This is a genomic window from Rathayibacter sp. AY1F6 (assembly GCF_002932035.1).
GTDB lineage: Bacteria > Actinomycetota > Actinomycetes > Actinomycetales > Microbacteriaceae > Rathayibacter.
In genome coordinates this window covers 1-115343 of sequence record NZ_PSVD01000006.1, presented here as the reverse complement: position 1 = coordinate 115343, position 115343 = coordinate 1, and the positions used below count along the sequence as shown (strand labels likewise).

Sequence of the window (115343 nt, the reverse complement as noted above, 5' to 3'; positions counted from 1 at the left end):
CTGCGCCAGCGGGGTGCCGCGCTCGTGGTCCTCGGCGAGTGGCCCCAGGCCGAGGCGCGGCTCAGCATCCGCAGCAGCCGCTGGGAGGGGCTCGGCGACGGCCACGGCTACCTGCGCTCCCGGGAGGCGATGGTCGATGTGGTCGGCCGGGCCGGCACCCGGGTGCGCACGGTGCGGATGAGCATGCCCGGCGTCGAGAGCGCCTTCGGCTCCCGGGTCGAGCACGGCCGCCTGCACGAGCGGGCGGTCTGAGATGGCGAGCGCGCCCGAGCTGCGGCGGACCATCCTCGTCTGGTGCCCCGACTGGCCCCTCCTCGCGGCCGCCGCCGACGCCGGCCTCGGCGCCGAGCACCCCCTGGCCCTCACGGAGAAGAGCCTGGTCTTCGCCTCCTCCCCCGCTGCTCGGGCGGAGGGGGTCCGGCGGGGCATGCGCGTGCGAGAGGCGCAGTCCCGTTGCACGGGTCTCGCCGTCCTCCCGTACGACCCGGTGCTCGACCACCGGGCGTTCGAGCCGCTCATCCAGGCGCTCGAGGAGATCACCCCGGGCGTCCAGCTGATCCGGCCCGGTCTGTGCGCGATCCGCGCCCGCGGTCCGCGCCGCTACTACGGGAGCGAGCAGAGCGCGGCCGAGGCGATCCTGCAGCGGCTGGCCGAGCTGGGTCTCCCCGACGCCCGCATCGGGATCGCCGACGGGCTCTTCGCCTCCGAGCTCGCCGCGAAGCACTCCGGCCGCCCCGTCGCCGTCGTGCCCCCAGGAGCAGCGGCAGGCTTCCTCGCCCCGCTCCCGCTCGACGCCCTCGAGACCGAGTCCGTCGCTGCCCCTGCCCGTGCTCCCCGCCGGGGGGACGACCTGGTGGCGCTCCTGCGCAGACTCGGCGTCCGCACCCTCGGCGCCTTCGCCGCCCTCCCTCGCGAGGACGTCGCCGCCCGGTTCGGACCGGAGGGCGCCCACGCGCACCTCCTCGCCGCCGGTGCGGAGTCGGAGACGGTGGTGCCCCGGCTCCCGCCGGAGCGTCTCGACCGGGCGATGGAGTTCGAGCCCCCTCTGGACCGCATCGACCAGGCCGCCTTCGCCTTCCGCGTCCCCGCGGAGGAGTTCGTCGCCGGGCTCACCCGCGCACAGCTGGTCGCGACCGCTATCCGCATCGAGGTCGTCAGCGAGCGCGGTGAGGTCTCCTCCAGGAGCTGGCTGCACCCGAGATGGTTCACCCCGGGCGACGTGCTCGACCGGGTCCGCTGGCAGCTGCAGGGCAGCGGGGAGATCGACACCGGTCTCGGAGCTCCGATCTCGCGGCTGTGCGTCGAGCCCGAGGCGGTCGACGCGATCGGCAACCATGAGCAGGGTCTCTGGGGCACCGCTCCGGAGGAGCGCGTCCACCACGGGCTGAGCCGCGTGCAGAGCATGCTCGGGCACGAGGCCGTGATGACCGCGTCGATCGGAGGGGGTCGATCCCTCCGCGACCGCCAGCACCTGATCCCCTGGGGCGACCGGGAGCCGGGCGACGCACGGCCGAGGACCCTGCCCTGGCCCGGCTCCCTGCCGCCGCCCCTTCCGCCGACGGTCTTCGCGGAGCCCGCGGCCGTGCTGGTCCGCGGACCGAGGGGCGAACCCGTCGCGGTCGACGAGCGCGGCGCCCTCAGCTCCGTGCCCGCCTACTTCACCCCCGGGACCTCTCAGGCACGCCTGGAGCCCCTCGCCGGATGGGCGGGTCCCTGGCCGATCGACGAGCGCTGGTGGGATCCGAGCACCGCCGTCCGCTACGACCGCTTCCAGGTGGTCGACGCCGCCGGTGTCGCCTGGCTGCTGCTCTGCCTCGACGGGGTCTGGGCCGCAGAGGCCCGCTACGACTGAACCGGAGCATCCCTCCACCACCGCGAACGAGCACCGAAGGAGCCCCGATGGGCTGGAACAACCCGCCGATCCCCTGGTCGGAGTTCGAGCGCCGCCTCTCCAGCGGCAAGCGCGCCGACGGCACGGTCGTCCGGGGCGACGGCGGCGACAGTCCGGCCTGGTCGCACAAGCGACCCGCCTACGTGGCCGGGGACGACGTCCGGCCGCCGGCTCATCCGGTGCCCTACGCCGAGCTGCACGCCCACTCCCACTTCAGCTTCCTCGACGGGGCGAGCAAGCCGGAGCAGCTGGTCGAGGAGGCGGTCCGGCTCGGCATCGACACTCTCGCGCTCACCGACCACGACGGGCTCTACGGCATCGTGAGGATGGCCGAGGCCGCGCAGGGGCACGCCGTCCGCACGGCCTTCGGAGCCGAGCTCTCGATCGGGCTCACCTCGCCTCAGAACGGGGTCGCCGATCCGGAGGGGACCCACCTGCTCGTCCTCGCGCGCCGCGAGGAGGGCTACCACCGCCTCGCCCGCGCGATCACCACTGCTCAGCTCGCCGGAGCCGAGAAGGGCAAGCCGAGCTACGACCTCGAGGAGCTCGCGCGCGCCGCCGACGGCCACTGGATCGTGCTGACGGGCTGCCGCAAGGGAGCGGTCCGTCAAGCGCTCGCCGCCGCAGGAGTGGCCGCGGCCGAGCAGGAGGTCCGCGAGCTCGTCCGGCTCTTCGGTCCCGCCAACGTCCTCGTGGAGCTGTACGACCACGGGGATCCCCTCGCCTCGCGCGCCAACGACCAGCTGGCGGCGATCGCCGAGAAGCTCCGGCTGCGGACGGTCGCCACCGGGAACGTGCACTACGCCCGGCCGGAGGAGCGCCCCCTCCAGACGGCCCTCGCCGCGGTCAGAGCACGCCGGAGCCTCGACGAGATGGACGGCTGGCTCCCCGCCGCAGGCGGCGCCCACCTGCGCTCCGGCGCCGAGATGGCCGAGCGCTTCGGCCGCTACCCCGGCTCCGTGGAGAACACGGTGCGCGTCGCCGACGAGATCGCCTTCGAGCTCGGCCGAGTCCGGCCCCGGCTGCCGCGCCAGGAGGTCCCCGAGGGGCACACCTCGATGAGCTGGCTGCGCGAGCTCGTGCGCGAGGCCGTGCCGGCCAAGTACCCCCGCGCCGACGCCGACGTCCTCGCGCGCCTCGAGAAGGAGCTCGCGGTGATAGAGCAGAAGGACTTCCCGGGCTACTTCCTGATCGTCCACGACATCGTCCACTACGCCAAGCGGAACGGCATCCTCTGCCAGGGACGCGGCTCGGCCGCCAACTCGGCGGTCTGCTACGTCCTGGGCATCACAGCGGTCGACTCGATCTTCTACGACCTGCCGTTCGAGCGGTTCCTCTCCAGCATCCGCGACGAGGAGCCCGACATCGACGTCGACTTCGACTCGGAGCGGCGCGAGGAGGTGATCCAGTACGTCTACCGGAAGTACGGACGTCTGAACGCGGCCCAGGTCGCCAACGTCATCACCTACCGGCCCAAGTTCGCCGTGCGCGACATGGCCAAGGCCCTCGGATACAGCGCCGGGCAGCAGGACGGCTGGTCGAAGCAGGTCGAGCGGTGGGGGTCCGTCACCGAGAGCACCGACCACGACATCCCCGAGGACGTGGTCGCCCTGACCACCCGGGTGCTGGGCACGCCCCGGCACCTGGGCATCCACTCCGGCGGCATGGTGCTGACCGACCGGCCCGTGGGCGAGGTCTGCCCGATCGAGCCCGCCCGGATGGAGGACCGCACCGTCCTGCAGTGGGACAAGGACGACTGCGCCTGGATGGGCCTGGTCAAGTTCGACCTCCTCGGGCTCGGGATGCTCGCCGCCCTGCAGTACACGTTCGACCTCGTCGCCGAGCACGTCGGCGAGAAGTGGGACCTCTCCACCCTCCCTCGGGAGGAGAAGGGCGTCTACGACCAGCTCTGCCGCGCCGATTCGATCGGGGTGTTCCAGGTCGAGAGCCGGGCGCAGATGGGCACCCTCCCCCGGCTGCAGCCGCGCCGCTTCTACGATCTGGTGATCGAGGTAGCGCTCATCCGCCCCGGCCCCATCCAGGGCGGTGCGGTCCATCCCTACATCCGCCGCAAGCTCGGTGAGGAGCCGGTGACGTACCAGCACCCCCTCCTCGTGACGCCGCTCAAGCGCACCCTCGGCGTGCCGCTCTTCCAGGAGCAGCTCATGCAGGTGGCCGTGGCCGTCGGCGACTGCAACGCGGAGGACGCCGACCTGCTGCGCCGGGCGATGGGGTCCAAGCGCGGGACCGAGAAGATCGAGACCCTCCGCGAGCGGCTCTACCAGGGGATGGCCCGCAACGGCATCACGGGCGAGGTCGCGGACGACATCTACCTCCGGATCCAGGCCTTCGCGAACTTCGGCTTCGCCGAGAGCCATGCGATCAGCTTCGCCCTGCTGGTCTACGCGAGCGCCTGGCTCCGCCTGCACTACCCCGCCGCGTTCACCGCCGCGCTGCTGAGGGCGCAGCCCATGGGCTTCTACGCCCCGCACACCCTGGTCGCCGATGCCCGGCGTCACGGAGTGGAGGTCGTCTCGCCCGACGTCAACCGCTCCCTGGCGCCTCCCGGGCTCGAGGCGAAGGAGGATGCCCCCGCACGCCGGAGGAGCGGCGCCGCCTACGGGAGCGACGACTGCCTCCGCGCCGATCAGCCGCCCACGGGACTGTTCGACCGCACCGAGCACTTCCACACGGACGACCACAGGCGCGACAGCGGCTTCGTGATCCGGCTCGGGCTGGCAGGGGTGAAGGGCATCGGCACCGCGCTCGCCGAGCACATCGTCGCCGAGCGCGAACGCGGCGGACCCTATGCGAGCATGGCCGACCTCTCGCGTCGGGTCGGCACGACCGCGGCTCAGCTCGAGGCCCTCGGCGCCGCGGGCGCCTTCGACTCGCTCGGTCTGCAGCGTCGGCAGGCGCTCTGGGAGGCCGGCACCGCCGCAGGCGACCGCGAGGAGTTCCTCGCCGGCTCCACGGTCGTCGTGCAGCCCCCGCTCCTGCCGATGCTCTCCCCTCAGGAGCGCGTGGTCTTCGACTTCTGGGCCACCGGCATCTCGCCCGACGACCATCCGCTGCGCCACCTCCGCGAGGGGCTCGCTCGCCGCGGCGCCCGCTCCTCGGCCGATCTCCCCGGCATCCCCTCGGGGACCCGGATCGAGGTCGGTGGGGTCGTGATCCACCGCCAACGTCCCTCCACAGCCGGTGGAGTGACCTTCCTCAACCTCGAGGACGAGCACGGGATCCTCAACGTGATCTGCTCCGTCGGAGTATGGAACCGCTACCGCCGCGTGGCCCGCGAGGCACCCGCCCTGCTGGTCAGGGGGATCCTCGAGCGCTCCGACGAGGGGGTGACGAACCTCCTCGCCGACAGGTTCGAGACCCTCACGGTCGGCGCTCGCACCACCTCCCGCAACTTCCGATGACCCCTCAGCGGCACCGCCCGCTCGCCCACGAGAAAGCGACACCATGACCACTCTCGACCACGCCGCTCCCGCTCCGCACCTCGATGCGCCGCTCCTGAACGACCGCGAGCTGCGCGAGCGCGTCTCCTCGCTGATCGGACCGGCCTACCGCCGGGCCCTGTGGCCGATCTTCCTCGACCGCGACGGCGTGCAGCTGCCGATCCTCTACCCGGTGGACGGGCTCCCCGTGCACCCCGACGAGGAGAAGACCGAGCGGATCGTCGCCACCCTCGCCAAGGCCGTCGCGCACCAGGACGTGGGCTCGCTCGCCTTCGCCCTGGAACGTCCCGGGCGCGCCTTCCTCGGCGAGACCGACCGGGTCCTCGCCCGTCACCTGGCGGCGGCGTGCCACAAGCGGGCCATCCCCCTCCGCGCGCTCCTGCTCGTCCACGACGAGGGAGTGCGAGTCGTGACCGCGACGGAGTACGCCGCGGTCACGCTCTGAGCGCTCGGGCCCGAGGCGGCCGTTCAGGACAGCGGCGGCCGGCCACCTGAACAGCCGGCCGCCACTGACCTCAGGCGCTCAGGCGCTCAGGAGCTCAGCGTCACCAGCAGCGAGGAACCGCCGAGATCCACCTCGGTGTCCCCGGGCTGCACCGCGTACTCCCCGACGCCGAGCAGCGTCTCCGCCACCTCCGGCAGGGCGATGCGGGCGGCGGACTCGCCGACGTTGATCGCGACGGTCACCCGACCGCGGCCGAGAGTCAGCCAGCGGGCCTCCTCGTCGAACTCCACGCAGAGCGACCCGAAGCGCGGGTCCGTCAGCTCGGGGTAGCGGCGGCGGATCGCCGCCAGCTCGCGGTACACCTCGAGGGTGCGGGCGTGACGCCCCTCCCCGACCTCGGACCAGTCGAGCCGCGAGCGCAGGAACATCTCCGGGTCCTGCGGGTCGGGCACGACCTCCGGGTCCCAGCCCATCTTCGCGAACTCCTCGATGCGGCCCTTCGCCGTCGCCTCGCCCAGATCCTTCTCCGGGTGCGAGGTGAAGAACTGCCACGGGGTCGACGCCGCCCACTCCTCGCCCATGAACAGCATGGGAGTGAAAGGGCCCAGCAGCGTCAGAGCAGCGGCGATCGCGAGACGGCCCTCGTCGAGGGACGCCGTCAGACGGTCGCCGACCGCCCGGTTGCCGATCTGGTCGTGGTTCTGGCTGCAGACCACCAGGCGCCAGGTCGGCATGTGCTCGGTGTCCACCGGACGGCCGTGGTGACGGCCGCGGAACGTCGAGAGGGTGCCGTCGTGGAAGAAGCCCCGGGTCAGCACCTTCGCGAGGGCGCCGAGCGGCGCGAAGTCCTCGTAGTAGCCCGTGGTCTCCCCGGTCAGCGCGACGTGGACCGCGTGGTGGAAGTCGTCGCTCCACTGCGCGTCGAGCCCGTAGCCGTGCGCCTCCCGCGGAGTGATCAGCGTCGGGTCGTTGAGGTCGGACTCGGCGATCAGCGTCAGAGGGCGCCCGACGTGGGCCGACAGCACGGCCACCTCGCTCGCCATCTCCTCGAGCACGTGCACGGCCCGCTCGTCCGAGAGGGCGTGCACCGCGTCCAGGCGCAGGGCGTCGACGTGGTAGTCGCGCAGCCACATCAGAGCGTTGTCGATGATGTACCCGCGGACGGTGTCCGAACCCTCGCCGTCCAGGTTGATCGAGCTGCCCCAGGTGTTGGCCTTCTCGTTCTTGAGGTACGGGCCGAACTCCGGCAGGTAGTTGCCGCTCGGGCCGAGGTGGTTGTAGACGACGTCCTGGACCACGCCGAGGCCGGCACGGTGGGCGGCGTCCACGAAGCGCTGGTACGCCTCGGGTCCGCCGTACGGCTCGTGCACGGCGTACCAGAGGACGCCGTCGTAGCCCCAGTTGTGCGTTCCGTTCACCGCGTTGACCGGCAGCAGCTCGATGAAGTCCACGCCGATCGAGCGCAGGTGCTCGAAGCGCTCCGCCGCCGCGTCCAGGGTGCCCTCGGGTGTGAACGTGCCGAGGTGCAGCTCGTAGATGACGGCGCCGGCGAGCTCGCGCCCGGTCCAGGCGGAGTCGCCCCACTCGTGCGCCGAGGGGTCGAACGTGCGCGAGAGCTCGTGCACGCCCTTCGGCTGGCGGCGCGAGCGGGGATCCGGCAGCGGACCGCTGCCGTCCACCCGGTACCCGTAGTCGACCTCGCCGGTGGCCGGGGCCGACGCGGGCGCCCGCCACCATCCGTCGTCTCCGTGGCGGGTCATCGTCAGCGACGAGTCGTCACCGAGAAGGAGCTCGACCGTCGAGGCCTCGGGGGCCCAGACGTCGAACCGCTCGGGCCCGGTCGTCGGGAGTGCGTAGCGGTAGGGAGTCGTGCTGATCACTGCTGTCTCCAGGAGGGGTCGTATCGGTCTGCGGTGCGGTGGCGGAACCGGTCAGGAGACCGGGGCGAGCAGTGCCACGGGGTAGTCGGCGAGGATCTCGGCGACCGGAGTCACTCCTCCCGCGAAGGTGCGGCCGGTGAGGACGTCCTCCATCGGGTGCCCGGGCAGGACCACGACCGTGCCGTTCCACCCGCCCGAAGCGGCGAGGCCCTCGGGGAGCCGGGTCGCGACGGTCAGCGCGCCGCCGCGGTCGAAGGCGATCGCGTGCTCGGCGGCGGGCCCGATCGCGGGGACGGCGGCGTAGCGGGTGAACAGCTCGGGGCGGTCGCGGCGGAGCCGGAGGGCGCGCGAGGTGACGAGGAGCTTCGCGGCTCCCTCGGCGTCGATCGCGGGCTTCCAGCCGCCGTCGATCCGCTCCAGCAGCGCTCGACGCTGCCCGAAGTCGACCTCGCGGCGGTTGTCCGGGTCGACGAGGGAGGTCTCCCAGAGCTCGCTGCCCTGGTAGACGTCCGGGATGCCCGGGGCGGTGATCTGCACGAGCTTCGCGGCGAGGCCGTTCGACCAGCCGGCGGCCGACACTCGCTCGACGGTCTGCTCGACCAGCCGGCGGACGGCGGGCTCGTCGAACGCCGCGTCGATCGCCGCGTGCATCCGCTTCTCGAACTGCTCGTCAGGAGCGGTCCAGTGCGTCGAGTCGTCGGCCTCGCGCGACGCCTTCTCGGCGTAGGCGTGCAGGCGCTCGCGGCTCGCGGGCCAGGTCCCCACGACGGCCTCCCAGAGCAGGTGCTCGATCGGGCCGTCGCCGAAGCCGACGAGGGCGTGGAGCTCGCGGAGCGTCGCCGCCCACGCCTCCGGGTCCTCGGCCAGTGCGGTGATGCGGGCACGGGTGTCCTCGCCGCGCTTCGTGTCGTGGGTCGAGAGCGTGGTGAGCGAGGCGGGGAACGAGGCCTGGCGCACGGCCTGGCGGCGGTGGAACTCGACCAGGTCGATCGCGAACTCGTCCGGGTCCGCTCCGACCTCGTTCAGCGAGGTGAGGCGGCTGAAGCGGTAGAACGCCGTGTCCTCGACGCCCTTCGCCATCACCATGCCGGAGGTCTGCTGGAAGCGCACGGACACCGGCGTGCCGGTCTCGCCGAGCGCCGCGGCGACCTCGTCGATGGTCGCGCGGATCTCGGGACGGCGGCGCACGGCGTCGACGCGGGCGTGCTCGAGGTGCTCCGCTCCGTAGGGGAGGTAGCTGCGGTAGACCGGGTAGGTCGCCAGGAGCTCCGCCAGCGCGTCGTCCGCTCCCTCGATGCCGGGGATCAGGCGGGCCAGCCGCAGGACCTCGGAGCGGAGGATGCCGTCGGCGATGCCGCGCTTGGTGTCGTGGATGAGGTCGGCCCACTGCAGCGGGGCGCCCTTCCCCGTGAGCTCGGCGTCGAGGCCCTCCAGCACGGGGCGGGCGTCGGGGTCGACCAGGATGCGGTCGACGTCGGCCAGGGCGTCGTAGCCCGTGGTGCCGACGGTCGCCCAGTGCGGCGGGAGCTCCTCGTCGCCCTCGAGGATCTTCTCGACCCAGACCGGGGCGCCGCCGATCGCGCGGGCCAGGTCGTCGAGGTATCCGCCCGGGTCGGCCAGGCCGTCCGGGTGGTCGACGCGCAGGCCGTCAGCGAGCCCCTCGGTGAACCAGCGGACGATCTCGGCGTGCGAGGCGTCGAACACCTCGGGCCGCTCGACCGTGATGGCGGCGAGGGTGTTCACCGCGAAGAAGCGGCGGTAGTTCAGCTCGGCGTCGGCGCGGCGCCAGTTCACGAGCTCGTAGCTCTGGCGCTCGTGCACCGTGCGGCCGGAGTCGCCGGGCTCAGCGGTGCCGGGCGCGATCGGCAGGCGGTTCTCGTAGTAGTGCAGCTCGTCGCCGACGACCTCGAGCGCGTCGAGCTCGCTGTCGCTGTCTCCCTCGCTCGCACCGTCGCCGAGGATCGGCACGCGCAGCTTCCCGCCCCCCGCCTCCCAGTCGATGTCGAAGGCGGTGGCGTAGCGGGAGGACTTCCCGTTCCTCAGCAGGTCCCACCACCACGAGTTCTCGCTCGGGGTCGCCGCGCCCATGTGGTTGGGGACGATGTCGATGAGGACGCCGAGGCCCTCCGCCCGCGCCGCGGCCGAGGCGGTCGCCAGGCCGGCCGCGCCACCGCGGTCGGGATCGACCTCGGTGTGGTCCACCACGTCGTAGCCGTGGTCCGAGCCGGGCTCGGCCTTCAGCAGCGGCGAGAAGTACAGCCAGTCCGCTCCGAGCGCGCGCACGTAGTCGGCGACGCGGGCGGCGTCGTCGAGGTCGAACGCCGACCGGATCTGGAGGCGGTAGGTGGAGGCGGGCAGACGCACGTCAGGCTCCTGTCGAGGGTGCGGTCGCGGAGTCGGTCGACTCGGCGTGGGGGCTGGTGGGTCCCGTCGAGGAGACGATCGGGATGGCCGAGGTGGCCGCCAGGGACGCGAGCGAGGCGGCGACCGAGTGGTCGACCTCGGGCTCGGGGGTGCTGTGCTCCTGGAGGATGACGAGCGACTTCGCCTGGACGGTGAGCATCGCCCCCGCCGGACGCGGGATCGAGTCCGCCTCGGCGCCGGCGGTGTCGACGAGGACGCTCCACTCGAGCGCGTACTCGTCGCTCGGGATCGCGAACTCGACGTCGACGTCGTCGGCGTTGAAGTACAGGAGGAAGCTGTCGTCGGTGACGGGGCGCCCGCGCTGGTCGCGCTCGCGGATCCCGTTGCCGTTGAGGTAGATGCCCACCGATCGGCCGAGACCGGAGTCCCAGTCGGACGGGGACATCTCGGTGCCGGCGGCGGTGAACCAGACGATGTCGGGCAGGGGCTCGCCGTCGCCGCGCAGGACGGGGCGGCCGTCGAAGAAGCGCATGCGGCGGAAGGTCGGGTGCTCGGCGCGCAGGCGGATGAGCGCCGCGGTGAACTCGAGCAGCGGCCGGTCGGCGTGCGCCCAGTCGATCCAGGTCAGCTCGCTGTCCTGGGCGTAGGTGTTGTTGTTGCCGTTCTGGGTCCGGCCCAGCTCGTCGCCGTGGAGGATCATCGGAACGCCCTGGGAGATCAGCATCGTCGCGAGGAAGTTCCGCTGCTGGCGCGCCCGGAGCGCGAGCACCCGCGGGTCGTCCGTGGGCCCCTCCACGCCGTGGTTCCAGGAGCGGTTGTGCGACTCGCCGTCGTTGCCGTCCTCGCCGTTGGCGTCGTTGTGCTTCTCGTTGTACGAGACCAGGTCCCGGAGGGTGAAGCCGTCGTGCGCCGTGACGAAGTTGATCGAGGCGACCGGGTAGCGGCCCGAGTGCGCGTAGAGGTCGGCCGACCCGGTGAGGCGCGAGGCGAACTCCCCCAGCGTCGACGGCTCGCCGCGCCAGAAGTCGCGGACCGTGTCGCGGTACTTGCCGTTCCACTCGGTCCACTGGGGCGGGAAGTTGCCCACCTGGTAGCCGCCGGGCCCGACGTCCCACGGCTCGGCGATCAGCTTCACCTGCGAGACCACCGGGTCCTGCTGGACGAGCTCGAAGAAGGTGGAGAGCCGGTCGACGTCGTAGAACTCGCGTGCCAGCGCCGAGGCGAGATCGAAGCGGAAGCCGTCGACGCGCATCTCCGTCACCCAGTAGCGCAGCGAGTCCATGATGAGCTGGAGCGAGTGCGGGTGGCGCACGTTCAGGGTGTTCCCGGTGCCGGTGTAGTCCATGTAGTAGCGCTTGTCGTCGTCGACGAGGCGGTAGTAGGCCTCGTTGTCGATGCCGCGGAACGACAGGGTGGGGCCGAGGTGGTTGCCCTCCGCCGTGTGGTTGTAGACCACGTCGAGGATGACCTCGATGCCGGCAGCGTGGAGCGCCTTCACCATGCTCTTGAACTCCTGGACCTGCTGGCCCTGGTCGCCCGTGGAGGAGTAGGTGTTCTGCGGAGCGAAGAAGCCGATCGTGTTGTAGCCCCAGTAGTTCGAGAGGCCCTTGTCCATCAGCGTCGAGTCGTTCACGAACTGGTGCACGGGCATGAGCTCGATCGCCGAGACGCCCAGGTGCTTGAGGTGGTCGATCACCGCGGGGTGGGCGACTCCGGCGTAGGTGCCGCGGAGCTCCTCCGGCACGTCGGGGTGCGTCTTGGTGAGCCCCTTCACGTGCGCCTCGTAGATCACGGTGCTGTCGTAGGAGGTGCGCGGGCGGCGGTCACCGGCCCAGTCGAAGAAGGGGTTGATGACGACGCCCATCATCATGTGCGGCGCCGAGTCCTCGTCGTTCGTCGAGCCCGGGTCGCCGAAGGTGTACGAGAAGAGGGACTGGTCCCAGTCGATCTCCCCCGAGATCGCCTTCGCGTAGGGGTCCAGCAGCAGCTTGTTCGGGTTGCAGCGGTGGCCGGCATCGGGGTCGTACGGTCCGTGGATGCGGAAGCCGTAGCGCTGGCCCGGCTGGACCTGCGGGAGGTAGCAGTGCCAGACGTAAGCGTCCGACTCCTGGATCTCGACACGCGTCTCGGTGCCGTCCTCCTCGAAGAGGCACAGCTCGACGCGCTCGGCGATCTCGCTGAACAGGGCGAAGTTCGTGCCGCTTCCGTCGAACGTCGCGCCCAACGGGTAGGCGGTTCCGGGCCAGGTCTCCACGAGACTCCTCAGGGGATTGTTCTCGGGCAGTCCGGGAGACGCCGATGTGCGGTCTGCGGATGCCCGACGTCGGGGGTGATGGTCCGTCACTTCCGCGACGGACCGACTGCTCAGCTTAGCGAGCGTGTCTCGAGCATTCCCCTGACGGTCAGCGCTCATCGCGCGGTCCTCCTCCGGTGGTCACGACCGGCGGCCGGAACCGCCGTCCGGTTCGTCCTGCGGGCGCGTGAGCGGGCAGGTCGTTCCGGTGGGTCACGCTCGAACAGTACGGTCGCGCCCGGTCCGCCGGGGAGGGCTGGCGCCGCGCCGGGTGCATCGGCTAGAACGCGCCGGAGGGACTGTCCGGCGCACGAAGAGGGGCCGGCCCGCTGGGCAGGAGCAGCGATCGGCTCCGTCGTCGAGAATGCGGCGCCACGTACCGGGGCGCCGCACCGCGATCAGTGCGAGCCGAGCCTGCGCCGCAGGAGGTCGATCCGCGCCTGCAGCTGGGTCACGCTCGCCTGCGCCACCGCGGGTCCGCCGCAGAGCCGGCGCAGCTCGGTGTGCACCTGGCCGTGCGACTCGCCCGTCCCCCGTGCCCACAGGCCGACCAGGGAGTTGAGCAGACTGCGCTGCTCCTTGAGCGTGCGGTAGAGCGGCGCCGGGATCTCGCTCGCCGGCTCGGCCGGGGCCGCCGCCCCCGCGCGGCTGCCGGCGCGCTTGGCCTGCCGCTGCTGCCGGTGCTGGAGCAGCTCCCGCACCTGGTCGGGCTCGAGGAGCCCCGGCAGGCCGATGAAGTCGAGCTCCTCCTCGCTCTCGACCTCGACCTCCATCCCGAACTCGGCGCCCTCGTAGACGACGCGGTCGAAGGTGGCGGCCGAGCCGATCGACTCGAAGCGGCCCTCCTCCAGGAGATCGGAGGACGCCTTGTCGCTGCGCTCGGCGTCGGCCATCAGGTCGGCTTCGGGGTACTCCTCGTCGTCGGAGGTCCTGCGGTCGAGGGCGTGATCGCGCTGCAGCTCCATCGAGCCCGCCAGCGCGAGCAGGCCGGGCACGTTCGGGAGGAACACCGAGGCGGTCTCGCCGCGGCGCCGCGCGCGCACGAAGCGGCCGATCGCCTGGGCGAAGAACAGAGGAGTCGACGCCGATGTCGCGTACACGCCGACGGCGAGCCTCGGCACGTCGACGCCCTCGGAGACCATGCGGACCGCGACCATCCAGCGACCGGTGTCCTTCGCGAACTCCTCGATCCGGTCGCTCGCCTCCTTCTCGTCGGAGAGCACGACGGTGACGGTCTCGCCGCTGATCTCGCGGAGCATGGCGGCGTAGGCGCGCGCGGTGTAGTGGTCGGTCGCGATGACCAGGCCGCCGGCGTCGGGCACGGCGCGCCGCACCTCGGTGAGGCGGGTGTTGGCGGCGCGGAGGACCGAGGGGATCCAGTCGCCCTTCGGGTCCAGCGCGGTCCGCCAGGCCTGCGAGGTGATGTCCTTGGTGTTGCCCTCGCCGAGCCGCGCCTCCATCTCGTCGCCGGCCTTCGACTTCCAGCGCATCTGCCCGGCGTAGACCATGAACAGCACCGGCCGGACGACGCCGTCCGCGAGCGCGCGGCCGTAGCCGTAGGCGTAGTCGGTGAGCGAGGTGCGGATGCCCTCCTCGTCCGGCAGGTAGCTGACGAACGGGATCGCCGCCGTGTCCGAGCGGAACGGCGTCCCGGTCAGCGAGAGCCGGCGGACCGCGGGCTCGAAGGCCTCGCGCACCGCGTCGCCCCAGCTGAGGGCGTCGCCGGCGTGGTGCACCTCGTCGAGGATGACGAGGGTGCGTCCGGACAGGGTGAGCTCGCGGTGGAGCTCGGCGCGGACGGCGACCTGCGCGTAGGTGACGGCGACGCCGTGGTAGTGGCGGGCGTGGCGGCCCATGCGGTTGGTGAAGGTCGGGTCCAGCCGGATGCCGACGCGGTGCGCGGCCTCGGCCCACTGGCGCTTGAGGTGCTCCGTCGGTGCGACCACGGTGATCCGGTCGACCGTGCGGTTGTGCAGCAGCTCGGCGGCCAGACGCAGCGCGAAGGTGGTCTTGCCCGCGCCCGGGGTCGCGGCGGCCAGGAAGTCGCGCGGCTCGTGCTGGAAGTAGGCCTCGAGCGCCTCCGCCTGCCAGGCGCGGAGCTTGTTCGCGGTACCCCACGGCGCCCTGCCCGGGAACGACGGGGACAGGTGCTCAGCGGCGGAGGTGCCGACCTGATGACCGAAGCTCGAGGGACTGTTCACGTGGACCGAATCTAGCCGACGCCTCCGACAGCGGCTCGGTCTCCGCGGCCCGCCGGGAGGCGCACGGCGTGTCGCGCCGTGCCACCGGCGGCCGGGTGCGGAGCATGATGGAGGGATGGTCGAGCAGCGTCATCCGTGGTCCCGCTACGTCGCCCTGGGCGACTCCTTCACCGAGGGGATCGGCGATCCCGAGCCCGGCAGCCCCGGCGGGCACCGCGGCTGGGCGGACCGCGTGGCGGAGGTCCTGGGCAGCCAGAACGAGGACTTCGCCTACGCCAACCTGGCGGTCCGCGGCCGCCTCCTGCAGCAGATCGTCGACGAGCAGGTCGAGCCCGCCCTGGAGCTGCGCCCCGACCTCATCACCATCTCCGCGGGCGGGAACGACGTCATCCGCCCGGGGACCGACCCCGACGACATCGCGTCCCGCTTCGAGTCGGGCCTCGCCCGGCTCCGCTCCGACGGGGCGACCGTCGTCCTCTTCACCGGAGTGGACGTGGGCTTCTCCCCCGTGTTCGGGCGGATCCGCGGGAAGGTCGCGATCTACAACGAGAACCTGCGGGCGCTGGCCAAGCGGTACGACTGCATCGTCGCCGACCAGTGGTCCCTCCAGGAGATCCAGGACGTGCGGATGTGGGCGCCGGACCGCCTGCACCTCAACCCGCACGGCCACCACGAGGTCGCGCGCATGGTCCTCGAGTCGCTGAACGTCGAGAACGACCTGCGCCCCCTCGCCCCGGAGCCGCTGCACGCCCGCACCTGGCGTGCCGCCCGCACGGAGGACATCCAGTGGGCGCGGGAGTACCTCGTGCCCTGGGTGCTGCGCCGAGTCCGCCACCAGTCCTCCGGCGACTTCATCACCGCCAAGCGGCCCTCCGCCGAGCGCTGGAGCACCGCTCCCGCGGCCTCGGAGCCGGGCTCGGTCGTGCCGGGCAACGCGACGCCGGAGGAGGTCGCCGAGGACATCGCGACCGCCGGCGTGCGGATCGTCGGCGACCGGGCCGCGGATCCCGTGGACTGATCAGTTCCCGGGAGGCGGCGGCTCGCCCCGCGCTCAGCCGAACAGCTCGGCCGGGTGGCCGAGGCGCCAGGCGAAGCCCGGGTCCTCGATCGACCCGTCGGCGACGAGGGGAAGCTCGTACGGGGTGCCGTTGACGTCGACGGTCGCGGTCCCCACGCGCTCGCCGTCGGCGACGGTCTCGAGCGGATCGAGGGCGACCGTGGTCGACGTCGAGACCGCACCCCACACCAGCACGGACCGCGCCTCCGCGGTCTCGGCCGTCGCCGTCTCCCCCCAGGCGCTCGTGAGGGTGCCGTAGTCCTGCCCCTCGACGGTCAGCGGGACGGTCCGGAAGCCCGCCTCGACGGTCGGGACGAGGGTCAGCACGTCCGCGGCGAGCTGCGGGTGCGTGCGCGCGCCCACCACCACGCCGACCAGGGTGACCGGCCGGCCCTCGACGGTCGCGTCGAGCGAGAACAGCAGGCACGAGCCCGCCTCGTCGGTCGTCCCCGTCTTGATCCCATCCACTCCCGAGCGGCCGAGGAGCGAGTTGGTGTTGTCGACCTCGCCGACCCCCGGGATGACCGCGGTCGGCATCGCGACGATCGGAGCGAGCACCGGGTCCGCGATCAGCAGCTCGCCCAGGCGCACCATCTCGGCCGTCGTGCTGACCGTCGCCGGCGAGAGCCCGCTGGTGTCGGCGAGGGAGGTCCGCTCGAGCCCCTGCCCGTCCAGCCAGCCGCGCGCCGCGGCGAGGAAGGCGTCCTCCGAGCCGTACGCCCAGATCGCGAGGGACTTCGCGTAGTTGTTCGCGGACGGGAGCATCATGGCGGTCAGCGCCTCCCGCTCGGTCAGCTGCAGACCCGCGGTGACCGGAGCGTTCGAGCCGTTCTCGGCCAGGGTGTCGTTGTAGTACTGCACGTCCGCGCTCGTGAAGGTGATGGTCTCCCCGTCCGTCCCCTCTGCGATCGGCTTCGCCGCGAGGACGACGAGAGCGGTGACGACCTTGGCGATGCTCCCCGTCGGCACGGTTCCGGTGGAGCCGTAGCGGGCGAGCAGCCCGTCCTCCTCCGTCCCGTCGATGCCCACGGCCGCCACGGCGCCGGAGCCGTAGGCCGGCCAGGCCGGAGCGGGCGCGTCGACGGTGCTCGAGACGGGGTCCACCGCGACGGCGCTCGCCGTCGGCAGCTCCGCGGTCGCGGCGTTGGTCGCGTAGGCACCGCCTCCACCGACCAGCACGGTCGCAGCGACGAGACCGGCGACGACCGCCCCGCGCCGTCGACGCGGTCGCGGCTCCGGCGCGGCGGGCTCCCCGAACAGGTCGAGGGCGTCGTCGGATCGGGTCGGGGAGGTCACCCCGTCATCGTACGGGCGGGCCTCTCACCCGTCCCGGACGCCGCCCCGTCGTCGGACGCGGCGGGTGACGCGCGGCACCGACCCCGATCCAGCGGCGGGAGCGTCAGCAGCAGGTCACCGCGGGGCCGCCGAGCGCCGGAGCCGGGCGGTCAGCGCCCGCGGGTCAGCGCCCACAGTGCGACGGCGCTCGCCGAGGCCACGTTGAGCGAGTCGACGCCGTGCAGCATCGGGATGGTGACGACGGTGTCCGAGGCGGCCAGCGCCGCGCGGCTGAGCCCGTCCCCCTCGGCGCCCAGGACGATCGCGACGCGCTCAGGGCGAGCCGCCGCGTACTCGTCGAGCGGCACCGCGTCCGGAGCGAGCGCCAGCGCGGCGACCGAGAACCCGGCCTCCTCCAGAGCCCGGCGAGCCGGTGCCCACTCGGGGGTGCGGGTCCACGGCACCTGCAGGACCGTGCCCATGCTCACCCGGACGCTGCGACGGTACAGGGGGTCCGCGCAGCGCGGCGTCACGAGGACCGCGTCCGCGCCCATGCCGGCCGCGGCGCGGAAGACGGCGCCGACGTTCGTGTGGTCGACCAGGTCCTCCAGGATCACGACGAGGCGCGCGCCCTCCAGCAGCTCGGCCATCGGCCGCAACGGCGGACGGTGCATCGAGGCGAGCGCTCCGCGGTGGAGGTGGAATCCGGTCAGCTCCTCGATCAGCGGATCCGGCGCCACGAAGACCGGCACCTCGGGGTGACGCTCGAGCACCCCGGCCGCGTCCGGCAGCCGCTTCTCCTGCACCAGGACCGAGCGGGGACGGTGCCCGACGTCGAGCGCCCGCTCGATCACCTTGGCGGACTCGGCGATGTACAGACCGCCCTCCGGCTCCAGCACCCGCCGCAGCGCCACGTCGGTGAGGCGGTGGTAGTCGGCGAGGAGCGGGTGGTCGAGGTCGGTGATGTGCACGATCGGCATCCCGGCAATCTAGGGCACGGCGCGGACTAAACTCGTCCAGGGGCCGCTCGAACGGCCCTCGAAGGAGGCGCGGATGGAGTCGAGTCCGACACCGGTCGCCGAGGGCCCCGAGGCGCTCGCGGTCGAGCAGGCCGTCGAACTCCTCAGCGGGCGCCGCATCGCCGCCGTCACCGGCGCGGGCATGAGCACCGACTCGGGCATCCCCGACTACCGCGGAGCCGGGGCACCGGTGCGCAGCCCGATGACCTACTCCCAGTTCGTCGCCGATCCCGACTACCGCCGCCGGTACTGGGCCGGCAGCCAGCTCGGCTGGCGCCGCTTCACCAGCACGCGCCCCAACGACGGCCACCGGGCCCTGGCCCGGCTCGAGGAGCGCGGCCTGCTCACGGGCGTCGTCACGCAGAACGTCGACGGCCTGCACGTCCGAGCCGGTTCGCGCCGCGTGGTGGATCTGCACGGCTCGGCGGACCGTGTGCGCTGCATGACCTGCGGCCAGTACTTCGCCCGCGACGCGGTGGCCGAGCGGATCGAGGCGCTCAACCCCTGGCTCGACGACCCCGACGTCTCCTCCCTCAACCCCGACGGCGACGCCGAGGTCCACGACGTCTCGGCGATGACCGTCCCCGAGTGCACGGTCTGCGGCGGGATCCTGAAGCCGGACATCGTCTTCTTCGGCGAGTTCATCCCGACCGAGCGGTTCGAGGAGGCGCGCGCCATCGTCGCGGGCGCCGACGCCCTGCTCGTCGCCGGCTCGTCGCTCGTGGTCAACTCCGGCATCCGCTTCCTCGAGATCGCCCGACGCGCCCGGATGCCGATCGTGATCGTCAACCGCGGCACCACCAAGGGCGACTCGCGGGCAAGCATCAAGATCGACGGAGGCACCAGCGAGGTGCTCCGCGAGCTCGCCGAGCGCCTGCCCGCGCGCCGCACCGCCGCCCTCTGAGCTCCCGCCCGCTCCGCACCCGACCTCCCGAGAGGCCCCTGTGACCCAGCTCACCCTCGTCCGCCACGGCCAGACCGACTGGAACGCCACCCGGCGCATCCAGGGCAGGAGCGACATCCCGCTCAACGCGACCGGGCGCGCCCAGGCGCGGGCGGCGGCGCGGCTGCTCGCCGACCGGCGCTTCGACGCGGTGGTCGCCAGTCCGCTGCAGCGCGCCTTCGACACCGGAGCGATCATCGCGCGCGGTCTCGGACTCGACGAGCCGCTGGCGGTGCCGGGCCTGGCCGAGCGCGCCTACGGCGAGGCGGAGGGGATGACCGGTCCCGAGCTCGCCGAGCGCTTCCCCGGAGGCATCGAGCGCGCGCCGATCCCCGGCTGCGAGACCCGCGCCGAAGTCGTCGAGCGGGCGACCGCCGCGCTGCTCGAGGTGGCCGAGCGCTTCCCTGACGCGTCCGTCGTCGTCGCCACGCACGGTGCGGTCATCGGCAGCCTGATCCGCGCGCTCAGCAGCGAGGACCTCCCCGTGCACGGCGTCTCGGTCGGCAACGGCTCCCGGCACGACTTCGCGATCGTCGACGGGGCACTGCGCATCGTCGGCGTCGACGACTCCGGCGACGTGGTCGTGGCGGACGTCGACCTCGACGACGTGCTCAGCCCGGCCCCGGGAGCCTGACGGCCCGCCTCCCGGAGGCGGTCCGATCGCCGGACCGCGTCAGCGCCGGCCGAGGTCCTGCAGGAGCCCGAAGAGCACCCGGGCGGAGTCGCGCCAGGAGAAGGCCGCGGCCCGCTCCCTCGCCCGGGCCGAGTGCGTCCGCCACACGGCGCCGTCCTCGAGCGACCGCACGCCGTCCGCGATGCCCTTCGCGCTCGACGGGTCGACGTACACGGCGGCGTCCTGGGCGATCTCGCGGAAGATCGGGATGTCGCTCACCACGACCGGCGTCCCGAGCGCCATCGCCTCGACCAGCGGGATCCCGAAGCCCTCGTCCCTGCTCGCCGTCACGAGAGCGGTCGCCCGCGCGAGCACCGCACGGTACTCCGCGTCCGGCGCCCCCTGGTGGAACACCAGCTTCGCGGTCGGCGCCAGGGCCCGGAGCGTCTCGACGGTCTCGTCGGTCGCCCGACTCATCAGGTGCAGCTCGTAGTCGGGCAGCAGCCGCATCGCGCGCGCGAGCGTCTCGACGTTCTTGTAGGGCATGAACGAGCCCATGTAGACGAGCGAGCGCGCGGCCGACCGGTCGGGCAGCGATCCCGCCAGAGCGGCGCTCGCCTCGTCGGGCTCGGTCGCCGCGTTCGGGACGACGACCACCGGCCGGGTGGTGAGGCGGTGGGAGCGGATCAGGTCGCGGGTCGTCTCCGAAACGGTGACGACCGCGTCGGCGCGCTGGAGGAGCCTCCGCTGCGGCCACCAGGCGAGGTGGTAGAGCCGCCAGAGCGCGCGCACGGGAGCGGCCAAGTCGCGCGGCGGAGTGCGGTGGCGGTAGTAGATGAGGTCGTGCACGGTCAGGACGAGCCGGTAGCGGCGGCCGAGCGAGCCCATGGTCTGCATCGGCGAGAAGACCACGTCGGGCCGCAGCCGGTTCACCAGCAGCGCGACGAACGGCTCGAACGGGCTGGTCGGCCCGGTCACGCGCTCCCACGGGAGCGACGGGAGCATCGCGAGCTGGCGGCGGTCGCTGATCAGCATGGTCACGTCGTGCAGCTTCGCGAGCTCGCGGACGAGCTCCGCGGTGTAGCGGCTGATCCCGTCGTGCCGCTCGAGCCGGGTGTACCGGCAGTCGACGACGATCCTCATCGGTCGATCCCCTCCTCGAGGGCCGTCCGCAGCACGGCGGCGGCCTCGTCCGGCGTCTCGTAGTGGATCAGGTGGCCGACTCCGTCGATGACGTGCAGGCGGGCGTGCGGCAGCCTCTCGAGCAGGCGGTACTGCGCCGGGAGCGGAGTGATGTCGTCCTGCGCCGCGGCGATCAGCTGGGTCGGCACGCCGATCCGGGAGGCGTACTCGCCGACGTCGTGCGAGACGGAGGCGCGGAACGCCTCGAGGACCGTGTCGCGGGAGGCGAAGGCGCTGAAGTAGCGGTCGTGCTGGTCGTGCACGAAGCGTCGCAGCGCCGGCTCCTTCGTCTTCACCATCGCCAGGCTCATCACCCGCACGATCAACGGGTCGCTGAGCAGGCGGCGTCCGAGGGGCCCCGGCAGGAGCGCGCCGAGCCGGTAGTAGAGGACGGCGAGCCTGGTCAGGACGCCGCGGGGACCCTGCAGGGCGGGCGCGCCGATCGGGTTGACCAGCACCAGGAGCGGAGCGGGCAGCCCGTCCGCGACGGCCGCGGCCGCGACGATCGAGCCGAAGGAGTGGCCGAGGACGGCCGCCTCTCCGCGGAGCCCCAGCGCGTCGAGGAAGGAGCCGAGCCAGGAGGCGTAGCCGTCCACGTCGTGCGGCAGGCGCGTCATGGGGGTCGAGGCGCCGAAGCCGGGCAGGTCGGGAGCGACGACCCGCACGTCCGCTCCCCCGGCGAGCAGACGGGCGACGACGGGCTCGAGGCCGTGGTGCTCGCCGCGGAACCCGTGCACCAGCACGAGGACGCTCGAGGCGTCCGGAGCGCCGTAGGTCCAGTAGGCGGTGCGGGATCCGGCGACGTCCATCGCGGCCTCGCGGACGGGGACACGGCCGAGATCGGAGGCGTAGGGGGAGGGAGTGGTCATCGCGTTCCTTATCGTAGGGAAAGCCCGTCGAAGATCTGGCCGCAACGCCTTGCGTGGCCTCGATCCGAGCCGGGAGCATGATCACGCGCTCGCAACACGGCGCACCGCCCACCCGTCTCGCGAGACGGTCATCCGCTCAGGCAGCAGCAGAAGGAGCACCGTGAGCTTCACGTCGCCGATCCAACTCCCCGGACTCGCCCTCGACCCCCAGTGGTACCGCCGGGCGGTGTTCTACGAGGTGATGATCCGGTCGTACTACGACTCCAACGGCGACGGCGCCGGCGACATCAACGGGCTCGCCTCCAAGCTCGACTACCTGCAGTGGCTCGGCATCGACGCCCTCTGGCTCCCGCCGTTCTACATGTCGCCTCTGCGCGACGGCGGCTACGACGTCTCCGACTTCAAGGCGATCCTCCCCGAGTTCGGCACGATGGAGGACTTCCGCGACCTCGTGCGGAAGGCCCACGAGCGCAACATGCGCATCGTGATGGACTTCCCGCTCAACCACACCAGCGACCAGCACGAGTGGTTCCAGCAGTCCCGGTCCGACCCCGAGGGCCCCTACGGCGACTTCTACGTCTGGAACGACACCGACGACAAGTGGCCGGACATCCGCATCATCTTCGTCGACACGGAGGACTCGAACTGGGCCTTCGACGCCGAGCGCCGCCAGTTCTACTTCCACCGCTTCTTCTCGCATCAGCCGGACCTCAACTTCGAGAACCCCGCCGTGCACGAGGCGATCCACGACGTGGTCAAGTTCTGGCTCGACCTCGGCGTCGACGGCATCCGGCTCGACGCGATCCCCTACCTCTACGAGTCCGACGAGGGCAACGGAGAGGGCGAGCCGCCCACCCACGAGTTCATCAAGAACCTCCGCACCATGGTCGACCGCGACTACCCCGGCCGCATCCTGATCGCCGAGGCGAACCAGTGGCCGCGGGAGGTCGCCGCGTTCTTCGGCACGGAGGAGGAGCCCGAGTGCCACATGGCGTTCGACTTCCCGGTCATGCCGCGCATCTTCTACTCCCTCCGCGCGCAGACGGCGAACGAGCTGAAGAAGGTGCTCTCCGAGACGTTCGACATCCCCAGCGGCGCCGCCTGGGGCGTGTTCCTCCGCAACCACGACGAGCTCACGCTCGAGATGGTGTCCGAGGAGTACCGCCAGGCCATGTACGGCTGGTACGCCTACGACCCGCGGATGCGCTCGAACATCGGCATCCGCCGCAGGCTCGCGCCGCTGCTGGACAACTCGCGTGCCGAGCTCGAGCTGATCAACGCCCTGCTCTTCTCCCTCGCCGGCAGCCCGTTCCTGTACTACGGCGACGAGATCGGCATGGGCGACAACATCTGGCTCAACGACCGCGACGCGTCGCGCACGCCGATGCAGTGGACGCCCGACCGCAACGCCGGCTTCTCGGCCGCCGACCCCGGCAAGCTCGTGCAGCCGATCGTCCAGTCGCTCGTCTACCACTACAACCAGGCCAACGTGGAGGCGCAGCTGGCGCAGTCCCGCTCCCTGCTGCACTGGATGCGGAACGTCCTGCACGTGCGCCGCGGCCACCCGGCGTTCGGCCTGGGGTCGATGCGCGTCCTCGAGACGGACCACGAGTCGGTGCTCGCCTTCGTGCGGGACTACGCCGGCTCGGGCTCCGAGATGGGCGACCAGCCCGAGGAGGTGCTCTGCGTCTTCAGCTTCAACCACAACCCGGTCTCGGTCACGATCACGGACCCGGAGAACCCCGGATCGACGCTCAGCGACCTGTTCGGCGGCGGCCGCTTCCCCGGATTCTCGGACGACGGCACGCTGACGATGACACTCGGCACGCAGGGCTTCTTCTGGCTCCACGTCGCCAAGGCGCACGAGGCCCGCTGACCCGGCAGCACGCCGAGGGGCCTCCGGCCGATGTCGGAGGCCCCCTTTAGGCTGTCGGCGTGAGCACCACCGGAACGACCGAGACGCAGACCGAGCCGATGCTGTTCGACGACGCCGAGCAGGAGCTCGTCCCCTCCGAAGGGGCGCGGTGGTTCGACCTGCTGGCCGTGTTCGACCTCGAGACCACCGGCATCGACGTCCGCACGAGCCGCATCGTCACCGCGCACGTCGGCGTGATCGACGCGGCGGGCGAGCCGATCGAGGGCACGACCTGGCTCGCCGATCCCGGGGTCGAGATCCCGGCCGGCGCCTCCGCCGTCCACGGGATCAGCACCGAACACGCCCGCGCGCACGGCCGCCCCGCCGGCGAGGTCGTGGCCGAGATCTCCGAGGCGCTGCGCTCGCTCCTCGCCCGCGGCATCCCGGTCGTCGTCTACAACGCCCCCTACGACCTCTCACTTCTCGCCCACGAGGCGCGCCGCTGGGGCGTGCCCGTGCTGCTCGACCCGAGCCCCGTCGTCGATCCGCTCGTGATCGACAAGGCGGTGGACCGCTACCGCAAGGGCAAGCGCACCCTGACCCTCGCCGCCGAGCACTACGGCGTCGCCCTCACCGAGGCGCACGACGCGGGCGCGGACGCGATCGCGGCGGGTCGGGTCGCCCAGGCGCTGGGCCGCGCCTTCGCCGACGAGCTCGGAGTCGGCGCGGAGGCCCTGCACGCGCTCCAGGTCGACTGGTGCCGCACCCAGGCCGAGTCCTTCCAGGAGTACATGCGCCGCGTCCGCGACGAGTCCTTCGTCGCCGACGGGGGCTGGCCGGTCCGCCACTGACCCCTCAGGTCAGCGTGCGCCCCTCGCGCAGGAGCGCCACGTACTCCGCGATCCGCCGCTCCCGCGTCGCCGCCCGCTTCAGCTGCGAGAGGCGGAAGAGGAACGCGAAGCGCCTCTGCCCGCCGACGGTCGCGAAGAAGGCCAGCGCCTGCGGATCCGCGTCGAGCGCCCGCTGGAAGTCGTCCGGCACCTCCGCATCGCGCTGCCGGTAGGCCGCGTCCCAGCGCCCGTCGGCACGTGCCCGCTCGACCTCGGCCAGCCCGCCCGGCAGCATCCGACCCTCCGCCAGCAGCCGTGCGACATGATCGCGGTTGACCTTGGACCACGGGCTCGCGCGACGCCGCGGGGTGAAGGCCTGGAGCTTGAACTGCTCGTCGAAGGCTCCCGCCTGACCGTCGATCCAGCCGTGGCAGAGCGCGATGTCGAGCGCCTCGGCGTAGGTGATCCCCGGATCGACGGCGGCCTTCTTCCGCAGCTTCAGCCGGACTCCGTCCGGGTCGGGCTCGCCGCGGAGGTAGGCGTCCCACTCTTCAGGAGTCGTGAACGGCAGGATCGGCTTGTCGGCGAAGGACACCATGCCGGGACGCTACCGCGCCGGCTCCCCGACGGCCACGGCCCGCCCGTCGGCGCAAGCCCTCGCTCCGCGGACCGCGGCGCTGTGGGATCGGGTGAGCACGTGTTCCCCCTCCCCCCCCTCTCGCAAGGAGAAGTCATGCCCACCATCTGCACGGTCACCGTCCTCGGCAGCGGAGTGCTCGGCTCCCAGATCGCCTTCCAGTCGTCCTTCCACGGCTTCGCCGTCACCGTCTACGACCTCTCCGACGACGTCCTCGAGTCGGCGCGCGAGCGGCTCCGCGGTCTTGCGGGCGTCTACGAGTCGGTGCCCGGCGGCGTCGCCGGCGGACCGCAGGAGGCGCTCGACTCCCTCCGCCTCACCTCCGACCTCGCGGAGGCTGTCGCCGACGCCGACCTCGTGATCGAGGCCGCCCCCGAGGACCTGGGCCTGAAGCAGGAGCTGTACGGCCGCCTGGGTGCGCTCGCTCCCGAGCGCACGGTCTTCGCGACCAACTCGTCCACGCTGCTCCCCAGCGACCTGAAGGCCTCGACCGGCCGACCCGACCGGTTCCTCGCGCTGCACTACGCCAACCACGTCTGGGCGCAGAACACGGCCGAGATCATGGGAACGGCGGACACGGACCCCGCCGTGGTCGACGCCGTCGTGGAGTTCGTCGTCTCCAGCGGCCTCGAGCCCATCAGGCTGCAGAAGGAGAAGGCCGGCTACGTCCTGAACTCGCTGCTGGTGCCGCTCCTCAACGCCGCGTCGGGTCTGCTCATGGGCGGCTACGCTGACCACGAGACCATCGACAAGACCTGGAGGATCGGCACCGGCGCCCCTCTCGGACCCTTCCAGATCTTCGACGTCGTCGGTCTGCGGACCGCCTACAACATCGCCGCCGCGGCCCCGGACGAGGCCTCCCAGGCGTTCGCCGCCCACCTGAAGACGGAGTACGTCGATCGCGGCCGCCTCGGAACGGCCACCGGAGAGGGCTTCTACCGCTACTGAGGACCGCCCCGCGGGAACGACGAAGGGCCCCCGACCGTGAGGTCGAGGGCCCTTCGAGGAGTGCTACTTGCCGAAGTTCTTGTAGCGGCTGTTGAACTTCTCGACGCGGCCGGCCGAGTCCATGATGCGCTGCTTGCCCGTGTAGAACGGGTGCGAGGCGGAGGAGATCTCGACGTCGATGACGGGGTAGGTCACGCCGTCGAGCTCGATCGTCTTGCTGCTCTTCGCGGTCGAGCGGGTGAGGAAGGTCTCACCGGACGCGAGGTCGCGGAAGACGATCGCGGAGTACTCGGGGTGGATGTCGGTCTTCATGGTCGTGTCCTGTCGTCGATGGTCCTGAACCGCACCTGTCGTCGACGGGAACGGGTGGATGAGGGCGGGCGCACCGCGAACGGGCCCGAACCAGCTACCGAGAATACCAGACCGGCAGCGCGCGCAGAAGTCGCGCCGCGCCCGGACCCCGGAGCCGGGGTCAGCCGCGGGCGCGGGCCGAGAAGCGCCCGTTCTCGCGGGTGAGAGCGATGTCGAGCCCGAAGGTCTCGGCGAGCGTCGCCTCGGTCAGGGACTCGGCCAGCGGGCCCGCCGCCACCACCGCTCCGTCGCGGAGGAGCAGGGCGTGGGTGAAGCCGTCGGGGATCTCCTCGACGTGGTGGGTCACCATCACGATCGCGGGCGACGCCGGGTCCTTAGCGAAGCCGCCCAGCAGCTGGACGAGCTCCTCGCGGGCGCCGAGGTCGAGGCTCGCGGCCGGCTCGTCGAGCAGGAGCAGCTCGGGGTCGGTCATGATCGCGCGGGCGATCTGGACGCGCTTCTGCTCGCCGTCCGAGAGCGTCCCGAAGGTGCGCTCGGCGAGGTGCTCGAGCTTCCACTCGGACAGCACGCGGCGGGCGCGGCGCTCGTCGATCGCGTCGTAGCCCTCGTTCCAGCGGCCGGTGACGGCGTAGGCGGCGGTCATCACGACGTCGAGCACGCTCTCACCCGCCGGGAGGCGGCGCGCCATCGCGGTCGAGGCGTAGCCGATGCGCGGGCGCAGCTCGAACACGTCGACCCGGCCGAGGGTCTCCTCGAGCAGGTGCGCGGCACCGGTCGAGGGGTAGTTCTGCGCGGCGGCGATCTGCAGGATCGAGGTCTTGCCCGCCCCGTTGGGGCCGAGGATCACCCAGCGCTCGTCCTCGGCCACGTCCCACGACACGTGGTCGAGGATCCGCTTGCCGTTCCGGACGAAGGACACATCGACGAACGAGACAACGCTGGGCATGGGAGCCATTCTAAAGGAGGCGGCCGGGAGGCTCAGACGAGCGAGTCGTAGATCGCCCGGGTGTCCCGCGCGATCTGCGTCCAGCTGAAGTGGCTCTGCGCGCGCTCGCGGCCCGCGGCGCCCATCCGCTTCGCCGTCTCCGGGTCGGCGACGACCTCGGCGAGGACGGCGGCCAGGTCGGCGACGTAGCGCTCCGGGTCCACGGGGGTACCGGTGCCGTCGGTGACCTGCTCGATCGGGACGAGACGGCCGGTCACGCCGTCGTCGACGACCTCCGGGATGCCGCCGGTCGCCGTCCCGACGACCGCCGCACCGCAGGCCATCGCCTCGAGGTTGACGATGCCGAGGGGCTCGTAGATCGAGGGGCAGACGAACGTGGTCGCGTTCGTCAGGACCGCGGAGAGCTGGTGGCGCGGCAGGTGCCGGTCGATCCAGACGACGCCGGTGCGCTCCTCCTGGAGGCTGCGGACGAGGGAGGTGACCTCGGCCATGATCTCGGGGGTGTCGGGGGCGCCCGCGCAGAGCACGAGCTGCACCTCGGGAGGCAGGGTCGCCGCGGCGCGGAGCAGGTAGGGCAGGCCCTTCTGCCGGGTGATGCGGCCGACGAAGACCACGGAGGGGCGCGAGGGGTCGATGCCCAGCTCGGCGAGGACGGCCTCGTCCTCGACCGGGTGCCAGGCGTCGAGGTCGATGCCGTTGTAGACCACGTGGACCTTCGCCGGGTCCAGGGCCGGGTAGGAGCGGAGGATGTCCTCGCGCATGCCGCCGGACACCGCGATCACGGCGTCGGCGTTCTCGTACGCCTCCCGCTCGATCCAGCTCGAGACGCGGTAGCCGCCGCCGAGCTGCTCGGCCTTCCACGGACGCAGCGGCTCGAGGCTGTGCGCCGAGACCACGTGCGGGATGCCGTGCAGGAGCTGGGCGAGACGCCCCGCGGCGTTGGCGTACCAGGTGTGGGAGTGGACCAGGTCGGCCCCCGCCGCGTCCTGCGCGATCTGCAGGTCGACCCCGAGGGTCTGCAGCGCGCCGTTCGCCTCGGCGAGCTCCGCGGGGACGGAGTACGCGAACGTGCCCTCCTCCTCGCGCGGCGCGCCGAAGCAGCGCACCACGACCTCCAGGTCGCTGCGCAGCGCCTTGGTGAGCTCGGCCACGTGGACACCGGCTCCCCCGTACACCTCGGGCGGGTATTCCTTGGTCAGCAGATCGACTCGCACCCCCGAACCGTAGTACAGGGCACTCCCCCGGCGACAGCCGGGGTCCACGGGGAGGCCCGAGCCCCTACTGTGGTGCCATGCAGTCAAAGAAGATCTTCGGCATCGTCCTCGCCGGCGGCGAGGGAAAGCGCCTCATGCCCCTCACGGCGGACCGGGCCAAGCCCGCGGTGCCGTTCGGCGGGCAGTACCGGCTGATCGACTTCGCGCTGTCCAACCTGATCAACTCCGGTCTCACTCAGATCGTCGTGCTGACGCAGTACAAGTCGCACTCGCTCGACCGCCACGTCTCGCAGACCTGGCGCCTCTCCGGGCTCCTGAACTCCTACGTCGCCTCGGTCCCCGCGCAGCAGCGCCTGGGCAAGCGCTGGTTCAGCGGCTCGGCCGACGCGATCCTGCAGAGCCTCAACCTGATCCGCGACGAGAAGCCCGACATCGTCGTCGTGGTCGGCGCCGACCACGTCTACCGCATGGACTTCTCGCAGATGATCGACGCGCACATCACGTCCGGTGCGAAGGCGACCGTCGCGGCCATCCGCCAGCCGATCGAGCTCGCGGACCAGTTCGGCGTCATCCAGCTCGCCGGTGACGAGGCGGGCGACGGCATCGTCCCGACGATGATCTCCGAGTTCCTCGAGAAGCCCAAGGACGCCGTCGGCCTGGCCGACTCCCCGCACGAGGTCCTCGCCTCCATGGGCAACTACGTCTTCGACGCGGACGCCCTGATCGACGCGGTCATCCGCGACGGCGAGTCCTCCACGTCGGACCACGACATGGGCGGCGACATCATCCCCGACTTCGTCGCGCGCGGCGAGGCCGGCGTCTACGACCTCAAGCTCAACGACGTCCCCGGCTCGACCGACCGCGACCGCTACTACTGGCGGGACGTCGGCACCATCGACTCCTTCTTCGAGGCCCACCAGGACCTCATCTCGGCGCTGCCGGTCTTCAACCTCTACAACCAGCAGTGGCCGATCTTCTCGTCGCAGCTGAACTCCCCTCCGGCCAAGATCGTCCGCGACGGCAAGGGCAACATGGGATCGACGGTCGACTCGGTCGTCTCGCTCGGCACCGTGATCTCGGGCGCGCACATCGAGCGCAGCGTCGTCGGGCCCTGGACGGTCATCGAGTCGAACGCGACGGTCACCGACTCGGTGGTCTTCGACAAGGTCCGCATCGGCCCTGACGCGCTGGTCGTCCGCGCTATCCTCGACAAGGACGTCGTCGTCGAGCCCGGTGCTCGAGTCGGCGTGGACCACGACCGCGATCGCGAGCGCGGGTTCACCGTCACCGAGTCGGGCATCACCGTCGTCGGCAAGGGCGTCGTCGTCCACCCGTAGCACCCCCGCGGGTCGAGCTCTGCGCCCCGGCGCGCCCACCCGACCGATCGGACCGGCCCATGAGTGAGCGTCCTGCGACGCCTGCCCGCTTCCTCGTCGTCCTCGACGCGGACTCCACCCTCCTCCAGGACGAGGTGATCGAGCTCCTCGCGGTGCACGCCGGCTCCGAGGAGCGCGTCGCCGCCGTCACGGAGCGGGCGATGCGCGGCGAGCTCGACTTCGGCGAGAGCCTCCGCGAGCGGGTCGCCACTCTCGCCGGGGTCCCGGAGTCGGTGCTCCCCGGTGTGAGCTCGGGCGTCCGCGTCACGCCCGGCGCCGCCGAGCTCGTGGCCGGCGTCCACTCCGCCGGCGGCCGCATCGGAGTGGTGTCCGGAGGGTTCCACGAGGTCCTCGACCCGGTCGCCGGTGCGCTCGGCCTCGACTTCGTCCGGGCCAACCGCCTCTGCTGCGGGGGCGGCCTGCTGACCGGAGCGGTCGACGGGGCGGTCATCGACGCCGCGGCCAAGGCGGAGGCGCTCCGCGAGTGGGCGGCGGTCTCGGGCGTCCCGCCGCAGCGCACGATCGCCGTCGGCGACGGTGCGAACGACCTGGAGATGATGGCGGTCGCCTCCCTCGCGGTCGCCTTCAACGCCAAGCCCCTGGTGCGCGAGCGCGCCGACCTCGTCGTCGGCGGCCTCGACCTGTCGCAGCTGCTGCCCGTCCTCGGCCTCCGCGGCTGAGGCCCGCCTCCCCCGCCCTCAGGGGCGTCAGCGGCCCGCGATCGCGACGAGTCCGGCGCAGCCGAGCGCCAGCGCCCAGCTGACGAGCGAGCCCACCAGGAAGTACTCCGCCTTCTCGCCGCTGCCGCCGTCGCGGGAGATCTCGGGGAAGCGCACGATCCCCTTGGCCGCGAGCACGGCACCGGCGAGGCCGATGGCTCCGGCGAGCGTGAGGCCGGCGATCAGCAGCCGCTCCAGCGGTCCGATCGTGCGCCCGCCCTGGAGGTCCGGCAGGCGGGCGTCGGCCGGCTCCCGACGCGCGAACCGCTCGCTCCAGCGTGGACGCGGCGCGGGCTCGGCCTGCGGGAGCTCGCGGAACAGCGCCGCCCGCACGATCACGTTGCCGCTCTCCAGCAGGAAGAGCCCGGCTCCGACCGCCAGAGCGAGCTGCTCGATCGGAGGGAGCGTGTTCGCGACGGTTGTCGGCGCGAGCGGCCCCGTCGGGACGCCAGCGGCGCGGTCGACAGCGGTCAGCACCAGGACCGCCGCGACGAGGGCGACGGCCGGACGCAGACCCCCGGGCGGCCGCGCGTTCTCGACGGTCGTGGTCGTCAGCAGCCAGGCTCCGGCCAGGACGACGACGATCGCCGCACCGAGCGGCGGGGCTCCGACGAGGAGCGCTGCGGTCACGGCTGCGGCGGCGAGCACGGGGATCGCGAGGAGGGCCCCACGGCGGCGGAGGTGCGTGCGCGCGAGGTCGCCGAGGCCGATCACGGCGAGCAGCAGCGCCGTCAGCACGTCTCCTCCAGCAGGCGCGCGCCGGCGAGGAGGGCGCCCGCTCCCGCACGCCGCAGCGCCTGCGAGACGGCGGGCTGCGAGATCGACTCCTGCTCGCCCAGCTCCTTCTGCGACGCTCCGCGCAGGCTCCCCAGCACGAGCCGGCGATCGCGCGCGCTGAGCGCTCCGACCAGGGCGTCGCGGGAGAGGAGGTAGGCGTTGACCGCCGCCTCGCCGGAGTCCCCGTCGGCGTCCCCGGCGACGAACCATCCGCGGGCCGTGGGCACGGCACCGTCCTCGAGCGCGTGGGCGCGATCGATGGCCTCGCGGGCGTGCCACCAGCCGGACCCGTCCTCGAGGTCCCCGGCGATCCCCGACCCGACCACCCGCACCTCGCCCAGGCCGATGCCGGCGCGGCAGTCGACGCCGGCCGGGAGCGAGAGGCGCGCCTGCAGCGTCGCTCGGAGCGCGGCGTGGACAGAGGGGTAGATCGCCTGGAACTCGTCGCCGACCGTCGGGTGCAGGGGCTGGATCGCCGGGACCGCGGCCTCCACCTCGGCGAAGCCCCGCTCGATCTCGCGCTGAGCACCCGCCCGGTCGACGAGGGAGCGGGAGGTCACCAGGTCCAGGAGCACGGCGACGACATCTGAGGAGGTCATCGCATAAGCCTAGAGCTTATATCCGTCGGATATAAGCCCAGGGCTTATCGGTCAGTGGCCCATCCCGAGGCCGCCGTCGACCGGGATCACGGCACCCGAGATGTACGCCGCCTCGTCGCCGGCCAGCCAGCGCGTGACCTTCGCGACCTCGGCAGCGGTGCCGTAGCGGGCGAGCGGGATGCTCTTCCGGTACTCCGCCTGCTGCTCCGGCGAGAGCTCCGCGGTCATGTCGGTCTCGATGAAGCCGGGAGCGACGACGTTGGCGGTGATGTTGCGGGCGCCGAGCTCGCGGGTCAGCGAGCGGGCGAAGCCCACGAGGGCGGCCTTCGACGAGGAGTAGTTGATCTGGCCCGGCGACCCGTAGAGGCCGACCACGCTGGAGATGAGGACGACGCGGCCGAAGCGCTGCTTGAGCATCCCCTTCGATGCGCGCTTGACGACGCGGAACGCCCCGGTGAGGTTCGTGTCGACGACGGACGTGAAGTCCTCCTCCGTCATGCGCAGCAGCAGGGTGTCGCGGGTGATGCCCGCGTTCGCCACCAGGATCTCGACCGGGCCCAGCTCGGCCTCGACCTGCGTGAACGCGGCGTCGATGGAGGCGGCGTCGGTCACGTCCGCGACGACGGTGAGGGAGCCCTCCGGACCGGAGCCCGAGCGCGCGGTCACGGCGACCCGGTGACCGGCGGCCACGAACTCCTGGGCGATGGCGAAGCCGATCCCCCGGTTGCCCCCGGTGACGAGGACGGTGCGCGGCGTGGTCATGGTGTCCCTCCTGCCGGCGCTCGTGCGGCGCCGGGCGACCCGTACATCCTAGAGGCGCGTCGCGCAACAGATTCCGGGATGAGGCCCTCCCGGCCTGCACCCGACCGCCGCGACGTAGGCTTGCAGGGCTGTGAAACCACGCGAGACACTCACCTCCCTACCGCCGTCGCCGAGCGCCGAGCGGCGCTCCCGCGCGATCAAGTACTCGATCGCCATGGGCATCAGGATGCTCTGCGTCATCTGCCTGCTCTTCGCCCACGGCTGGTGGCTGCTGTTCTTCGCCATCGGCGCCGTGGTCCTGCCCTACTTCGCCGTCGTGCTGGCCAACGTCGGCAGTGCGGGCGAGCGCGGCAACGTCGAGCGGCCGGGTGCGATCGTCCTCTCCCGGCCGGTCCCGCCGGCTCCGTCTCCCGCCCCGGCCCCCGATTCCGAGGCGCCCACCGGCCCCGAGGGCGGCGACCCGCGGGGAGATCGGCCGTGATCCCGCTCGGCCGGGTCCCCGACGCGCACACCTGCTCCCGAGCGGGCTGCCCGCGGACGGCGACGTTCGCGATCGAGTGGCGGAACCCGAGGATCCACGCAGAGGACCGTCGGAAGACCTGGCTGGCCTGCGGCGAGCACCGGGAGTTCCTGCGCGAGTTCCTCCTCGCCCGCGACTTCCCGCTCGAGGTGAAGCCGCTCTACACGGTCGATCGCGGAGCGGAACGATGAGCGGCGACGCGCCCCGTCCCTCCTGGCGTTTCGTCTTCTCGCGACGCTGGTTCGGCTACCTCGCGCTCGTGATCGTCTTCGCCGTCGCCTGTGTGCTGCTCTCGCGTTGGCAGGTCGCGCGGCTCGACCAGGCCGCCTCGACCAACCGGCTGGTCACCGCGAACTGGACCGCCGACCCGGTCGCGCTCGACGGGCTGCTCCCCGCCGACTCCGCGTGGGACGATGCGCTCGAGTACCGCCCGGTCGAGGTCACCGGCTTCTACGAGACGCAGGGGCAGACCCTCGTCCGCAACCGGCCCTACAACGGCAATCCCGGCTTCGAGATCCTGACGCCGCTGCGGCTCGACGACGGCAGCGTGTTCGTCGTCGACCGCGGCTGGGTCCCCGTCGGCTCGACGCAGGACTCCCCCGACGCGATCCCCGCGCCGCCCGAGGGGGAGGTGACCGTCGTCGCCCGCCTGAAGCCCGCGGAGGGACGGATCGACGGACGCTCCGCACCGGCCGGCCAGATCGCCACGATCCAGCTCGACGACCTGTCGGCGCAGCTGGACGAGCCCCTGCGGACCTCGGCGTACGGCCTGCTGGTCGCCGAGGCGCCGGCGCCGGTCGACGCTCCCCCGCTGGCCGCGATCAAGCCGGTCGCCGACGAGGGCCTGCACATCAGCTACGCCGTCCAGTGGGTGCTGTTCGCCGTCATGGGCTTCGGCGGGCTCGGCTGGGCGATCCGCCACGAGTACCGCATCCGCAACGCCGACGACCCCGAGGTCGTCGCGGCCGAGGAGCGGCGCGAGGAGCGCCGCCGACGCCGCGGCCGCAGCGACTCCGAGGTCGAGGACGAGCTGCTCGACGCCCGCTAGGCGAGCGTGATCAGGTCGAGGTAGTCGGCCGCCCAGTGGTCCTCGGTGCCCTCCGGCATGATCAGGACGCGCTCGGGGTTCAGCGCCTCGACGGCTCCCTCGTCGTGGCTGACCAGGACGACCGCGCCCTCGTAGTGCGCGAGCGCGTCGAGGATCTCCTCGCGGCTCGCGGGGTCGAGGTTGTTGGTGGGCTCGTCGAGCAGGAGCACGTTCGCGCCCGAGACCACGATCATCGCCAGGGCGAGACGGGTCTTCTCCCCGCCGGAGAGGACCCCGGCCGGCTTGTGCGAGTCGTCGCCGGTGAACAGGAACGAGCCCAGGACCCGGCGGGCCTCGGTCTCGGTGAGGTTCGGGCTGGAGGAGACCATGTTCTCGAGCACCGAGCGCTTGACGTCGATCGTCTCGTGCTCCTGCGCGTAGTAGCCGATCCGGAGGCCGTGCCCGGCCTCGATCACTCCGGTGTCGGGCTGGTCGACACCGCCCAGGATGCGCAGGAGCGTCGTCTTGCCCGCTCCGTTGAGCCCCAGGATGACGACCTTGGAGCCGCGGTCGATCGCGAGGTCGACGGCGGTGAAGATCTCGAGCGAGCCGTAGCTCTTCGACAGGTTCTGAGCCTGCAGAGGGGTGCGACCGCAGGCGGACGGGGTCGGGAACCGGAGCTTCGCGACGCGATCGACCGCGCGGACCTCCTCGAGCCCGCTGAGCATGCGCTCGGCCCGCGCGACCATCTGGTGCGCCGCTGCGGCCTTCGAGGCCTTCGCGCCGAACTTCGCGGCCTGCAGCTGGAGGGCGCCGGCCTTCTTCTCGACGTTGACCCGCTCCTTCTTGCGGCGCTCCTCGTCGGCGGCGCGCTGGCGCTGGTAGTTCTTCCAGTTCATGTTGTAGACGTCGATGACCTGGCGGTTGGCGTCGAGGTAGAAGACGCGGTTCACGGTCTCGCCGACCAGCTCGATGTCGTGGCTGATCACGATGAAGCCGCCGCGGTAGTTCTTGAGGAACTCGCGGAGCCAGACGACGGAGTCGGCGTCGAGGTGGTTCGTCGGCTCGTCGAGGATCAGCGTGCTCGCGTCGGAGAAGAGGATGCGCGCGAGCTCGATGCGGCGCCGCTGGCCACCGGAGAGCGTCTTGAGCGGCTGGTCGAGGATCCGGTCGGGGAGGTTGAGGTTGCTCGCGATCGACGCGGCCTCCGCCTCAGCCGCGTATCCGCCCAGGGAGAGGAAGCGATCCGTGAGGTTGCCGTACTTCTTCATGCCGGCCTCGCTCACGGAGGTGTCGCTGCTCGACATCGCGACCGTCGCCTCCTGCATGCCGAGCACCAGCTGCCCCAGCCCGCGGGCGTCGAGGATGCGGGTGCGCGCCAGCTGCTCCGGGTCGCCGGAGCGCGGGTCCTGGGGGAGGTAGCCGATCTCGCCGCCGCGGTCGACCGTGCCCTTCGAGGCGATGAGGTCGCCCGCGAGGACCTTGGTCAGCGTCGTCTTCCCCGCCCCGTTGCGGCCGACGAGGCCGACCTTGTCGCCGTCGCCCACCCGGAAGGAGACGTTCTCCATCAGGAGTCGGGCGCCGACTCGGAGTTCGAGGTCGTGCACGCTGAGCACAGTGCTGTCCGTTCCCGCCAAGAAATGGCGTTCGGTTCGGGAGGAGTGGGGCAAGGGGCCGCGATGCGGCAGCCCCCTAGTATATTTCCTGAGCCGCGGGGCGGATCCACGTCCGCTCACCGCGGACGCGCTCGCTCCTCGCTCTCGGGCGACCAGGACTCTCGGAGATCACCCATGTCCCCTTCCTCTTCCGCCCTCACGCGCCCGGTCCTCGCCGACCGGCTCGTCACCCGCTCCGTCGCGACCGACGCCCTGCTGGTGCTCGCGGGTGCGGGTCTCACCGCAGCGATGGCGCAGCTGTTCATCCCGATGTGGCCGGTCCCCTTCACGGGCCAGACCTTCGCGGTCCTCCTGGTCGGCACGACGCTCGGCGCGCTCCGCGGCGCGCTGTCCATGCTCGTGTACGCGCTCGTCGGCGCTCTCGGCGCCCCGGTCTTCACCGAGGGCTCGCACGGCTGGGCGGTCCTCGCGGGTCCCACCGGCGGCTACATCGTCGGCTTCGTCCTCGCGTCGATCGTCACCGGATGGCTCGCTCAGCGGCAGTGGGACCGTCGCGTCGTCGGCACGCTGGTGACCTTCCTCGCCGGCACCGCCACCATCTACCTCGTCGGTCTGCCCTGGCTGGCCGCCGCCCTCGCCTCGCTGGGGCTGCCCGCCGACCTCGGCTCCGTCCTCTCCGCGGGACTCGTGCCCTTCCTGGTCGGCGACGCGCTCAAGGCGCTGGTCGCCGCCGCGCTGCTCCCCACCACCTGGGCGATGCTCTCGCGACGCTCGCGCTGAGCGGTCGCACGGACGCCGAAGGGCCGGGAGGACGATTCCTCCCGGCCCTTCGGGCGTCCGGCAGAGGTCGAGCCGCCCGGTCCTCCTACTTGACCTCGGTGGAGACTCCACCGACTCGACCGGCGGGGACGACGACGGCCCTGGACTCCGGAGCCGTCCCGCCCGGCCGTTCCGGCTCCACGACGGACTGCGACCGGCTGAAGACGACAGGAACGCCGAAGGGCCGGGAGGACGACTCCTCCCGGCCCTTCGGCGTCGGTGTGCAGCGGTTAGATCGAGAAGCCGAGTGCGCGCATCATGTCGCGCCCGTCCTCGGTGATCCGGTCGGGACCCCACGGCGGCATCCAGACCCAGTTGATCCGGAACGCCTCGACGATGCCGTCGAGCGACTCGGCGGTCTGCTCCTCGAGCACGTCGGTCAGCGGGCAGCCCGCCGAGGTGAGGGTCATGTGGATGACGAGGGCGTCGTTCTCGTCGTCCCAGCCCAGGTCGTAGATGAGTCCCAGGTCGACCACGTTGACCCCGAGCTCGGGGTCCATGACGTCCTTGAGGGCCTCCTCGACCTGGTCGAAGAGCTTCGGCTCGAGAGTGGTGACCGCCATGATCAGACCGTCGCCGAGGTCAGGAAGCGGTCGTAGCCCTCGTCCTCGAGCCGGGTGGCGAGCTCCTTGCCGCCCTGCTCGGCGACGCGGCCGGCGACGAAGACGTGGACGAAGTCGGGCTGGATGTAGCGCAGGATCCGGGTGTAGTGCGTGATCAGCAGCACGCCGAGACCGGTGCTCTGGTGGGCGCGGTTGACGCCCTCCGACACGATCTTGAGCGCGTCGACGTCCAGGCCGGAGTCGGTCTCGTCGAGGACGGCGAACTGCGGGGCGAGCAGCTCGAGCTGGAGGATCTCGTTGCGCTTCTTCTCGCCGCCCGAGAAGCCCTCGTTGACGTTGCGCGCCGCGAAGGACGAGTCCATGCGGAGGTTCGCCATCGCCGACTTGACGTCCTTCGTCCACGTGCGGATGGCGGGCGCCTCGCCGGCGATCGCGGTCTTGGCGGTGCGGAGGAAGTTGGTGTTGGTCACACCGGGGATCTCGACCGGGTACTGCATGGCGAGGAAGAGGCCCGCGCGGGCGCGCTCGTCGACGGACATGTCGAGGACCTCGACGCCGTCGAGGGTGATCGAGCCGCCGTCGACGTGGTACTTGGGGTGTCCCGCGATCGTGTACGCGAGGGTGGACTTGCCGGACCCGTTGGGGCCCATGATCGCGTGGATCTCACCCTGGTTGATGGTGAGATCGACACCGCGGAGGATCTGCTTGGTCCCCTGCTCGGTCTCGACACTGACGTGGAGATCGCTGATCTGGAGAACGGACATTCAGACTTCCTTCGTGACGGTCGGGTCGATGTAGACGTCGCCGTCGATGATCTCGACGACGAAGACGGGGACCGGCTCGTAGGCCGGGAGGTTCAGCGGGGTGCCGGTGCGGAGGGAGAACTGGGAGCCGTGCGCCCAGCACTCGAGGCTGTCGCCCTCGACGAAGCCCTCGGAGAGCGAGATCTCGCCGTGGGTGCAGGTGTCGCCGATGGCGTGGATCTCGCCGGCGGAGTCCTGCACGACCGCGATCGCGACTCCGTCGACCTCGACCCGCATGGCCTGATTGGGGATCAGCTCGGAGACCGAGCAGATCATCGCGGCGTTGCTCATGCGGGGACCGCCGCTCCGCGGGAGGAGCCGGTCTGGCCGGCGCTGCCAGCGAGCTCCGCCTCGATCGCGAGCTGCAGGCGGTCCTCGAGCTCGGCGACCTTGATCTGCTGCACGATCTCGCTGAGGAACCCGCGCACGACCAGGCGTCGCGCCTCGTCCTCACGGATGCCGCGGGACTGCAGGTAGAAGAGCTGCTCGTCGTCGAAGCGGCCGGTCGCCGAGGCGTGCCCCGCTCCGGCGATGTCACCGGTCTCGATCTCGAGGTTCGGGATGGAGTCGGCGCGCGTGCCGTCCGAGAGGACGAGGTTGCGGTTCTGCTCGTAGCTGTCGGTGCCGGTGGCGCTGTTGCGGATCAGGACGTCGCCGATCCAGACGGTGCGCGCGCCCTCGCCCTGCAGCGCGCCCTTGTAGGTCACGCGGCTGCGGGTGTCGGGGGCGTCGTGGTCGACGTACACCTGCTGCTCGAGGTGCTGGCCGCCGTCGGCGAAGTACAGGCCGAAGAGCTCGCCGTCCGCTCCGCGCTCGACGAGGTGCGCCGAGGGGTTCACCCGGACGATGGAGCCGCCGAGGGTGACCACGATGTGCTTCACCTTCGCGTCGCGTCCGACCCGCACGAAGTGGTTGGCCAGGTGCCGGGCGTCGTCCGCCCACTCCTGCACGGTGACGACGGTGAGTTGCGCGCCCTCGCCGACGAGGATCTCCACGTTCTCCGCAAGGGAGGCCTCCCCCTCGTTCTGCAGCACGACGACGGCGCGGGCGTAGGGCGCCGCCTCGATGATCGTGTGCGCGGCCCGGGGTGCGGAGCCGAGGCCCGAGCGGACGAGGGTGGCGACCTTCTCGTCCTCTCCCGTCACGCGGACGGCGAGGGCCTTCTCGAAGCTCGACCAGGCGTTCGCGGCGGCGCGGTCCTCGGGGAGGCCGGCGGTGCCGATCCGCTGGTCGTCGCGGCCGACCCACGAGACCTCCACACCGTCCACCGCCGCGTGCTCGAGGGGGACGGGCGAGCCGTCGAGCGCGCCGTCGATGAGATCGCCGAGGCGGGCGACGGGGGTCAGCTTCCAGGCGATCTCGCGGCCGGTGACGGCCTCGAATGCCTCGACGTCGGCCGACGCGAAGCGCTCGGAGCGCGTCTGCACGGGCGTGAACGCCCCGTCGGAGTGGGCGCTGATGCCCAGGCGCTCAGCGGCGGCCGCGCCGTCGATCTCGGGGGTCGCGGCGCTCGTGGGGACCGTCATCTGGCGGTGGTTCCTTTCGATGGGTGCGGGGCGCCCCGTCCGGGCGCCCCTTCGAGGGGGGAGGCGGGCGTCAACCGACGCTGCCCTCCATCCCCATCTCGATGAGCTTGTTCAGCTCGAGGGCGTACTCCATGGGCAGCTCGCGCGCGATCGGCTCGATAAAGCCACGGACGATCATGGCCATCGCCTCGTCCTCCGGCAGGCCGCGCGACATCAGGTAGAAGAGCTGCTCCTCGCTGACCTTCGACACCGTCGCCTCGTGGCCGAGCTGCACGTCGTCGACACGGATGTCGATCGCCGGGTAGGTGTCGGAGCGCGAGATGGTGTCGACCAGGAGGGCGTCGCAGCGCACGGTGTTCGCCGAGTGGTGCGCGTTCGCGTCCACCCGGACCTCGCCGCGGTATCCGGCGCGACCGCCGCCGCGGGCGATCGACTTCGAGACGATCGACGACTGCGTGTACGGCGCCATGTGGACCATCTTCGCGCCGGCGTCCTGGTGCTGGCCGGGGCCCGCGAACGCGACGGAGAGGGTCTCGCCCTTGGCGTGCTCGCCGACCAGGAAGATCGACGGGTACTTCATCGTGACCTTCGAGCCGATGTTGCCGTCGATCCACTCCATCGTCGCGCCCTCGTGCGCGATCGCGCGCTTGGTGACGAGGTTGTAGACGTTGTTCGACCAGTTCTGGATCGTCGTGTAGCGCACGCGGGCGTTCTTCTTCACGATGATCTCGACCACGGCCGAGTGCAGCGAGTCCGACTTGTAGATCGGAGCCGTGCAGCCCTCGATGTAGTGGACATAGCTATCCTCGTCCGCGATGATCAGGGTCCGCTCGAACTGGCCCATGTTCTCGGTGTTGATCCGGAAGTAGGCCTGCAGCGGGATGTCGACGTGGACGCCCTTGGGGACGTACACGAAGGAGCCGCCGGACCAGACCGCGGTGTTCAGCGCCGCGAACTTGTTGTCGCCCGCGGGGATGACGGTGCCGAAGTACTCCTCGAAGATCTCGGGGTGCTCGCGCAGCGCGGTGTCGGTGTCCATGAAGATGACGCCCTGCTCCTCCAGGTCCTCGCGGATCTGGTGGTAGACGACCTCGGACTCGTACTGGGCCGCGACACCGCCGACGAGGCGCTGGCGCTCCGCCTCCGGGATGCCGAGCTTCTCGTACGTGTTCTTGATGTCGTCCGGGAGGTCGTCCCAGGTCTGCGCCTGCTTCTCGGTGGAGCGGACGAAGTACTTGATGTTGTCGAAGTCGATGTCCGACAGGTCGGCGCCCCACGTCGGCATGGGCTTGCGCTCGAAGAGCTTCAGGGCCTTCATGCGGCGGTCGCGCATCCAGGCGGGCTCGTTCTTGAGCGCGGAGATGTCGGAGACGACCTCGGGCGAGATGCCGCGTCGTGCGGAGGCTCCGGCGGAGTCCGAGTCGGACCAGCCGAACTCGTAGACGCCCAGGCTCTCGAGCTCGGGGCGGTCGATCAGGATGTCTGACATGTGTACCTCGTTTCCTACCCACTGCTAACCGGTCGGGTCCCGGAGTCATTCCCCCGGGGGTGGCCCGCGGGTGCTCTCCGGCCGGTCGCGCGATCGATCTGATGCGCGGAGCGGATGATGTGCGTCCCTGGATTCCGGAGGTGTGCGTCGGCGCTCCATCGGGCCGTGTGCGGATCACGTGCGCAGGGTGCGTCGAACCGTGACCAGCTTTTCATTCTACCGGCGTCCGCCGTTCAGGGGAACCTCCGCACCTGGGTGTCGGCCGGGCACCGGTGACGTGCCTCCAGACGCGCATGGCCATACCGGTGTCGGTGGTCCGTGATTCGGTTCCGCCATGACGAACGACGCATCGACCCCGATCCCCGCACGACTCGTGACCGCACTGGTGGGCGCCGGCCTGCCGACCGGACCCGCGCGGGCGTTCGGCCCTCTCGCCCGCGCGATCGCGGCCGACCTCCCGCTGCGGGCGCTCCCCCGCGTGCTCCTGCGCCTCCGGCGGCACCTGCTCTCCGCCGAGCCGGAGCCCGCGGTCAGGCGGCGGGCTGGAGCTCCTGGGCGGCGTCCCGGCGCTGGGCGCGCACGGTGAACAGCCTCGGGTTCACGTCGAGCAGCACGCGGACCGCGCCGACCCAGACGAGCGCCGAGCCGAGGAGGTGCACCGCGACGAGCGTCTCGGGCAGCGCGGTGAGCGACTGCACGACCCCGACCAGCGCCTGCAGCACGACGACCACGAGGAAGGCGATCACGCGCCGCCGGGCGAGCTCCGAGCCCGCCGCCCGCGACAGGCGCAGGAGCAGCGCGGCGCCCACGACGAGCATCGCTGTGCCGAGCACGCCGTGCACGACGGTCACGCTCTCCCAGTGGAACTGCATGCGGGGCACCTCCGCGGAGTCGCCGGCGTGCGGACCGGTCCCGGTCACGAGGGTCCCCACGAGGATCACGAGGAGCGTCAGGCCGACGAGCCCGATGCTGAGCGCCCGCGTCGCGCGGTCCGGCTCGAAGGCCACGGACTGCGAGCGGTGGGCGCGGTGCCACGTCAGTGCGGTGGTGGTGAGGAGGGCGATGGCGAGAACGAAGTGCCCGGCCACGATGTACGGGTTGAGGCCCGAGTGCACGGTCGCGCCGCCCGCGAGGGCGTTCGCGACGACGAGCCAGAACTGCGACCAGGCGAGCCGGGTCATGGTGCGGTCGCGCGGCTTCTGCAGACGCGCGGCCGTGATCGCCCAGCCCACCGCGACCACGAGGACGCCGGTGAACGCGCGGTTCGTGAACTCGATGAAGCCGTGGATCCCGAGCTCGGGGGTCGAGGTGAGCGAGCCCGGCTCGCACGCCGGCCAGGTGGGGCAGCCGAGGCCAGAGCCGGTCAGCCGGACGACGCCCCCGAAGAAGATGATCAGGATGCTCGCGACGAGCGCCGCGGTGGTCCCCCAGCGCAGTGCGCGCGTACCGAGGGTCACCCGCTCGGCGAGCAAGGAGAACGGCGTCAGCATCAGAAGGGCAGCAGCGGGTCGATGCCGACGGCGAGGAAGAGCAGGGTGAGGTATCCGATGGACCCGTGGAACACCCGCATCGGCGAGACGTGCTCGTGACGGATCGCGAGGCTGTAGAGGCGGTGCGTCTCGGCGATGAACCAGACTCCGCTGCCGAGCGCGACCACCGTGTAGAGCACCCCCATGCCGGCGACGGGGATCAGCAGGAGCGAGCAGGCGACGGTGGCCCAGGCGTAGAGGATGACCTGGAGCCCGACGATCGTGCGTCCGCGCACGACGGCCAGCATCGGCACGCCGGCGGCCTGGTAGTCGTCCCTGTACTTCATCGACAGCGGCCAGTAGTGCGGCGGCGTCCAGAGGAAGATGACGGAGAAGAGGATGACGGGGGCCCAGTCGAGCGAGCCGGTGACCGCCGCCCAGCCGATCAGCACCGGCATGCAGCCCGCGATGCCGCCCCACACGATGTTCTGCGGCGTCCGGCGCTTGAGGAAGAGCGTGTAGAACACGACGTAGATCAGGATCGCGGCGAGCGAGAGGCCCGCGGAGAGCCAGTTGGCCGTGAGGCCGAGCCAGACGATCGACAGGACGCCGATCGTGGTCGCGAAGACGAGCGCGGACCGGTCCGAGATCTCCCCGGTCACGAGCGGCCGGTTCTTCGTCCGGTTCATGATCCGGTCGATGTCGCGGTCGAAGTAGCAGTTGAACGCGCCCGCCGACCCGGCGCTCAGGGCGCCGCCGATCAGGACGTTGAGGACCAGCAGCAGATTCGGGATCCCGCCCTGCGCCAGGATCATCGTCGGAGCAGTCACCACGAGGAGCAGCTCGATCACGCGCGGCTTCGTCAGAGCGACGAAGGCCTTCACCTTGCGCGAGAGGGTCGTCGGCGACGCCCCGTCCCGCTCGACGGCGGTGGTCTCCACGACTGCGTCCATTGCTCCTCTAACGATTCGATGATCCCGAACGAGTGTAATGCGCCCGTCCGGGAGCCGGGCCCGGCGTGCACGCTTGTCCAATCGGACGCAGACATATGCGACCACGCAACCCCCGGTCAGCGGCGCACCCCCCTCCGTATACTCGGGACTGCTCGCCAGAGCGCCCGGCACGCACCCGAGCCCGCCCGACGATCGTCGGCACGGGGCCGAGAGGGCCGTCGCCGGAGCATCGTGTCGAAGTCGTCATGCGGCGTGCTCCACCATGCGAGAGGGCGGACGGTCCCCGTCTGCCCCACGTCTCGAGAAGGGTCAGTACCAAGTGTCAGAACTGCAATGGGAATCCATTGACGAGAAGGCAGTCGACACGGCGAGGGTTCTCGCCGCGGATGCGGTCGAGAAGGTCGGCAACGGCCATCCCGGAACCGCCATGAGCCTCGCGCCCGCCGCCTACCTCCTGTTCCAGAAGGTCATGCGCCGCGATCCGTCCGACGCGACCTGGATCGGCCGCGACCGGTTCATCCTGTCGGTCGGCCACTCCTCGCTGACCCAGTACGTCCAGTTCTACCTGGGCGGCTACGGACTCGAGCTCGACGACCTCAAGGCGCTGCGCACCTGGGGCTCGAAGACCCCGGGCCACCCGGAGTACGGCCACACCGACGGCGTCGAGATCACCACCGGGCCGCTCGGCCAGGGCCTCGCCTCCGCCGTGGGCTTCGCCTACGCCTCGCGCTTCGAGCGCGAGCTGTTCGACCCGGAGGCCGCCGCGGGCACCTCCCCGTTCGACCACTTCGTCTACGTGATCGCCGGCGACGGCGACCTGCAGGAGGGCGTCACCAGCGAGGCCTCCTCGCTGGCCGGCCACCAGAAGCTCGGCAACCTGGTCGTCATCTACGACTCCAACCAGATCTCGATCGAGGACGACACCAACATCGCCTTCACCGAGGACGTCAAGGCGCGCTACGAGGCCTACGACTGGCAGGTCCAGGTCGTCGACTGGAAGAAGACCGGCGAGTACCACGAGGACGTCGCCGAGCTGCACGCCGCGATCGAGGCCGCGAAGGGCGAGACCGACAAGCCGTCGCTCATCATCCTGCGCACCATCATCGGCTGGCCGTCGCCGAAGAAGCAGAACACCGGCAAGATCCACGGCTCCGCCCTGGGCGCCGACGAGCTCCGCGGACTCAAGGAGGTGCTCGGCTTCGACCCCGAGAAGACCTTCGACGTCGCCGACGAGGTCATCGAGCACACCCGCAAGGCCGTCGAGCGCGGCCAGGCCCAGCACGCCGAGTGGGACGAGCAGCTCGCCGCCTGGGCCTCCGCGAACCCCGAGAAGAAGGAGCTGCTCGACCGGGTCCTCTCGGGCGAGCTGCCCGAGGGCGTCCAGGAGGCGCTCCCCGTCTTCGAGCCCGGCAAGGAGGTCTCGACCCGCGCCGCGTCCGGCAAGGTCATCAACGCCCTCGCCGGCGTGATCCCCGAGCTGTGGGGCGGCTCCGCCGACCTCGCCGAGTCGAACAACACGACGATCGAGGGAGCCGGCTCCTTCGTCCCGACGGAGTTCTCGACCCACGAGTGGACCGGGAAGAAGGGCGGCCGCGTGCTGCACTTCGGCATCCGCGAGCACGCCATGGGCGCGATCCTCAACGGGATCGTCCTGCACGGCAACACCCGCCCCTTCGGCGGCACCTTCCTGATCTTCTCCGACTACATGCGCCCGGCGGTCCGTCTCGCCGCGCTCATGAAGGCGCCGGCCATCTACGTCTGGACCCACGACTCCGTGGCGCTCGGCGAGGACGGCCCGACGCACCAGCCGGTCGAGCAGCTGTCGACCCTCCGCGCGATCCCGGGCCTGGACGTCGTCCGCCCCGGCGACGCGAACGAGGTCGCCTACGCCTGGAAGACCATCCTCGAGCGCCGCGAGGGCCCCGCCGGCCTCGCGCTCACCCGTCAGAACATCCCGGTGTTCGAGCGCGGCGAGGGCGACGCGGAGGGCGAGACCTTCGCCTCCGCCGCGAACGTCGCCCGCGGTGCCTACATCCTGGCCGAGGCGCCGGGCGGCACCCCGGACGTGATCTTCATCGCGACCGGCTCCGAGGTCCAGATCGCCGTCGAGGCGCGCGAGGCCCTGAGGAGCGAGGGCGTCAACGCCCGCGTCGTCTCGGCTCCGTCCCTCGAGTGGTTCGAGGAGCAGGACGCCGAGTACCGCGAGAAGGTCCTGCCCTCCTCGGTGAAGGCGCGCGTCTCGATCGAGGCCGGCCTGAGCCTGGGCTGGCAGAAGTACGTCGGCGACGCCGGCCGCTCCGTCTCGATCGAGCACTTCGGCGCCTCGGCCGACTACAAGACCCTGTTCCGCGAGTTCGGGATCACCACCGAGGCGGCACTGTCCGCCGCCAAGGAGTCGCTCGCAGCCTCCTGACCCGAAGGCCGCGTCCACCACGGACGCGGCCTTCGCCGTCGGAGCAGCGGCTCCCCCTCACACCACGCACCACCTACGCAGAAGAAGAAGAGACATGACCGAGAACACCCCCACCGCAGAGCTCTCCGCCGCCGGCGTCAGCATCTGGCTCGACGACCTCTCCCGCTCGCGCATCTCCACCGGAGGGCTGCAGAAGCTCATCGAGGAGAAGAACGTCGTCGGAGTCACCACGAACCCCACGATCTTCGCCGCGGCCCTGACCAACGGCGAGTCCTACGACGCCCAGGTGCGCGAGCTCGCCTCCGCCGGCACCTCGGTGACCGACGCCGTCTTCGAGATCACCACCGACGACGTCGCCGCGGCGTCCGACATCTTCCGCCCGATCTACGACGCGACCAACGGCTACGACGGCCGCGTGTCGATCGAGGTCGAGCCCGGCCTGGCGCACGACGCCCAGGGCACCATCGAGCAGGCCAAGGCCCTCTGGGCCAAGGTCGACCGCCCCAACGCGATGATCAAGATCCCCGCGACCGTCGAGGGCCTCGAGGCCATCACGGAGGTCATCGGCTCCGGCATCTCGGTGAACGTCACCCTGATCTTCTCGCTCGCCCGCTACCGCGCCGTCATCAACGCGTACCTGGCCGGCCTCGAGAAGGCCAAGGACGCCGGCATCGACCTGTCGACCATCCACTCCGTCGCCTCGTTCTTCGTCTCGCGCGTCGACACCGAGATCGACAAGCGCCTCGAGGCCGTCGGCACCGACGAGGCCCGCGCCCTCAAGAGCAAGTCCGGCGTCGCCAACGCGCAGCTGGCCTACGAGGTCTTCGTCGAGGCGTTCGCCACCGAGCGCGCGCTGCTGCTCCAGGAGTCCGGCGCCAACCGCCAGCGTCCCCTCTGGGCCTCGACCGGCGTCAAGTCGACCGACCTCCCCGACACCCTCTACGTGACCGAGCTCGTCGCGGCCGGCGTGGTCAACACGATGCCCGAGAAGACCCTCGAGGCGACCTTCGACCACGGTGTCATCACCGGCGACACCGTCACGGGCTCGTACGCCGACGCGAACGCCGTCCTCGACGCCGTCGCGGCGCAGGGCGTCTCGTACGCCGACGTCACCGAGCTGCTCGAGAAGGAGGGCGTGGAGAAGTTCATCGTCTCCTGGAACGAGCTGCTCGACACCGTCACCGCGGCGCTCGAGGGCGCGAAGGCGCAGGCCTGATCATGGCCATCCAGATCCACGTCAGCGGAGACGCCGAGAAGGCCGTCGACCGCGTCGTCCCGGAGCTCGTCGCCGACGAGGTCGCCTCCGGCATCACCGCCCAGGTCCCCACCCTGTGGGGCGCCGCGGCGGAGGAGGAGGCGGCCAAGCGCCTCGGGTGGACCGAGTCGACCACCGTCTCCCGCCCCCTGATCCCCCAGATCCTCGCCCTGCGCGAGGAGTTCCAGGCCAAGGGCGTCGACCACATCGTCCTCGGCGGCATGGGCGGCTCCTCGCTCGCGCCCGAGGTCATCACCCGCACCGCCGGCGTCGAGCTCACCGTGCTCGACTCGACGGCGCCCGGCCAGGTGCTCGCGGCCCTGAACGACCGGCTCGCGTCGACCGCGGTCGTCATCTCCTCGAAGTCCGGCTCGACCGTCGAGACCGCGAGCCAGAAGAAGGCCTACGAGAAGGCGTTCACGGAGGCGGGCATCGATCCGCTCGACCGCATCGTCATCGTGACCGACCCGGGCTCGCCCCTGGACACCTCCTCCCGCGAGGCCGGCTACCGCGTGTTCAACGCCGACCCGAACATCGGCGGGCGCTTCTCGGCGCTCTCCGCGTTCGGCCTCGTGCCGTCCGGGCTCGCCGGCGCCGACATCGAGGCCCTCCTCGACGAGGCGGCCGAGGCCTCCCTCGGGCTCGCCGTGGACTCCCCCGAGAACCCGGGCCTGATCCTCGGAGCGGCGATCGCCGCGACCAGCCCGCGCCGCGACAAGCTCGCGATCGTCGCCGACGGGACCGACATCGTCTCCTTCGCCGACTGGGCGGAGCAGCTCATCGCCGAGTCCACCGGCAAGGACGGCACGGGCATCCTCCCCGTCGTCCTCGGCACGCTGGCCCCCGAGCTCTCGGAGGACCTGCCCGACCTGCAGGTCGTCCGCCTGGTCGAGGACGCCACGGCGCTGCACCTGTTCCCGCGCGACCGCCACGAGGGCGAGATCCTCCTCTCCGGCTCGCTCGGCGCTCAGATGCTCACGTGGGAGTACGCCGTCGCCGTCGCGGGTCGCCTCCTGGGCATCAACCCGTTCGACCAGCCCGACGTCGAGTCGGCGAAGGTCGCGACCCGGGCCCTGCTCGAGAAGCGCCCCGAGCCCGAGGCGCCCGCGTTCACCGACGCGGGCATCGAGGTCACCGGCAGCAGCAGCGTCACCGAGGGCGTCTCGACCGTCGCCGCCGCTGTCGACCGCCTCCTCGCGCAGCTGGGCGACGGCGGCTACGTCTCGATCCAGGCGTACGTCGACCGCCTCGCGCTCCCGCAGCTCGAGGGCGTGCGCGACCTCCTCGCCGCGCAGGCCCAGCGCCCCGTCACCTTCGGGTGGGGCCCGCGCTTCCTGCACTCGACCGGGCAGTACCACAAGGGCGGGGCGCCGACCGGCGTGTTCCTCCAGATCACCGAGCGCTCCGACGTGGACCTCGAGATCCCGGACAGCCCGTTCACCTTCGGCCAGCTCATCCTGGCGCAGGCCGCCGGCGACGCGAGCGTGCTCGCCGAGCACGGCCGGCCGGTGCTGACCCTCACGCTGACCGACCCCGAGGCCGACCTCGAGGCGCTCTTCGAGGCCCTCAACACCTGATCCGACGGGCACGCCGCCGCTGCGCTCTCGAGCGCGCGGCGGCGTGCCCGCGGTCGTCCCGCGACCACTTCCCGGGGCAGCAGCCGGGCCCGCCCGCTCCTCCCCCTCCCTCACCGATAGCAGTGCGCCGGTCCCACCGGCACACAGAAGGACACTGCACATGTCTGTGGACATCACCCCCGAGTTCAATCCGCTGAGGTTGAGCTTCGACCGCCGGTTGAACCGGATCGCCGGGCCCAGCGGCCTCGTCATCTTCGGCGTGACCGGCGACCTCTCCCGCAAGAAGCTCATGCCCGCGGTCTACGATCTCGCCAACCGCGGCCTCCTGCCTCCCGGCTTCGCCCTCGTCGGATTCGCCCGGCGCGACTGGGACGACCAGGACTTCGAGCAGGTCGTCCACGACTCCGTGAAGAAGCACGCCCGCACCGAGTTCCACGAGGAGGTCTGGGCGCAGCTCGCGCAGGGCATCCGGTTCGTGCAGGGCGAGTTCGACGACCCCGAGGCGTTCGCCCGCCTGAAGACGACCGTCGACGACCTCGACCGCGAGCGCGGCACGAACGGCAACTTCGCCTTCTACCTCTCGATCCCCCCGAAGTCCTTCCCGCAGGTCACCGAGCAGCTGCGCAGCTCCGGCCTCGCCGAGCAGAAGGACGGCCAGTGGCGCCGCGTCGTCATCGAGAAGCCGTTCGGCAGCGACCTGAAGACGGCTCGCGAGCTGAACGACGTCGTCGAGTCGGTCTTCCCGCCCGACTCCGTCTTCCGGATCGACCACTACCTCGGCAAGGAGACGGTCCAGAACATCCTGGCCCTCCGCTTCGCCAACATGATGTACGAGCCGCTCTGGAACTCGAACTACGTCGACCACGTGCAGATCACCATGGCCGAGGACATCGGCGTGGGCGGGCGCGCGGGCTACTACGACGGCATCGGAGCGGCGCGCGACGTCATCCAGAACCACCTGCTGCAGCTGCTCGCCCTGACCGCCATGGAGGAGCCGATCTCGTTCGACGCGGCCGACCTCCGTGCGGAGAAGGAGAAGGTCCTCGCGGCCGTCCGCCTCCCCGCCGACCTCTCCACCGCGACCGCCCGCGGGCAGTACGCCGGCGGCTGGCAGGGCGGCGAGAAGGTGCTCGGCTTCCTCGAGGAGGACGGCATGAGCCCCACCTCGACCACCGAGACCTATGCCGCCATGCGCCTGGACATCGGCACCCGACGCTGGGCCGGCGTGCCGTTCTACCTGCGGGCCGGCAAGCGCCTCGGCCGCCGCGTCACCGAGATCGCGGTCGTGTTCAAGCGGGCACCGAAGCAGCTCTTCGCCGAGAGCCAGACCACGTCGCTGGGCCAGAACGCGCTCGTCATCCGGGTCCAGCCCGACGAGGGCGTCACCATGCGCTTCGGCTCGAAGGTGCCCGGCGCCGGCATGCAGGTGCGCGACGTGACGATGGACTTCGGCTACGGCCACGCGTTCACCGAGGCGAGTCCCGAGGCCTACGAGCGTCTCATCCTCGACGTCCTCCTGGGCGAGCCGCCGCTCTTCCCCCGGCACGAGGAGGTCGAGCTGTCCTGGAAGATCCTCGACCCGATCGAGGAGTTCTGGGCCACGCAGGGCCAGCCCGAGCAGTACCGCCCCGGAACCTGGGGCCCCGATTCCGCCGACGAGCTCCTCGCCCGCGACGGCCGCACCTGGAGGCGTCCATGATCGTCGATCTGCCCGACACCACGACGAGCGAGGTCTCGAAGACCCTCGTCAAGATCCGCGAGGAGGGCGGCGCCGTCGCCCTCGGCCGCGTCCTCACCCTCATCATCGCGACCTCCCGGGGTCACGAGGAGGAGGCCATCGAAGCCGCGAACGACGCGTCCCGCGAGCACCCGATGCGCGTCATCGTGGTCTCGAAGGACGACGGCACCACCACGGTCCCGGTCGACGCGACGGCGCGGGTCGACGCGCAGATCCGGGTCGGAGGCGACGCCGGCGCGAGCGAGGTCGTCGTGCTCCGTCCCTACGGGGACGCGGCCGAGGACGAGGAGAGCCTGGTCACGGGCCTGCTCCTCCCCGACGCCCCCGTCGTGGCCTGGTGGCCGAACAGCGCTCCGGACAACGCCTCCGCGTCCCCGATCGGCCGGATCGCCACCCGGCGGATCACCGACGCGTCGGCCCAGGCGAACCCGGCGGAGGCGCTGCACCACCTCGCCTCCACCTATGCCCCCGGCGACACCGACTTCGCCTGGACCCGCCTCACCCTCTGGCGCGCGCAGCTCGCAGCAGTGCTCGACCAGCCGCCCTACGAGCCGATCACGGCCGTCGAGGTCTCGGGCGCGCCCGACTCCCCCTCGACGATCCTGCTCGCCGCCTGGCTGCAGCTCGAGCTCGACATCCCCGTCGACCACGAGCTCACGATCAGCGCCACCGGGTCCAGCGGGATCCACGGCGTGCGGCTCATCCGCGACTCCGGAGTGATCGAGCTCGAGCGCTCGGTGCCCAACGTCGCGACGCTCACGCAGCCCGATCAGCCGGTCCACGACATCTCGCTCCCCCGCCGCAGCCTCCGGGACTGCCTGGCGGAGGAGCTGCGCCGGCTCGACCCGGATGACCTGTACGGTGAAGTGATCTCGCGCGGGGTCGACATGCTCACTGAGAAGGCCGAGGCCCGCAGCGCCTCCTGAGGCGTGGGCGCCCGTCCAGGGCGCCCACGCCTCAGAGCTTCCCGACACGGAGCCGAACCCCGCCGATCGGCACCCGAACCCGAAGGAGTCCCCTGAGATGACCACCGAACGCCGCGTGCTGGTCCACCGCGACAAGCAGACCCTCGCCGGCTCGGTCGCCGCCCGGTTCCTCACCAAGACGATCGACGTCCTCGACGACCTGGGTTCGGCGAACGTCGTGCTCACCGGAGGGACGATGGGAGCCGCCACGCTCAAGGAGATCGGCTCCTCCTCCGCCGCCGGCAACGTGGACTGGTCGCGCGTGCACTTCTGGTGGGGCGATGAGCGCTGGGTGCCCCGCGGCCACGAGGACCGCAACGACGTCCAGGCGGGGGACCTCTTCAGCGTCCTCGACGTGCCGGCGGCGAACGTGCACTCTTACCCGGCCTCGGACGAGGGTCTGGACCTCGACGGCGCCGCCGCTGCCTACGACGCGGAGCTGCGCGAGCACGCCTCCGAGGGGCGCGACTACCCGCGCTTCGACATCACCTTCCTCGGTGTCGGGCCGGACGGGCACATCGCGTCGCTGTTCCCCGAGCGCTCCGCGATCCGCTCCACGACTCCCGGCGTCCTCGCCGTCCGCAACTCGCCGAAGCCGCCGCCGGAGCGCCTCACCCTCACGCTGCCGCTGATCAACCAGTCGGACCGCATCTGGATGGTGCTCGCCGGCGCCGACAAGGCCTCGGCCCTGGGCCTCGCGCTCGCGGGTGCCAGCACGAACGAGGTGCCCGCGTCGGGCGCGTTCGGTCGCAAGCGCACGGTGTTCTTCGTCGACCAGGAGGCTGCGGCCGAGGTCCCCGAGTCGCTCATCGCTCCGAGCTACTGAGGCCGGTCCGGAAACGACGGAAGGCCCGTCCCCTGAGGGGGCGGGCCTTCCGTCGTTCGTCGTGCGGTGAGGATCAGGACGGGGTCGCGGTGCCTCGTCGGGCGCGCAGCTGCTGCAGCGCCTCCTCGAGGAGCTGAGCCGCCTCGGCCTCGGTGCGGCGCTCCTTCACGTAGGCGAGGTGCGTCTTGTAGGGCTCGGTCTTCGCGACCTGGGGCGGGTTCGCCCGGTCGCGGCCCGCGGGGAGACCGGACTGCGGGGAGTCGATCACCTCGGGTATCTCGTCCTCGGGGAGGGCCGCCGAGAAGTGGCGCACCGTCTCGTTGCCGAGAGCGTCCCAGTAGGAGACCGCGACGCGCTCCGCGTGGAAGCCCCGGTCCTGCTCGCCCATGGGTCCTGCGCCGACGCGCGAACCGCGGATTGCACTGCCGCCTGATGCCATTGCGAGTACCCCTATGCTCCGGTGGTGAACTTGGTGATGAGTCCGAGCACCACGATGCAGGCCAGCCAGACGACGCCCAGGATCACGGTGATGCGGTTGAGGTTGCGCTCGGCGACGCCCGACGCGCCGAGGTTGGAGGTGACTCCGCCCCCGAACATGTCGGACAGACCGCCGCCGCGCCCCTTGTGGAGCAGGATCAGCATGGTGAGCAGGAGGCTCGTGATGCCCAGGATGACCTGGAGCACGACCTGGAGGATGTCCACGCGGTACCTTTCGAAGTTCTGGCGCGTTGCGCGCCCCGACGAGTATAACGGCGCCTGCGAATCCGCGAGGAATGCGTCGTCCCGTGTTCGGGGCGATGTATACGAGTGTCCGTCGAGGGGCGGAGCGGGTGGCCTCGTCGCGGTGCCCTCGACAACCTCTTCAGTCGCCGGACCGCGAGCCTGTGATCCACGTACCAGCGGACCGATCGAGCCGAACGCGCCACTCTCTCGGAGAGCACCCCGCGACGAGCCGACGGCACCGCACCGGCCAACGCGCGAAGCCGGTGTGGGATCTCCGAGGCGAACCGGCGATCCGCGTCCCAGCGGATCTCCGTAGCCGAACGCATCCCGCTCTCGGAACCGCGCCCCGTCGCGAAGCCGACCCCGCCACACCGCGCGGGGAGCGGCGTGGACGAAGCGAGGCGAACCGGCGATCCGCGTCCCAGCGGATCGACGTAGCCGAACGCATCCCGCTCTCGGAACCGCGCCCCGTCGCGAAGCCGACCGCGCCACGCCGTGCAGGGAGCGGCGTGGACGACGAGAGGGCGGGCCCGATGGGCCCGCCCTCTCGTCGCAGCAGCTCAGACCCCGACGTGGTTCCGGAATCGTGCGATCGCCGCGAACTCGTCGACCTGGAGGCTGGCGCCTCCGACGAGTGCTCCGTCGACGTCGGGCTCGCGCATGAAGCCGGCGATGTTTCCGGACTTCACGGAGCCGCCGTAGAGGATGCGGGTCTTCGCGGCGGTGTCGGCGCCGAGGACGTCGGCGACGACTCCGCGGAGCGCCTTGCAGACCTGCTGGGCCTGCTCGGGCGTCGCGGCCTGTCCGGAGCCGATGGCCCAGACCGGCTCGTAGGCGACGACGAGGTCGGCGTCCGCGGGGAGGCCGGTGAGGGCCTCCTTCAGCTGGGCGACCGGCACGGCCGACGGGCCGTGCTTCTCGAGGTCCTCCGCGGTCTCGCCGACGCAGATGATCGGAGCGACGCCGTGATTGACGGCCGCGGCCGACTTGGCGGCGATGTCCGCGTCCGTCTCGCCGTGGAGCGTGCGACGCTCCGAGTGGCCGACGATCACGTAGTCGCAGTCGAGCTGCTTCAGGAACTGGCCCGAGATCTCGCCGGTGTAGGCGCCGCTGTCGAACTTCGAGACGTCCTGCGCGCCGTACTTGAGCGGCAGCTTGTCCGAGTCGACGAGGATCTGCACGGGCCGGAGGTCCGTGAAGGGCGGGAACACCGCGACCTCGACACCGTCGAAGTCGTGGTCGGCGTCCTTGAGGCTCCACGCCAGCTTCTGCACGAAGGCGATGGCCTGGAGGTGGTCCAGGTTCATCTTCCAGTTGCCGGCGATGAGCGGGGTGCGGGCGGCGGTGTCTACCATCCGAGGACCTCCAGTCCGGGGAGGCGCTTGCCCTCGAGGAATTCGAGGCTCGCTCCGCCTCCCGTCGAGATGTGGCCGAACTGGTCGTCGCGGAACCCGAGGGCGCGGACGGCCGCGGCGGAGTCGCCTCCGCCGACGACGCTGAGACCGTCGACCTCGGTGAGCGCCTGCGCGACGGTCTTGGTGCCCGCCGCGAACGGCTCGAGCTCGAAGACGCCCATGGGGCCGTTCCAGAACACCGTCTCGGACGCCGCGATGATCTCGGCGAAGTGCGCGGCGGTGTCCGGTCCGATGTCCAGGCCGAGGCCCTTCTCACCGAAGGGCGTGCCCTCGATCGCGTCGGCCGAGGCGACCTGGTGCTCGGCGTCGGGGCCGAACTCCGACGCCACGACGACGTCCGTCGGCAGGACGATCTCCACGCCCAGCTCCTTCGCCTTCGCGAGGTAGCCGAGCACGGTGTCGACCTGGTCCGCCTCCAGCAGGCTGGCGCCGACCTCGTGGCCCTGGGCCTTGAGGAAGGTGAACAGCATTCCGCCGCCGATGAGGATCGAGTCGACCTTCGGCAGCAGGTGCTCGATCACGCCGAGCTTGTCCGAGACCTTCGAGCCGCCGAGGACGACCGCGTAGGGGCGCTCGGGCTTCTCGGTGAGCCGCTCCAGCACCTCGAGCTCGGCCGCGATCAGCGTGCCGGCGGCGCTGGGGAGAAGCTCGGCGAGCTCGTAGACGCTCGCCTGCTTGCGGTGCACGACGCCGAACCCGTCGGAGACGAAGGCGTCGCCGTAGGCGGCCAGCTTCTCGGCGAAGGTGCGGCGCTCGGCTTCGTCCTTGCTCGTCTCGCCGGCGTTGAACCGGAGGTTCTCGAGGACGACGACCTGGCCGTCCTCGAGGGCGTCGACGGCGGCCGAGGCCGCCTCCCCGACGGTGTCCTCGGCGAAGGCCACCGGAGCGTCGAGCAGCTCGCCGAGGCGGGCGGCGACGGGAGCGAGGCTGTACTTCGCCTCGGGCTTCCCCTCGGGGCGCCCGAGGTGGCTCACGACCACGACTCGGGCGCCCTCGGAGACCAGACGCTGGAGCGTGGGCACCGACGCGCGCACGCGGCCGTCGTCCGTGATCGTTCCGTCCTTCAGGGGGACGTTCAGATCGCAGCGGACGACGACGCGCTTGCCTGCGAGGGAGCCCAGTGAGTCCAGAGTGCGGAGCGTCACTGCGCGCAGCACTTAGAGCTTGCCGGCGACGAACTCGGTGACGTCGACGAGGCGGTTGGAGTAGCCCCACTCGTTGTCGTACCAGGAGGCGACCTTGACTTGGCTGCCGATGACCTTCGTGAGGCCCGCGTCGAAGATCGACGAGTGCGGGTCGGTCACGATGTCGCTCGAGACGATCGGGTCCTCGGTGTACTTGAGGATGCCCTTGAGGTCTCCCTCGGAGGCCGCCTTGTACGCCGCGTTGATCTCCTCGACGGTGGCGGGCTTGGTCAGCTCGACGGTGAGGTCGGTGATCGAGCCGGTCGGGACCGGGACGCGGAGGGCGTAGCCGTCGAGCTTGCCGACGAGCTCCGGGATGACCAGGCCGAGCGCCTTGGCGGCACCGGTCGAGGTCGGGATGATGTTGACGGCGGCGGCGCGGGCGCGACGCAGGTCGCTGTGCGGGCCGTCCTGGAGGTTCTGGTCGGCGGTGTACGCGTGGACCGTGGTCATCAGGCCGCGCTCGATGCCGAAGTTGTCGAGCAGCACCTTGGCGAGCGGCGCGAGGCAGTTCGTGGTGCAGGACGCGTTCGAGATGATGTCGTGCGTCGCGGGGTCGTAGGTGTTCTCGTTCACGCCGAGGACCAGGGTCGCGACGTCGCTGCCGGTGGCGGGAGCGGAGACGATGACCTTCTTGGCACCCGCGGTGATGTGCTTGCGCGCGTCCTCCGACTTGGTGAAGCGGCCGGTCGACTCGATGACGACGTCGACTCCCAGCTCGCCCCAGGGGAGGTTCGCGGGGTCGCGCTCCTCGAGGACGATGATCGGCTTGCCGTTGACGACGATGCGGTCGCCGTCGAGCTCGACGGTCGCGTCGAGGCGTCCCGTGATGGAGTCGTACTTCAGGAGGTGCGCGAGGGCCTTGTTGTCGGTGAGGTCGTTGACCGCGACGATCTCGAGGTCGCTGCCCTTGGCGAGGGCTGCACGGAAGAAGTTACGGCCGATACGGCCGAAGCCGTTGATGCCGATCTTGACGGACACAGATATCTCCTGGTGAGGAAAGGCACCTCGACGGTGCAGTGGAGGGGTGGAAGCCGACGACAGGGCGTCCCGGACGCGGGGCCCGGGACGCCGAGATCGCTACGACAGTAGCAGCAGGCCCGAGGTCTTCTCGCGGGCCTTCTCGAAGCGCGCGGAGACGTCGGCCCAGTTCACGATGTTCCAGAACGCCTTGACGTAGTCGGCCTTCACGTTGACGTAGTCGAGGTAGAAGGCGTGCTCCCACATGTCGAGGAGGAGGACCGGGACGGTAGCCGCGGCGAGGTTGCCCTGGTGGTCGTAGAGCTGCTCGATGATGAGCTTCTCGCCGAGCGAGTCCCAGGCGAGGATCGACCAGCCGGAGCCCTGGATGCCGAGGGCCGAGGCGGTGAAGTGGGCACGGAACTTGTCGAACGACCCGAAGTTGTCGTCGATGGCCGCGGCGAGCTCGCCGACGGGCTTGTCGCCGCCGTCCGGCGAGAGGTTGTTCCAGAACACGGTGTGGTTCACGTGACCGGCGAGGTTGAAGGCGAGGTCCTTCTGGAGCTTGTTCACGTTCGCGAGGTTCTCGCTGTCGCGAGCCTCCTGCAGCGAGGCGAGGGCGGTGTTCGCCCCGGCCACGTACGTCGCGTGGTGCTTGTCGTGGTGGAGCTCCATGATCCGCCCACTGATGTTCGGCTCGAGGGCCGAGTAGTCGTAGGGCAGTTCGGCGAGCGTGTAGTCAGCCATGTGCGATCTCCTGTTCGTGGTCGTCGCTCCCGTGCGACCCGCCGGCGTCTCGGCGTCCTCCGCGAGGCGGAGGAGGAGGGCCGGGAGTGTCCTGAGCGACCCGATCAGTCTAGCGAGGGGGCCCCTCCGCGTTCGGAGGGCTTGCGTTGTTCGACCAGGAGACACTCAGCGTTCGCCGGGCGGGGCGCGCCGTGCGGCCGGGCCTACAGGTCCTGCAGCTCTGCCGGGAGGTTCGCGTCGGTGCCCGGGATGTCGAGGTCGGACGCGCGCTTGTCGGCCATCGCGAGGAGGCGGCGGATGCGGCCGGCGACGGCGTCCTTCGTCATCGGCGGATCGGCGTGGTGGCCGAGCTCGTCGAGGCTCGCGTCGCGGTGCGCGAGGCGCAGGCGCCCGGCGTAGCGGAGGTGCTCGGGGATGTCGTCGCCCAGGATCTCCATCGCGCGCTCGACGCGGGCGCACGCCGCGACGGCGGCCTGGGCGGAGCGGCGGAGGTTCGCGTCGTCGAAGTTGACGAGGCGGTTCGCGGTCGCCCGCACCTCGCGGCGCTGGCGCAGCTCCTCCCAGCTCGCGACGGTCGCGGTCGCGCCCATCAGGGTGAGCATCGCGCTGATGCTCTCGCCGTCGCGGATGACGACCCGGTGGACGCCGCGCACCTCGCGGGACTTGGCCTGGACTCCCAGGCGTCCGGCGGCTCCGACGATCGCCATGGCCGCCTCGTTGCCGGGGCAGATGATCTCGAGCGCCGCGGAGCGGCCCGGGTCGGTCAGCGAGCCCTGGGCGAGGAAGGCGCCGCGCCACAGGGCGGCGAGCTCCTCGCGGGAGCCGGTCGTGAGGCGGTTGGGCAGGCCGCGGACGGGCCGGCCCCGCTGGTCGAGGAGGCCGGTCTGCCGGGCGAGGGTGTCCCCGCCCTCGACGACGCGCACCAGCCAGCTCGTGGTCCTCCGGGATCCGCCGGCCGAGACGATGCTGCCCTCGCTGCGGACGCCGTACAGCTCGGCGAGGTCGCGGCGCACGCGGGTCGCGAGCGGGGCGGAGTCGAGCTCGACCTCGACCGCGAGGCGGTTGGAGATGATGTGCAGTCCTCCGGAGAAGCGGAGGATGGTCGCCAGTTCGGCGGCACGGACGGTGTTCTTGCGCGAGACGATCGCGACCAGTTCGCCCTTGACGTCTGCGGTGAGGGCCACGGAGTCTTCCTTACGTCGGGTGCGCGGCTGAGCGCGCGGGGATCATTCTCGGCCGAGGTCGCGGTGCGCCACGTTGACGGCGACGCCCGGCAGCTCGGCCAGACGGGCCGCGACACGGCCCGCGACCGCGACGGAGCGGTGCTTGCCTCCCGTGCAGCCGATCGCGATGGTCGCGTGGCGCTTGTTCTCGCGCTGGTAGCCGTCGAGCACGGGGCGCAGGGCCCGGGAGTAGGAGTCGATGAACTCCTCGGCGCCCTGCTGGGCCAGCACGTAGTCTCTCACCTCTTCGTCGAGACCCGTGTGCGGGCGCAGCTCCGGGATCCAGTACGGGTTCGGCAGGAACCGCGCGTCGGCCACCATGTCGGCGTCCGTCGGCAGCCCGTACTTGAAGCCGAAGCTCATCACCGTGACCTGGAGGCCCGCGCGGCCGGCCTCGGCGAAGCGCTCGGTGATGCTGGTGGCCAGCTGGTGGATGTTGAGGTCCGAGGTGTCGATGACGATGTCGGCCGACTCCCGCAGCTGAGCGAGGCGCGTCCGCTCGGCGGAGATGCCGTCGAGGAGGGTCCCCCGGCCCTGCAGCGGGTGCGGACGGCGCACCTGCTCGAAGCGGCGGACGAGCGCGGCGTCGGTGGCCTCGAGGAACACCACTCGGAGGTCGACCCCGGCGCGCAGCTCGCGGACGATGTCGCCGAGGTCCTCGAAGAAGTCGCGTCCGCGGACGTCGACGACCGCCGCGATCTTCGGCAGCGTGTCCCCCGCACGCTGCGCCAGGTCGACCAGCGGGCGCAGCATCTGCGGCGGCAGGTTGTCGACGACGTACCAGCCGAGGTCCTCCAGCGCGTTCGCGGCCGTGGACCGGCCCGCTCCGGACATCCCCGTGACGATCAGCACGTCCTGCTGCTCGCTCTCCGTGCTCATGCGCTCTCCGTGCTCGTGTCTGCTCGTGTCCTCGGTGCCGGGCACCGGCCGCTCTCCCCCGGAGCGCGGGCCTCCAGCCTAGGGCGTGCCCCCGACGGCGGACCCGTCCGGATGCAGGTGCGCGTGGATCGCGCCCGCCAGCGTCGGGCCGATGCCCTTGACCTCGGCGATCTCGGCCTCGCCCGCCTCGCGGAGCCGGGCGACGGATCCGAAGTGCTTCAGCAGGTCGCGGACTCGCGTCCCTCCGAGCCCGGGCACCTCGGCCAGCTGCGACGAGATGTCGCGCTTGCGACGCGTCCTCTGGTGGGTGATCGCGAAGCGGTGCGCCTCGTCGCGGATGCGCTGGAAGAGGAAGAGCGCATCGCTGTTGCGCGGCAGGATGACGGGGAAGTCGGAGTCCGGCAGCCAGATCTCCTCGAGGCGCTTGGCGATCCCGCAGAGGGTGATGCCGGTCACCCCGGACTCGTCGAGCGCGCGCTGCGCGGCTGCGACCTGCGGCTGGCCGCCGTCGACGATCAGCAGCTGCGGGGGGTACGAGAACTTGCGCCGCTTGGCCTCGCCGGTCTCGGGGTCGACCGCCGCGGGCTCGACCGGCTCGCGGAGGTACGCGAGACGGCGGGTGAGCACCTGGTGCAGCGACTCGGTGTCGTCCGTCGACTCCGCGATGGAGAACCGCCGGTACTGGTCCTTCCGCGCGAGCCCGTCCTCGAAGACCACCATCGAGGCGACGATGTTGGTGCCGCTGAGGTGGGAGACGTCGTAGCACTCCATCCGGAGCGGCGCCTCGCTCATGCCGAGGGCGTCGCGGATGTCCTCCAGGGCCTGCGTCCGAGCGGTGAAGTCGGCGGAGCGGCGGGTCTTGTAGAGCATGAGCGAGTGCTTCGCGTTCTGCGTCGCCGTCTCGAGGAGGGCGGCCTTGTCTCCGCGCTGGGCCGCTCGGAGGCGTACGTTCGTGCCGCGCAGCCCGCTCAGCCACTCCTCGAGCGCCTCGGTGTCCTCGGGCAGCTCCGGCACGACGACCTCCCGGGGCGGGACGTCGCCGGTCTCGTAGGCGGCCTGCAGGGCCGTGTCGACGAGCTCCGCCGTGCTCATGTCGAGCTCCTTGTCGACGACCCAGCCCCGCTCGCCGCGGATGCGCCCGCCGCGGACCCGGAACTGCTGCACGGAGGCGGCGAGCTCGTCGTGGACGATCGCGTAGAGGTCGACGTCCACGTTGTCCTTGAGCACGACCGCGCTCTTGGCGAGGACCGCGTCGAGGGCGGCGGCCTGATCGCGCAGCTTCCCCGCGCGCTCGTACTCCATCGCCGCCGCGGCCTCGCGCATCTCCTTCTCGAGCTCGCCGATCATCCGGCGGTCGTGGCTGCCCATGAAGGCGACGAAGCGGTCGACCATCTCGCGGTGCTCGGCGAAGGTGACGCGGTGGGAGCAGGGCCCGCCGCAGCGGCCGATCTGCGACGCGAAGCAGGGCTTGCCGCTCTGCATGGCGCGCTTGTAGTTGGAGTCGTTGCAGGTCCTGATCGGGAACGCCTTGATCATCAGGTCGATCGTCTCGTGGATCGCCCAGATCTTGGGGTAGGGCCCGAAGTAGCGGGCCTTCCTGATCTTGGCGTTCCGCGTGACCATCACCCGCGGGGCCTCGTCGCCGAGCGTCACCGCCATGTAGGGGTAGGACTTGTCGTCGCGGAACTTGACGTTGAAGGGTGGATCGAACTCGTTGATCCAGGTGAACTCGAGCTGCAGGGCCTCGACGTCGGTGCCGACGACGGTCCACTCGACGCCGGAGGCCGAGGTGACCATCCGCCGGGTGCGCTCGTGCAGGCTCGGCAGCGGGGCGAAGTAGTTGCTCAGCCGCGCGCGGAGGTTCTTGGCCTTGCCCACGTAGAGCACCCGCCCCCGGGCGTCCGTGAAGCGGTACACGCCCGGGAGGGTGGGGATCTCCCCCGGCTTCGGCCGGAAGTCGACTGTCTGCGCCATGCCTCTCGCTCGCGTCAGCCGAGGATCTCGGCGAGGAACATGCCGGTGTGGCTGCCCTCGACCTTCGCCACGTGCTCGGGGGTGCCCACCGCGACCACCTGTCCGCCGCCGGCGCCGCCCTCGGGACCCATGTCGATCAGCCAGTCGGCCGACTTGATGACGTCGAGGTTGTGCTCGATGGTGATCACCGTGTTGCCCTTGTCGACCAGGCCGTTGAGGACGAGGAGGAGCTTGCGGACGTCCTCGAAGTGCAGGCCCGTCGTCGGCTCGTCGAGCACGTAGACGCTGCGGCCGTTGGAGCGGCGCTGGAGCTCGGTCGCCAGCTTGACGCGCTGCGCCTCGCCGCCGGAGAGCGTGGTCGCGCTCTGCCCGAGGCGGACGTAGCCGAGGCCCACCTCCACCAGCGTGCGGAGGAAGCGGTGGATCGCCGTGATCGGCTCGAAGAAGTCGGCCGCCTCGGCGATCGGCATGTCGAGCACCTCGGCGATGTTCTTGCCCTTGTAGTGCACGGTCAGGGTGTCGCGGTTGTAGCGCGCTCCCCCGCAGACCTCGCACGCGACGTAGACGTCGGGCAGGAAGTTCATCTCGATCTTGATGGTGCCGTCGCCCGAGCAGGCCTCGCAGCGGCCGCCCTTGACGTTGAAGCTGAAGCGGCCGGGCAGGTACCCCCGCGCCTTCGCCTCGGTGGTCTCGGCGAAGAGGTTGCGGATGCGGTCGAACACGCCCGTGTAGGTGGCGGGGTTCGAGCGCGGCGTGCGGCCGATCGGATTCTGGTCGACGTGCACGACCTTGTCGAGGTTCTCGAGGCCGGTTACGCGCGTGTGCTTGCCCGGCACCTTGCGGGCGCCGTTGAGCTGGTTGGCGAGCACGCGGTAGAGGATGTCGTTCACGAGGGTGCTCTTGCCGGAGCCGGAGACCCCGGTGACCGCGACGAACGTGCCGAGCGGGAACTCCGCGTCGACCTTGCGGAGGTTGTTGGCGTTCGCCCCGACGACCTTGATCATCCGCTTGCGGTCGATCTTCCGCCGCTTCTTCGGGACCTCGATCGCCTTGCGGCCCGAGACGTAGTCGCCGGTGAGCGAGTGGGTGTTCTCGAGCAGCGACTCGTAGGAGCCGGAGTGCACGACCTTGCCGCCGTTGACCCCGGCGCCCGGGCCGATGTCGACGATCCAGTCGGCGGTGCGGATGGTGTCCTCGTCGTGCTCGACCACGATCAGCGTGTTGCCCAGGTCGCGCAGCTTGATGAGGGTGTCGATCAGGCGGCGGTTGTCGCGCTGGTGGAGGCCGATGCTCGGCTCGTCGAGCACGTAGAGCACGCCGGTCAGCCCGGAGCCGATCTGGGTCGCCAGGCGGATGCGCTGCGCCTCGCCGCCCGACAGGGAGGCGGCGGCGCGCGAGAGGTTGAGGTAGTTGAGCCCGACCTCGATGAGGAAGTCGATGCGCGCGCGGATCTCGCGCAGCACCTGCGCGGCGATGTGCGCCTCGCGGTCGGTCAGCTCGAGCCGGCTCATGAAGTCCTGGGCGTCGCCGAGGCTGAGGTCGGCCACGTCCGCGATGCTCGCCCCGTGCACGAGCACGGCGAGCACCTCGGGCTTGAGGCGGGAGCCCTTGCACACGGGGCAGGGCACCTCGCGGAGGAACTCGGACCAGCGGGTGCGCTGGACGTCGGTCTCGGCCTGGACGAACTGGCGCTCGATGTAGGGCACGACGCCCTCGAAGCCCGAGGTGTAGCTCATCTCGCGGCCGTAGCGGTTCTTCCACTTGACCTTGACCTCGAAGTTGTCGCCGTGGAGGACGGCCTGCTGCACCTCGGTGCTGAGGCGCTTCCACGGGGTGGTGAGCGTGAAGCCGAGGTCGCGGGAGAGGCCGTCGAGCAGCTTCTCGTAGTACTGGAACAAGCCCTTGCCCTGGGTGGTCCAGGGGATGATGACGCCCTCGGCGATGCTCAGGTCGGGGTCGCCGAGCAGCAGCTCGTCGTCGACCGACATGCGCGTGCCGAGGCCCGAGCACTCCGGGCAGGCGCCGAAGGGCGCGTTGAAGGAGAAGGTCCGCGGCTCGATCTCGGTCAGCGAGATCGGGTGGTTGTTGGGGCAGGACAGCTTCTCGGAGTAGGTGGTCCAGGCGCCGTCGCCCTCGCCGTCGACGTAGTTGATCTGCACGATGCCGTCGGTGAGCCGCAGGGCCGTCTCGAGCGAGTCGGTGAGGCGCCCGAGGATGTCGGGGCCGGCCACGAGCCGGTCGACCACGACGGAGATGTCGTGCTTGTACTGCTTCTTGAGCACCGGCGGCTCGCTCAGCTGGACGAGCTTCCCGTCCACCATGGCGCGGGAGTAGCCGCCCGCGGTCAGCTCCTTGAAGAGGTCGACGAACTCGCCCTTCTTCTGCGAGACGACGGGGCTGAGGATCTGGTAGCGGGTACCGGTCTCGAGCTCCATCAGCTGGTCGGCGATCTGCTGCACGGTCTGCGCGGAGATCCGCTCGCTGCAGATGGGGCAGTGCGGGACGCCGATGCGCGCCCACAGCAGACGCATGTAGTCGAAGATCTCGGTGATCGTGCCGACGGTGGAGCGCGGGTTGCGGTTCGTCGACTTCTGGTCGATCGAGACCGCGGGGCTGAGGCCCTCGATGAAGTCGACGTCCGGCCGGTCCACCTGCCCGAGGAACTGGCGGGCGTACGCGGAGAGGGACTCGACGTAGCGCCGCTGGCCCTCCGCGAAGATCGTGTCGAAGGCCAGGGAGGACTTGCCCGAGCCCGAGAGACCGGTGAACACCACCATCGAGTCGCGCGGGATCTCGAGGTCGACGTTCTGCAGGTTGTGCACCCGCGCGCCGCTCACCACCAGCTTCGAGGACGACTCGTCGAGCGAGGAGACGAAGCGGTGGAAGGAGGGAGAGGGGGTGGAGGAGGGGTCCGTAACGGCGTTCAGGATCGACACTCCGAAAGTGTATGCGGAGCCACCGACATCGCCCGTGGCGTTCGCTGGGCGCTGATCCGCGGGCCCCTCCCCTTGCGGATCAGCGCCCCCGATCAGGACAGGTGCCCGGCCTTCTCCATCTGGCGGAGCTCGCGCTTGAGCTCCTGGACCTCGTCCCGCAGCCGGGCCGCGAGCTCGAACTTGAGCTCGCCCGCCGCCTGGAGCATCTGCCCGTTGAGGTCGGAGATGATCGCCTCGAGATCGTTGCCGCCGTTCGCGGCGAGACCCTGACGGCGCAGGTTCGGCGTCGGGCTCTTCTTCTTGGCGTCGCGCCCGGCGAGCAGCTTGGCGGTGTCGGCCCCCTCGCGGGCGAGGGCGTCGGTGATGTCGGCGATCTTCTTCCGCAGCGGCGTCGGGTCGATGCCGTGGTCGAGGTTGTAGGCGACCTGCTTCTCGCGTCGGCGGTCGGTCTCGTCGATCGCGAGCCGCATCGAGTCCGTCACCTTGTCGGCGTACATGTGGACCTCGCCAGAGACGTTGCGCGCCGCACGGCCGATCGTCTGGATGAGCGACGTGGACGAGCGGAGGAAGCCCTCCTTGTCGGCGTCGAGGATCGCCACGAGCGAGACCTCCGGCAGGTCGAGCCCCTCGCGCAGCAGGTTGATGCCGACCAGGACGTCGTACACGCCCGCCCGCAGCTCCGAGAGGAGCTCGACGCGCCGCAGGGTGTCGACGTCGGAGTGCAGGTAGCGGACCCGGACGCCGGCCTCCGTGAGGAAGTCGGTGAGCTCCTCGGCCATGCGCTTCGTCAGCGTCGTGACGAGCACGCGCTCGTCGCGCTCGGTGCGGCGCTTGATCTCCTCGAGCAGGTCGTCGATCTGGCCCTTCGTCGGCTTGACGACGATCTCGGGATCGATCAGGCCGGTCGGGCGGATGATCTGCTCGACGATGCCGTCGGCGATGCCCATCTCGTAGCGGCCCGGGGTCGCCGAGAGGTAGACGGTCTGACCGACGCGAGACTTGAACTCCTCCCACTTCAGGGGCCGGTTGTCCATCGCCGAGGGCAGGCGGAAGCCGTGCTCGACCAGCGTGCGCTTGCGGGAGGCGTCGCCCTCGTACATCGCACCGATCTGCGGCACCGTCACGTGCGACTCGTCGATCACGACGAGGAAGTCGTCCGGGAAGTAGTCGAGCAGGCAGTGCGGGGCCTCGCCCGACTCGCGGCCGTCGATGTGGCGGGAGTAGTTCTCGATGCCGGAGCAGAATCCGATCTGCTGCATCATCTCGAGATCGAAGGTCGTGCGCATCCGCAGGCGCTGCGCCTCGAGGAGCTTGTTCTGCTTCTCGAGGTCGGCCAGGCGCACCTCGAGCTCCTGCTGGATGGTGTCGATCGCACGGTGCATGACGTCCTGGCTGGCGACGTAGTGCGAGCCGGGGAAGACCGACACGGAGTCGAGCTTCCGGACGATGTCGCCGGTGAGCGGGTGGAGCGTGTAGAGCGCCTCGATCTCGTCGCCGAACATCTCGATCCGGATCGCGAGCTCCTCGTACATCGGGATGATCTCGATCGTGTCGCCCCGCACCCGGAAGGTGCCGCGGGCGAAGTCGACGTCGTTGCGCGCGTACTGCATCGACACGAACTTGCGGATGAGGCGGTCCCGGTCGACCCGCTGGCCGACCTGGAGCGCCACCATCGCCTCGAGGTACTGCTCGGGCTGGCCGAGGCCGTAGATGCAGGAGACGGTCGACACCACGATCACGTCGCGGCGGCTCAGGAGCGAGTTCGTGGTGGAGTGGCGCAGCCGCTCGACCTCGGCGTTGACCGAGCTGTCCTTCTCGATGAAGGTGTCGGTCTGCGGGACGTAGGCCTCGGGCTGGTAGTAGTCGTAGTACGAGACGAAGTACTCGACGGCGTTGTTGGGGAACAGCTCGCGGAACTCGTTGGCGAGCTGCGCGGCGAGGGTCTTGTTGTGCGCGAGCACGAGCGTGGGGCGCTGCACGGCCTCGACGAGCCAGGCCGTGGTCGCGGACTTGCCGGTCCCGGTGGCGCCCAGCAGGACGACATCGGTCTCGCCGGCGTTGATGCGGGCGCTCAGATCGGCGATCGCGCCGGGCTGGTCACCGCTCGGCTTGTACTCGCTGATGACCTCGAACGGGTGCACGGCACGGGTTGGCTCCATGGTTCGAAGCGTAGCCGCGACCACCGACACCGGACGGCGCGTGCGCTGGCGGCGAACGGGGCTGCGCTCTCCGGCCGGGCCGCTCGGCCACGAGGGCGGGTGTCCGGGACGGACCGTCAGCGGGCGAGACGCTCCCACAGCGCGTCGGTCCGAGCGAGCGTCTCCTCCAGCGTGCCGGAGGAGTCGATCACGACGTCGGCGAGGGCGAGGCGCTCCTCGTCGCTCGCCTGCGACGAGACCCGCGCACGAGCCTCCTCCTCGGTCAGTCCCCGGAGGGCGACGAGACGCTCGATGCGGAGGTGCTGCGGCGCGTGCACGACGACCACCTCGTCGAACTCCCCCGCTCCACGGCCCTCGGCGAGGAGGGGGACGTCGTAGACGACCACCGCGGCCGGGTCCGCCTCGGCGGCCTCCGCGAACAGCCGCTGCGAGCGGAGCGTCACCGCCGGATGGGTGATCGCATTGAGGTCGGCGCGGGCCGCCGCGTCCGAGAAGACGATCGCGCCGAGCGCCGGGCGGTCGAGCGCGCCGTCCGCGCGGATCACGGACGGGCCGAAGCGCTCGGCGATCGCCGCCAGCGCCGGCTCCCCCGGCTCGACGACCTCGCGCGCGAGGACGTCGGCGTCGACCACCACCGCTCCGTGCTCGGCGAGACGGCGGGCGACGGTGGACTTGCCCGAGGCGATGCCTCCGGTGAGGGCGACGAGATGCACCCGGCCACCCTACCCAGCGCCGTCGCCCGGAACGCCGAACGGCCGGCCCCCGAGGGGACCAGCCGTTCGATGCGATGTGCTCGCGATCAGTTGTTCGAGGACAGCTTCTCGCGGAGCGCCGCGAGCGACTCGTCGTCGGCGAGGGTGCCGCCGGTGGTCGACTCGCTGGTGAAGCCGGCGCCGACCGAGACGCCCTCGGAGACGGTGGCCGCCTCCTCCTGCGACTTGGCGACCTGGGCCTTGTGGGCCTCCCAGCGCGCCTGAGCAGCGGCGTACTCCAGCTCCCAGGCCTCGCGCTGCGACTCGAAGCCCTCGCGCCACTCGTTGGTCTCGGGGTCGAAGCCCTCGGGGTACTTGTAGTTCCCCTGGTCGTCGTACTCCGTGGCCATGCCGTAGAGCGCCGGGTCGAACTCGGTGCCCTCGGGGTCGACGTTCTCGTTCGCCTGCTTGAGCGAGAGGGAGATGCGGCGACGGTCGAGGTCGATGTCGATGACCTTGACGAACACCTCTTCGCCGACCGACACGACCTGCTCGGCGAGCTCGACGTGCTTGCCCGACAGCTCGGAGATGTGGACGAGGCCCTCGATGCCGTCCGCGACGCGGACGAAGGCACCGAACGGGACCAGCTTCGTGACCTTGCCCGGCGCGACCTGTCCGATCGCGTGGGTGCGGGCGAAGACCTGCCACGGGTCCTCCTGGGTCGCCTTGAGCGAGAGCGACACGCGCTCGCGGTCGAGGTCGACCTCGAGGATCTCGACGGTGACCTCCTGGCCCACCTCGACGACCTCGGAGGCGTGCTCGATGTGCTTCCAGGAGAGCTCGGAGACGTGGACGAGACCGTCGACGCCGCCGAGGTCGACGAACGCGCCGAAGTTGACGATCGACGACACGACGCCCTTGCGGACCTGACCCTTGTGCAGGTTGTTCAGGAACGTGGTGCGGCTCTCGGACTGGGTCTGCTCGAGGAGCGCGCGACGCGACAGGACCACGTTGTTGCGGTTCTTGTCGAGCTCGAGGATCTTCGCCTCGATCTCCTGGCCGAGGTACGGCGTGAGGTCGCGGACGCGGCGCAGCTCGATGAGCGAGGCCGGGAGGAAGCCGCGGAGGCCGATGTCGACGATGAGACCGCCCTTGACGACCTCGATGACCGAGCCGGTGACGACGCCGTCCGACTCCTTGATCTTCTCGACGTCGCCCCACGCGCGCTCGTACTGCGCACGCTTCTTGGACAGGATCAGGCGACCCTCCTTGTCCTCCTTCTGGAGGACGAGGGCCTCGACGCTGTCGCCCACGTTGACGACCTCGGAGGGGTCGACGTCGTGCTTGATGGAGAGCTCGCGCGAGGGGATGACGCCCTCGGTCTTGTAGCCGACGTCGAGGAGGACCTCGTCGCGGTCGATCTTCACGACGGTGCCTTCGATGAGGTCTCCGTCGTTGAAGAACTTCAGAGTCTTTTCGACCGCGGCAAGAAAGTCTTCAGCAGACCCGATGTCGTTGATCGCGACCTGCTTGGTTGCCTTGTCGGTCGTTGCGGTTGTCATTAAGGGATGCTCCAGGATGGATGGGTCTCGGGCGGCGGCCGCCTGCGGGCCTCGCGGCTCGGCGGAGTGGTGACCACTGCGGTGGTGAGGGATGTGCCTCCGGCCCGGGAGCCGCGCTCGGCCGGCCGGAGGACCGGCCTTCCTCGCGCGCCGCGGGCACGGCGGCGCCACAGATGTGACACCCCAGCTTAGACGCCCCGGGAGGCGCACGGCAATCTCGCCGCGCCCGTCCAGGCGCGGGTTCCGGAGTCAGCCGGCGAGGGAGGAGCGGAGGGTGTCGAGACCGACGCCGCCGAGGTCGAGCGCCCTCCGGTGGAAGGCCGCGAGCGAGAACGCGGCGCCCTCGCGCGCCTCCGCCTCGTCGCGCAGCTGCTCCCAGATCCGCTGCCCGATCTTGTAGGACGGAGCCTGCCCCGGCCAGCCGAGGTACCGGTTCACCTCGAAGCGCACGAACGCGTCGTCCATGTTCACGTTGGCCCGCATGAAGTCGAGGGCCGAGTCGGCGGTCCAGACGGTGCCGGAGCCCGGCATCGGCTTCTGGAGGTGCACGCCGATGTCCAGCACGACGCGCGCCGCGCGCATCCGCTGGCCGTCGAGCATGCCCAGGCGGTCGGCCGGGTCGTCGAGGTAGCCGAAGCGCTCCATCAGCCGCTCCGCGTAGAGCGCCCAGCCCTCGGCGTGGCCGGAGGTCCCGGCGAGCTGACGGCGCCAGGTGTTGAGGCGGGCGCGGTTGTGGACGGCCTGGCCGATCTGCAGGTGGTGGCCCGGGACGCCCTCGTGGTAGACCGTGGTCAGCTCCCGCCAGGTGGCGAACTCGGTGACTCCGGCCGGGACCGACCACCACATCCGCCCCGGGCGCGAGAAGTCGTCGCTCGGACCGGTGTAGTAGATGCCGCCCTCCTGGGTCGGCGCGATCCTGCACTCGAGGCGGCGCACCTCCTCCGGGATGTCGAAGGCGGTGCCGGCGAGCTCGCGGACGGAGCGGTCGCTCGTCTCCTGCATCCAGGCCTGCAGAGCGTCGACGCCGTGCAGAGTGCGGGCCGGGTCCGCCTCGAGGTGGGCGATCGCCTCGGCGACGGAGGCGCCGGGCAGGATCTCGCGCGCGATCGCCTCCTGCTCGGACGTCATGCGGGCCAGCTCCTCGATCCCCCACTCGTAGGTCTCGTCGAGGTCGACGACAGCGCCGAGGAAGCGGCGGGAGTGCAGCGCGTACAGCTCCCGGCCGACGGCGTCCTGCTCGGTCGCGGCGGGGGCGAGCTCGCCCCGGAGGAACTGCGCGAGCGACCCGTAGGCGGCCGAGGCACGGCGGGCGCCGTCCTCCAGCCGCTGAGCGAGCGACGCGGGCAGGGATCCGGCGGCGGGAGCGGCCTCCGCGGCCAGCTCGGCGAAGAACCCGCGGGGAGCGGCGATCTTCCGCGCCTGCTCGGCGACGAGCTCGACCTGGCGGCGGGCGGGGACCACGCGTGTGCGGATCCCCTCGCGCAGGGTCTCCGCGTAGCCCTCGAGGGCGGCCGGCACGGCCAGCAGCCGCTCGGCGACCGCCTCCCAGTCGGCGACCTCGTCCGTCGGCATCAGGTCGAAGACGTCGCGCAGCTCCTGCGCCGGGGACGCGATCACGTTGAGGTCCCGCAGCGGCAGACCGGCGTCGTGCCCCTCCAGGGAGAGCCGGAGCTCGGCGCCGAGGTCGGCGGCCGTGACGCGGTCGACGTCGTCCACGGGGTCGGCGGCCTCGAGCTCGGCGAGGGCCGAGGCGGTCGCCGCCCGGGCCTGCTCGAGACCGGCCGGCGAGTAGTCGCCCAGACGGCCGTTCGCGCCGCTGCGTCCGATCGCGGTGCCGAGGGTGGGGTCGAGGTCGACGAGCGTGTCGACCCAGCGCTCGGCGACGGCGTCGACGGCGGTGGGCTCGCGGGGGGTGTCGGTGCTCATACCTCCGAGCCTAGCCAGGCCCTGCGGCCGGCTCAGTGCGCGGCGACGTCCCAGTCGGACCCGTGGCCCACCTGCACCTCGAGCGGGACGCTCAGGTCGGCGGCACCCGCCATCCGGCCGCGGACGACCGCCTCGAGCGACTCCTCCTCGCCGGGGGCGACGTCGAAGATCAGCTCGTCGTGCACCTGGAGGAGCATCCGCGAGCCGAGCCCCTGCTCGTCGAGGTCGGCCTGCACGCCGATCATCGCGCGCTTCATGATGTCGGCGGCCGAGCCCTGGATCGGCGAGTTGAGCGCCGCCCGCTCGGCGTTGTCGCGGAGGACGCGGTTCGCGCTCTGCAGGTCGGGGAAGGGACGCCGGCGACCGAAGATCGTCTCGGTGTAGCCGGTCTCGCGGGCCTGCTCGACGACGCTGCGGAGGTAGTCGCGCACCGCGCCGAAGCGGACGAAGTAGTCGGTCATCAGCTGCTTCGCCTCGGCGCTCGAGATGCGCAGCTGCTTCGACAGGCCGAAGGCGCTCAGGCCGTAGGCGAGGCCGTACGACATCGCCTTGACCTTGTTGCGCATGGCCGAGGTGACGTCGCCCGGATCGACGCCGAAGATCCGCGATCCGACGAAGCGGTGCAGGTCCTCGCCGGAGTGGAAGGCCTCGATCAGCCCGGCGTCGCCGGAGAGGTGCGCCATGATCCGCATCTCGATCTGCGAGTAGTCGGCGGTGAGGAGGGTGCTCGCCTCCGCTCCGTGGACGAAGGCGGTGCGGATGCGGCGGCCCACCTCGCTGCGGACGGGGATGTTCTGCAGGTTCGGGTCGTTGGAGGAGATCCGGCCGGTGGCCGTGCCGGTCTGGTCGTAGCTGGTGTGGATCCGGCCGTCGGCGGTGACCGACTTCTCGAGCGTCTCGATGATCTGCTTGAGCTTGGTCGCGTCGCGGTGCTCGAGGAGCAGCCCGAGGAACGGGTGCGGGTGCGACTCCTGCAGGTCGGCGAGGGCGGAGGCGTCGGTGGTGTAGCCCGTCTTCGTGGCCCGGGTGCGCGGCATGTCGAGCTCCTCGAAGAGGACCTGCTGCAGCTGCTTGGGCGAGCCGAGGTTCATCTCGTGGCCGATCTCGGCGAACGCGCGGCTCGCGAGGTCGGCGGCCGAGACGGTCAGCTCGGCGCGGAGGCGCGCCAGCACGTCGGCGTCGATCGCGACGCCGGTGAGCTCCATCGTCGCGAGGACCTGGACGATCGGCAGCTCGATGTCGACGAGCACCGAGAGCATCCCCTCGCCCAGCCGCTCGCGCAGCGGAGCGACGAGCCGGTACGCGTACCAGGCCTCGGTGGCGGGCCCCATCAGCTCGACGGTGGGGACCAGCTGGTTCGGGTCGCCCTGCGCCAGGGTCTCGTCGAGGTGCTGCGCGACCTGCGCCGCGAGCGTGGCCGGGTGCCCGGTGGGCTGCACCAGCCAGGAGGCGACGCGGGTGTCGAACGCGAGCCCCGCGACGGGGAGTCCGGCCCTCCGCAGCGCCTTGATCTGGGGCTTCGCGTCGGCGAAGTACTTGGGGGCGGGCCCGGCCAGCCACTGCTCGAGCGCGGTGTAGTCGGGCCGCTCGGCGGCCCACGGGACGAACGCCGTCTCCTTCTCGACCGCGAGACCCACACCCTCGAGCCCGCCGGCTCCGAGCAGGACCTGCACGGCGACGGGCGCGGTGCCCTTCGCCGACACGCGGTCGAGCCAGTGCGCGAGCTCCTCGTCGACCAGGGTGCGGACGGCGGGTGCGGAGGTCGTGACCACGTCGCCCGCCAGGGCCGCGGCAGCGCCGTCGACGCCCTCCTCCGCGGCGATCGTGAGGACCCGCTCCTGCAGGGTCTTGAACTCGAGGCGGCTGAAGATCTCGCGGACCGCGTCGGGATCGATCGGACGGCGCGTCAGATCGTGCGGCCCGAGGGGGAGCTCGACGTCCGTCACCAGCCGGTTGAGGCGGCGGTTGCGGAGCGCGTTCTCCTTCTGCTCGCGCAGCTTCTCGCCGACCACGCCCTTGATCTCGTCGGCGTGGGCGATGATGTCGGCGACCGTGCCGTACTGGTTGACCCACTTCGCGGCCGTCTTGGGGCCGACCTTGTCGACGCCGGGCAGGTTGTCGCTGGTCTCGCCGACGAGCGCGGCGATCTCGGGGTACTGGTGCGGCTCGACGCCGTACTTCTCGAAGACCTTGTCGCGGTCGTAGCGGGTGAGCTGCGAGACGCCTTGGGTGGAGGGGTAGAGCAGGGTGACGTCCGGGGTCACCAGCTGGATGGTGTCGCGATCGCCCGAGACGACCAGCACGCGGAAGCCGGCCTCGGCCCCCTGGCGCGCGAGCGTCGCGAGGATGTCGTCGGCCTCGAAGTCCTCCTTCGAGACGGTCCGGATGTTCATGGCGTGCAGCGCCTCCTCGAGGAGGGGGACCTGGCCCTTGAACTCGGGCGGCGTCTCGCCGCGGGTGCCCTTGTACTCCGGGTACTCGCGCGTGCGGAACGAGTAGCGGGAGATGTCGAACGCGACGCCGAGGTGGGTCGGCTTCTCGTTCTTCAGCAGCAGGATCAGCATCGAGAGGAAGCCGTGGATGGCGTTCGTGTGCTGGCCCTCGCGGGTCTGGAAGCTGTCGACCGGGAGCGCGTAGAACGCCCGGAACGCCAGGGAATGGCCGTCGACGAGCAGGAGGGTAGGCTGTTCCGGATCTGACACAGGGCCAGACTACACAGCGCCTCCGACACCGGATCGGCCCGCTCGCGCCCGCCGGTCAGGGCCGCTCCGAGGCTCCAGCGCGAGGAGCGACGTGACCGAGCCGACCCCCACCACGACCGCCTGGATCCGCCCGCCCGCGCTCGACCTGGTCGCCGGGATCGGCCGCGGCATGGGCGAGCTCGCCGAGCGGATGGGGATCCTCTGGCACGAGCTCACCCCGCAGCACTCGGTGGCCTCGATGCCCGTCGAGGGCAACCGGCAGCCGGTCGGCATCCTGCACGGCGGCGCGCACGTCGTGCTCGCCGAGTCGATGGGCTCGATCGCGGCGAACGTGCACGCCGGCGCGGGCCGCCTGGCGATGGGCATCGAGCTGAACGCGAGCCACAGCCGCTCGGTCCACTCGGGCTTCGTGATCGCCACCTGCGACGCGATCCACCTGGGGTCCACCCTCACCACCCACGAGATCGTCGTGCGCGACCAGGAGGGGCGCCGCCTCTCCACCGTGCGGATCACCAACATCATCCGCGACGCCCGCTGACGGGAGCGGACGGGTCCCCCTCGCGGGAGCGGAGGGCGAGGACCGCGATCGCCGTCGGGACCGCCCGCGCCTGCGCGCGACCGGGGATCGACCGGTCGGCCGCGCCGCTCGGAGGCCCGGCACCGCGGCGAGCGGCACTGTCAAGCGACGGCGCGCGACTGTGCCCGGTGGTGCCCGAAGGGCGACACTGAGCGGATGAGCCTTCGCCATCTCCTCAAGAGCCTCCCGTCCATGCCCTCCGACCTGCCCTCGTTCGATGCGGAGGCGGCTCCGGCCGATCCTCTCGAGCTGTTCGCGCAGTGGCTCGAGGAGGCGAAGGACGCGGGCCAGCTCCTCCCCCACGGCGCCACGCTCTCCACCGCCTCCGACGACGGCACCGTCTCGGCGCGCGTGCTCGTGCTGCGCGAGATCGACGAGGCGGGCTGGGCGTTCTCCACCCATGCCACCAGCCCCAAGGGACGCGCCATGGAGGAGAACCCGCACGCCGCGCTGACCTTCTTCTGGCCGGTCCAGGGCCGTCAGGTCCGGGTCGAGGGCCGGGTCGAGCGCGCCTCCGCGCAGGAGTCGGCCGACGACTTCCGCCGCCGCTCCGAGGCCGCTCGCACCGCCCTGCTCGTCGGACGCCAGAGCGAGCCGATGCGCAGCGCGCAGGACTTCGGCCTCGTCACGCTCCAGACCAGCGTCGCCGTGGGCTGCTCGCCCGCGACGCTCGACCGGGAGTGGGCCGTCTACCGCGTCGTGCCCGAGCGCATCGAGTTCTGGCAGGGCTCGACCGCGCCGGAGCAGGATCACACCCGTCTCGAGTACCGCCCGGGAACGACGGAGGCGGGCGGCTCCCCGTGGGAGCGCACCCGCCTCTGGCCCTGAGGACTTGGGCCCTCGGGCCCGGCCTCGCGCTAGGCCTTCTTCGTGCTCAGCTGCTCGATGATCGCCTGCGCGACGTCGTGCATGGTGAGCCGGCGGTCCATGGAGGCCTTCTGGATCCAGCGGAACGCCTCGGGCTCGGTGAGCCCCATCTTCTCGTTGAGCAGGCCCTTGGCGCGGTCGACGAGCTTGCGGGTCTCGAAGCGCTCGACCATGTCGGCGACCTCGGCCTCGAGGGTGAGGATCTGGGCGTACCGCGAGAGGGCGATCTCGATCGCGGGCAGCAGGTCGTTGGGCGTGAAGGGCTTCACGACGTAGGCGAGCGCTCCGGCCTCGCTGGCGCGCTCGACGAGCTCCTTCTGGCTGAAGGCGGTGAGCAGGACGACGGGCGCGATGTGCGCCTTCGAGAGGCGCTCGGCCGCCGAGATGCCGTCGAGCTGGGGCATCTTGACGTCCATGATGACGAGATCGGGGCGCAGCTCGGTGGCGAGGGCCACAGCGGTCTCGCCGTCGCCGGCCTCGCCGACGACCTCGAAGCCGTTGTCGCGGAGGATCTCCACGATGTCGAGGCGGATGAGGGATTCGTCTTCGGCGACGACGACCCGACGGGGTGCGGTCGACGAGGGTTCCTGGTCAGTCACGCCGATGAGCCTACGGTATTCTCGACGGGCTGGTGATGAGCCGGTGTGGCGGAATGGCAGACGCGGGGCACTCAAAATGCTCTGTCCGAGAGGGCTTGTGGGTTCGAGTCCCACCACCGGTACCCGCCTGGTCGCGCGGTGCGCGCCGCGCTCGCTAGCGTCGTCGGATGAGCACCGACCCCTGGCCCCTGTTCTCGCTGGAGATGCGCACGCCGCGGCTCGAGCTGCATCCGGTCCGCGACGCCGACCTCGGCCCTCTCGCCGAGGCAGCCCTCGCGGGCGTGCACGAGAGCGGCCGCTCGCCGTTCCCCTCCCCCTGGGCCGAGGCGCCGGCGGAGCGCCTGCCCGGCGAGCTCGCCCGCTTCCACTGGTCGCAGCGCGCGCAGACGACGCGGGAGTCCTGGCGCGTCGCGTTCGCCGTGATCGAGGACGGCCGGGTCGTCGGCTGCCAGGACGTGGTCGCCGAGTCCTTCGCCGCCACCCGCACCCTGACCTCGGGCTCGTGGCTCACCCGCTCGGCGCAGGGCCGCGGCCTCGGGCAGGAGATGCGCGCCGCCGTCCTCCTCCTCGCCTTCGACCACCTCGGAGCCGAGGTCGCCGAGAGCGCCGCTCTCGCCTGGAACACCCGCTCGATCCGGGTCTCGGAGGCCCTCGGCTACCGGCCGAACGGGACGCACCGGATCGTCGGTCCGGACGGTATGTCGGTCGAGGAGCTGCGGTTCCGCGTCACACCGGAGACCCTGGTGCGGCCGGAATGGACGCTGGAGGCCTCAGGGATCGACGCCGCACGAGCGGTCCTCGTCCAGGACCCGCTCGGTCCGCCCTCCCCCGTCTGATTCACCAGAACATCGTGCCCGGCGAGCCCTTGAACGGACCGACCACGCGCGAGGTGATCCAGCCACCGTAGAAGTCGCCCGGCTGCGGCTGGACCGCCTCGCCGTCGACCGTGCAGGAGTCCATCCGGCCGGGGTAGAGGGCGACGGTGTCGACGAGGGCCTCGAAGCCGGCCATCGGCTCGGGGTACGTCCAGCCCGCCGCCTCCGCGACCGCTCCTCCTCCCCCGCGCACGGTCAGGTAGGAGGCCGCGCCCTTGAACTCGCAGATGCTGCGGCCGGGCGCGGGCTCGAGCGCCCCGGGCGCGAACGAGGACACGGGGAGGTAGTAGACGGGAGGGTGGCTCGTCTCGAGGACGCGGAGAGCGTCGCGGGACTCGGCGACGACGACGCCGCCCAGCCTCACGACCACGTGCTCGGTGGTGGTCTCGACCCTCGGGGGTCGCGGGTAGTCCCAGACGGATTCCTGGCCCTCGGCGGGCGGCACGCGCTTCATCCCGCTCACGCTACGCGGCGGGGAGCGGTGCTCCGGCGCCTCCCAGAGGATGCCCGGGCGGACGCCGCGGCTCCGCAGATCCCCGCCGCCGGGACGCGCGGGGGCCCCGGTCGCGTAACGTCGTCCCTGCGGCGGAACCCCGAGCCCGCGCGCAGAAGGAATCCAGAGTGCCCACCGAATGCATCCACGGCCTCGACATCGCGCTCTGCGACGTCTGCACCCCGAAGAAGCTCCCCGAGCAGGTCGGCCGTGCCACCCGCGCCCCCGCGCGCGTGCCCGGGACCTCCCGTGCGGCCACCGCCCGCGCCGCCGCCCGCGGCACGGCGCGCGAGAAGCCCCTGCCGAAGGTCGACATCGCCGCGCAGCGGATCTACCACGTCACCCACCTCGACAACCTCGAGGCGATCGTCGCCGCCGGCGCGATCCTGGCGGACCAGCAGCTCCAGGAGCGCCCCGCGATCGACGTCAGCGCCGAGACCACCCGCGAGCACCGCCGTGCCGTGCAGGTGAAGGACGGCGTCAGCGTCGCCGGCTTCGTGCCCTTCTTCCTCTCCCCCGACGCCGCCCTCTGGGCCGACCTGCGCGGCGAGCAGGTCGCTCCGCACTGGTCGCCGAGCGCCCACGAGACCACCGCTTCGCAGTACGTCGTCCTGGTGGGCTCGCTCGCCTCCGCCCCGGTGCTGAGCGACGGCGACGCCTCCCACGTCCTCACGCGCTTCACCGAGGGCGACGCGCTCGTGCGCACCTTCGCGCGCCTCCTGGTCGACGAGCCGGCCCTGCGCAGCGCGGAGGCGCTCGTGCCCGAGCGCTTCCCGCTCGAGGGCGTCGCGACGGTCGGCGTGGCGTCGGTCGCCGCCCGCAACCGCGTCAAGGCTCTCTTCGAGGGCATCGACGCCTCTCCCCGCGTCGCCGTCTATCCGCCGTGGTTCCACCCGGTGGCCGAGGAGGAGTGACCCGGCGCTAGTCGGCCTCGAGGAGGTCGAGGCGGTCGGCCAGGTACCGGCGCAGCGGCATCAGTCCCTGCTCGCCCAGACCGGGCGCCCAGCGCACGAGCACCTCGGAGCCGCGCAGGGCCAGCGGCTCCTGGCCCGACTCGAGCGCTGCGGCGTCCAGTGCGAGGCGCCGCCAGCCGTAGTTGACGATCTCGCCCTCCTGGAACGGACCGTCGAAGGCGGCGCGCCGGATCTCGCGGCGCGCCTCCTGCGACTCGGACTGGTTGTTGGCGTGCAGCGGAGCGACGGCACGAGTGACCGATCCCGTCGCGAGGAGCTCGCCCTCGCGTCCGAGGAGCACCACGCCGAGGCGCCACGCGCGGGTCACCGGCGCCATCACCGGCTTGCGGCGGAAGCCGAGGATCGCGCGCGGCGTCCGCAGCTCGGCGACGGCCTGGTCGGCGATGCCGCGGGCGTCGAGCTCGGCGGAGACCTCGCGCAGGAGCGCGGCCAGATCGGCGGCGGCGTGCTCGGCCCCGGGTGCTGCAGGCATCGCTCCTCCTCGGCTCGTCCCGCCAGCCTACGGGCGCGGTGTGCACCGGCCACCCCGCTCCGCACCGCTAGCATCGCCTGACGACACCGAGGAGGACGAGCGATGCGCGTCATCATGATGGGCCCGCCCGGCGTGGGCAAGGGCACCCAGGCGGCCGTGCTGTCGCGCGAGCTGGGGGTGCCGGCGATCTCCACCGGCGATCTGTTCCGCGCGCACGTCGCCGACGGCACCGACCTCGGACGGCGTCTGCGGGCGCTCGTGGAGGCCGGCGAGTACGTGCCGGACGAGCTGACGAACGCCCTGGTCGCCGAGCGCATCACCGAGGAGGACGCCCGGGACGGGTTCATCCTCGACGGCTACCCGCGCACGCTCGCCCAGGTGGACGCGCTGGCGGAGCTCCTCGAGGAGCGGGGCACGCCGCTCTCGTGCGTCGTGCTGCTGACGGCCGACGCGGACGTGGTCCTCGAACGGCTGCACGTGCGGGCGCAGGAGCAGGACCGCGCCGACGACGACCCCGAGGTGGTGCGGAACCGGATCGAGGTCTACGAGCGCGAGACGGCTCCTCTGGCGGAGGTCTACGACGAGCGCGAGCTCCTGGTGCGGATCGACGGCTCCGCCTCGCAGGACGAGGTCGCCGCGAGGATCATCGCGGCGTGCCGGCCCGAGTGAGCCGACCCGCCGCGACGCGGGGTCAGATCGCCGAGGCGAGGACCTCGTCGAGCTTGGCCGAGGCCTCCTCGTCGGTGCCCTTCAGGGCGAGCGAGAGCTCCGACACGAGGATCTGACGCGCCTTGAGGAGCATCCGCTTCTCGCCGGCCGAGACGCCGCCCGCCTGCTCGCGGCGCCACAGGTCGCGGACGACCTCGCTGACGCGGTACACGCTGCCGCTGGCCATCTTCTCCTGGTTGGCCTTGAAGCGGCGGGACCAGTTGCTGGCCTCCTCCGCGACGTCGCTGCGCAGGACGTCGTAGACCGCCTGGACTCCGGCGTCGTCGATGATCTCGCGGACGCCGACGAGCTCGGCGTTCTCGACGGGGAGGGTGATGGTGAGCTCGCTGGTGTGCACGTTCATCGTCATGAACGTCTTCTCGACGCCCTTGACCGAGCGCTTCTCGAGCCCGGTGATCGTCACCGCTCCGTGGTGCGGGTAGACCAGGGTCTCGCCGACCTCGAATGTCATCATGTCGTGCCTTTCGTCGTGGGGCGTGGTGGGAGTGAGGAGTCCAGGGGGCGCAGCGGCGCCGCGGCGAGCCAGGCCGGGAGCAGCGCGACGAGGTGCTCGACCAGCTCCTCGTCGGTGCCGTCGAGGGAGCCGGCGAGCCAGGCGCCGACCACGGAGAGGACGCCGCCGGCCGCGAAGACCGCGGTGAGCTCGGGGTCGACCGCTGCGGGGACGTCGACCCGGGCGAGCACCTCGCGGTGCAGGGCGAGCGCCGTGTCGAGCACGGCGTCGTCCGAGGCGACCCGGGCGGAGGCCCGCGCGCGGAGCCGGGCATGGAAGGCGTGGCGGTCGACCAGCCGCTCGACGAGCCGCGAGTAGCCGCGCTGCAGGGCGTCGGCTCCGGAGCGGTCGGCGGGGTCGCCCTCGGCGACGTCGGCGACCACGAGGTCCTGGCGGAGCAGCGCGGCGGCGACTCCCGCCGCGTCGTCGAAGTGGGCGTAGAACGAGCTGCGGCTGATCCCGGCCTCGCGCACGATGTCGCTCACCGCGATGCCCTCGGCCCTCTCGCCGTCGCTCTGCATGACGAGCCGCTCGACCGCGTCGAACACGCGGCGGCGGGTGCGCCGGGCTCGCGGATCGGCGGAGCCGAGCGCCGAGGGGGACTCCGCCGCGGGCACGGAGGCGAGGCGGGCGGGAGTCATCGACGTCAGTCTACCACTTCTCGGACAGGTGTACGGGAAGAGCGTCAGGCGCCCGTGCGAACCTGGTCGAGGCCGGCGATGCGGTCGATCGCGGCCTGCTCGCTCGGCGAGACCCGGCCGAGATACCGGCCCAGGAACACGAACAGCAGGCGGTTCGCCGTGATCGCGGGCCACCACGGGCGCCGGAGGCCCAGGAGCCTCCGCACCTCGGGGCTGAGTGAGGCGACCGCGCCGGCGAACAGCAGCGGGTAGACCACGCCCGCCTCGCCCGGCAGCCGGATGTCGCGGAGGAAGCCGACCGCCTCGTGCACGCGTGCGTCGGGCTTGAGCTCGCCCGCGAATCCGGCGAGCTGCGCGCGGAGCTCCGCGACGCTCTCGGGCGGATCCTGCACTCCGAGCAGCCGGCCGGAGGCGGCCCACTCGCGCACGTAGGCGTCGGGGCCGCCGGGGATCCGTCCGCCCCAGATCTCGTGGGCGCCGAGGAACGCGTCGGTGAAGGCGTCGTGCACCCAGAGCAGCAGGCGGGGGTCCTGCGCCGAGTAGGAGCGCTCGCGCCCGCCGGCGTCCTCGTAGGAGCCGACGATCCGCTCGTGCACGCCGGTCACCCAGCGCGCCGCTCCGCTCGCCGCGGCGGTGTCGCCGAAGCTGGTGGTCAGGACCCAGCGGACCGTGTTGTCGAGCCGGCCCATCGGGTCCTCGCGGTAGCGGGAGTGGTCGTGCACACCGGCCATCGCTCCGGCGTGGAGGGTCTGCATGAGCAGAGCCCGCACTCCGGCGATCATCGTGGGCAGGCCGCCGTTGACCGCCCAGACCGCGCTGCCCGGTCCGAAGAGCCCGGCGTCGTCGCCCTTCTCGAGGGCCACGATCCAGTCGGCGCGGGGGCGGGGGCGGCGGCGTCTCATCCGCTCAGTGTGCGCTCGGATCCTGGGCCGCGGCTGGCCGTTCTGTCACCCTTCGTGGGGCCGTGGTCACTCGGCCAGCAGTTCGCGGACGTCGTCGGCCGACAGCGCCCGGGCGAAGAGCTCGCCCTCGTCGAGCACCGCCGTGCTGAGGCGGCCCTTGCGCTCCTGGAGGCGCACGATCTTCTCCTCGATCGTGTCCGTCGCCACCAGCCGGTACACGTTCACCCGCCGCTCCTGGCCGATGCGGTGCGCGCGGTCGACGGCCTGCGCCTCGGCCGCCGGGTTCCACCACGGGTCGAGGATGAAGACGTGGTCGGCCTCGGTGAGGGTGAGCCCGGTGCCGCCCGCCTTCAGGCTGATCAGGAAGACGGGCGCGGCTCCGGAGCGGAACTCCTCGATCACTCCCGCGCGGTCCCGCGTGGAGCCGTCGAGCTGCACGAACGGGATGCCGCGCCGACGCAGCCGCTCCCCCGCCCGCTCCAGGTACGAGGTGAAGGTGCTGAAGACGAGGGCCCGACGGCCCTCCGCGATCACGTCGTCGAGCTGCTCGACGAGCACGTCGAGCTTCGCGGACGGGACGTGCCGGTAGGCCGGGTCGACCAGGGACGCGTCGAGCGCGAGCAGGCGCAGGAGGGTGAGCGATCGGAACACCGTGAAGCGCTGCCGGTCGAGGTCGTCGACCAGGCCCAGGAGCTTCCGCCGCTCGCGCTGGAGGTAGCCGTCGTAGAGCACCCTGTGGGCGGGCGTCAGCGCGACCTCGATCGTCTGCTCCTGCTTCTCGGGGAGCTCTGGCGCCACCGCCTCTTTGGTGCGGCGGAGCAGGAACGGACGCAGTCGTCGGCGCAGTCTCTCGAGGCGGTGGCGCGCGCCCTCGGTGTGGCTGACGGTCCGTCCCTCGGACAGATCGGGCGAGGCGATGCCGACGGGCGCCTCCGCGTGCAGGATCGGCCGGGTGTACTCCTCGCGGAAGCGGCGCAGCGGCGGCAGGAGCCCGGGCGCCACCAGGGCGAGGACCGCCCAGAGCTCGTCGAGCGAGTTCTCCAGCGGTGTGCCGGTGAGCGCGAGCGTGACGGGCGCGCCGACCCCGCGGGCGGCCCGGTGCGTCTGCGAGGCGGGGTTCTTGACGAACTGGGCCTCGTCGAGGATCAGCGCCGACCACGTCCTCGACGCCCAGCGCTCGCCGCCGAGGCGCAGGACCGCGTAGCTGGTGAGGACCACGTCCGCGTCGGCCGGGATCGCGTCGAGCGCGCCCTCCCGCGAGCTCGCGACGACGTGGACGCGCAGGGCGGGCGCGAAGCGCTCGGCCTCCGAGCGCCAGCCCGGCACGACCGAGGTGGGGGCGACCAGGAGGAACGGCGCGCGGCGGATCCCGGCGCGGCCCGCCTCCTCGACCGCGTCGAGCATCATGGCCAGCGCCTGCAGGGTCTTGCCGAGGCCCATGTCGTCGGCCAGGATCCCGCCGAGCCCGTGACGGAGGCGGTGCACGAGCCAGGCGTAGCCCGCCCGCTGGTACGGACGCAGCCGGGCGGTCAGGCCCTCCGGCGGCTCCACGTCCTCCGGCGACCCGGCGGCCAGCGCGGAGTCGAGCACGGCGCGCCACGCGTCGGAGGGGACGCTCTCGTCGGCGAGCTCCTCCAGCTCGTTCCACAGCCCGGCCTGGTGCCGGCCGAGCCGCGGTCCCGTCTCCCACTCCTCGAGCTCGTCCGCCCGGGTCAGCAGCTCCCGGAGCCGGTCGAGGCCGGGGTGCGCGAGCGAGAGGTAGGAGTGGTCGACCAGGCGGATGCGGTCGCCGCCCGCGGCCAGAGCGCGGAAGAGGGGCAGGAACGGCACGGTCGCGTCGCCGATGCTCACGACGACGCCGAGGTCGAACCAGTCGGCGCTCTCGGTGTCGACCGCGGTGATGGTGAGCGTGAGCGGTCCGGTCAGCAGGCGGTAGTCCGGGGCCGCGCCCTCGCGCTCGATCCGGACCCCGCCGATCCCCTCCAGCTGCGGGAGCTGCTCCACCACGAACACCGCCGCCTCGGCTCCGCGCAGGACCGCGCTCGTCCCCGGCTCCGGCACGAGAGCGGACCCGGCCTCGCCGAGCACCGAGCGCACCCGGCGGAGCACCGCGCGCTCGAGAGCCGCGTCGGCCGTGCCGTCGAGCTCGCCCGCGCGATCGGGCGCGCGGCGCCAGTGCCAGCCCACTCTGACGGCTCGCCGCGGCTCGAACGAGACCGTGCAGACCAGGCGCGGGGGCTCCGGATCGTCCAGGACGAGGTCGACGCCCTCCTCGCGGACCGCGACGCGGCCGCGGAGGGCGGGGAGGTGCTCGCCGACGAACTCGAGCACGTCCTCCGCCGGGACCTCCGTCTCCCCGGGGTGGTCGAGGAGCCGCAGCTCCTCGTCGTCGAAGGGCAGGGACGCGGGCGCGAGCAGGAGCGAGGACGGATCGCCGCCCTCGACCGCGTAGACGCCGTGCCGGGCGACCGGACGCGCGGACTCCGGTAAGTGCTCCGCGCCGTCGATCCGCAGGACGGGCCGCAGCCGCAGGCCTCCCGCCTCCGCCGAGACCGTCACCGCCACATGGGCGGGACCGGCGAGGCGGACCGCGCCCTTCTCCGGGGCGAGCAGCGGGATCCCGACGGCCTGCGCCTGCTCGAGCAGCCGCCAGAGCAGCGGGCTCTCGTAGTCGTCGAGGTGGATCCAGTCGGGGTCCTGCCCCAGGTGGACGGTGCGCGTGGCGCGGTGCAGAGCCGCGAACTCGGCGAACCAGCGCTGGTGAGCGGGGTCGAGCGAGAGCCGGTGGGTCTGGAAGTTCAGCGACTTCCAGGTCAGGGTGGTGCGGTTCCAGGCGCCCCCGCGCCCACGGACGGCGGGGCGGGTGGCCAGACGGTGGTCGCGGCGCTCGTCGGGGTCGTAGGTCTTCGCCGTGACGCGCTCGCTCGCCGGCGCCCGCCACGGATCGTCGGCCCGGCGCACCAGCCGGCGCAGCTCGAACTGCAGCCCGATCGGAGTGAGGACGGTCGGCGACTCGGCCTCGGCGGATCCGCTGAGCTCGCCGACGCGGGCGCGCCAGGAGGAGGGGGTCGACTCGGGAGGCACCGCCCCATGCTGCCACGCGCCGCCGACACCCCCGCCCGCACCGCGTGACGGGCAGAATCGGAGGATGACCAGCAGCGACTCCCCCGCGCCCACCGTCCTCACCCTCGGCAGCGAGAGCCTGCGCCTCGCCCTGACGACCGCCGGGGCCGAGATGACGTCCCTCCGCGACGACGAGGGCCGCGAGTACCTGTGGCAGGCCGGCCCGGAGTGGCGCCGGCACGCTCCCGTCCTGTTCCCGATCATCGGGCGCCTCCCCGGCGACACGCTGCACCACGACGGCGCGGACCACCGGATGGGGCAGCACGGCTTCGCGCGGGACCGGGTCTTCGAGCTCGCGGGCGTCTCGGCGGACGAGGCGGTGTTCCGGCTCCGGAGCGACGACGCCACGCGCGCGGTGTTCCCCTTCGACTGGACGCTCCTCATCGCCTACGCCGTGACCGGCGCCTCGCTCCGGATCACCCAGACCGTCGAGAACAGGGGTCCCTCTCCGCTGGGCTTCTCGCTCGGGAACCACCCGGCCTTCGCGCTGCCGCTGCCCGAGGGCCGCGGCGAGCACCGCATCCGCTTCGCGCAGCCCGAGCCGGAAGGGTACCGCCGCGCTCCGGAGAACCTGCTGCTCGAGGCGCGCCACCCGGCGCCGCTCGAGGACGGGGTCCTGACAGTGGACGACGCGCACTTCGAGGAGGGCGTGATGATCTTCGACGAGCCGCGCCGGCGGACCCTCCGGCTCGAGGCCGACGGCGCCGCCCGCGCGATCGTCGTCGACACCGGGGACTTCGACGTGGTCGGCGTGTGGAAGCCCGTCGGGGCCCCGTTCGTCTGCCTCGAGCCGTGGCGGAGCGTCCCGACCCCCGAGGGCTGGGACGGCGACATCGTCGACAAGCCGCGCCAGATCGTCCTCGAGCCGGGCGGCCGGCGGTCGCTGTCCTACAGCATCGCGCTGAGCTGAACGTCCTCGCGCTGGATCTGCGCGTCGAGCAGCTCGAAGCGGCGGATGATCAGCCCCTCGCGGGTGGCCCAGGGGCAGATCACCAGGGTCTCGATGCCGAGGGCGTCCATGGCCGCCTCCGCGACGAGAGCGCCCGCGAGCAGCTGCGGAGCCCGCAGAGCGGAGACGCCGGGCAGCGCTGAGCGGTCGGCCGCGCTGATCGCGGCGAGGCGGGCGGACCACAGCCGGAGATCGACCAGGTGCAGCTCGCGGCGCACCAGCGGACCGGCGGCGCTCGGAGCGGCGCCGGTGATCCGCGCCAGCGAGCGGAAGGTCTTCGACGTGCCTGCGACCAGGTCGGGGCGCGCCAGGGCGAGGAAGCCGCGGACGGGCTCCGCGAGCACCTCGCGGGCGTGACGCCGGGCGGCCTTCACGCTCGTGGCCGAGGCGGGATCGCCGACCAGCAGGTCCCGCGTCACCCGCCCCGCTCCGAGCGGGACCGACACGGCGAGCTCGGGCACCTCGTCCACGCCCATCGAGAGCTCGAACGAGCCGCCGCCGATGTCGAGGTCCAGGATCGAGCCCGCGCCCCAGCCGAACCAGCGGCGCACGGCGAGGAAGGTGGCCGACGCCTCCGCCTCGCCGCCGAGCTCCTGGAGGTGCACTCCCGTCTCGGCGCGGACCCGGTCGAGGACCGCCGCGCCGTTGCCGGCCTCGCGGATCGCCGAGGTCGCGAACGCCAGCAGGTCCTCCGCGCGGTGCTCGCGGGCGACCTCGGCGGCCTCGGTCACGAACGCGATCAGCTCGCGCTGGCCCCGCTCGGTGATCTCCCCCGCCTCGTCGAGGTGCGCCACGAGAGCGAGGCTCCGCTTGTGCGAGCGGTAGGGCACCGGGCGGGCGCCGGGGTGCGCGTCGACGAGGAGCAGGTGGACCGTGTTGGAGCCGATGTCGAGCACGCCGAGTCGCATGGGTCCACGGTATCCGCCCGCGGAGGCGCGTCCCGCCACGCGGACCGCCGGGGAACGCCGGAGGGCCCGGCCGCTCTCGCGACCGGGCCCTCCGGGGGTGCTGGACTCAGTGGTCCCAGTTCTCGGCCCTGTCGGCCGAGCTGGACGAGCCGACGATGTGCACCCGCATGTCGTTCGTCGTGCCGGCGCGCCCGGGGGGCGATCCGGAGACGACGACCACGGTCTCGCCCGCCTGGGCGAGGCCCTCGCGGAGCAGCACCGCGTCCACCTGCGCGAACATCGCGTCGGTGTGGTTGACGCGCGGCGTGACGAAGGACTGGACGCCCCAGTTCAGCGCCATGCGGCGGCGGACGGCCGGCTCGGGGGTGAAGCCGATGATCGGGATGCCGTGGCGCAGGCGCGTCATGCGGCGGACCGAGTCGCCCGACTCCGTGAACACGCAGAGGAACTTCGCCTCGACGAACTCCGCGACCTCGGCGGCGGCCAGCGTGACCGATCCGCCCTGGGTGCGGGGCTTGCTGCCCAGCGGGGGGATGCGCTCCAGGCCGTGCTCCTCGGTGGACTCGACGATGCGGGCCATGGTCTGCACGGTGACGACGGGCCAGGCTCCGACGCTGGTCTCGCCCGAGAGCATGACCGCGTCCGCGCCGTCGAGGATGGCGTTCGCGACGTCCGAGGCCTCGGCCCGCGTGGGGCGGGGGCTCTCGATCATCGACTCGAGCATCTGGGTCGCGACGATGACCGGCTTCGCCCAGCGGCGGGCGAGCTCGACGGCGTGCTTCTGCACGATCGGCACCGCCTCGAGGGGCAGCTCGACGCCGAGGTCGCCGCGGGCGACCATGATGCCGTCGAAGACGTCGATGATCTCCTGCAGGTTGTCGACCGCCTGCGGCTTCTCGATCTTGGCGATGACGGGAGCCTTGCGGCCCTCCTCCGCCATGATCTCGTGCACGCGCTCGATGTCGCTGGCGTTGCGCACGAAGGAGAGGGCGATGATGTCGGCGCCGAGGCGGATCGCCCAGCGGAGGTCGTCCTCGTCCTTCTGGGAGAGGGCGGGGACGTTGACCGCGACACCGGGCAGGTTGATGCCCTTGTTGTTCGAGACGTTGCCGGGGACGACGACCTCGGTGACGACCCGGGGGCCCTCGACGGCGGTGACGCGGACAGCGACCTTGCCGTCGTCGATGAGGAGCATGTCGCCCGGGTTCACGTCGTCCGGGAGGCCCTTGAACGTGGTGCCCGAGAGCTCGCGCGTGCCGAGGACGTCCTCGGTGGTGATGGTGAAGACGTCGCCCTCGGCGAGGGCGTACGGGCCGCCCTCGAACTTGCCGAGGCGGATCTTCGGACCCTGCAGGTCGACGAGGATCGCGACCGCGCGCCCGGCGTCGTCCGCGGCCTTCCGCACGATGCGGTAGATGCCTTCGTGGACGTCGTAGCTTCCGTGACTGAGGTTCATGCGGGCCACGTCCACGCCGGCGTCGATGATCGCACGAATGGTCTCGTACGACGACGTTGCCGGGCCGAGGGTGGCGACGATTTTCGCTCGTCTCATTGAGGGGGTGCTCCGTTGTTCTGCGCCCGGAGGCGCGTCGTTAGCGGGGAGGGTGAGCTGATTGCTGGCGGGCCGAGACTATCGCGTCCCGGGGACTAGAGCGTGAAGCCCCGGTCGTTGGGGCCGACCGGCGCCGGCAGCTGGGTCGTGCCCTCGAGGTAGCGGTCGACCTCGGCCGCGACGGAGCGGCCCTCCGCGATCGCCCAGACGATCAGGGACTGGCCGCGCCCGGCGTCGCCGGCCACGAAGACGCCGGGGACGGAGGTCTCGAAGGCGTCGCCGCGCGCGACGTTGCCGCGCTCGGTGAAGGGGACGTCGAGCTGACGGCCGAGATGGTCCGCCTCCGGGCCGGTGAAGCCGAGGGCGAGCAGGACCAGGTCGGCCGGGATCTCGCGCTCGGTGCCCGCCTTGGGGACGCGGCGCCCGTCGAGGTACTCGGTCTCGGCCACGCGCACCGCGCGGACCTCGCCGCCCTCGTTCGCGAGGAACTCCACGGTCGACGCGAGGAACATCCGCTCCCCGCCCTCCTCGTGGGCGCTCGAGACCTCGAACACGGTCGGGTCCATCGGCCAGGGCTGGCTGTCCGGGCGCTGCGACGGCGGCTGCTGCCCGATCGCCAGGTTCGTGACCGACGCGGCCTTCTGGCGGTGGGCGGTGCCGATGCAGTCCGCTCCGGTGTCGCCTCCGCCCAGGACGACGACGTGCTTGCCCTCGGCCGAGATCTGCTCGAAGACGCGGTCGCCCGCGATCGCGCGGTTCGACTGCACGAGGTACTCCATGGCGAAGTGCACGCCGTCGAGGTCGCGCCCCGGGATCGGCAGGTCGCGCGGCACGAGAGCGCCGGTGGCGACCACGACCGCGTCGTAGCGCGCCCGCAGGTCGTCCCAGGTGATGTCGGAGCCGATGTCGACGCCCGCGCGGAACCGGGTGCCCTCGGCCTTCATCTGGTTCAGGCGGAGCTCGAGGTGCTTCTTCTCCATCTTGAAGTCCGGGATCCCGTAGCGCAGGAGGCCGCCGATGCGGTCGTCGCGCTCGTAGACCGCGACGGTGTGTCCGGCGCGGGTGAGCTGCTGAGCTGCGGCGAGCCCCGCCGGGCCGGAGCCGACGACCGCGACGGTCTTGCCGGTCAGGCGCTCCGGCGGGTGCGGCTGCACCCAGTCGTTGCCGAAGGCCTGATCGATGATCGAGACCTCGATCTGCTTGATCGTGACGGCGGGCTGATTGATGCCGAGCACGCAGGACGACTCGCACGGCGCCGGGCAGAGCCGTCCCGTGAACTCCGGGAAGTTGTTCGTCGCGTGCAGGCGCTCGATCGCCTGGCGGCCCTCGCCGCGCCACATCAGGTCGTTCCACTCGGGGATCAGGTTCCCCAGCGGGCAGCCCTTGTGGCAGAACGGGATGCCGCAGTCCATGCAGCGGCCCGCCTGCCGGCGCAGCACGGCGGAGTCGCCCTGCTCGTAGACCTCTTTCCAGTCCATCAGGCGGACGGACACGGGACGCCGCTTGGGCAGCTCCCGGTCCTGCACCTTCAGGAACCCCTTGGGATCAGCCACCGGTCACCTCCAGAATCCGTCCCCAGACGACGTCGCCGTCGGGGTCGAGCCCCTCCTCCACAGCGGATGCGCGCGTCGCGAGCACCGCGGCGAAGTCGCGGGGCAGTACCTTGACGAAACGCGAGACCGTTCCGTCGAAATCGTCGAGCATCCCCTGGGCCAGGGTCGACTCGGTCTCCGCGACGTGCCGCTCGAGCAGGTCGCGAAGGATCTCCACGTCGGCGCTGCCGAGCTCGGAGAGGGTCAGCTCGCCGGAGGCGATCGCGTCGCGGTTCACGAGCTCGCGGCGCAGGCCGTGGATGTAGGCCGTGCCGCCCGACATGCCGGCGCCGAGGTTCCGCCCGGTCTCGCCGAGGATCACCGCCAGGCCGCCGGTCATGTACTCGAGCGCGTGGTCGCCCACTCCCTCGACCACCGCGGTGGCGCCGGAGTTGCGGACCAGGAAGCGCTCGCCGACCATCCCGCGGATGAACATCGTGCCCTGGGTCGCCCCGTAGCCGATCACATTGCCCGCGATCACGTTCGTCGAGGCGTCGAAGGTGCTGCGGCGGTCCGGCCGCACCACGATCTGGCCACCCGAGAGGCCCTTGCCGACGTAGTCGTTGGAGTCGCCCTCGAGCCGCAGCGTGATGCCGGCGGGGAGGAACGCTCCGAGCGACTGCCCGGCCGAGCCGCGGAGCGATACGACGATGGAGTCGGCCGGCAGGCCGTTCTCGCCGAAGCGGACGGTGACCTCGTGGCCGAGCATGGTGCCGACGGCGCGCTCGGTGTTCTTGATCTCGCGCTCGATCCGCACGGTGCCGCGGTGGTCGAGCACGTTCGCCGCGAGGCGGATCAGCTCGTTGTCGAAGTGGTGCTCGAGCTCGTGCTCCTGCGCGCGGCCGTGGCGGCGCGGCTCCTCCGCCGTGAAGACCGGTCCGACGAGGATCGGCGTCAGGTCGAGCCCGCTCGCCTTCCAGTGCTCGATCGCCTGGTCGACGTCGAGCAGCTCGCGGTGTCCGACGATCTCGTCGACGCTCCGGAAGCCGAGCTGCGCGAGGTACTCGCGCACCTCCTGGGCGATGAACTCGAAGAAGTTGACGACGAACTCCGGCTTTCCGGAGAACCGCTGGCGCAGCTCCGGGTTCTGCGTCGCGACGCCCACCGGGCAGGTGTCGAGGTGGCAGACGCGCATCATGATGCAGCCCTCGACGATCAGCGGGGCCGTCGCGAAGCCGAACTCCTCGGCCCCGAGCAGCGCGCCGATGACGACGTCGCGACCGGTCTTCATCTGGCCGTCGACCTGCACGACCACGCGATCGCGCATGCCGTTGAGCATCAGCGTCTGCTGGGTCTCGGCCAGGCCGAGCTCCCAGGGCGTGCCCGCGTGCTTGAGCGAGTTCACCGGGCTCGCGCCGGTGCCGCCGTCGTGACCCGAGACGAGGATCACGTCGGCGAGGGCCTTCGCGGTGCCGGCGGCGACCGCTCCGATGCCCGACTGGCTGACCAGCTTCGCGTGGATGCGCGCCGACGGGTTCGCCCGCTTGAGGTCGAAGATCAGCTGCTTGAGGTCCTCGATCGAGTAGATGTCGTGGTGCGGCGGCGGCGAGATCAGGCCGACGCCGGCGGTCGCGTGCCGGGTGCGCGCGATCCACGGGTACACCTTCGTCGGCGGCAGCTGACCGCCCTCGCCGGGCTTGGCGCCCTGGGCGAGCTTGATCTGGATGTCGTCGGCGTGGGTGAGGTACATGCTCGTGACGCCGAAGCGGCCCGAGGCGACCTGCTTGATCGCGGAGCGGCGCTCCGGGTCGAGCAGCCGCTCGGTGTCCTCGCCGCCCTCGCCCGTGTTCGACTTGGCGCCGAGGCGGTTCATCGCGATGGCGAGCGTCTCGTGCGCCTCCGGCGAGATGGAGCCGTAGCTCATCGCGCCCGTCGAGAAGCGCTTGACGATCGCCTCGACCGGCTCGACCTCGTCGATCGGGATCGGCGTGCGCCCCGCGGTGTCGAGCTTGAACATGCCGCGGAGGGTCATCAGCGAGCTCGCCTGGTCGTCGACCATCTTCGTGTACTCGCGGAAGACGTCGTAGCGGCGGTTGCGCGTCGAGTGCTGCAGGCGGAACACCGTGTCCGGGTTGAACAGGTGCGGGGCGCCGTCGCGGCGCCACTGGTACTCGCCGCCGACCGCCAGGCGCTCATGCGCGACGATCGCGCCGTCCTCGGGGTACGCGGCGCGGTGACGCGCGGCGTTCTCCTCGGCGACGACGTCGATGCCGATGCCGCCGAGCTTCGAGACGGTGCCGGTGAAGTACTGGTCGACGAACGCCTGGCTAAGGCCGACGGCCTCGAAGGTCTGCGCCCCGGCGTAGCTCGACACGGTGGAGATGCCCATCTTGGACATGATCTTCAGCACGCCCTTGCCGAGCGCCTTGATCACGTTCTTCACGGCCTTCTCCGGCGAGACGTCCGACAGCATGCCGCTGCGGACGAGGTCCTCGCAGGTCTCCATCGCCAGGTACGGGTTGACCGCGGAGGCGCCGTAGCCGATGAGCGTCGCCACATGGTGCACCTCGCGGACGTCGCCCGCCTCGACCACGAGCCCCACTCGCATCCGGTTCTCGGTGCGGATGAGGTGGTGGTGCACGGCGGCGAGCATCAGCAGCGAGGGGATCGGCGCGAGGTCCTTGGTGGAGTCGCGGTCCGAGAGCACCAGGAACTGCGCTCCCGCGGCGATGGCCTCGTCGGCCTCATCGCACATCTCGTCGATGCGGTCCTGCATCGCGCGGGGTCCCGCGTCGACGCGGTAGAGGCCGCGGATCGTCGTGGTGATGTGGCTCAGCGGGCGCGGCGCGATGTGCTGGATTTTCGCGAGCTCGTCGTTGTCGATGACCGGGAAGTCGAGGACGACCTGGCGCGCGTGCTCGGCACCGGCGGTCAGCAGGTTGCGCTCGGGGCCGAGGCCCAGACGGAGCGAGGTCACGACCTCCTCGCGGATCGAGTCCAGCGGCGGGTTCGTCACCTGCGCGAAGGCCTGCGTGAAGTAGTCGAAGAGCAGGCGGGGGCGCTTGGACAGGACGGCCACGGGGGTGTCCGAGCCCATCGCTCCGAGCGGCTCCGCACCGGCGCGCGCCATCGGCAGCAGGAGGAGGCGGACCTCCTCCTCGGTGTAGCCGAAGGTGCGCTGGCGGCGGTTGACCGAGGCGGGCGTGTGCACGATGTGCTCGCGCTCGGGGAGGTCCTTGAGGTTGATGCGGCCCTTCTCGAGCCACTCCTCGAACGGACCGGAGGCGGCGAGCTGCCCCTTGATCTCCTCGTCCTCGACGATGCGGCCCTGCTCGGTGTCGACCAGGAACATGCGGCCGGGCTGCAGGCGTCCCTTGCGGACCACCTTCGCGGGGTCGATGTCGAGCACGCCGATCTCGCTGGCGAGCACCACGAGCCCGTCGTCGGTGACGACGTAGCGGCCGGGTCGGAGCCCGTTGCGGTCGAGGGTGGCGCCGACGAGCTCGCCGTCGGTGAAGACGATCGCGGCCGGGCCGTCCCACGGCTCCATGAGCATCGAGTGGTACTCGTAGAACGCGCGGCGCTTCGGGTCGAGCGCGCCGTCCTGGTTCTCCCAGGCCTCCGGCACCATCATCATGATCGCGTGCGGGAGCGACCGGCCGGCCAGATTGAGCAGCTCGACGGTCTCGTCGAACGAGGCGGAGTCGCTGCGGCCGGGCGAGACGATCGGGAACAGCGGGGCCAGGTCGCCCAGCTCGCGGCTCTTCAGCTGCGACTGGCGCGCGCGCATCCAGTTGCGGTTGCCCTGCACCGTGTTGATCTCGCCGTTGTGCGCGATCATCCGGAACGGCTGAGCGAGCGGCCACGAGGGGAAGGTGTTGGTGGAGTACCGGGAGTGCACCAGCGCGAGCTTCGACGCGAAGCGCTCGTCGGACAGGTCCGGGTAGAACGGCTCCAGCTGGAGCGTCGTCACCATCCCCTTGTAGACGAGCGTGCGGCTCGAGAGCGACATGAAGTAGACCTCGAGCTCGCGCTCGACGCGCTTGCGCAGGCGGAAGGTCAGGCGGTCGAGGCGCACGGAGGAGAGGGGCGTGCCGCTCTCGTCGGTCAGCTCGCTCCGGATGAACAGCTGCTCGATCGCCGGCATGGCGGCCCGGGCGAGCGTGCCGATCTCGTCGGGCTGCACGGGCACGGAGCGCCAGCCGACCACGGCGAGGTTCTCCTCGCGGGCGATGTCGGCGATCGTCGACTTGACCCGCTCGCGCTCGAACACGTCCACCGGGAGGAAGGCGTTGCCCACCGCGTACTGGCCCAGCGGCGGGAGCTCGAAGGGAGCGACCGCGCGGAGGAACTCGTCCGGGATCTGCGTGATGATCCCCGCGCCGTCGCCCGTTCCCGCGTCGGAGCCGACGGCGCCGCGGTGCTCGAGGTTGCGCAGCGCGTTCAGCGCGGCGTCGATGATGTCGTGGCCGGCGGTGCCGCGCATGGTGGCGACCATCGCGAGACCGCACGCGTCCTTCTCGGCGGCCGGGTCGTACATCCCCTGCGCCGGCGGCATGCCCAGGAAGGGCACGGCGCGGGCCGGGGTCGAGGGCTGGGCGGAGGCCATGGGAACCGTCCTCACGGGGGTGATGGCTGATCGGGACGTCGCTGGCCCGCGGTGGTGGAGGAGGAGCGGCTCCCCGATCGGGAGGGCCGCAGGGTTCTGCCGTGGCGCGAGCGTCGCGCGCCGCCGGCGGTGCCTGCACGACGACCCGCCCGCGGCAGCGCTCGTGGCTGCGCCGCGATGGGGCGGTCGTGGAGGTGTCGGGCACCCGGGAGGCGGTCGCGGAGGCTCCGCGACCTCCGTCAGGTGCGGGAGACCGTCGGCTTCTCGGCGTCGGTGCCGGAAGCAGGGGTGGTGGTGTCGTCGGAGTCGGACTCGACGTCCTCGAATTCTACCGCAGCCGGGGCGGGCGTCCACTCGCGACCCGGCCGGTAGGCCGAGGGCTCGGCGCCCGGGTGCTCGCGCTTCTGGATCACCACGAGGACCAGGCCGATGACCACGGCGATGAGCGCGGCCCAGACGTTGGTGCGGATGCCCCAGAAGAACTCGCTCGGGTCGATCCGGATGGACTCGAACCAGACGCGGCCGATCCCGTACCAGATCAGGTAGGCGGCGAAGACGGTGCCCCACTGCAGCTTGAGACGGCGCTCGAGCAGGAGGATGACCGCGATGCCGACGACGTTCCAGAGGATCTCGTAGAGGAAGGTCGGGTGGAAGAGCGTGCCCGCCGGGAGGCCGACGGGGAAGGCCGGGTTGGTGGTCTCGATCTCGAGGCCCCAGGGCAGGGTCGTGGGCAGGCCGAAGAGCTCGTGGTTGAACCAGTTGCCCAGACGCCCGAGCGCCTGCGCGGCGAGCATGCCGGGGGCGAGGGCGTCGGCGAAGGTCCAGAACCGCACTCCTGTCCAGCGGCAGCCGATGAACGCGCCGACCGCGCCTCCGATCAGCCCGCCGAAGATGGCGTTGCCGCCGTTCCAGATGCGGACGACCTCCCACGGGTCGGCGCCGTCGTAGAAGTAGTCGCCGGGGTGGGTGAGCACGTGGTAGGCGCGGGCGCCGACGATGCCGAGCGGCACAGCCCAGATGATGATGTCGAGCACGACCCACGGCTCCGCGCCGCGGCGCTTGAGCCGCTGGTTCGTCATGATCGTCGCCACGATGATCCCCGCGAGGATGCAGAGCGCGTAGGTGTGGATCGCGAGCGTGAAGGTGCCGATCGTGAGGTCGTACTGACTCCACGCGTCGGGGGGGCTCGGAATGCTCAGCGGTACGGACACCGGTACTCGACCTTTCGAAGGAGGGGGTCCCCCGGGCACGGCTCGGCCGCGCCCCGGTGGGCATCCCGATTGTAGCGGGAGGGTGTCAGCGCGCGGAGCGCAGGCGGGTGCCCTCGGCGAGGCCGCGGGAGGTCTCGGCGACCGCGTCGACCCCGCCGGACGCCAGCGCCCGCACCAGGGCGGATCCGACGATGGCGCCGTCCGCGTAGGCGAGGATCTCGGCGACCTGCTCGCCGGTCGAGATGCCCAGGCCGACGCACGCGCTCTCGGAGCCGGCGGCGCGGAGGCGGTCGACCAGGGTGCGGGCCGCGGAGTCGACGTCGGTGCGCGCGCCGGTGATGCCCATCGTCGAGACCGCGTAGACGAATCCACGGCTCGAGTCGACGGCCTGGCGCAGGCGCGTGTCCGTCGAGGACGGCGCCGCGAGGAACACGCGGTCGAGTCCGAGCCGCTCGGAGACGGCGAGCCACTCGGCGCCCTCGTCCGGGATCAGGTCGGGCGTGATGAGGCCGGACCCGCCGGCCTCGGCCAGATCGGTGGCGAAGCGCTCGACCCCGTACTGCAGGACGGGGTTGTAGTAGGTCATCACCAGGACCGGCACGTCGACGCGCGCCCGGATCTCGCGGACGGCCTCGAAGCCGTGGCGGAGGCGGAAGCCGCCCGCGATGGCGGCCTGGGTCGCCTCCTGGATGACGGGTCCGTCCATCACCGGATCGGAGTAGGGCAGACCGAGCTCGATCGCGTCGACGCCGTTCTCGGCCATGGCCACGGCGGCGTCGATGCTGGTCGGCAGGTCGGGGAAGCCGACGGGGAGGTAGCCGATCAGGGCGCCCGCCGCCTCCTCGTTCCGGCGCCGGACGGTCTCGGCGACGCTCGGTCCGCGGCCGCTCACGACTGCACCGCGCCCTGGTCCATGAGGCCGAAGTAGTGCGCAGCGGTCGTCATGTCCTTGTCGCCGCGGCCCGAGAGGTTGACCAGGATGGTGGCCTCGGGGCCGAGCTCGCGCCCGAGCTCCAGCGTGCCGGCCAGCGCGTGCGCGGACTCGATCGCCGGGATGATCCCCTCGGTGCGGCTGAGCAGCATGAGCGCGTCCATCGCGGCCGAGTCGGTGACCGCGCGGTAGTCGGCGCGGCCGATGCTCGAGAGCCACGCGTGCTCCGGGCCGATGCCCGGGTAGTCGAGGCCGGCCGAGATCGAGTGCGACTCGACGGTCTGGCCGTCCTCGTCCTGGAGGAGGAAACTGCGGGCGCCGTGCAGGACGCCGGGGCGGCCCTTGCTGATGGTCGCCGCGTGGCGGGGGGTCTCGATCCCGTCGCCGCCGGCCTCGAAGCCGACGAGGCGGACCTCGGGGTCGTCGAGGAAGGCGTGGAAGATCCCCATCGCGTTGGAGCCGCCGCCGACGCAGGCGGTGACCGCGGTGGGCAGCGAGCCGGTGAGCTCGAGGACCTGCTCGCGCGCCTCCTCGCCGATGATCTTCTGGAAGTCGCGGACGAGGGCCGGGAACGGGTGCGGGCCGGCGACGGTGCCGAAGATGTAGTTCGTGGTGCCCACGTTCGTCACCCAGTCGCGCATCGCGTCGTTGATCGCGTCCTTGAGGGTGCGCGAGCCGGTCGTCACGGGGATCACCTCGGCGCCGAGCAGGCGCATGCGGGCGACGTTGAGGGCCTGGCGCTCGGTGTCGACCTCGCCCATGTAGACCACGCAGTCGAGGCCGAACAGGGCGGCGGCCGTGGCGGTCGCGACGCCGTGCTGGCCCGCTCCCGTCTCGGCGATGACGCGGGTCTTGCCGATCCGCTTGGTGAGCAGCGCCTGGCCCAGCACGTTGTTGATCTTGTGCGAGCCGGTGTGGTTGAGGTCCTCGCGCTTGAGGATGATCCGCGCACCGCCGGCGTGCTCGGCGAACCGCGGCACCTCGGTGATGATCGACGGACGACCGGTGTAGCTGCGGTGCAGCTCCATCAGCTCGGCCGCGAACGCGGGGTCGACCTTCGTGCGCTCGTACTCGGCGCTCAGCTCGTCGAGGGCCTCGACGAGGGACTCGGGGACGTAGCGTCCGCCGAACTCGCCGAAGTAGGGGCCGAGTTCATCCCGGAGTGCCATGGGGGTACCGCCTATCGGAGTGGTCAGTGCGCCAGGAAGCCGGCGAGGGTGGAGACGGGGTCGCCGCCGGTGACGAGAGCCTCGCCCACGAGGACGACGTCGGCTCCGGAGCCGCGGTAGTGCGCGACGTCGTCGGCGGTGAGGACGGCCGACTCGGCCACCTTCACCGCGTCGTCGGGGAAGCGCTCGGAGAGGCGGCCGAAGAGGTCGCGGTCGAGCTGGAACGTGGAGAGGTCGCGGGCGTTCACGCCGATGAGCCGCGCGCCGAGGTCGGCGGCCCGCTCGAGCTCGTCGGCCGAGTGCGTCTCGACGAGCGGGGTCATCCCCAGCTCGAGGACGAGGGCGTGCAGCTCGGCGAGCAGGGGCTGCTCGAGCGCGGCGACGATGAGGAGGACCAGGTCGGCTCCGGCCGCGCGGGCCTCGAGGACCTGGTACGGCTCGGCGACGAAGTCCTTGCGCAGGACGGGGATCGACACGCGCTCGCGGACCGCCTCGAGGTCCGCGAGGGACCCCTTGAAGCGGCGCTCCTCGGTGAGGACGCTGATCGCGCTCGCTCCCCCGAGCTCGTACTGTCCGGCCAGCTCGGCGGGGACGGGGATGTCGGCGAGGGCTCCGCGCGACGGGCTGGCGCGCTTCACCTCGGCGATGATCCTGACGCGCTCGGCGGGGGCCAGAGCGGCCAGGGCGTCGAGGGCGGGCGCCTGGGCGAGCGCGCGGCGCTCGACGGCTTCGAGCGGGGCGCTCTCGCGGCGCCGGGCCGCGTCGGCCAGGGCGCCGGCGGTGAGGTCGGCGAGCACCTAGGCGCGCGCCTTCGGGTTCGCCTTCGCGCCGTTGACGCCGTAGCCCGCCTTGGCCATGCCCATGCCCACGAGCAGACCCACCACGACCAGGCCGGCCGAGAGCCAGACCACCAGGGGCACGTCGAACCAGAACGCGATCGTGCCGATCGTGAATCCGACCAGCATGATGACGACGGCCGTCCACGCTGCGGGCGAGTGGCCGTGGTTGTCGTCGTCGTGCTCGGTGCTCATGGGTCTCCTCCTGGGGGTGCAACGGGACCAGAGCAGTCTAGCGTGAGGCGCCTGAGCGCCCGGCCCCGGACTCGCCTGCGCAGCCGCCTGCAGGAGGCGGGGATGCCGGACCGCCGGACACGACCGCGGCCGGTGTCAGCGGCCCGAGGTGGGGTCGTCGCCGCGCGAGAGCTCGTCCCACGAGACGACCGGGTCGATGTCGCCGTCGTCCGTCTGCACGGTCGACGCGCCGTGGCCGTAGCCGTCGGCGGGCTCGAAGCGGGAGGCGCGCTTCCGCGCCGCTCCCGGCCAGCGGCGCGAGGTCGCGAGGACGCCGATCCCGAGCAGCGCGGTGAGCACGCCGCAGACCAGGGCGACGACGGGCCAGGCCGTCGCGGAGGACGAGGCCACGAGCGCGGCGACGGACTGCTCCCCCGCGATGGCGGTCGCCTCCGTGACCAGCGAGGCGCCGGCGCGCACGGGGTCGCCCAGTGCCGTCGCGGCCGCGAGCACCACCGAGGCGCCGAGGACGGCCTGGAGCAGACCGAGCACGATCCGGAAGACGGGGCCGGCGATGGCGAGGGCCGCGGCGAGGGCGAGGCCTGCGAGCGCCAGGGCGGAGAGCGCGGGCGCGGCGACGGTCCCGGCCACGTCGATCCGCTGGCCCTCCCCCTCGATCGCGGCCAGGGTCAGCGTGGACCAGGTCTGGGTGGAGGAGGTCAGCTCGAGCGCGGCGAGGAGCACGACCCCGAGGATCGCCGTGTACTTCAGCCGCCGTCCGCTCATGCTCACTCCGCCGGGCCGAGGCCGGTGAACGGCACGAGGGGGTCGACGTCGAAGCAGGCGTGCTCGCCCGTGTGGCAGGCTGCGCCGATCTGCTCGACCTGGACCAGCAGAGTGTCGGCGTCGCAGTCGAGGGCGGCACCCCGCACGTACTGCGCGTGCCCGGACGTGTCGCCCTTGCGCCAGTACTCCTGGCGCGAGCGCGACCAGAAGGTGACGCGGCCCTCGGTGAGGGTCCGCCGGAGCGCCTCGCGGTCCATCCAGCCCATCATGAGCACCTCGCGGGTGTCGTGCTGCTGGATGATCGCGGGCAGGAGCCCGGTCGGATCGAAGGCGGCGCGGTCCAGGACGGCGTCGAGCTCGGCGGGGGTCATCGGATCTCGATCCCGGAGGCGGCGAGCGCGCGCTTGACGTCGCCGATCGTCAGCTCGCGATTGTGGAAGACGGAGGCGGCGAGCACGGCGTCGGCCCCCGCGTCGACGGCCGGAGCGAAGTGCTCGACGGCGCCGGCGCCTCCGGAGGCGATGACGGGCACGGAGCTCAGCTCGCGCATCGCGGCGATCAGCTCGAGGTCGAAGCCCTGCTTGGTGCCGTCGGCGTCGATGGAGTTGACCAGCAGCTCCCCGGCGCCGCGCTCGACGGCCTCGGCCGCCCAGGCCAGGGCGTCGAGCTCGGTCTCGCGGCGTCCGCCGTGAGTGGTGACGACGAAGCCGGACGCCGTGGCGTCGCTCCGCTTGACGTCGAGCGAGAGCGCGAGCACCTGCGCGCCGAAGACGTCGGCGATCTCGCCGAGGAGCTCGGGCCGGGCGATCGCGGCGGAGTTGACGCCCACCTTGTCGGCGCCGTGCGCGAGCAGTCGCGAGACGTCCTCGGCGCTGCGCACGCCTCCGCCGACCGTGAGCGGGATGAAGACCTGCTCGGCGGTCGCCCGCACCACGTCGTAGGTGGTCGAGCGGTCGTCGACCGTGGCGGTGACGTCGAGGAAGGTCAACTCGTCGGCGCCCTGCTCGAAGTAGAGGCGGGCGAGCTCGACGGGGTCGCCCGCATCGCGCAGGTTCTGGAAGTTGACGCCCTTCACGACGCGGCCGGCGGCGACGTCGAGGCAGGGGATGACGCGGACGGCGAGACTCATCGGCTCCCCCTCTACAGGCGCGCGGCGTGGATGGAGGTGACCAGGATCGCGCGGGCGCCCAGGTCGTACAGGCGGTCCATCACCTGGTTCATGTCCGAGCGCGGCACCATCACGCGGACGGCCACCCACTCGGCGTCGTGCAGCGGCGAGACCGTCGGCGACTCGAAGCCCGGGGCGATCGCCGTGGCGCTCTCCAGGAGCGCGACGGGGCAGTCGTAGTCGAGCAGCACGTACTCGCGGGCGACCAGCACGCCCTGCAGGCGGCGCAGCAGCACCGGGATGCCCTCGGGCTCCCCCGCGGCGGAGACCAGGACGGCGGTCGAGTCCAGGATGACCGGCCCGAAGATCTCGAGGCCGGCCTTGCGGAGCGTGGTGCCGGTCTCGACGACATCGGCGATGACGTCGGCGACGCCGAGCTGGATCGCGGACTCGACCGCGCCGTCGAGGCGGATCAGCGTCACCTCGACGCCGTGCTCCCGGAGGAAGCGGCCCACGAGGCCCGGGTAGCTGGTCGCCACGCGGAGGCCGTCGATCTGCGCGAGCTCGTCGTAGCGGCCTGCGGGCCCGGCGAAGCGGAAGGTGGAGTTCGCGAAGCCGAGGCTCGCGATCTCGCGCGCCTCGGAGCCGGAGTCGATCAGGAGGTCGCGGCCGGTCACCCCGACGTCGAGAGCGCCGGAGCCGACGTAGGTGGCGATGTCGCGCGGGCGCAGGTAGAAGAACTCGACCCCGTTGCGCTCGTCGACGACGTGCAGCTCCTTCGGGTCGCGGCGGCCGGTGTAGCCGGCCTCCGCGAGCATCTGACCGGCGGTCTCCGAGAGGGAGCCCTTGTTGGGGACGGCGACGCGCAGGAGCGCCGGGGCGGGGGTGGTGGTCACGGGACGTCCTTCATGACTCGACGGCTGTTCAGGGGGCGGCACGGCTCCTCGGGGAGCGTGCGGGCGCGACGGCGCGGAGCGGAGGCGCACCCCGGCGAGCGGGGCGGGGCTCACAGATGCCGGTAGACGTCGGCCGTCGTCAGTCCCTTGGCGAGCATGAGCACCTGCAGGTGGTAGAGCAGCTGCGAGATCTCCTCGGCGGTGCGCTCGTCGCCCTCGTACTCGGCGGCCATCCACACCTCGGCGGCCTCCTCGACGATCTTCTTGCCGATGAAGTGCACGCCGGCGTCGAGCTCGCGGACGGTGCCCGAACCCTCGGGACGGGCGGCGGCCTTCTCGCCCAGCTCAGCGAAGAGGTCGTCGAAAGTTTTCACCGGGGAAGTCTATACGGCGGCCGGGCGCGGGCCGCCTCAGTGCCGGTGCAGGTGAGCGGTCGCCGTCTCGCGCAGCGATGCGATCGCGGCCTCCGGGTCGTCCGCACCGAAGACCGCGGAGCCCGCGACGAAGGTGTCGGCTCCCGCCTCCGCTGCGATCTCGATCGTGCCGGGAGCGATCCCGCCGTCGACCTGGAGCCAGACGTCGAGCCCGGTGCGGTCCACCACGTTCCGGAGGGTGCGCAGCTTGGGCATCGTCTCCTCCATGAAGGACTGGCCCCCGAAGCCGGGCTCGACCGTCATCACGAGGACCTGGTCGAACTCGGGCAGGAGGTCGAGGTAGTCGTCCACCATCGTGCCCGGCTTGAGCGCGATTCCCGCTCGTGAGCCGATCTCGCGCAGGCGCCGCGCGAGGGCCACGGCGTCGCGCGCGGCCTCGGCGTGGAAGGTCACGGAGTAGGCGCCGGTCTCGGCGTAGTCGGGGGCCCACCGGTCGGGGTCCTCGATCATCAGGTGCAGGTCGAGCGGCCGGGGCGAGACGTCCTGGAGGCGCTGGACCATGGTCAGCCCGAAGGTGAGGTTCGGCACGAAGTGGTTGTCCATCACGTCGACGTGCACGAGGTCGGCTCCGGCGATGCGCTGCAGCTCGGCCTCGAAGTTCACGAAGTCGGCGGAGAGGATGCTGGGGTTGATCCGTGCGGGCATGCCTCCAGCCTAGATCGGAGCGTCCTCCGCGTCCGCCCGGCCGAGCGCGTTCCCGCTCCGGAGGGTTCAGGCGTCTCCGGACGCCGCCTCGAGGGGCCGGCGGCGGAGGAGCTGCACGAACATGGCGTCGGTGCCGTGCCGGTGCGGCCAGAGCTGCACGTGGAGGGTGCCCTCCGGCAGCGGGAGCGGGTCCGCCGTCAGCGCGCGCAGCACGGCCGGCGTGTCGACGAGCTCGAGCTCGTGCCGCTCCTGCGCGAGGGCGAGCACGCGCCGGGTCTCGCCGAGGTGCGGCGAGCAGGTCACGTAGGCCAGCAGGCCGTCGGGAGCGAGAGCCCTCACCGCGGAGTCGAGCAGCTCGCCCTGGAGGGCGGCCAGCGGCTCCACGTCGGCCGCGGACTTGCGCCAGCGCGCCTCGGGCCGACGCCGCAGCGCACCGAGACCGGTGCACGGCGCGTCGAGGAGGATGCGGTCGAACGATCCCGGCTGCTCGTCGCCCAGGTCGCGCCCGTCGCCGGTGCGCACCTCGACCGACGGGTCGACGGCGGCCAGCGCCTGCCGCACCAGGCCCGCGCGGCCCGGAACCACCTCGTTGGCGAGCAGCGCCGCCCCGCCTGCGCGCGCCTCCGCCGCGAGCAGCGCCGCCTTGCCGCCGGGTCCCGCGCACAGGTCGAGCCAGCGCTCGCCCGGGCGGACCGGCCGTGCCCGGGAGAGCGCCAGAGCGGCGAGCTGGGAGCCCTCGTCCTGCACGCGCACGCGGCCCTCGTGCACCGCGGGGAACGCCTCCGGGTCGCCGCCGGTGCTGGTCATGCCGACCGGCGAGAACCGGTCGGTTTCGGCGTCGGCGATCTCGCCGCGAGACGCCAGGCCCGGCAGAGCCACAAGGTTCACCCGCGGAGCCGCGTTGTCGGCGGCGAGCAGCGCGTCGAGCTCGTCGGCCGCCCCCTCCGCCGCCAGCGCCCGTCGCAGGGCGCGCACGATCCACACGGGGTGGGAGCTCAGCGCGGCGATCCGGTCGTCGCCGGAGACCGCGGCCGCGGAGACCCGCTCGCGCCACTCGCCGGCGCCCGAGCGCGAGACCGCGCGCAGCACGGCGTTGGCGAAGGCCACCGCTCCCCGCGAGGAGCCGGCCGCGACGAGCGCGACGCTCTCGTTCACCGCGGCGTGCGGGGCCACGCGGGTCGCGAGCAGCTGGTGCACGCCCAGGCGCAGCGCGTCGAGCACCGGCGCATCGATGCTCTCGACGGACCGGCCGGCCGCGAGGGCGATCACGCGGTCGTAGTAGCCGGACATCCGCAGAGTGCCGTAGCAGAGCTCGGTGGCCAGTCCCGCGTCGGCGGGCGAGAGGCCGGCGGCGCTGATCCGCGCGGGCAGGACCAGGTTGGCGTAGGCGTCCGACCCGCTCACCGCGAGCAGGACGTCGTAGGCGACCCGCCGGGCGGGAGCGGCCTCGCGACGGGCGCTCACGCGAGCACCGTGCTCTCGCGCAGGCCGCGGGCCCAGGCGGCGCCGGCCATCGGGGTCCTGCCGGCGGGCTGGACGGTGACCAGCTCGACCGCTCCGTCCGCGGTGCCGACGAGGGCGCGCCCCGAGTCGAGGCGGACGACGCCGGGAGCGAGGTCCCCCTCGGCCGCGCGGACCGCGAGCACCTTGAGGCGCGCGTTCCCCACCGCGGTCGAGGCTCCGGGCTCGGGAGTCGTTCCGCGCACGAGCGCGAGGACCCGCCCGGTCGGGAGGCTCCAGTCGATCCGGCCGTCGGCGGCGTCGAGCTTGGGAGCGGGGGTCGCCTCTCCGGCCTGCGGAGTCGCGACGGCCGTGCCCTCCTCCAGCGCGCCGACCACGCCGAGGGTGAGGCCGGCGCCGCTCGCGGCCAGCTCCGTCAGCAGCTCGCCCGCGGTGTGCTCCCCCGCGTCGACGGCGAGCTCGGCGTACACGTCACCGGCGTCGAGCTCGGCGACCAGCTGGAAGACGCTCGCGCCGATCCGCGTGTCGCCCGCCATCAGCGCCCGCTGGACGGGAGCCGCCCCGCGCCAGCGCGGCAGCAGGGAGAAGTGCAGGTTGATCCAGCCCAGGCGCGGCACCGCCAGCAGGCGCTGCCGGACGAGGCCGCCGTAGGCCACGATCACGCCGAGGTCGGGGGCGAGCTCCGCGATCCGGTCGGTCACGTCCTCGTCGAGGCGGTTCGCCCGGATCACCGGGATCCCCAGCTCCTCGGCCACGACGGCGACCGGCGAGGGGGTGAGCACGCGCTTGCGTCCCACCGGGGCGTCCTCCCGGGTGACCACGGCCACGACCTCGTGCGCGGAGGCGGCGAGGTCGCGGAGGGTCGGAACGGCGGCGGCGGGCGTGCCGGCGAAGACGAGGCGCACGGGGGTCTCCTGGGGAGTCAGAGGATGTCGGGGTCGTCGAGACGGACCCGGAGCCGGGGGGCCGGCCGGAAGCGGCCGGGCGTGGTCGGCGGGCGACGACGGCGCGTGGCGTTGCGGATCACGGCGGAGCGGAGGCGCGCGGCCACATCCGCACCGCGAGCGTAGTCGAACCGGACGATCGCCCGGACGGAGCCGTCCTCGAGCCCGACAGGACCGAGGACCTCGTGCCGGTCGTCCTCGTCGAGCGCGTCGAGCGCCTCCTCCACCGCGTGCGCGTCGCCGCTCACCGTGGCCAGGCGCACCGCGGGCGGGAAGCGCAGAGCGCGCCGCTCCTGGAGCTCGGCCCGGAGGTACTCGGCCTGCCGCCAGGTCGCCAGGGCGGTCGCGAGCCGGCCGCCGACCCCGACCAGGAGGACCGGCGCGCCCGGGCGGGCCAGCGCCGCGGCGTTCGACCAGGTGCGGAGCGCGTCGTCGGCGACCCGCAGGCTCTCGCGGGCCAGCATCCGCTCGCCGTCCAGCAGCAGGACGGCGTGGTAGCCGCCGTCGGCCCGCGGCTCCGCCCCGCGCGTGGCCACGACGAGCGCGGGCTCGTCGGGGAGGGTGAGCACGGGGCGCTGCCCGTCGGCGACGATCACCTTGGCACCCGGGAAGGCGCGTCCGAGCTCCTCCGCGGTGCGGCCCGCGCCGAGGGAGACGAGGCGCAGAGCCGTCGCCTCGCAGACGGAGCAGGTCCAGTCGGCCGCGATCAGGCCGCACCAGCCGCAGCTCGGCCGCCCGCCCTCGGAGTGCACGCCGAGCGGACCCTGGCAGCGGTTGCAGCGTGCGACGGTCCGGCAACGGGCGCAGGCGACCACCGGCGCGTAGCCGGGGCGCGCGACCTGGACGAGCACGGGACCGGAGTCGAGGGCCTTCCGCGCCTCCCGCCAGGCGGAGGAGGGGATGCGCGCTGCCGCGTCGTGCTCGTCGGCCGCCCACTGCTGGGCGGTCGGCACGACGTGCGGGCGGCGGCTCGGCCGCGGCTCCACCTCGGTCGCGAAGCCGATCTCGACGAGCCGCTCGACCTCGACCGTGCGCGTGTTGCCGAGCAGGACGAGGCCGGCGCCGCTCTGCTCCTGCCGCACCAGGGCGACGTCGCGGGCGTGCGCGTAGGGCGCGAGCGGCTCGGCGAAGAGCGGATCGCCGTCGTCCCAGAGCGCGATCAGGCCGAGGGCGGAGGAGGGCGCGTAGAGGACGGAGCGGTTGCCGACGACGACCCGCGGCCCGGGATCGAGGCAGCGGACGAAGGCGGAGTAGCGCTCGGCGCCCTTCTGCCGCGCATCGAGGCGCACCACCGCCTCCGCGGGGACGAGGGCGGCGAGAGCGAGCTCCAGCTGCTCCTGGTCGCGGTAGTCGGGGACGGCCAGGATCGCGTCGCGGCCCGCGGCGAGCGTGTCCCGGGCGAGCTCGGCGAGCGTGACGGCCCAGCCGCCGACCCACGCGCCCGAGTCGAGCCTCACGGGAGCCGGCACGGCGCCGACCGCCAGCCGGGCCCCCTCGGCGAGTCCCGCGAAGGAGGCGTCGGGGTAGCCCGTCACGCCGCCCGCCTCGACCGCGCGCGCCGCAGGAGCGGGACCCGCGGCGAGTCGCGCCTTCTCGACGCGGACGTGGCGGCGCGGCACGGCCAGGCGCAGCACGTCGCTCGCGCCCCCGGAGGCGCGGTCGGCCACCCGGCGGGCGAGGGCCCAGACCTCCGGGGTCAGTACGACGAGCGGCGAGACCAGCTCCTCGATGCCGCTGAGCGCTCCGGCGTGCTCGGTCCCCTCCCCCGTCTCGACGACGAACGCGTCGGCGATCCGGCCTCCGGTCCGCAACGGCACCCGCACGCGCACGCCGGGGACCACCTCGCCGCGCAGCGCCTCCGGCACCGCGTAGTCCAAGAGCCGGTCGAGCTGCGGGAGGGGCGAGTCCAGGAGCACGCGCGCGACGGCTCCGCTCGTCGCCATCGCCGCCGCGCCCGCTACGAGAGGCCCGCGGCGGAGCGCAGGTCGTCGACCCGGTCGAGGCGCTCCCAGGTGAAGTCGGGGAGCTCCCGGCCGAAGTGGCCGTAAGCCGCGGTCTGCGCGTAGATCGGGCGGAGCAGGTCGAGTGCGTGGATGATCGCGGCCGGGCGCAGGTCGAAGACCGAGCGGATCGCCTCGGTGATCGTCTCGTCGGAGACGGTGCCGGTGCCGAAGGTCTCGACGTAGAGGCCGACCGGGGCCGCCTTGCCGATGGCGTAGGCGACCTGCACCTCCAGCCGCGAGGCGAGCCCCGCGGCGACCGCGTTCTTGGCGACCCACCGCATGGCGTAGGCGGCCGAGCGGTCCACCTTCGACGGGTCCTTGCCCGAGAACGCGCCGCCGCCGTGGCGGGACGCTCCGCCGTAGGTGTCGACGATGATCTTGCGGCCGGTGAGCCCGGCGTCGCCCTGAGGCCCGCCGATCTCGAAGCGGCCGGTCGGGTTGATCAGCAGGCGCACGGCGGAGGAGTCGAGGTCGACCGTCTCGAGCACGGGGCGGATGACGTGCGCCGCGATGTCCGCGTGGATCGTCTCGGTGCTGACGTGCTCGGCGTGCTGGGTGGACAGGACGACGGTGTCGATGGTGGACGGCGTCGTGCCGTCGTAGCCGATGGTGACCTGGGTCTTGCCGTCGGGCCGGAGGTAGTCGAGCTCGCCCGACTTGCGGACGGCGGCCAGGCGCTCGGCGAGGCGGTGCGAGAGCCAGCTCGGCAGCGGCATGTACTCGGGGGTCTCGTCGGTCGCGAAGCCGAACATCAGACCCTGGTCGCCCGCGCCCTGGCGGTCGAAGGCGTCCTCGCCCGCCTCGGAGGAGCGGACCTCGAGCGCCGTGTCGACGCCCGCCGCGATCTCGGGCGACTGCTGGCCGATCGAGACCGAGACGCCGCAGGAGCGGCCGTCGAAGCCCTTCTCCGAGGAGTCGTAGCCGATCTCGACGATCGTGTCGCGCACGATCTTGGGGATCTCGACGTAGCCGCTCGTGGAGACCTCGCCCGCGACGTGCACGAGCCCCGTCGTGACCAGCGTCTCGACGGCGACCCGGCTGTGCGGGTCCTCGCGGAGCAGGGCGTCGAGGATGCGGTCCGAGATCTGGTCGCAGATCTTGTCCGGGTGGCCCTCGGTGACGGACTCGGAGGTGAACAGGCGGAGGGGACCGGAGGTCATGCTTCTCTTCTCGTCCCGGCTCGTGCGGACCGGGGTCGTTCGTACCGGGAGTGGCCTGGCGGGCGCGATGCCGGGCGGCAGGCGATCGGCGCCTGGGCGGGCGGACCGGCGGGGCTAGCGCACGACCGCGTCGAGGACGCGATCGGCCACCTCCGCCTTGCTGCCCGAGGCCTCGCCAACTATATCGCCGGCCCGATCGAGGACCACGACGGCGTTGCTGTCGCTCTGGAAGCCCTCGGCCCAGCCCACCCTGTTGAGGACGAGCAGGTCGCAGCCCTTGCGGGCGATCTTGGCGCGGCCGAGGGCGAGCATCGCGTCCCGGTCCGGCTCGGTCTCCGCGGCGAAGCCGACGACGATCTGCCCCTCCCGCCGGGAGGCGGAGATCTCGGCGAGGACGTCCGGGTTCTTGACGAGCTCGAGGACGAGACGGTCGCCCTGCTGCTCCTTCTTGATCTTCGCGTCGGCGACCGCGGCGGGCCGGTAGTCGGCGACGGCCGCGGCCATGATCACGACGTCCGCGCCGGGGGCCGCGGCGAGGGCGGCCTCGCGCAGCTCGAGCGCGGTGCCCACCGGGAGGACCGTGACGCCCTCCGGCGCCGGCACGTCGAGGTTCGCGGCGAGGAGGGTGACCTCCGCGCCCCGGGCCGCAGCGGCCAGCGCGAGCGCGACGCCCTGCCTGCCGCTGGAGCGGTTGCCGACGAAGCGCACCGGGTCGAGGGGCTCGCGGGTGCCGCCGGCGGTCACGAGGACGCGCACGCCCGCGAGGTCGCGGCGGGCGGAGGCGGAGCGGGCGTGGACGGCGAGGGCCTCCGCCACGATCGTCTCGGGCTCCTCCATGCGGCCGGGGCCCGAGTCGGCGCCGGTGAGGCGGCCGACCGCGGGGCCGACGACGTGCACGCCGCGGGAGCGGAGCACCGCCGTGTTCGCGACGGTGGCGGCGTTCGCCCACATCTCGGTGTGCATCGCGGGGGCGACCACGAGCGGGGCGGTGCTCGCGAGCACCGTGTTGCCGAGCAGGTCGTCGGCGAGGCCGGCGGCGAGCTTGGCGAGCGTGTGCGCCGTCGCGGGCGCGATCACGATGAGGTCGGCGGCCTGGCCGATGGCCACGTGCCGGACCTCGGCGACGCCCTCGTAGAGCTCGGTGTGCACCGGGTTCCGCGAGATGGCCTCGAGGGTGGGCTTGCCGACGAAGCGCAGCGCGGCCTCGGTCGCGACGACGTGCACGTCGTGCTCCGCGAGGACCAGCGCGCGGACGACTCCGACGGCCTTGTACGCGGCGATGCCGCCGGTGATGCCGACGACGACGTTGAGCCGTCGGCCGGCCTCGAGAGAGGAGCCCACCCGGAGGGGACTACTCGGCGAGGGGCTTGGCGACGAGCTTGTCCTCGTTGATCTCGTGCAGTGCGACCGAGAGGGGCTTGTCGTCGATGGTGGAGTCGACCAGCGGGCCGACGTTGTCGAACAGGCTGCCCTCGTGGAGGTCGGCGTAGTAGTCGTTGATCTGGCGGGCGCGCTTGGAGGCGAAGATCACCAGGGCGTACTTGGAGTCGACCTTCGAGAGGAGCTCGTCGATGGGCGGGTCGATGATGCCGAGGTTGTTGGCCATGGGTGTCTCCTTGCAGGCGCATCAGCGCCGATCTGCGGCTCCGGAGCAACACGGCGCGCGGGCTCCGAGGGGCGTGTGCCCGGTGGGACCCGGGGCGTCGGCCCGGAGGTGGTCGGTGGCCCGGTGTCAGCGGCCCGGGTCAGCGGGCGCGCCGTCGGCACGAGGCGACATCAATTCTACGACCTCGCGGGCCGCTTCGGGCACGGTGCTGTTGACGACGGCGAAATCGAACTCGTCCTGCGCGGCCAGCTCCACCTTCGCGGTGGCCAGACGGCGCTCCTGCTCCTCCGCGCTCTCGGTGCCGCGGCCGACCAGCCGGCGGACCAGCTCGTCCCAGGTCGGCGGCAGGAGGAAGACCAGCCGCGCGTCCGGCATCCGCTCGCGCACCTGGCGGGCACCCTGGATGTCGATCTCGAGCATCACCTGCCGGCCCTGCTCCAGCGCGGCGTCGATGGGGCCGCGGGGCGTGCCGTAGCGGTGAGCGTTGTGGACGACGGCGTACTCGAGGAACTCCCCCGCCGCGACCATCCGGTCGAACTCGGCGTCGTCGACGAAGTAGTAGCTGACGCCGTCCACCTCGCCCGGACGCGGGGCCCGGGTGGTGGCCGAGACCGAGAGCAGGACGTCCGGGTAGTTCTCGCGGATGTAGGTCGACACGGTGCCCTTGCCGACCGCGGTCGGACCGGCGAGGACGAGCAGGCGGTTGCGGCCGGGGCGGCGCTGCCGCGACTCCCGCTCCTCCAGGAACGACGACAGGCCCTCGACCTGGCGCCGGCCGAGCCCGCCGAGGCGCTTCGACTCGGCGATCCGCAGCTGGTCCATCACCCGGGGCGTCTTCACCACGCCGAGTGCGGGCACGGCGCGGAGCAGCTCGCTGACGCGCATCCGCCCCTCGACCCCGAACGGCTCGGCCTGGGCCGCCGCGAGCACGGCGGTCGCGGGGCGGCGTCCGGCGGCGACGGCCTTCTTGACGGCGGCGCGGGCACGGCGCGCCGCGATCGCGGCCTCGGAGGCGGCGCGCCGGTCGACCTCGGGCGGCGAGGGACGGCGCACGGCCTCCGGGCGCGAGGAGGCGCCGGGATCGGGGCTGACGGTTTCAGCGGACAAGGGTCTCCTGGATGTCGGTCGCGCGGCGGGTGATCTCGGCCGCGATCCCCGAGGGGCCGGCGCCGAGCACGCTCCGCGACTCGCTGACGATGGTGGCGGCGCTCAGCGCGCCGAACAGCCGCTGCGCGTCCGCGACGGCCGCGCCCTGGTGGCCGAAGCCGGGCGCGAGCACCGGGAGTGCGGGGTGCAGCGGCTCGTCGATGCCGATGCCGAAGTCGCCCAGGGCGACCGTGGCGCCGAGCACCACGCCGACCGAGCCGATCGACGCGCGAGCGTGAGCGTCGTTCCAGGATGCCACGTCCGCCACGACCGCGCGTGCCACGGTGGATCCCGCCCGGCCGCCGTCCTGCACGAGGGCGCGCTGCACGGGACGGGCCTCGGGGTTGGAGGTGGCTGCGAGGACGAACACGCCCTTGCCCGCCTCCTCGGCGAGGGTCAGCATCCCCTCGAGGGAGCCGAGCCCCTGGTAGGCCGCGGCGGTCATGGCGTCCGCCTCGAGCGGCGAGCCCGGCCGGAGCCACGCCTCGGCGTAGGCGGTGACGCTCGTGCCGATGTCGCCGCGCTTGACGTCGGCGATCACCAGCAGTCCGGCCTCGCGGGCGTCGGCGAGCACGCGCTCGAGCGCGGCGTAGCCCGCCGCGCCGTGCCGCTCGAAGAAGGCGATCTGCGGCTTGACGACGCCCACACGGCCGGCCGCCGCCTCGACGACCGTTCGGCCGAAGCTCTCGAGCCCGGCCGCGTCGTCGGCGAGGCCCCACGCGTCGAGCAGGTACGCGTGCGGGTCGATCCCGACGCAGAGCCGGCCGTGCGCGGCGAACGCCGCCTCGAGGCGCGAGCCGAAGGAGGCGGTGCCCGCCGCGCCGCCGCTCACGCGGTGCGCTCCGCGCGGCGCAGGGCGTAGTCCTGCAGGCTCGTCACCTCGAAGGGCTCGTTCGCCGCGTCGAGCGAGGCGACCGCGGCCGCGAGCTGGGCGATCGTGGTGAACAGCGGCTTGTCCGCGGCGACCGCGGCGGCGCGGATCTCGTAGCCGTCGGCGCGGGTCGCTCCTCCGCTGGGCGTGTTGATCACCACGTCGACCTCGTCGCGGGCGATCAGCTCGACGATGGAGGGCGCGTCGCCCTCGGCGGTCTCGCTGTACTTGCGGACCACGCGGGCCTGGATCCCGTTGCGGTTCAGCACCTCGGCCGTGCCCTCGGTCGCGAGGATGTCGAAGCCGAGCTGGCGCAGGCGTAGCGCGGGCAGGACGATCGAGCGCTTGTCGCGGTCGGCGACCGAGATGAAGACGGTCCCGCTCGCCGGCATGCCGCCGTAAGCGGCGTCCTGGCTCTTCGCGAAGGCGCGCGGGAAGTCGCGGTCGATCCCCATGACCTCGCCGGTGGAGCGCATCTCGGGCCCGAGCAGCGAGTCGACGATCTGGCCCTCCTTGGTACGGAAGCGCTTGAACGGCAGGACCGCCTCCTTCACCGCGATGGGAGAGTCCATCGGGACGTCGGAGCCGTCGCGCTCGGGCAGCAGGCCCTCGGCCTTCAGCGCGGCGATGGTCTCACCCACCATCAGGCGCGACGCGGCCTTCGCGAGCGGGATGCCCAGCGCCTTCGACACGAACGGCACGGTGCGCGAGGCCCGGGGGTTCGCCTCGAGCACGTAGAGCACGCCCTGGCCGATCGCGAACTGGACGTTCAGCAGTCCCCGGACGCCGACGCCCTGCGCGATCGCGAGGGTCGCCTCCCGCACCTGGTCGATCTGCCGGCGGCCGAGCGTCACCGGCGGGAGCGTGCACGCCGAGTCGCCGGAGTGGATGCCGGCCTCCTCGATGTGCTCCATCACTCCTCCGATGTAGAGCTGCTCGCCGTCGAAGAGCGCGTCGACGTCGATCTCGATCGCGTCGTCGAGGAAGCGGTCCACCAGCAGCGGGTGCGCCTCGTCGATGATCCCCTCGCCGGCCATCCGCTCGAAGTAGTCCTCGAGCTGGGGCGTGCCGTAGACGATCTCCATGCCGCGCCCGCCGAGGACGAACGACGGACGGACGAGGACCGGGTAGCCGATCTCCACCGCGACCTCGCGGGCGCCGTCGAGGTCGGTCGCGGTGCCGTTGCGCGGAGCGAGAAGCCCCGCCTCGTCGAGGATCCGCGAGAACGCGCCGCGCTCCTCCGCGAGGTCGATGTTCGCGGGGGTGGTGCCGAGGATGGGCACGCCGGCCGCCTCGAGGCCCGCGGCGAGCCCGAGCGCCGTCTGGCCGCCCAGCTGCACGACGACGCCGACGAGCTCGCCGGACTGCGACTCCGCGTGGATGACCTCGAGCACGTCCTCGAGAGTCAGCGGCTCGAAGTAGAGGCGGTCCGAGGTGTCGTAGTCGGTCGAGACCGTCTCGGGGTTGCAGTTGATCATGATCGTCTCGAAGCCCGCGTCCGAGAGCGCGAACGAGGCGTGCACGCAGGAGTAGTCGAACTCGACCCCCTGGCCGATGCGGTTGGGGCCGGAGCCCAGGATGACGACCTTGCGGCGGTCGGCGGCGACGACCTCCGTCTCCTCGTCGTACGAGGAGTAGTGGTACGGCGTGAGCGCCGGGAACTCGCCCGCGCAGGTGTCGACGGTCTTGTAGACCGGGCGCACGTCCAGCGCGTAGCGGGTGCGGCGGACCTCCGCCTCGTCGAGCCCGCGGAGCTCGGCGATCTGCGCGTCCGAGAAGCCGTGGTCCTTCGCCAGGCGGAGGAGTCCGGCGTCGAGGCCGTCGTGCTCGCGCACCAGGTCGGCGATCTCGTTGATCAGCACGATCTGGTCGAGGAACCAGGGGTCGATCTTCGTGGACTCGAACGCCTGCTCGACCGTGGCTCCCAGGCGCAGCGCCTGCTGCACGGTGACGATGCGGCCGTCGGTCGGGGTCCTCGCGATCTCGAGGAGCTCCTCGACCGAGCGCTCCTGCGCGCCCCAGTGGAACGACGAGCCGCGCTTCTCGAGCGAGCGGAGCGCCTTCTGCAGCGCCTGCGCGTAGTTGCGGCCGATCGCCATCGCCTCGCCCACCGACTTCATGGTCGTGGTCAGCGTCTTGTCGGCGGCCGGGAACTTCTCGAACGCGAACCGCGGGACCTTCACGACCACGTAGTCCAGAGTCGGCTCGAAGCTCGCCGGCGTCACCTTGGTGATGTCGTTCGGGATCTCGTCCAGGCGGTAGCCGATGGCGAGCTTCGCGGCGATCTTGGCGATCGGGAAGCCGGTCGCCTTGGAGGCGAGGGCGGAGGAGCGGGAGACGCGCGGGTTCATCTCGATCACGATGATCCGGCCGTCCGCCGGGTCGATCGCGAACTGGATGTTGCAGCCGCCGGTGTCCACGCCCACGTCGCGGATGATCCGGATGCCGATGTCGCGCAGCTTCTGGTACTCGCGGTCGGTGAGGGTCAGCGCCGGTGCGACGGTGATCGAGTCGCCCGTGTGCACGCCGACGGGGTCGACGTTCTCGATCGAGCAGACGACGACCGTGTTGTCGGCCGTGTCGCGCATGAGCTCGAGCTCGTACTCCTTCCAGCCGAGGATCGACTCCTCCAGGAGAACCTCGGTGGTGGGGCTCTGGTGCAGGCCGTCGCCGACCATCCGCACCAGCTCCTCGCGGGTGTAGGCGAAGCCGGAGCCCAGGCCGCCCATGGTGAACGACGGGCGGATGACGAGGGGGTAGCCCAGGTCCTCGGCGTACTCGATCGCCTCGTCGACGGTGTGCGCGATGTAGGACTTCGCGACGTCGGCGCCCGCGTCCAGCACCAGCTGCTTGAAGATCTGGCGGTCCTCACCGCGGTTGATCGCCTCGAAGCTCGCGCCGATGAGCTCGACGCCGTACTTCTCGAGGATCCCGAGGTCGTGCAGCTGGATGGCCGCGTTCAGGGCCGTCTGCCCGCCGAGGGTCGGCAGGATCGCGTCCGGCTTCTCCTTGGCGATGATCGCCTCGATCGCCTTGGGCGTGATCGGCTCCACGTAGGTGGCGTCGGCGAAGTCGGGATCGGTCATGATCGTCGCCGGGTTGGAGTTGACGAGGATCACGCGCACCCCCTCGGCGCGCAGCACGCGGCAGGCCTGGGTGCCGGAGTAGTCGAACTCGACGGCCTGTCCGATGACGATCGGGCCGGAGCCGATGACCAGGACGCTCTGGATGTCTTCCCTGCGCGGCATTACTTCTGCTCTCCGATGCTGCTGGTCGTGGGGATGTCGGTGGGCTCCGAGGCCGCGCGCCCGGCCGTGCGCTGCACGACCATCTCGCGGAAGCGGTCGAAGAGGTGGTTGGAGTCGTGCGGGCCGGCCGCCGCCTCCGGGTGGTACTGCACCGAGAAGGCGGGGATGTCGAGGCAGCGCAGGCCCTCCACGACCGAGTCGTTGAGGGAGTAGTGGCTGACCTCGACGCGGCCGAAGCCCTCGGGCGAGTCCAGCTCGCCCTCGATCGGCGCGTCCACGGCGAACCCGTGGTTCTGGGAGGTGATCTCCACGCGGCCGGTGAGCTTGTCGAGCACGGGCTGGTTGATCCCGCGGTGGCCGAACGGGAGCTTGTAGGTGCCGAAGCCGAGAGCGCGCCCCAGCAGCTGGTTGCCGAAGCAGATGCCGAAGAACGGCAGGTCGGCGCGCAGGGTGGTGCGCAGCAGCTCGACGTGGCGGTCCGAGGCCTCGGGGTCGCCGGGGCCGTTGGAGAAGAAGAGCGCGGACGGGTCGAGCGCGAGCACCTGCTCGGCGGTCACCGACTCGGGCAGCACGTGGACGTCGAAGCCGCGCTCCGCGAGGTAGTTGACCGTCGAGGTCTTCACCCCCAGGTCGATGACCGCGACCGAGCCGACGCGCTCGCCGCGGGCAGGCACCGTGTACTGCTCGTCGGTCGAGACCGAGGAGGAGAGGTTGAGCCCCTGCATCTGCCGGCCGCCGAGGACCAGCGCGAGCTGCTCCTCCTCGGGGAGGGCGAGGTCCTCGCCGGAGAACACGCCGGCGCGCATCGAGCCGGCCGAGCGGATGTGGCGGGTGATCGCCCGGGTGTCGACGCCGGAGATCCCGACGATGCCGTCGGTCTCCAGGTCGTCGCCGAGGGAGCGCTGCGCGCGGAAGTTGGAGACGACGCGGGAGGGGTCGCGGACGACGTAGCCGGCGACCCAGATGCGGCGCGACTCCATGTCCTCGTCGTTGGTCCCGGTGTTGCCGATGTGGGGCGCGGTCTGCACGACGATCTGGCCGGCGTAGCTCGGGTCGGTCAGCGTCTCCTGGTAGCCGGTCATGCCGGTGGCGAAGACGATCTCGCCCAGGGTGCGGCCTCGGGCGCCGTAGGCCTGTCCCCGGAATCGTCGTCCGTCCTCGAGGACGAGGACGGCGGTGGGTTCGGTGCTGAGGCGTGTCGTTGGCACGGACTAGGAGCCCACCGACATCCCCACGACCAGCAGCATCGGAGAGCAGAAGTAATGCCGCGCAGGGAAGACATCCAGAGCGTCCTGGTCATCGGCTCCGGC

The 115343-nt window shown here is 71.9% G+C and carries 98 protein-coding genes and 1 tRNA gene (1 of these 99 running past the window's edge); 29 read left to right on the top strand and 70 right to left on the bottom strand.

The genetic code is table 11. The annotated features are described in order from the left end of the window. The 4 genes in view from C5C44_RS07740 to C5C44_RS07725 are tightly spaced (at most 47 nt apart) and all read left to right on the top strand, a layout consistent with a single transcriptional unit that may run on beyond the window. Positions 1-252: the final stretch of a hypothetical protein gene (locus C5C44_RS07740; protein WP_104225270.1), read on the top strand. The gene continues 468 nt to the left of window position 1, outside the view; 252 of the gene's 720 nt are visible here — the last part of the coding sequence; the start codon falls outside the window, past its left edge; it ends in the stop codon at positions 250-252. Position 253: 1 nt separating this feature from the next. Next, the gene (locus tag C5C44_RS07735) at positions 254-1852 is read left to right on the top strand and encodes a DNA polymerase Y family protein (RefSeq protein ID WP_104335634.1); all 1599 of its coding nucleotides are present in this window, start codon (positions 254-256) and stop codon (positions 1850-1852) included. A gap of 47 nt (positions 1853-1899) precedes the next feature. Continuing rightward, positions 1900-5313: an error-prone DNA polymerase gene (locus tag C5C44_RS07730; RefSeq protein ID WP_104335633.1), complete on the top strand. Its 3414-nt coding sequence runs from the start codon at positions 1900-1902 to the stop codon at positions 5311-5313. A 43-nt stretch (positions 5314-5356) separates the two neighbouring features. Further along, entirely contained in the window at positions 5357-5797 is a 441-nt protein-coding gene (locus C5C44_RS07725; protein WP_104221992.1) for a hypothetical protein, read from the top strand. Positions 5798-5883: 86 nt separating this feature from the next. On the opposite strand, the gene treZ is transcribed toward C5C44_RS07725, so the two are convergent. The 4 genes from treZ to C5C44_RS07705 all read right to left on the bottom strand — a co-directional run bounded on the left by treZ (position 5884) and on the right by C5C44_RS07705 (position 14535). Then, positions 5884-7677: a malto-oligosyltrehalose trehalohydrolase gene (treZ, locus tag C5C44_RS07720; protein ID WP_258066689.1), complete on the bottom strand. Its 1794-nt coding sequence runs from the start codon at positions 7675-7677 to the stop codon at positions 5884-5886. A gap of 51 nt (positions 7678-7728) precedes the next feature. Beyond that, on the bottom strand, positions 7729-10041 hold the full coding sequence (gene treY, locus C5C44_RS07715; RefSeq protein ID WP_104335632.1) for a malto-oligosyltrehalose synthase: 2313 nt from the start codon (positions 10039-10041) through the stop codon (positions 7729-7731). Between the two features lies 1 nt (position 10042). After that, on the bottom strand, positions 10043-12295 hold the full coding sequence (glgX, locus tag C5C44_RS07710; RefSeq protein ID WP_104225274.1) for a glycogen debranching protein GlgX: 2253 nt from the start codon (positions 12293-12295) through the stop codon (positions 10043-10045). A gap of 437 nt (positions 12296-12732) precedes the next feature. Further along, complete coding sequence (locus C5C44_RS07705) at positions 12733-14535, bottom strand: DEAD/DEAH box helicase (RefSeq protein ID WP_104221986.1); 1803 nt, start codon at positions 14533-14535, stop codon at positions 12733-12735. A gap of 115 nt (positions 14536-14650) precedes the next feature. Between C5C44_RS07705 and C5C44_RS07700 the strand changes: the two genes are divergently transcribed. After that, positions 14651-15553 (top strand): SGNH/GDSL hydrolase family protein, encoded by a 903-nt coding sequence (locus C5C44_RS07700; RefSeq protein WP_104335631.1) that lies wholly within the window; start codon positions 14651-14653, stop codon positions 15551-15553. Positions 15554-15586: 33 nt separating this feature from the next. Here C5C44_RS07700 and C5C44_RS07695 read toward each other — a convergent pair whose 3' ends face one another. Both C5C44_RS07695 and C5C44_RS07690 read right to left on the bottom strand, forming a co-directional pair. Next, a complete protein-coding gene (locus C5C44_RS07695) occupies positions 15587-16888 on the bottom strand; it encodes a D-alanyl-D-alanine carboxypeptidase family protein (RefSeq protein ID WP_104221982.1) in 1302 nt (433 codons plus the stop codon). Positions 16889-17037: 149 nt separating this feature from the next. Next, positions 17038-17847: an RNA methyltransferase gene (locus C5C44_RS07690; protein WP_104335630.1), complete on the bottom strand. Its 810-nt coding sequence runs from the start codon at positions 17845-17847 to the stop codon at positions 17038-17040. A 73-nt stretch (positions 17848-17920) separates the two neighbouring features. Between C5C44_RS07690 and C5C44_RS07685 the strand changes: the two genes are divergently transcribed. Together C5C44_RS07685 and C5C44_RS07680 are read left to right on the top strand one after the other, a co-directional pair. Then, positions 17921-18790, top strand: a complete 870-nt coding sequence (locus tag C5C44_RS07685; protein ID WP_104221978.1) for a Sir2 family NAD-dependent protein deacetylase — start codon at positions 17921-17923, stop codon at positions 18788-18790. Between the two features lie 40 nt (positions 18791-18830). After that, a complete protein-coding gene (locus C5C44_RS07680; protein WP_104221976.1) occupies positions 18831-19463 on the top strand; it encodes a histidine phosphatase family protein in 633 nt (210 codons plus the stop codon). 39 nt (positions 19464-19502) lie between these two features. Here C5C44_RS07680 and C5C44_RS07675 read toward each other — a convergent pair whose 3' ends face one another. Beyond that, complete coding sequence (locus C5C44_RS07675; RefSeq protein ID WP_104221974.1) at positions 19503-20585, bottom strand: glycosyltransferase family 1 protein; 1083 nt, start codon at positions 20583-20585, stop codon at positions 19503-19505. After that, positions 20582-21493 (bottom strand): alpha/beta fold hydrolase, encoded by a 912-nt coding sequence (locus C5C44_RS07670; protein WP_104335629.1) that lies wholly within the window; start codon positions 21491-21493, stop codon positions 20582-20584. Before C5C44_RS07670 ends, C5C44_RS07675 begins: the two co-directional genes overlap by 4 nt. Positions 21494-21653: 160 nt before the next feature. Here C5C44_RS07670 and treS point away from each other — a divergent pair, with 160 nt between their 5' ends. Both treS and C5C44_RS07660 read left to right on the top strand, forming a co-directional pair. Next, a complete protein-coding gene (treS, locus tag C5C44_RS07665) occupies positions 21654-23369 on the top strand; it encodes a maltose alpha-D-glucosyltransferase (RefSeq protein WP_104335628.1) in 1716 nt (571 codons plus the stop codon). Between the two features lie 98 nt (positions 23370-23467). After that, positions 23468-24199: a 3'-5' exonuclease gene (locus tag C5C44_RS07660; protein ID WP_104222136.1), complete on the top strand. Its 732-nt coding sequence runs from the start codon at positions 23468-23470 to the stop codon at positions 24197-24199. A 4-nt stretch (positions 24200-24203) separates the two neighbouring features. On the opposite strand, the gene C5C44_RS07655 is transcribed toward C5C44_RS07660, so the two are convergent. Then, positions 24204-24776, bottom strand: a complete 573-nt coding sequence (locus tag C5C44_RS07655) for a YdeI family protein (protein WP_104221968.1) — start codon at positions 24774-24776, stop codon at positions 24204-24206. Positions 24777-24911: 135 nt separating this feature from the next. Here C5C44_RS07655 and C5C44_RS07650 point away from each other — a divergent pair, with 135 nt between their 5' ends. Next, positions 24912-25763, top strand: a complete 852-nt coding sequence (locus C5C44_RS07650; RefSeq protein ID WP_104335627.1) for a 3-hydroxyacyl-CoA dehydrogenase — start codon at positions 24912-24914, stop codon at positions 25761-25763. A 63-nt stretch (positions 25764-25826) separates the two neighbouring features. Here C5C44_RS07650 and C5C44_RS07645 read toward each other — a convergent pair whose 3' ends face one another. From C5C44_RS07645 to glgA, 3 genes are all read right to left on the bottom strand, one after another. After that, a complete protein-coding gene (locus tag C5C44_RS07645; RefSeq protein ID WP_068253003.1) occupies positions 25827-26075 on the bottom strand; it encodes a type B 50S ribosomal protein L31 in 249 nt (82 codons plus the stop codon). 160 nt (positions 26076-26235) lie between these two features. Beyond that, positions 26236-27021: an ABC transporter ATP-binding protein gene (locus tag C5C44_RS07640; RefSeq protein ID WP_104221964.1), complete on the bottom strand. Its 786-nt coding sequence runs from the start codon at positions 27019-27021 to the stop codon at positions 26236-26238. A gap of 32 nt (positions 27022-27053) precedes the next feature. Beyond that, positions 27054-28235 carry a glycogen synthase gene (gene glgA / locus C5C44_RS07635; protein ID WP_104221962.1) on the bottom strand — a complete coding sequence of 394 codons (1182 nt, stop codon included), beginning with the start codon at positions 28233-28235 and terminating at the stop codon, positions 27054-27056. Positions 28236-28312: 77 nt separating this feature from the next. On the opposite strand from glgA, the gene C5C44_RS07630 reads away from it, so the two are divergent. Beyond that, positions 28313-29572, top strand: coding sequence for a glucose-1-phosphate adenylyltransferase (locus tag C5C44_RS07630; RefSeq protein WP_104221960.1), 1260 nt, complete (start codon positions 28313-28315; stop codon positions 29570-29572). 59 nt (positions 29573-29631) lie between these two features. Continuing rightward, positions 29632-30291, top strand: coding sequence for a phosphoserine phosphatase SerB (gene serB, locus C5C44_RS07625; RefSeq protein WP_104221958.1), 660 nt, complete (start codon positions 29632-29634; stop codon positions 30289-30291). A 27-nt stretch (positions 30292-30318) separates the two neighbouring features. Here serB and C5C44_RS07620 read toward each other — a convergent pair whose 3' ends face one another. From C5C44_RS07620 to C5C44_RS07610, 3 genes are read right to left on the bottom strand one after another with little or no spacing between them, the layout of a single operon-like run. After that, a complete protein-coding gene (locus C5C44_RS07620; protein ID WP_104221956.1) occupies positions 30319-31068 on the bottom strand; it encodes a hypothetical protein in 750 nt (249 codons plus the stop codon). After that, on the bottom strand, positions 31062-31706 hold the full coding sequence (locus C5C44_RS07615) for a SatD family protein (protein WP_104335626.1): 645 nt from the start codon (positions 31704-31706) through the stop codon (positions 31062-31064). The genes C5C44_RS07620 and C5C44_RS07615 overlap by 7 nt, the downstream gene beginning before the upstream one ends. Positions 31707-31757: 51 nt before the next feature. Continuing rightward, positions 31758-32468 (bottom strand): beta-ketoacyl-ACP reductase, encoded by a 711-nt coding sequence (locus tag C5C44_RS07610; protein ID WP_104225284.1) that lies wholly within the window; start codon positions 32466-32468, stop codon positions 31758-31760. Positions 32469-32598: 130 nt separating this feature from the next. On the opposite strand from C5C44_RS07610, the gene C5C44_RS07605 reads away from it, so the two are divergent. From C5C44_RS07605 to C5C44_RS07595, 3 genes are read left to right on the top strand one after another with little or no spacing between them, the layout of a single operon-like run. Next, positions 32599-32949, top strand: a complete 351-nt coding sequence (locus C5C44_RS07605) for a DUF3099 domain-containing protein (protein WP_104335625.1) — start codon at positions 32599-32601, stop codon at positions 32947-32949. After that, positions 32946-33179 (top strand): hypothetical protein, encoded by a 234-nt coding sequence (locus C5C44_RS07600; RefSeq protein ID WP_104335624.1) that lies wholly within the window; start codon positions 32946-32948, stop codon positions 33177-33179. The genes C5C44_RS07605 and C5C44_RS07600 overlap by 4 nt, the downstream gene beginning before the upstream one ends. Further along, complete coding sequence (locus tag C5C44_RS07595) at positions 33176-34036, top strand: SURF1 family protein (protein ID WP_104335623.1); 861 nt, start codon at positions 33176-33178, stop codon at positions 34034-34036. Before C5C44_RS07600 ends, C5C44_RS07595 begins: the two co-directional genes overlap by 4 nt. Here the strand turns inward: C5C44_RS07595 and C5C44_RS07590 are convergent. Next, positions 34033-35631 (bottom strand): ABC-F family ATP-binding cassette domain-containing protein, encoded by a 1599-nt coding sequence (locus C5C44_RS07590; protein WP_104335622.1) that lies wholly within the window; start codon positions 35629-35631, stop codon positions 34033-34035. The two genes, C5C44_RS07595 and C5C44_RS07590, sit on opposite strands and share 4 nt — an antisense overlap. A 174-nt stretch (positions 35632-35805) precedes the next feature. On the opposite strand from C5C44_RS07590, the gene C5C44_RS07585 reads away from it, so the two are divergent. Further along, positions 35806-36411 carry a biotin transporter BioY gene (locus C5C44_RS07585; RefSeq protein ID WP_104335621.1) on the top strand — a complete coding sequence of 202 codons (606 nt, stop codon included), beginning with the start codon at positions 35806-35808 and terminating at the stop codon, positions 36409-36411. Positions 36412-36680: 269 nt separating this feature from the next. On the opposite strand, the gene C5C44_RS07580 is transcribed toward C5C44_RS07585, so the two are convergent. From C5C44_RS07580 to C5C44_RS07550, 7 genes are all read right to left on the bottom strand, one after another. Then, positions 36681-37013 (bottom strand): metal-sulfur cluster assembly factor, encoded by a 333-nt coding sequence (locus C5C44_RS07580; protein ID WP_104221939.1) that lies wholly within the window; start codon positions 37011-37013, stop codon positions 36681-36683. Between the two features lie 2 nt (positions 37014-37015). Next, positions 37016-37777, bottom strand: a complete 762-nt coding sequence (sufC, locus tag C5C44_RS07575) for a Fe-S cluster assembly ATPase SufC (RefSeq protein ID WP_104221937.1) — start codon at positions 37775-37777, stop codon at positions 37016-37018. Continuing rightward, positions 37778-38107, bottom strand: coding sequence for a non-heme iron oxygenase ferredoxin subunit (locus C5C44_RS07570; RefSeq protein WP_077222834.1), 330 nt, complete (start codon positions 38105-38107; stop codon positions 37778-37780). Further along, positions 38104-39342, bottom strand: a complete 1239-nt coding sequence (gene sufD, locus C5C44_RS07565) for a Fe-S cluster assembly protein SufD (protein WP_104335620.1) — start codon at positions 39340-39342, stop codon at positions 38104-38106. Before sufD ends, C5C44_RS07570 begins: the two co-directional genes overlap by 4 nt. 70 nt (positions 39343-39412) lie before the next feature. Then, positions 39413-40831, bottom strand: a complete 1419-nt coding sequence (sufB, locus tag C5C44_RS07560; protein ID WP_104221933.1) for a Fe-S cluster assembly protein SufB — start codon at positions 40829-40831, stop codon at positions 39413-39415. Positions 40832-41361: 530 nt separating this feature from the next. Next, positions 41362-42288: a heme A synthase gene (locus C5C44_RS07555; RefSeq protein ID WP_258066687.1), complete on the bottom strand. Its 927-nt coding sequence runs from the start codon at positions 42286-42288 to the stop codon at positions 41362-41364. A 32-nt stretch (positions 42289-42320) separates the two neighbouring features. Then, on the bottom strand, positions 42321-43253 hold the full coding sequence (locus tag C5C44_RS07550; protein ID WP_104232635.1) for a heme o synthase: 933 nt from the start codon (positions 43251-43253) through the stop codon (positions 42321-42323). Positions 43254-43572: 319 nt separating this feature from the next. On the opposite strand from C5C44_RS07550, the gene tkt reads away from it, so the two are divergent. From tkt to pgl, 6 genes are all read left to right on the top strand, one after another. Continuing rightward, a complete protein-coding gene (gene tkt / locus C5C44_RS07545; protein WP_104225291.1) occupies positions 43573-45666 on the top strand; it encodes a transketolase in 2094 nt (697 codons plus the stop codon). Positions 45667-45760: 94 nt separating this feature from the next. Continuing rightward, on the top strand, positions 45761-46882 hold the full coding sequence (gene tal / locus C5C44_RS07540) for a transaldolase (protein WP_104221924.1): 1122 nt from the start codon (positions 45761-45763) through the stop codon (positions 46880-46882). A 2-nt stretch (positions 46883-46884) separates the two neighbouring features. Continuing rightward, entirely contained in the window at positions 46885-48498 is a 1614-nt protein-coding gene (locus C5C44_RS07535) for a glucose-6-phosphate isomerase (RefSeq protein ID WP_104335618.1), read from the top strand. Positions 48499-48658: 160 nt separating this feature from the next. After that, positions 48659-50197: a glucose-6-phosphate dehydrogenase gene (gene zwf / locus C5C44_RS07530; protein WP_104246802.1), complete on the top strand. Its 1539-nt coding sequence runs from the start codon at positions 48659-48661 to the stop codon at positions 50195-50197. Continuing rightward, entirely contained in the window at positions 50194-51162 is a 969-nt protein-coding gene (locus C5C44_RS07525) for a glucose-6-phosphate dehydrogenase assembly protein OpcA (RefSeq protein ID WP_104335617.1), read from the top strand. Before zwf ends, C5C44_RS07525 begins: the two co-directional genes overlap by 4 nt. A gap of 97 nt (positions 51163-51259) precedes the next feature. Beyond that, positions 51260-52027: a 6-phosphogluconolactonase gene (pgl, locus tag C5C44_RS07520; RefSeq protein WP_104221917.1), complete on the top strand. Its 768-nt coding sequence runs from the start codon at positions 51260-51262 to the stop codon at positions 52025-52027. Positions 52028-52100: 73 nt separating this feature from the next. On the opposite strand, the gene C5C44_RS07515 is transcribed toward pgl, so the two are convergent. From C5C44_RS07515 to polA, 15 genes are all read right to left on the bottom strand, one after another. Next, positions 52101-52466 carry an RNA polymerase-binding protein RbpA gene (locus C5C44_RS07515; protein WP_055791968.1) on the bottom strand — a complete coding sequence of 122 codons (366 nt, stop codon included), beginning with the start codon at positions 52464-52466 and terminating at the stop codon, positions 52101-52103. A gap of 11 nt (positions 52467-52477) precedes the next feature. Continuing rightward, entirely contained in the window at positions 52478-52729 is a 252-nt protein-coding gene (gene secG / locus C5C44_RS07510) for a preprotein translocase subunit SecG (RefSeq protein ID WP_104221915.1), read from the bottom strand. A 581-nt stretch (positions 52730-53310) separates the two neighbouring features. Next, the gene (tpiA, locus tag C5C44_RS07505) at positions 53311-54105 is read right to left on the bottom strand and encodes a triose-phosphate isomerase (RefSeq protein WP_104221913.1); all 795 of its coding nucleotides are present in this window, start codon (positions 54103-54105) and stop codon (positions 53311-53313) included. Continuing rightward, a complete protein-coding gene (locus tag C5C44_RS07500; protein WP_104263177.1) occupies positions 54099-55310 on the bottom strand; it encodes a phosphoglycerate kinase in 1212 nt (403 codons plus the stop codon). Before C5C44_RS07500 ends, tpiA begins: the two co-directional genes overlap by 7 nt. Positions 55311-55322: 12 nt before the next feature. After that, positions 55323-56330, bottom strand: coding sequence for a type I glyceraldehyde-3-phosphate dehydrogenase (gene gap / locus C5C44_RS07495; protein ID WP_104221909.1), 1008 nt, complete (start codon positions 56328-56330; stop codon positions 55323-55325). A gap of 99 nt (positions 56331-56429) precedes the next feature. Then, positions 56430-57056 carry a superoxide dismutase gene (locus tag C5C44_RS07490; RefSeq protein ID WP_104221907.1) on the bottom strand — a complete coding sequence of 209 codons (627 nt, stop codon included), beginning with the start codon at positions 57054-57056 and terminating at the stop codon, positions 56430-56432. A gap of 203 nt (positions 57057-57259) precedes the next feature. After that, entirely contained in the window at positions 57260-58240 is a 981-nt protein-coding gene (gene whiA, locus C5C44_RS07485; protein WP_104221905.1) for a DNA-binding protein WhiA, read from the bottom strand. 42 nt (positions 58241-58282) lie between these two features. Then, positions 58283-59158 (bottom strand): RNase adapter RapZ, encoded by an 876-nt coding sequence (gene rapZ, locus C5C44_RS07480; protein ID WP_097166020.1) that lies wholly within the window; start codon positions 59156-59158, stop codon positions 58283-58285. 78 nt (positions 59159-59236) lie between these two features. Further along, the gene (uvrC, locus tag C5C44_RS07475; protein ID WP_104268633.1) at positions 59237-61132 is read right to left on the bottom strand and encodes an excinuclease ABC subunit UvrC; all 1896 of its coding nucleotides are present in this window, start codon (positions 61130-61132) and stop codon (positions 59237-59239) included. A 14-nt stretch (positions 61133-61146) separates the two neighbouring features. Then, entirely contained in the window at positions 61147-63972 is a 2826-nt protein-coding gene (gene uvrA, locus C5C44_RS07470) for an excinuclease ABC subunit UvrA (protein ID WP_244229661.1), read from the bottom strand. 188 nt (positions 63973-64160) lie between these two features. Beyond that, the gene (uvrB, locus tag C5C44_RS07465; protein ID WP_104221901.1) at positions 64161-66227 is read right to left on the bottom strand and encodes an excinuclease ABC subunit UvrB; all 2067 of its coding nucleotides are present in this window, start codon (positions 66225-66227) and stop codon (positions 64161-64163) included. A gap of 116 nt (positions 66228-66343) precedes the next feature. Further along, a complete protein-coding gene (coaE, locus tag C5C44_RS07460) occupies positions 66344-66940 on the bottom strand; it encodes a dephospho-CoA kinase (protein ID WP_104221899.1) in 597 nt (198 codons plus the stop codon). 86 nt (positions 66941-67026) lie between these two features. After that, positions 67027-68481, bottom strand: a complete 1455-nt coding sequence (gene rpsA / locus C5C44_RS07455; protein WP_104225298.1) for a 30S ribosomal protein S1 — start codon at positions 68479-68481, stop codon at positions 67027-67029. A gap of 249 nt (positions 68482-68730) precedes the next feature. Beyond that, positions 68731-70407: a DUF885 domain-containing protein gene (locus tag C5C44_RS07450; RefSeq protein ID WP_104335616.1), complete on the bottom strand. Its 1677-nt coding sequence runs from the start codon at positions 70405-70407 to the stop codon at positions 68731-68733. A gap of 32 nt (positions 70408-70439) precedes the next feature. Next, positions 70440-73109, bottom strand: a complete 2670-nt coding sequence (polA, locus tag C5C44_RS07445; RefSeq protein WP_104335615.1) for a DNA polymerase I — start codon at positions 73107-73109, stop codon at positions 70440-70442. 91 nt (positions 73110-73200) lie between these two features. Between polA and C5C44_RS07440 the strand changes: the two genes are divergently transcribed. Together C5C44_RS07440 and C5C44_RS07435 are read left to right on the top strand one after the other, a co-directional pair. Next, the gene (locus tag C5C44_RS07440) at positions 73201-73647 is read left to right on the top strand and encodes a PaaI family thioesterase (RefSeq protein WP_374953047.1); all 447 of its coding nucleotides are present in this window, start codon (positions 73201-73203) and stop codon (positions 73645-73647) included. A 195-nt stretch (positions 73648-73842) separates the two neighbouring features. After that, positions 73843-74514, top strand: coding sequence for a pyridoxal 5'-phosphate synthase (locus tag C5C44_RS07435; protein WP_104221891.1), 672 nt, complete (start codon positions 73843-73845; stop codon positions 74512-74514). A 29-nt stretch (positions 74515-74543) separates the two neighbouring features. On the opposite strand, the gene C5C44_RS07430 is transcribed toward C5C44_RS07435, so the two are convergent. Further along, entirely contained in the window at positions 74544-75152 is a 609-nt protein-coding gene (locus C5C44_RS07430; RefSeq protein WP_104221889.1) for an ANTAR domain-containing response regulator, read from the bottom strand. Between the two features lie 39 nt (positions 75153-75191). Between C5C44_RS07430 and C5C44_RS07425 the strand changes: the two genes are divergently transcribed. Both C5C44_RS07425 and C5C44_RS07420 read left to right on the top strand, forming a co-directional pair. Further along, a tRNA-Leu gene (locus tag C5C44_RS07425) sits at positions 75192-75274 on the top strand. 45 nt (positions 75275-75319) lie between these two features. Continuing rightward, complete coding sequence (locus C5C44_RS07420) at positions 75320-75988, top strand: GNAT family N-acetyltransferase (protein WP_104335614.1); 669 nt, start codon at positions 75320-75322, stop codon at positions 75986-75988. A gap of 1 nt (position 75989) precedes the next feature. Here the strand turns inward: C5C44_RS07420 and C5C44_RS07415 are convergent, their stop codons facing one another. Then, on the bottom strand, positions 75990-76481 hold the full coding sequence (locus C5C44_RS07415) for a DUF427 domain-containing protein (protein ID WP_104221885.1): 492 nt from the start codon (positions 76479-76481) through the stop codon (positions 75990-75992). 167 nt (positions 76482-76648) lie between these two features. Between C5C44_RS07415 and C5C44_RS07410 the strand changes: the two genes are divergently transcribed. Further along, positions 76649-77434 carry a DarT ssDNA thymidine ADP-ribosyltransferase family protein gene (locus tag C5C44_RS07410; RefSeq protein WP_104335613.1) on the top strand — a complete coding sequence of 262 codons (786 nt, stop codon included), beginning with the start codon at positions 76649-76651 and terminating at the stop codon, positions 77432-77434. A gap of 7 nt (positions 77435-77441) precedes the next feature. Here C5C44_RS07410 and C5C44_RS07405 read toward each other — a convergent pair whose 3' ends face one another. Beyond that, positions 77442-77966, bottom strand: coding sequence for a hypothetical protein (locus C5C44_RS07405; protein WP_104335612.1), 525 nt, complete (start codon positions 77964-77966; stop codon positions 77442-77444). Positions 77967-78068: 102 nt separating this feature from the next. Between C5C44_RS07405 and C5C44_RS07400 the strand changes: the two genes are divergently transcribed. Then, positions 78069-78635, top strand: a complete 567-nt coding sequence (locus C5C44_RS07400; RefSeq protein ID WP_104335611.1) for an adenylate kinase — start codon at positions 78069-78071, stop codon at positions 78633-78635. 22 nt (positions 78636-78657) lie between these two features. Here C5C44_RS07400 and C5C44_RS07395 read toward each other — a convergent pair whose 3' ends face one another. The 4 genes from C5C44_RS07395 to C5C44_RS07380 form a co-directional block, all read right to left on the bottom strand. Further along, positions 78658-79146 (bottom strand): CarD family transcriptional regulator, encoded by a 489-nt coding sequence (locus C5C44_RS07395; protein ID WP_068257183.1) that lies wholly within the window; start codon positions 79144-79146, stop codon positions 78658-78660. Beyond that, positions 79146-79829, bottom strand: coding sequence for a TetR/AcrR family transcriptional regulator (locus C5C44_RS07390; RefSeq protein ID WP_104335610.1), 684 nt, complete (start codon positions 79827-79829; stop codon positions 79146-79148). Before C5C44_RS07390 ends, C5C44_RS07395 begins: the two co-directional genes overlap by 1 nt. 44 nt (positions 79830-79873) lie before the next feature. Beyond that, entirely contained in the window at positions 79874-80731 is an 858-nt protein-coding gene (locus C5C44_RS07385; protein ID WP_104221875.1) for an oxygenase MpaB family protein, read from the bottom strand. A 66-nt stretch (positions 80732-80797) separates the two neighbouring features. After that, positions 80798-83815 carry a DEAD/DEAH box helicase gene (locus C5C44_RS07380; protein ID WP_104335652.1) on the bottom strand — a complete coding sequence of 1006 codons (3018 nt, stop codon included), beginning with the start codon at positions 83813-83815 and terminating at the stop codon, positions 80798-80800. 64 nt (positions 83816-83879) lie between these two features. On the opposite strand from C5C44_RS07380, the gene C5C44_RS07375 reads away from it, so the two are divergent. Next, positions 83880-84764 carry an aldose 1-epimerase family protein gene (locus C5C44_RS07375; RefSeq protein WP_104221873.1) on the top strand — a complete coding sequence of 295 codons (885 nt, stop codon included), beginning with the start codon at positions 83880-83882 and terminating at the stop codon, positions 84762-84764. Here C5C44_RS07375 and C5C44_RS07370 read toward each other — a convergent pair. From C5C44_RS07370 to carA, 25 genes are all read right to left on the bottom strand, one after another. Continuing rightward, positions 84743-85711, bottom strand: coding sequence for an exopolyphosphatase (locus tag C5C44_RS07370; RefSeq protein WP_104221871.1), 969 nt, complete (start codon positions 85709-85711; stop codon positions 84743-84745). The genes C5C44_RS07375 and C5C44_RS07370 overlap by 22 nt on opposite strands. 106 nt (positions 85712-85817) lie before the next feature. Next, complete coding sequence (pyk, locus tag C5C44_RS07365) at positions 85818-87263, bottom strand: pyruvate kinase (RefSeq protein ID WP_104221869.1); 1446 nt, start codon at positions 87261-87263, stop codon at positions 85818-85820. Positions 87264-87358: 95 nt separating this feature from the next. Further along, a complete protein-coding gene (locus tag C5C44_RS07360) occupies positions 87359-88816 on the bottom strand; it encodes a glutamate synthase subunit beta (protein WP_104221867.1) in 1458 nt (485 codons plus the stop codon). After that, a complete protein-coding gene (gene gltB / locus C5C44_RS07355) occupies positions 88809-93404 on the bottom strand; it encodes a glutamate synthase large subunit (RefSeq protein WP_104221865.1) in 4596 nt (1531 codons plus the stop codon). The genes C5C44_RS07360 and gltB overlap by 8 nt, the downstream gene beginning before the upstream one ends. Positions 93405-93643: 239 nt before the next feature. Next, positions 93644-94615 (bottom strand): prolipoprotein diacylglyceryl transferase, encoded by a 972-nt coding sequence (gene lgt / locus C5C44_RS07350; RefSeq protein ID WP_258059820.1) that lies wholly within the window; start codon positions 94613-94615, stop codon positions 93644-93646. 85 nt (positions 94616-94700) lie between these two features. Continuing rightward, positions 94701-95507, bottom strand: coding sequence for a tryptophan synthase subunit alpha (trpA, locus tag C5C44_RS07345; RefSeq protein WP_104232657.1), 807 nt, complete (start codon positions 95505-95507; stop codon positions 94701-94703). After that, entirely contained in the window at positions 95504-96715 is a 1212-nt protein-coding gene (gene trpB / locus C5C44_RS07340; RefSeq protein WP_104225310.1) for a tryptophan synthase subunit beta, read from the bottom strand. Before trpB ends, trpA begins: the two co-directional genes overlap by 4 nt. A gap of 23 nt (positions 96716-96738) precedes the next feature. After that, entirely contained in the window at positions 96739-97512 is a 774-nt protein-coding gene (gene trpC, locus C5C44_RS07335; RefSeq protein ID WP_104221862.1) for an indole-3-glycerol phosphate synthase TrpC, read from the bottom strand. Beyond that, a complete protein-coding gene (locus tag C5C44_RS07330) occupies positions 97513-97746 on the bottom strand; it encodes a DUF6704 family protein (protein ID WP_104221860.1) in 234 nt (77 codons plus the stop codon). A 135-nt stretch (positions 97747-97881) separates the two neighbouring features. Then, a complete protein-coding gene (locus C5C44_RS07325; protein WP_104313190.1) occupies positions 97882-98511 on the bottom strand; it encodes a Trp biosynthesis-associated membrane protein in 630 nt (209 codons plus the stop codon). Between the two features lie 2 nt (positions 98512-98513). Continuing rightward, positions 98514-98882, bottom strand: coding sequence for a phosphoribosyl-AMP cyclohydrolase (gene hisI / locus C5C44_RS07320; protein WP_104221855.1), 369 nt, complete (start codon positions 98880-98882; stop codon positions 98514-98516). After that, positions 98879-99640 carry an imidazole glycerol phosphate synthase subunit HisF gene (hisF, locus tag C5C44_RS07315; protein ID WP_104335609.1) on the bottom strand — a complete coding sequence of 254 codons (762 nt, stop codon included), beginning with the start codon at positions 99638-99640 and terminating at the stop codon, positions 98879-98881. Before hisF ends, hisI begins: the two co-directional genes overlap by 4 nt. Positions 99641-99651: 11 nt before the next feature. Then, positions 99652-100515 (bottom strand): ATP phosphoribosyltransferase, encoded by an 864-nt coding sequence (gene hisG / locus C5C44_RS07310; protein WP_104221851.1) that lies wholly within the window; start codon positions 100513-100515, stop codon positions 99652-99654. Between the two features lie 110 nt (positions 100516-100625). Beyond that, positions 100626-100889 carry a phosphoribosyl-ATP diphosphatase gene (locus C5C44_RS07305; protein WP_055791842.1) on the bottom strand — a complete coding sequence of 88 codons (264 nt, stop codon included), beginning with the start codon at positions 100887-100889 and terminating at the stop codon, positions 100626-100628. Between the two features lie 36 nt (positions 100890-100925). Continuing rightward, positions 100926-101594 carry a ribulose-phosphate 3-epimerase gene (gene rpe / locus C5C44_RS07300; protein WP_104313188.1) on the bottom strand — a complete coding sequence of 223 codons (669 nt, stop codon included), beginning with the start codon at positions 101592-101594 and terminating at the stop codon, positions 100926-100928. A gap of 66 nt (positions 101595-101660) precedes the next feature. Then, positions 101661-103058: an RsmB/NOP family class I SAM-dependent RNA methyltransferase gene (locus C5C44_RS07295; RefSeq protein ID WP_104335608.1), complete on the bottom strand. Its 1398-nt coding sequence runs from the start codon at positions 103056-103058 to the stop codon at positions 101661-101663. Beyond that, positions 103055-103960 carry a methionyl-tRNA formyltransferase gene (locus C5C44_RS07290; protein ID WP_104335607.1) on the bottom strand — a complete coding sequence of 302 codons (906 nt, stop codon included), beginning with the start codon at positions 103958-103960 and terminating at the stop codon, positions 103055-103057. Before C5C44_RS07290 ends, C5C44_RS07295 begins: the two co-directional genes overlap by 4 nt. 17 nt (positions 103961-103977) lie before the next feature. Beyond that, positions 103978-105942, bottom strand: a complete 1965-nt coding sequence (locus tag C5C44_RS07285) for a hypothetical protein (protein WP_104335606.1) — start codon at positions 105940-105942, stop codon at positions 103978-103980. A 14-nt stretch (positions 105943-105956) separates the two neighbouring features. Continuing rightward, positions 105957-107162 carry a methionine adenosyltransferase gene (gene metK, locus C5C44_RS07280; protein WP_104221839.1) on the bottom strand — a complete coding sequence of 402 codons (1206 nt, stop codon included), beginning with the start codon at positions 107160-107162 and terminating at the stop codon, positions 105957-105959. Positions 107163-107276: 114 nt separating this feature from the next. Further along, positions 107277-108503: a bifunctional phosphopantothenoylcysteine decarboxylase/phosphopantothenate--cysteine ligase CoaBC gene (gene coaBC / locus C5C44_RS07275; RefSeq protein ID WP_104237507.1), complete on the bottom strand. Its 1227-nt coding sequence runs from the start codon at positions 108501-108503 to the stop codon at positions 107277-107279. 10 nt (positions 108504-108513) lie between these two features. Beyond that, positions 108514-108768: a DNA-directed RNA polymerase subunit omega gene (rpoZ, locus tag C5C44_RS07270; RefSeq protein ID WP_104221835.1), complete on the bottom strand. Its 255-nt coding sequence runs from the start codon at positions 108766-108768 to the stop codon at positions 108514-108516. 126 nt (positions 108769-108894) lie between these two features. Continuing rightward, entirely contained in the window at positions 108895-109821 is a 927-nt protein-coding gene (gene gmk / locus C5C44_RS07265; protein ID WP_181132768.1) for a guanylate kinase, read from the bottom strand. 43 nt (positions 109822-109864) lie between these two features. Then, positions 109865-110746, bottom strand: coding sequence for an orotidine-5'-phosphate decarboxylase (gene pyrF / locus C5C44_RS07260; RefSeq protein ID WP_104221831.1), 882 nt, complete (start codon positions 110744-110746; stop codon positions 109865-109867). Beyond that, positions 110743-114033, bottom strand: coding sequence for a carbamoyl-phosphate synthase large subunit (gene carB, locus C5C44_RS07255; protein ID WP_104221829.1), 3291 nt, complete (start codon positions 114031-114033; stop codon positions 110743-110745). The genes pyrF and carB overlap by 4 nt, the downstream gene beginning before the upstream one ends. Then, positions 114033-115241 carry a glutamine-hydrolyzing carbamoyl-phosphate synthase small subunit gene (gene carA, locus C5C44_RS07250; RefSeq protein WP_104335604.1) on the bottom strand — a complete coding sequence of 403 codons (1209 nt, stop codon included), beginning with the start codon at positions 115239-115241 and terminating at the stop codon, positions 114033-114035. Before carA ends, carB begins: the two co-directional genes overlap by 1 nt. Positions 115242-115343 lie beyond the last annotated feature (102 nt).

What these genes read in the sequence shown, in the direction of transcription:
- C5C44_RS07645 (WP_068253003.1), bottom strand. Translation starts at nt 26,075, where the DNA reads ATGAAGACCGACATCCACCCCGAGTACTCCGCGATCGTCTTCCGCGAC.
- C5C44_RS07415 (WP_104221885.1), bottom strand. Translation starts at nt 76,481, where the DNA reads ATGAAGCGCGTGCCGCCCGCCGAGGGCCAGGAATCCGTCTGGGACTAC.
- C5C44_RS07400 (WP_104335611.1), top strand. Translation starts at nt 78,069, where the DNA reads ATGCGCGTCATCATGATGGGCCCGCCCGGCGTGGGCAAGGGCACCCAG.
- rpoZ (WP_104221835.1), bottom strand. Translation starts at nt 108,768, where the DNA reads ATGGCCAACAACCTCGGCATCATCGACCCGCCCATCGACGAGCTCCTC.
- C5C44_RS07630 (WP_104221960.1), top strand. Translation starts at nt 28,313, where the DNA reads ATGCAGTCAAAGAAGATCTTCGGCATCGTCCTCGCCGGCGGCGAGGGA.
- metK (WP_104221839.1), bottom strand. Translation starts at nt 107,162, where the DNA reads ATGACCTCCGGTCCCCTCCGCCTGTTCACCTCCGAGTCCGTCACCGAG.
- carB (WP_104221829.1), bottom strand. Translation starts at nt 114,033, where the DNA reads ATGCCGCGCAGGGAAGACATCCAGAGCGTCCTGGTCATCGGCTCCGGC.
- C5C44_RS07375 (WP_104221873.1), top strand. Translation starts at nt 83,880, where the DNA reads ATGACCAGCAGCGACTCCCCCGCGCCCACCGTCCTCACCCTCGGCAGC.
- C5C44_RS07615 (WP_104335626.1), bottom strand. Translation starts at nt 31,706, where the DNA reads ATGACCTCCTCAGATGTCGTCGCCGTGCTCCTGGACCTGGTGACCTCC.
- C5C44_RS07580 (WP_104221939.1), bottom strand. Translation starts at nt 37,013, where the DNA reads ATGGCGGTCACCACTCTCGAGCCGAAGCTCTTCGACCAGGTCGAGGAG.
- C5C44_RS07515 (WP_055791968.1), bottom strand. Translation starts at nt 52,466, where the DNA reads ATGGCATCAGGCGGCAGTGCAATCCGCGGTTCGCGCGTCGGCGCAGGA.
- C5C44_RS07730 (WP_104335633.1), top strand. Translation starts at nt 1,900, where the DNA reads ATGGGCTGGAACAACCCGCCGATCCCCTGGTCGGAGTTCGAGCGCCGC.
- C5C44_RS07420 (WP_104335614.1), top strand. Translation starts at nt 75,320, where the DNA reads ATGAGCACCGACCCCTGGCCCCTGTTCTCGCTGGAGATGCGCACGCCG.
- rapZ (WP_097166020.1), bottom strand. Translation starts at nt 59,158, where the DNA reads ATGAGCACGGAGAGCGAGCAGCAGGACGTGCTGATCGTCACGGGGATG.
- sufC (WP_104221937.1), bottom strand. Translation starts at nt 37,777, where the DNA reads ATGTCCGTTCTCCAGATCAGCGATCTCCACGTCAGTGTCGAGACCGAG.
- C5C44_RS07395 (WP_068257183.1), bottom strand. Translation starts at nt 79,146, where the DNA reads ATGACATTCGAGGTCGGCGAGACCCTGGTCTACCCGCACCACGGAGCG.
- tal (WP_104221924.1), top strand. Translation starts at nt 45,761, where the DNA reads ATGACCGAGAACACCCCCACCGCAGAGCTCTCCGCCGCCGGCGTCAGC.
- sufB (WP_104221933.1), bottom strand. Translation starts at nt 40,831, where the DNA reads ATGTCAGACATCCTGATCGACCGCCCCGAGCTCGAGAGCCTGGGCGTC.
- C5C44_RS07640 (WP_104221964.1), bottom strand. Translation starts at nt 27,021, where the DNA reads ATGCCCAGCGTTGTCTCGTTCGTCGATGTGTCCTTCGTCCGGAACGGC.
- C5C44_RS07325 (WP_104313190.1), bottom strand. Translation starts at nt 98,511, where the DNA reads ATGAGCGGACGGCGGCTGAAGTACACGGCGATCCTCGGGGTCGTGCTC.
- C5C44_RS07450 (WP_104335616.1), bottom strand. Translation starts at nt 70,407, where the DNA reads ATGAGCACCGACACCCCCCGCGAGCCCACCGCCGTCGACGCCGTCGCC.
- trpB (WP_104225310.1), bottom strand. Translation starts at nt 96,715, where the DNA reads ATGGCACTCCGGGATGAACTCGGCCCCTACTTCGGCGAGTTCGGCGGA.
- sufD (WP_104335620.1), bottom strand. Translation starts at nt 39,342, where the DNA reads ATGACGGTCCCCACGAGCGCCGCGACCCCCGAGATCGACGGCGCGGCC.
- uvrB (WP_104221901.1), bottom strand. Translation starts at nt 66,227, where the DNA reads ATGGAGCCAACCCGTGCCGTGCACCCGTTCGAGGTCATCAGCGAGTAC.
- pgl (WP_104221917.1), top strand. Translation starts at nt 51,260, where the DNA reads ATGACCACCGAACGCCGCGTGCTGGTCCACCGCGACAAGCAGACCCTC.
- C5C44_RS07570 (WP_077222834.1), bottom strand. Translation starts at nt 38,107, where the DNA reads ATGAGCAACGCCGCGATGATCTGCTCGGTCTCCGAGCTGATCCCCAAT.
- C5C44_RS07700 (WP_104335631.1), top strand. Translation starts at nt 14,651, where the DNA reads ATGGTCGAGCAGCGTCATCCGTGGTCCCGCTACGTCGCCCTGGGCGAC.
- C5C44_RS07675 (WP_104221974.1), bottom strand. Translation starts at nt 20,585, where the DNA reads ATGAGGATCGTCGTCGACTGCCGGTACACCCGGCTCGAGCGGCACGAC.
- C5C44_RS07330 (WP_104221860.1), bottom strand. Translation starts at nt 97,746, where the DNA reads ATGAGCACCGAGCACGACGACGACAACCACGGCCACTCGCCCGCAGCG.
- hisF (WP_104335609.1), bottom strand. Translation starts at nt 99,640, where the DNA reads ATGAGTCTCGCCGTCCGCGTCATCCCCTGCCTCGACGTCGCCGCCGGC.
- C5C44_RS07660 (WP_104222136.1), top strand. Translation starts at nt 23,468, where the DNA reads ATGCTGTTCGACGACGCCGAGCAGGAGCTCGTCCCCTCCGAAGGGGCG.
- pyk (WP_104221869.1), bottom strand. Translation starts at nt 87,263, where the DNA reads ATGAGACGAGCGAAAATCGTCGCCACCCTCGGCCCGGCAACGTCGTCG.
- rpsA (WP_104225298.1), bottom strand. Translation starts at nt 68,481, where the DNA reads ATGACAACCGCAACGACCGACAAGGCAACCAAGCAGGTCGCGATCAAC.
- C5C44_RS07550 (WP_104232635.1), bottom strand. Translation starts at nt 43,253, where the DNA reads ATGGACGCAGTCGTGGAGACCACCGCCGTCGAGCGGGACGGGGCGTCG.
- C5C44_RS07585 (WP_104335621.1), top strand. Translation starts at nt 35,806, where the DNA reads ATGTCCCCTTCCTCTTCCGCCCTCACGCGCCCGGTCCTCGCCGACCGG.
- C5C44_RS07535 (WP_104335618.1), top strand. Translation starts at nt 46,885, where the DNA reads ATGGCCATCCAGATCCACGTCAGCGGAGACGCCGAGAAGGCCGTCGAC.
- C5C44_RS07670 (WP_104335629.1), bottom strand. Translation starts at nt 21,493, where the DNA reads ATGACCACTCCCTCCCCCTACGCCTCCGATCTCGGCCGTGTCCCCGTC.
- C5C44_RS07595 (WP_104335623.1), top strand. Translation starts at nt 33,176, where the DNA reads ATGAGCGGCGACGCGCCCCGTCCCTCCTGGCGTTTCGTCTTCTCGCGA.
- C5C44_RS07490 (WP_104221907.1), bottom strand. Translation starts at nt 57,056, where the DNA reads ATGGCTGACTACACGCTCGCCGAACTGCCCTACGACTACTCGGCCCTC.
- rpe (WP_104313188.1), bottom strand. Translation starts at nt 101,594, where the DNA reads ATGCCCGCACGGATCAACCCCAGCATCCTCTCCGCCGACTTCGTGAAC.
- C5C44_RS07610 (WP_104225284.1), bottom strand. Translation starts at nt 32,468, where the DNA reads ATGACCACGCCGCGCACCGTCCTCGTCACCGGGGGCAACCGGGGGATC.
- uvrC (WP_104268633.1), bottom strand. Translation starts at nt 61,132, where the DNA reads ATGGCGCAGACAGTCGACTTCCGGCCGAAGCCGGGGGAGATCCCCACC.
- hisI (WP_104221855.1), bottom strand. Translation starts at nt 98,882, where the DNA reads ATGACCCCCGCCGAGCTCGACGCCGTCCTGGACCGCGCCGCCTTCGAT.
- C5C44_RS07435 (WP_104221891.1), top strand. Translation starts at nt 73,843, where the DNA reads ATGAGCCTTCGCCATCTCCTCAAGAGCCTCCCGTCCATGCCCTCCGAC.
- zwf (WP_104246802.1), top strand. Translation starts at nt 48,659, where the DNA reads ATGTCTGTGGACATCACCCCCGAGTTCAATCCGCTGAGGTTGAGCTTC.
- C5C44_RS07725 (WP_104221992.1), top strand. Translation starts at nt 5,357, where the DNA reads ATGACCACTCTCGACCACGCCGCTCCCGCTCCGCACCTCGATGCGCCG.
- tpiA (WP_104221913.1), bottom strand. Translation starts at nt 54,105, where the DNA reads ATGGTAGACACCGCCGCCCGCACCCCGCTCATCGCCGGCAACTGGAAG.
- C5C44_RS07285 (WP_104335606.1), bottom strand. Translation starts at nt 105,942, where the DNA reads ATGGCGACGAGCGGAGCCGTCGCGCGCGTGCTCCTGGACTCGCCCCTC.
- C5C44_RS07390 (WP_104335610.1), bottom strand. Translation starts at nt 79,829, where the DNA reads ATGACTCCCGCCCGCCTCGCCTCCGTGCCCGCGGCGGAGTCCCCCTCG.
- C5C44_RS07690 (WP_104335630.1), bottom strand. Translation starts at nt 17,847, where the DNA reads ATGCCGATCGTGCACATCACCGACCTCGACCACCCGCTCCTCGCCGAC.
- serB (WP_104221958.1), top strand. Translation starts at nt 29,632, where the DNA reads ATGAGTGAGCGTCCTGCGACGCCTGCCCGCTTCCTCGTCGTCCTCGAC.
- C5C44_RS07655 (WP_104221968.1), bottom strand. Translation starts at nt 24,776, where the DNA reads ATGGTGTCCTTCGCCGACAAGCCGATCCTGCCGTTCACGACTCCTGAA.
- C5C44_RS07525 (WP_104335617.1), top strand. Translation starts at nt 50,194, where the DNA reads ATGATCGTCGATCTGCCCGACACCACGACGAGCGAGGTCTCGAAGACC.
- C5C44_RS07385 (WP_104221875.1), bottom strand. Translation starts at nt 80,731, where the DNA reads ATGAGACGCCGCCGCCCCCGCCCCCGCGCCGACTGGATCGTGGCCCTC.
- C5C44_RS07405 (WP_104335612.1), bottom strand. Translation starts at nt 77,966, where the DNA reads ATGCCTGCAGCACCCGGGGCCGAGCACGCCGCCGCCGATCTGGCCGCG.
- C5C44_RS07370 (WP_104221871.1), bottom strand. Translation starts at nt 85,711, where the DNA reads ATGCGACTCGGCGTGCTCGACATCGGCTCCAACACGGTCCACCTGCTC.
- C5C44_RS07650 (WP_104335627.1), top strand. Translation starts at nt 24,912, where the DNA reads ATGCCCACCATCTGCACGGTCACCGTCCTCGGCAGCGGAGTGCTCGGC.
- gltB (WP_104221865.1), bottom strand. Translation starts at nt 93,404, where the DNA reads ATGGCCTCCGCCCAGCCCTCGACCCCGGCCCGCGCCGTGCCCTTCCTG.
- C5C44_RS07735 (WP_104335634.1), top strand. Translation starts at nt 254, where the DNA reads ATGGCGAGCGCGCCCGAGCTGCGGCGGACCATCCTCGTCTGGTGCCCC.
- C5C44_RS07685 (WP_104221978.1), top strand. Translation starts at nt 17,921, where the DNA reads ATGGAGTCGAGTCCGACACCGGTCGCCGAGGGCCCCGAGGCGCTCGCG.